Origin of the sequence: Amycolatopsis cynarae (assembly GCF_026802195.1) — a bacterium.
Lineage (GTDB): Bacteria > Actinomycetota > Actinomycetes > Mycobacteriales > Pseudonocardiaceae > Amycolatopsis_E > Amycolatopsis_E rhizosphaerae.
Map to the genome: position 1 here is coordinate 6,388,643 of NZ_CP113836.1, position 110,148 is coordinate 6,498,790.

Here is a 110,148-nt window from a genome sequence, read left to right on the forward strand (position 1 = left end):
GCGACCACCTCGGGGTGGGCGTGACCGAGGATCATGGGCCCCCACGAGGAGACGAGGTCCACGTAGCGGTTCCCGTCGACGTCCCACAGGTAGGGACCCTCACCGCGGACCATGAACCGTGGCGTGCCGCCGACCGAGTTGAAGGCGCGAACCGGCGAGTTCACCCCGCCTGGCGTCGCGGCGGCTGCCCGTTCGAACCATGCCTTGGACTGATCGACTCCGTGCGTCACGACTTCCAGTCTCGCAAAAGGGCTGTCAAGCCCCGTTCAGGTGGGCCACGTAATCGTCGTTCGGGGCGTCCTGCTCCTGCTTCGCATTCCGCCGCCGGCGCTTCACGCGAGCGCCGAGCATGACCTCGCGCACCGCGTCGACCAGCAGGATCGCGGCCAGCATGCCCAGTCCGATGGCCGCCGACATCCAGTTGCCGAAGTACCGGGTGGAGATCAGGACCGTCCCGTCGCTCAAGGTGACCGTGACGTTTCTCACGCCCAGCTGCCAGCAGGGGAAGGCCAGCCAGACCGCGGCCCCGGCCACCAGCACCTCGGCGACCGCGACCAGTTTCCGCCACGGCCGGTGCAGCTGAGCCGCCTGAGCCTGAACCTCGTTCACGGAGACCAGCGTCTCACGATCTCCACCGCCGTCACGGCCGAGGGGTGCCCGGCGCCTGGGCAGCGGTCAGCGCGGCGCGGAGCGCGGGCACGTCCTTCGCCCAGGCGATCACGACCGTGCCGTCGGTGAGCCGGAGAGGCAGCTCGTCGTACTGGCGTGGCGCGCTCCACCCGCCGCCGAGCACCCGGGCCCCTGCCGGGGCTCCGACCTCGGTGACCTCGGCGATCTGCTCGAGTGGCACCTGCTCCCGGCCCTGCCACAGGTCGGTGCCGGTGACCCGGACGGTGAGGAACCGACGGCGGGCCTGCACCCACGGCGCGGTGATCACGGCGAGACCGAGGGCGACCAGTACCCAGGCGACCGTGTGCGGCCTGCCTGTCGCCAGTTCGACCAGGAAACCGGCCAGCGCGAACAGCGGGCCGTACCAGAGGGCCCGCCACTTCGCCCCGTACTCGAGATACCGCGCCTCGCTCACGGGAGGGTACGGCCGACCTTCGGGAAGTAACCGCTCACCCGCGGCAGGTACATCAGCAGCAGCGCGATGAACCCGAGCAGCGCCGACAGTTCCGTGAACAACGACGACAGCAGCCCCGTCAGCAGCTGCACCACGACGACGGCGACATACAGCGCGGTCACCACCGTGCGGGCCGACCGCGTGCCCTGGCGCGCCTTCCAGGCGAACAGGATCAGCAGCGCGGCGAAGCATACCGCGGCGATCAGGGCCAGCGTCATCGCGATCGTGACGCCGTGGGTGAGGTTGTCGCGGTTGACGCGGGGATCCTTGTTCGTCTTCAGGTACTCGTCGACGATCCGCTGCCGGTACAGCAGGACGAGCACGTAGTTGACGATCAGCAGGACCCCGGAGGCGACCCACAGCACGAAGGAGATCCGCACCGGCGTCGGCGGGGCGACCGGCTCGGGCGTCTGACCGGGCGGGATCTCAGGTTCGCTCACGCCCCAGACAATACTTGCCACCGCTTGCGGCGGGGAACAGCTCAGTCGAGCCAGGCGGCGGCCTCGGTCGCCCAGTACGTGAGGATCATGTCCGCGCCCGCCCGGCGGATCGAGGTGAGCACCTCCAGGATGGTGCGCTCCCGGTCCAGCCAGCCGTTCGCCGCGGCGGCTTCGACCATCGCGTACTCGCCCGAGATGTTGTACGCGGCGACCGGCACCGGCGACAGCTCGGCGGCGGCCCGCAGCACGTCCAGGTAGGCCAGCGCGGGCTTGACCATGATCGCGTCGGCGCCCTCGGCGAGGTCGAGCTCGATCTCCCGCAGCGCCTCGCGCGCATTGCCCGGGTCCTGCTGGTAGCTCTTGCGGTCGCCCTTGAGCTGCGAGTCCACCGCTTCGCGGAACGGGCCGTAGAAGGCGCTCGCGTACTTCGCCGAGTAAGCGAGAATGCCGGTGCCGGTGTACCCGGCCTCGTCGAGGGCGCGGCGGATCACGCCGACCTGACCGTCCATCATCCCGCTCGGCCCGAGCAGGTGCGCCCCGGCTTCCGCCTGCGCCACCGCCATCTCGGCGTACACCTCGAGGGTCGCGTCGTTGTCCACCGCGCCGGACGAGTCGAGCACGCCGCAGTGGCCATGGTCGGTGAACTCGTCGAGGCAGGTGTCGGCCATGAGCACGGTGTCGTCACCGAGTTCGGCACGAAGATCGCGCAGGGCGACGTTGAGGACGCCGTCCTCGGCGACCGCGCCGGAGCCGGTGGCGTCCCGCTCCTCCGGCACGCCGAAGAGCATCAGGCCGCCCACGCCCGCGCGGACCGCGTCGACCGCGGCCTTGCGCAGCGAATCACGGGTGTGCTGGACGACACCCGGCATGCTCGCGATGGGCCGCGGCTGGTCGGCGCCCTCCGCGACGAACAGGGGAAGGATCAGCTGGCGGGGACGAAGCGTGGTCTCACTCACCAGGCGCCGCAGCGCCGCCGTGCCACGCAACCTGCGGGGACGATGCTCGGGAAACACCCTGCCGACGGTACTCCGGTGAAGCGCCGGACCGGCCCCGGGGACGCGAAAGTGCCCTCCACCACAGGGGCGGAGGGCACTTTCGCGGACCGTGCTCAGGAACGACGGGTGCGCTTGGCCTTGCGCGGCGGCGGCAGCGCGCCCTCGGCACGCAGCTTCGCCGCGTACGCGGCGAGCGCGTCGACCAGGTGCGGCACGTCGGCCTTCTCCGGCTGCACGTCCACCCGCAGGCCGAACTCGACCGCGGTCTCCGCGGTCTTCGGGCCGATGCAGGCCACCAGGGTCCGGGTGTGCGGCTTGCCCGCGATGCCGACCAGGTTCCGGACGGTCGACGACGAGGTGAAGCACACCGCGTCGAACCCACCGGTCTTGATCATCTCGCGGGTCTCGGCCGGCGGCGGGGCGGCCCGGACGGTGCGGTAGGCGGTGACGTCGTCGACCTCCCAGCCGCGGTCGATCAGGCCCGCCGACAGCGTCTCGGTGGCGATGTCCGCGCGCGGCAGCAGCACCCGGTTCACCGGGTCCAGGATGTCGTCGTACGGCGGGAACTCGGCGAGCAGGCCCTCGCTCGACTGCTCACCCTTGGGCACCAGTTCGGGGTTGATGCCGAAGGCGCGCACCCGCTCCGCGGTCGACTCGCCGACACAGGCGATCTTCACGCCGGAGAACGCGCGGGCGTCCAGGCCGAACTCCTCGAACTTCTCCCACACCGCACGCACGGCGTTGGCCGAGGTGAACACGATCCACTGGTAGCGCCCGTCGACCAGGCCCTTGACGGACCGCTCCATCTGCGCCGGGCTGCGCGGCGGCTCGACGGAGATGGTGGGCACCTCGTGCGAGGTGGCGCCGTGGCCGCGAAGCCGTTCAGCCATCTCGCCCGCCTGCTCCTTGGTGCGCGGCACCAGGACCTTCCAGCCGTAGAGGGCGCGCGACTCCCACCAGGACAGCTTCGAGCGCTGCCCGGCGGCCTCGCCGATGGTCACCACGAGCGGGCCGACCAGCTCACCGGCGTCCTGCGTGAGGGTGGCCAGCGTGCTGTCCACGGTGCGCTGCGTGTTGATGGTGCCGTTCGAGGTCACCGCGACCGGCGTGGTCGACGGCAGGCCGTGCTCGACCAGTGCGCCCGCCGCCTCGGCCAGGTGGCTCGACGTGGCGTGCAGCACGATCGGCCCGGGAGTGGCGGCCAGACCGGCCCAGTTCACCTCGCCGCCGCGCACGTCGACCTCGACGTGCGTGCCGCCAAGCGCGATACCGGCGTAGGCGGGCACGGCCGCGCCGGGGGAAACCCCGGGAACGACCTCGAAGACGGCGCTGGTCTTGGCCACGGCGTGCACCTCGGCCACGACCGCGGGCAGGGTCAGCGGGTCACCGCTGACCAGGCGCAGCACGAGGCGGCCTGCCTTGGCCTCACCCGCCAGGTCCTTGGCCACCTCACCCGGTTCCCCGACGGCGGGCCGCACCTCGGCGGAGGCACTGGCTTCGGCCAGCACGGCGGCGGGCACATCCGGGTCGGTCACCACGACCTCGGCCTTGGCCAGCAGTTCCTGGGCACGAACGGTCAGCAATCCGGCGTCGCCGGGGCCGGAGCCCACGAACGCGACGCGCCCAGCGGTATTCCGCGCGGGGGTCATTGTGTTTCTTTCTCCATCGGAATGTTCTGTCAACTCACGGTGCGGCCCGGGCCGGACAACGCGCCGGCGCCCAGGTCGAGCAGCTCCGCGGCCAGGTCCCGGCCGAGTCGCTCCGCTTCGCTCTTGTCGGCGACGGCCGATGCCCTGATCATCTCCACGGACTCCCCGTCGAGCCCGGCGGCGGCGACCCCGCGCAGCGAGATCCGCTCGACCACCGAACCGTCCGCGCCGAGGTCCTCCACCACTTCCGCCAGCGCGCCCACCGGGGCACTGCAACCGGCTTCGAGCGCGGCCAGCATGGCCCGCTCCGCAGTCACCGCGGCCCTGGTGGACGAGTCGTCCAAAGTGGACCGGAGCATGTGTTCGATGTCCACGTCGTCGACGCGGCATTCGATCGCGAGCGCCCCCTGCGCGGGCGCCGGCAGCATCTGGATCGGGTCCAGCGCCTCGGTGATCTCGTCGGCCCGGCCCAAGCGGACCAGACCCGCTCTGGCGAGGATCACCGCGTCCAGCTCACCGTCGTGCACCTTGCTCAACCGGGTGTCGATGTTGCCGCGGATCGGCACCACCTCGAGCCCGAGGCCGAGCGCACGCAGCTGGGCCGAGCGCCGCGCCGCGCCGGTGCCCACCCTCGCGCCCGGCGGAAGCTCGCCGAGGGTCAGCCCGTCCCGCGCGACGAGCGCGTCACGCGGGTCCTCCCGCGGCGGCACGGCGGCGAGCACGATCCCGCGCTCCCCCGCCGTGGGCAGGTCCTTGTACGAGTGCACCGCGACGTCGACCTGCTTGTTCAGCAGGGCCTCGCGCAGGGCCGAGGTGAACACCCCTACCCCGATCTCGGAGACCGGAGCCTGCGAGCGGTCGCCGGGCGTGGTGATCGTGACGATCTCCACGTCCTGTCCGGCGCGGCGCAGGTCGTCGGCGATCATGCCGGTCTGTGCCAGGGCGAGGGCGCTTCCCCTCGTCCCGATCCTGATGGTCCGTGTCACTGGATTTCACCGTCCAGGTTGGGGATGCGCTCGGCGTTCGAGCTCGCCACCACGGCGGGCGAGGCCGGGTCGAGTTCGAACAGTTCCCGCAGCGCGTTGGCGTAGTCGGTGCCCTGGGGATCGGCCGCGAGCTGCTTGACCCGCACCGTCGGCGCGTGCAGCAGCTTGTCGACCACCCGGCGGACGGTGCGGGCGAACTCCTCGCGCACCGCCGGTTCGAGCTCGGGAAGGCGGTTGTCCAGCCGCAGCAGCTCCGCGTCGACCACCTCGGCGGCCCGCCTGCGCAGGGCGGTCACGGTCGGCGTGACGGCGGCGCTGCGCTGGCCCGCCAGGTACTCGCGCACCTCGTCGAGCACGATGCCGTTGGCCCGGGCGACCTGACGTTCGCTGGCGCCGGTGCCCCCGTTCCTCATCCGGGTGCGGATCGTCTCCAGGTCCACCACCCGGATCCCGGGCACCTCGGCGACCTCCGGGTGCACGTCCCTCGGCAGCCCGAGGTCGCAGATCACCAGCGGCCGGTCCACGCGGGGCAGCACGTGCTCGGCCGCCACCACCACGTCCTGGGCCCCGGTGCAGGTGACCACGACGTCCGCCGCGTCCAGGTGGACGGCGAGCTCGTCGAGCCCTGCCGCGGACGCGGGCACCCCGAGGCCGGTGACCTTGCCCGCGAGCCGGTGCGCCTTGTCCAGGGTGCGGTTCACCACGGTGACCCGGCCGATCCCGGCCTTGCTCAGCTGGCCCGCCGACAGCGCGCCCATCGAACCGGCACCGACGATCACCGCGTGCTTGCCCTCGATGCGTTCGACCTCGGCCAGCGCCGCCGACACCACGGAGGCGCCGAGGGCGTCCAGCCCGGTCTCGCTGTGCACGCGCTTGCCGACGCGCAGGGTCGTCTGGATGAGCTCGTGCAGGGTGCGGCCGACGGTGCCGGCCTCACGGGCGGTGGCGTAGGCGTTGCGGATCTGGCCGAGGATCTGGGTCTCGCCGACGACCATGGAGTCCAGGCCGGAGGCGACGGAGAAGATGTGCTCGACCGCGGCACCCGCGTAGTGCACGTACAGGTTGTCGTAGAGCTCGCCGACCTCGCATCCGGCGTGCTGCGCGAGCACCTCGGACACCTCGGCCAGGCCGCCGTGGAAGGTCTCCACGACCGCGTAGACCTCGACGCGGTTGCAGGAGGAGACGAGCATCGCCTCGTTCACGTGGGGGGCCTGTTGCAGCTGGTGCAGCACCTTGCCGAACTCTTCGGCGCCGACCGCGACCCGTTCCAGGGTCCGCAGGTCGGCGGTGCGATACGAAAGCCCGACAGCCAGGACGCTCACTCTTACCGCACCACCATTCCGTTGCCCACCGCGTGGGACCCATTCGTATCGTCGGCGCGCCGTGCCACGTGGAAGGACAGGATCTGCAGCTCGACCGCGAGATCCACCTTCCGCACCTCGACGTGTTCGGGCACCTGCAGCACCACGGGCGCGAAGTTCAGGATGCAGCCGACCCCGCCCGCGACCAGCCGGTCGCACACCGACTGCGCGGCGGTCGGGGGCGTCGCGATCACACCGATCGAGATGCCCCGTTCCGTGCACACCTTCGGGATGTCGTCGAGGTGGGAAACCGGGATTCCGCCGACCGGCACGCCGACCAGGTCCGGGTCCACATCGAACAGCGCTTCGACGGGGAACCCGCGACCGGGGAACCCGCCATAATTGGCCAACGCATGACCGAGGTTCCCGATTCCGACCACGGCCACCTTGTGCTGGCGGGTCAGGCCGAGGGTGCGCTCGATCTGGCCGATGAGCACCTGCACGTCGTAGCCGACGCCGCGGGTGCCGTAGGAGCCGAGATAGGACAGGTCCTTGCGCAACTTGGCCGAGTTCACTCCGGCGACCCCGGCGAGTTCCTCGCTGGCCACGGTGGTGGCGCCCTGCTCGGCCATGGCGGAAAGCACCCGAAGGTAGACCGCCAGGCGGGCGACGGCCGCCTCCGGGATGGACTTGGCCCGCACCTGCTCGCCTGCCGGTTCCCCCGGCTGGACCGCGGGCATTTCGGCGGTGGGTGCGTTGTCGGCGTCGAGCTTCCGCGCCACTCGCGAAACCTCCGCGCCATTGCGCCGGCCACGCCGTGCGACCACGCTGGCCTCCTCGTCCGACACCGTCAACACCGTTTCGACACACCGATCCTGAAACTGCCCCTTGACCTTCCGGCAGAAGTCCGGTTCGATGCCGGGCCACGGTGCAGGGGTACGGGAATACGGTAGCCACTTGTGAACGTAGGCACAAAGTCGCTGGTCGGAGGCATGACCAGAGACACAATCCGGGTGCCGGGGCCCCGCCGTCGAGCGATCGCGGACTTGCCGTGGCCCCGCGATCAGGACGCGGTGAAGGTGATCGTGTGCCACCCGGTGGCGCCGTCGGGGACGACATCGGCGACGCGGTCGGTCTGGGTGGCCCCGGTCCGGTCGGTCGCCCGCACCGTCACCGTGTGCGCACCAGGCGTCGCGTCGAGTTCGGCCCACCACATCCGCCAGGCGTCGACGGTGACTTCGGCCGACAGCACCGCCTGCCGCCACGGCCCGTCGTCCAGCCGCACCTCGACCCGGTCGATTCCGGTGTGCTGGGCCCAGGCGGTCCCGGCGACCCGCACCTTGCCCGCGGCCGCCGTCCCGCGCGGCGCGTCGATCCGCGATTCCGTCTTGACCGGCGCCTGCTCCGCCCAGCCCCGCTTCAGCCAGTACGCCTGCCGCGCCGACCAGGTGGTCACTTCCAGGTCGGTGACCCACTTGGTCGCCGAGACATAGCCGTAGAGCCCGGGCACCACCAGCCGGGCCGGGAAACCGTGCTTGATCGGCAGGGGCTCGCCGTTCATGCCGATCGCGAGCATCGCCCCGCGACCCGGTTCCAGCACCGTCGCGAGCGGCGTGCCCGCGGTGAAACCGTCGACACTGGTCGAGAACAGCTGCTCGGCACCGGGCCGGACCCCGGCCTCGGACAGCAGGTCCGCCAGGTCCACCCCGAGGAACCGGGCGGTGGAGATGTAGGGCCCGCCCACCGGATTGGACACGCAGCACAGGGTGACGATCCGTTCCACCAGCGGCCGGTTCCGGATGTCGTCGTAGCGGTAGGTGATCTCCCGGTCGACCATGCCGTGCAACCGCAGCCGCCAGTCCTCCGCACGCACCTGCGGCACGACGAGCGCGGTGTCGATCCGGTAGAAGCCGGAGTTCGGGGTGAGGAAGGCCGGGGTGCCCAGCTTGGCGAAATCGGCGTCCGCGGGGATCGGCGGGGCGGGTCGCGCAGCCGTCAACGGCCCGACTCCGGCCCGCGAGCCGTCGGCGTCCTTCGCCGAACCGGCCAGCGCGCCGGCGACTCCGGCCGCCCCGGCCGCGGCCACCGTGCCCAGGAAGGCCCGCCTGCTCGCCGAAACACCACGGCTGAGCGCCGCGCGGTGCAGCAGGCCGAACACGCCCACCCCGGCGAGCAGGCTCACCAACGGGGCCACCACCGCGAGCTGTCCGAGATCCGACCGGGCAAGCACTGCGGCAATGCCCAGCACCCCGAAAAAGCCGATGATCAGCTGCCCCGGCAGCGGGCGGCGGCGGGACACCAGACCGGCGGCCACCGCCACGGCCACCAGCACCACGGCCATCCCGGCGAGCAGGACGGTCTTGTCCGCGGTACCGAACGAGCGGACCGCGAAGTCCTTGAGCCAGCCGGGGGTGAGGTCGATCGCGGCGTTGCCGACCGCGAAGAACGGCGAAGCACCGGGACCGACGAACGCGGCCACGAGCTGCCCGGCGGCCAGCGCCGAGACAAGGGCGAGCAGGCCGGTCAGCCCCGCGACGGGCGCGGACAGGCGGGGCTGCGAGGCAGAGTCGGCAGCAGGGTCGGCGGGGTCGGTGCGCACGCTTCCATTCTCGTCGCGCGCACCACCGGTCAGCGCTTTCCGGCGCTTACCAATGCCTTACGAAAACGGTCTTCCTCGACCTTCCAGTAGCCGTGCTCGACCCCGTCGATGAGGATCACCGGCACCCGGTCGCCGTATTCGGCCCGCCATTCGGAATCGGAGTCGACATCCGCCGTCGACCACTCGACGCCGAGCTCACCGCAGATCCGCGCCACGTCCTGCTCCGCCTTGACGCAGGCGGAGCAGCCCTGCCTGGTCATCACGGTCACCTGTGTCATGACCGCAACCGTAATCTCATCACCTTCCCGACCGGCGAATGCGGCAGCGAATCGGCGAACTCGACGGTGCGGGGCACCTTGTAGCCCGCCAGCCGCTCCGCGCAGTAGTCGACCACCTGCTGCTGGGACAGGGCCGCCCCGCTGGTCGGCACCACCACCGCACGGACCGCCTCGCCGCTGCGCTCGTCGATCATGCCGATCACCGCGGCCTCGGCCACCTCGGGCATCTCGGTGATCACCGTCTCGACCTCGTGCGGGAAGACGTTGAAGCCGTTGACGATGATCAGGTCGTTCGCCCGGTCGACCAGGTGCAGATCCCCGTCGGTGTCCAGGTAGCCGACGTCCCCGGTGCGGAACCAGCCATCCTCGTCGGGACCGCCGGCACCGTCCGGCCAGTAGCCGGAGAAGAGGTTGCGGCCGCGGATGGCGACGAGACCGGTCGCGGCCGTGTCCTCGTCGAAGGTGTCGTCGAGGTCGTCGGGGTCGAGCGGTATCGGCGCGACGCCGCCGTCCTGGCCGACCAGACGGAGTTCGACGCCGGGCAACGGGCGTCCCACGGAGCCGGGCTTGGCGTACCCCGTGACCAGGGTGGTGGTGACCACCGGGGCGGCCTCGGTCAGCCCGTAACCCTCGAACACGGCGAGCCCGGTCTTCTCCCGGATCGTGGCCAGCACCTTGGGGTGCAGCGGGGCCGCCCCGGAGTTGAGCAGCCGGATCGTGGCCAGCGCGGCGGACAGCTCCTCGGCGGGCTGGTCGGCGAGATCGGTGTACATCGCGGGCACCCCGCCGAAGACGGTGATCCGGTGCTTCGCGCAGCTTTCGAGCGCTTCGGCCACCTCGAACCGCTCGGCGAGCACCACGGTCGCCCCGGCGTAGGTGGACTGGAGCAGACCCGGCCCGAGCCCGTAGACGTGGCAGAGCGGGATCGAAAGGAACACGCGGTCCTGCTCTCGCAACGCGTCCGGGACGGCGGCCATCTGCTCGACGTTCGCCAGCAGCGCCCGGTGCGACAGCATTACGCCGCGGACGGGACCGGTGGTGCCGGAGGTGAACGAAACCACCGCGATGTCCTCGTCACCACCCACCGAGGACAGCGGCTCGCCCGGCTCGGTCGCCACCAGTTGCCCCTCCTCGGCGTCCCGGCTGAGCACAAGACGGGCTTCGCTGCGCTCGGCCACGGAGGTGAGCTCGGGCCGTGGCGACAGCGGGGAGACCGGCACCGCGGTCGCGCCGGCGCGGGTCACCGCGAACAGTGCGATCACGAACTCGGCGGAGTTGGGCAGCCTGAGCACGACGCGGTCTCCGGGTTCGATTCCCTGCCCGATGAGCGCCTTGGCCTGTCCGTTGACCGCGGCATCGAGCTCTGACCAGGTCAAAGACACCCCCGCGGTGGTGTCGATCAGCGCGGTGGCGCCCGGCAGGCGTTCGGCCGCGGCGGCGAGCAGGTCGGCGATGTTGCGCATGCCCCCAGTGTCTCCCCTCATCCCCCGTCATGGGGAAGCCCGCGGATCGTCGCACTTCCGCAACAGACATCACTACCTACTTTCGGGTAACTACCCGTATGCTGCTGATCGCGTCGGAGTGGTGGTGGTCACTCGGGTCGGGACAGAGGAGTCGCCGTGACGAACTGGCTTGCTGCACGCCCCGTTGGGCTGCGCGTCGGCACGGCCACGCGTCCGGTCGAGCTGCCCGGGGAGCAGCCCGAAGCCTGGGACCTCGTGCATGCCGCGCAGGAAGGCGACACGACGGCGTTCGGCGCGCTGTACGACCGGTACGTCGACGCGGTGTACCGGTACGTGTTCTTCCGGCTCGGCGATCGGGACCTGGCCGAGGACATCACCAGCGAGACCTTCCTGCGGGCCCTGCGCCGGATCACCTCGGTCAGCTACCAGGGCCGGGACGTGGGCGCCTGGTTCATCACGATCGCCCGCAACATCGTGTTCGACCACGTGAAGTCGAGCCGGTACAAGCTGGAGATCGTCACCGACGAGGTGTCCGAATCCGGGGCCGCGCCCTTCGCCGGACCGGACAGCGGCGCGGTGACCGGCCCCGAACAGTTGGCGATGTCGGCCGCCACCCGCGAAGCGCTGCTCAGGTGCATCGCCGATCTCGGCGACGACCAGCGGGAGTGCATCGTCCTCCGGTTCATCCAGGGGCTCTCGCTGACCGAGACCGCGCAGATCATGAAGCGCAACGAGGGTGCGATCAAGGCGCTGCAACACCGCGCGGTGCGCAAGCTCGCACAACTGCTCCCGCCGGCCTGGCGCTGAACCGCCTTCTCCGTTACGTAACAACGGTTATGCTTCTCGTCCATCGCGGGCGAAAGCCGTAACGGAACCCCGGGGGAAATCGTTTCAACCCTCGTGAACGTGCCCGGGTGGTCCGCACGCGAGCTGGAAGTGATTTCCGGCCTGCGTCAGCTCGGTGCCGCGGCTGCTCCCGACGCGGAGGCACGACGGCGAATCCGGAGCGAGATCCTGGCCGGGCTCGCCGAACCGGAACGGCGCGCGCCCGGCAGGCGGCGCCGCCTGCTGGCCGAAGTGCTGGCCGCGGCCGTCGCACTGGTGATCGTGCTCGGCAGTGTCGGCTTCCTGCTGGCACGCGACGCGCTGCCCGGCGACCCGCTGTACACCATCAAACGCGCCGGGGAGACCGCCGAACTCGGACTGTCCTTCGGGGACGCGGCAAGGGCGCGGAAACACCTCGATTTCGCGGCGAACCGGCTCGACGAACTCGCCGCGCTCGGCCGGGCCGACCCGGCGCCCTACCGGGCCGCACTGGCCGACTTCCAGCGCGAAGCCACCACCGGCACCGCGCAGTTCACCGTGGTCGCGGTGCAGGGCGACAGGCAGGACCTCGACCGGCTGCACGCATGGGCCCAGCAGCAGAACGGCAAGCTCGCCGCGGCCGAGGGAACCATCCCCGCCGGAGCCTACGGCCAGTTCACCTCTTCGGCTGAACTCATCGCCCGGATCGATTCCCGGGCCCAGCTGCTGCTGGCCCGGCTCGACTGCTTCGGGATCACTTCCGGCGAGACCGACGACCTCGGCGCCATCCCCGACCGCGGTCCCTGCCTGCCGCCCGTCCAGGCCATCAAGGCGGCTCCGCCGCCACTCGCACCACCCGCGACGCCGGGCACGGAAACGGCGCCCGCCGAACCCCCGAACTCCCTGTCCACCCAGGAATCCACGCCGGGACCGATCGCGAAGACGAGCGATCTGCCGCCGTCCGACGGCCTGGCGGCCCCGACCGCGTTCCCGCCGCCCATCCCCGCACCGAGCAGCCCGCGGAGCACCACCACGACCAGTCCCCCACCCATGCCGGTGATCTCCGTTCCGCCGCTGTTCCCCGGCCTTCCCGGGCTGGGGATCGGCTGAGTCGAATCGCTACTCTGGGCGCAGGAACCCCCGAGTCAGGAGGCGGTCTGCGTGTGGCGCGGCAGGGGCAAGGGCCCGGAACTCGAACGACTCGCCACGCTCGCCGGCGAAGCGTCGGCGGAGGCCGCGGTCGCGATGGAGTCCGCGCAGGCCGACGGGGCGAAACCGGCGGAACTGGTGCCGGAGAAGACGGCGCAGCCGCCCGCTCCCCCGGACCTCACCGCGGCGGCGTTCTTCGACGTGGACAACACCATGATGATGGGCGCGTCGATCTTCCACTTCGCCCGCGGACTGGCCGCCCGCAAGTACTTCACCACCTCGGACCTGGCCGGTTTCGCCTGGCAACAGGTGAAGTTCAGGATCGGCGGCAAGGAGGACCACGGCAGCGTGCAGTCCAGCCGTGCGCAGGCGCTGTCCTTCGTGGCCGGTAAAACCGTCGAGGAGATGAACCGGGTCGGCGAGGAGATCTACGACGAGCTCATGGCCGACAAGATCTGGTCCGGCACGCGCGCACTGGCCCAGATGCACCTCGACGCCGGGCAGCGGGTGTGGCTGGTCACCGCGACCCCCGTGGAACTCGCCGCGATCATCTCGCGCCGGCTCGGGCTGACCGGTGCGCTCGGCACGGTCGCCGAACACGTCGACGGCGTCTACACCGGCCGGCTCGTCGGCGACCTGCTGCACGGCCGCGCCAAGGCGCACGCGGTGCGGGCACTGGCCTCGCGCGAGGGCCTGAACCTGCGCCGCTGCACGGCCTACTCCGACTCGTCCAACGACGTGCCGATGCTGTCCGTGGTGGGCACCGCGGTCGCGGTGAACCCCGACGCCACCCTCCGCGAGATCGCCCGCGCCCGCGGCTGGGAGATCCGGGACTTCCGCACCGGCCGCAAGGCCGCGAAGATCGGCGTCCCGTCGGTGCTCGGCGCGGGCGCCCTCGCCGGGGCCGTCGCGGCGGGGATGGCCTACCGCCGCCGCTAGGCGAAGCCGGCCTCCGCCTCAGACGACCAGGACCCGGCGTCCGCGTGTGTGACCTGCCTGGCTGTCGCTGTGGGCCGCGGCGGCTTCGGCGAGCGTGTACGCCTTGTCGACCGGGATGTGGAGCTTTCCCCGCGAGATGAGGTCCACGGCTTCGGCAAGCGCTTGCGGCACGCTCCCGGCCACGCCGGAGAACCGGACACCGAACTCCGGTGCACCGAGATCGGCAATGGAGATCACCTTCCGCGGATCCCCGGTCAGCTCGACGAGTTCACGGATCACCCCCGAGCCGGCCAGATCGAGGGCCGCGTCGACCCGGCCGAGCTGTCGCACCCGCTCGACCCAGCCCTGACCGTACGTCGTGGCGTGGGCACTCAGGCTGCGCAGATAGTCCTGGTTCGCGGCCCCGGCCGTGCCGATCACCGTGATGCCGCGGTCGCGGGCGATCTGCAGCACCGCCGATCCGACGCCCCCGGACGCGCCGCTGACCAGCAGTGTCTGCCCGGGCCGCACACCGACCTCCCGGATGATGCGCAGCGCGGTCTCCACCACGGAGGGGTACCCGGCCGCCTCTTCGAAGGTCAGGCCCTCGGGCATGCGGGCCCAGGCCGACAGCACGGCGAACTCGGCATAGGTGCTCACCCCTTCGCCGAACACGGGGTCGCCGACCTCGATGCCTTCGACGCCCTCGCCGACCTCGTCCACCACCCCGGAGGCGTCCTGCCCGACTCCGGCGGGCAACTCGATCGGATGGGCCCCCAGGATCTGGCCTTCACGGACCCGCCAGTCGACGGGATTCACACCGGCCGCCCGCACGGCGATGCGGACCTGACCGGGGCCCGCGTTGGGCTCCTCCGCGTCCACGAGTTGCAGCACGTCCGGACCGCCGAACTCGGCGAAGATCACTTTCTTCATGCGGTCGACCGTAGCACTAACCGTTAGCTTTTCATAACAGGTTCAGTCTTGTATCTGATAGCATCTGGGGATGACCGTGCCGCCTGGACGCCGCGAGCGCAAGAAGGCCGCGACCCGCCAGAAGATCGCCGACACCGCTCTGCGGCTCTTCCTGGAGCGCGGGTACGACACGGTGGGCATCCGCGAGGTGGCCGCCGAGGCCGACGTGGCCGTCACCACGCTCTTCTCCCACTTCGCCTCGAAAGAAGCCCTGGTGTTCGAGCAGGACGAAAACTTCGAGCAGCGCCTCACGGAGGCGGTCACCGGCCGAGCCCCGCACGAGCCGCTCATCCCCGCGCTGTGCCGCGAAATCCGGGCCCTGGTGCGACATTGCGCCCGGGACGGCGCCGCCCCGATCTGGCGCATGATCGACGAATCACCCACCTTGCGGCAGTACGAGCAGTCGATGAAGCTGCGCCATGCACGGTCACTGGCAACGGCCATCGCCGCCGACCTCGGCCTGCCCCGGCCCACCACGGCCTGCCGGACGATCGCGAAGTTCGTGGTCGACGCCCATTCCCTGGCCCGCGAGGCGGCCGACCCGGAAGCCGCGGTGGACGAGATCTTCCCGATGATCGAGGCGGCCTGGGAGGCAGCCCACCCTTCTCGAACTGTTACTCCAAAAAGGACAGAGGTCGGTCCGGCCGCCACGAGTCGCCGAAGCGGGCGGATGACCGACGCCGGCACGTGAGCGGCCCCGATCGGTCCACCCTCCACTGTGGACATCGAGCTGGCAGCACTTGCCTCGCAGCTTCACCAAAAGCAAGAGAACCGACCAGACAGGTGCCGATGCCGACGACAGCAGTCACCAGGGCTGGCCGCTAAAACCAGGTGCCCCCTCCGCACCGGCCCCGCTAGCGTGGGCCGACATGGCATCGGAACTGACACGCCCCCCGCTCCAAGCGGATGAACGCACCGCGCTCATAGCAGAACCCGGCATTCGACGAGTCGGGCGAGGACCCCGACTGGCAGACCGAAGGCCGCCCCGTCGCCGAGCTCATCGCGGAGTACGAAGCCCAGTGCGCCCGCAGTAATGCGATCGTTGCCGCGGCCTCCCTGGACGACGTCGGCCGCCACCCCGGCTTCCGCTCGGGTGGCGCGAACCTCCGCTGGATGCTGATCCACCTCATCGAGGAGACGGGGCGGCACGCGGGGCACGCGGACATCGTCCGGGAACTGCTCGACCGCACGAAGGGCTATTACTAGCGCCTGTTGGTCATAACCGCCCTCAAGGCCACCTTGAGTGCACGCCCCTGGAGCAACCGGCTGTTATGGTCGAAAAACGGAAGACCGTTCGAAGGAGGCTCGACGTGGCAGGTGACGACGACATCTCCGGGTGAGCCCCGGAGGTAGCGGGCCCCCGGCAGTTGTTCGCCGCGGTGGCCATTTCGTCGTCCACCCATTCGCACGCGGGCCACCAGCCTGCGCCCCACACTTCCGAGGTCTCGCCTTCATGTCCGATTCCCGCATCGTCGTGTCCGGTCTGTCCTTCTCCTGGCCCGACGGCACCCCGGTCTTCGACCGGTTGTCCGCCACCGTCCCCGACGGCCGCACCGGCATCGTGGCCGCCAACGGCGCCGGCAAGACGACCCTGCTCAAGCTCATCGCGGGCGAACTGCGGCCTGTCGCGGGCAGCGTGTCCGTCGACGGCCTGCTCGGCTACCTGCCCCAGGACCTGCCGCTGACCGGCGAACCGTCCGTGGCCGAGGTCCTCGGCATCGACCCGGTCCTGCGTGCGCTCGAAGCCGTCGAGTCCGGCGACGTCGACGAGGAGCACTTCACCACCATCGGCACCGACTGGGACATCGAGGAACGCACCCGCGCCCAGTTGGACCGGCTCGGTCTCGGCGACATCGCGCTCGACCGCACGCTGAGCACCCTGTCCGGCGGCCAGATCGTCTCGCTCGGACTGGCGGCCCAGCTACTCAAACGGCCGGACGTGCTGCTGCTCGACGAACCCACCAACAACCTCGACCTCGACGCCCGCCGCAAGCTCCACGGCGTGCTCGACGACTGGTCCGGCTGCCTCCTGGTGGTCAGCCACGACCGCGCCCTGCTGGACCGGATGGATCGCATCGCCGAGCTCGACGCGGGCGAGGTCACCTATTACGGCGGCAACTTCACCGCGTACGAGCAGGCCATCCGGGCGGCACGCGAGGTGGCCGAGAAGAACATCCGCAACGCCGAGCAGGAGGTCAAGCGCGAGAAACGCGAGCTGCAGCAGGCCCGCGAGCGGGCCGCCAAACGGGCGGGCAACGCCCAGCGCACCATCGCCAACGCGGGGCTGCCCAAGATCCTCGCCGGAGCACGCAAACGCAACGCTCAGGAGTCCGCCGGCAAGGCCGACGGCACCCACGCGGCCCGGGTCGGCGCCGCCAAGGCCAAACTCGACGAGGCCGAACGGTCGCTGCGCGAAGACCAGAAGATCACCCTGGAACTGCCCCGGACCGCCGTCCCCGCGGGCCGGACCCTGTTCCTCGGCGAAGGACTGCGCAAGCGCGACCTCTTCGCCGACGGCATCGACCTGGCGATCCGCGGGCCGGAACGCATCGCACTGAGCGGCGCCAACGGGTCCGGCAAGTCCACGCTGCTGCGGATGATCAGCGGCGAACTGGAACCGGACAGCGGCGAGAGGAAACGGGCCGACGGCCGGATCGCCTACCTGTCCCAGCGCCTGGATCTGCTCGACGACGGCCGCACCGTGGCCGAAAACCTGGCCGCGTTCGCGCCCGCGATGCCCCCGGCGCAGCGGATGAACCTGCTGGCCCGCTTCCTGTTCCGCGGCGACCGGGCGCACCTGCCCGTCGCCGTCCTCTCCGGCGGGGAACGACTGCGCGCCACGCTGGCCTGCATCCTGTTCGCCGAACCCGCGCCCCAGTTGCTCTTGCTGGACGAACCGACGAACAACCTCGACCTGGTCAGCGCCGGACAGCTGGAAAGTGCCCTCAACGCCTACCAGGGCGCGTTCGTCATCGTCAGCCACGACGAACGCTTCCTCGCCGAAATCCGAATCGACCGCTGGCTGAGGCTCGGCGAAGGCCGGCTGCGGGAGAGCGCCGCACCCGCGAGCCGCTGAACCGTGGGAACGGCTCTGGTTCTCAAGGGTCGCCCGTCGCGGAGAGACCAATCGGCGCTAGCCGCTGAACACACCCTTGCGGTGGGCAAGACGGCGATAGAGCGCCTGCTGGATGGACTCCCGCACCTGATCGGTCAGGTTGAACACGAGCATCGGGTCGTCGAGTTCCTCCTGCGTGAACCCGTCGGTCGCGATGGGCTCACCGAACTCGATCGACCACTTGGTGGGCAACGGGATGGTGCCCAGCGCACCCAGCAACGGGAAGAACGGTGTCACCGGGAAGTACGGCAGGCCGAGCAGCCGCGCCAGCGGCTTCAGGTCGCCTATCTTCGGATAGATCTCCTCGGCCCCGACGATCGAGCACGGGATGATCGGTACCCGCGTGCGCAGAGCGGCCGACACGAAGCCGCCCCGCCCGAACCGCTGCAGCTTGTAACGAGCGGAAAACGGCTTGCCAAGGCCCTTGTAGCCCTCCGGCCACACCCCGACCAGCTCACCCGAGGACAACAGCCGCTCCGCGTCCGGGCCGCAGGCCAGCGTCTGGCCGGACTTCCTGGCCAGTGCGCCGAGCACCGGCGTGCGGAACACCAGATCCGCGCCCAGCATGCGCAGGTGCCGGTGCGCGGGATGCTCGTCGTGCACCGCGACCGCGGTCATCACCGCGTCCAGCGGCAACGTGCCGGAGTGGTTGCACACCACCAGCGCCCCACCCGCCGTGGGCAGGTTCTCCACACCGGAGACGGCGACCCGGAACCACTTTTCGTACAGCAGGCGCAGCGGCGGCAGGATGACGGCGTCGGTCAACTCCGGGTCGAACCCGAACTCGTCGACCGGATAGCGGCCGGTGAGCCGGTCGCGCAGGAAGGTCAGCGTCCTGGTGAGCGGATCGGGCTCTGGTGTCTCCGCCACCGGGGCGGCGGTCTTCGGTAGCTCACTCACCGGCCGCGGCCGGTCACGGTCCGGCGTACCGGCCCGGCCCGCCTTCGGCTTCCCCTGCGCGCGCCGGAGCGGAATGATCCGGGCATCCACACCGGTGGTCACGGGAACGTCCTCGTCTCCTGTCGCTTCCGGCTTCATCGCGCCTGACCGGTCGCTGCCGCGGTCAGCACCCTGCCCGCCAGGGTGGCGAGTGCGTCACCGTCGATGACCGGGCGCAGTCCCCGGCCCCGCACGTAGTCGTCGAAGGCGGCGGCGGTGGTCCACCGCGGGTAGTAGCCGAACACCTTCTTCAGCCTTGTGGTGTCCACCACCCGGCCGTAGTTCAGCAGGCGCACCTGGTCCTCCGAGAAGTCCACCAGGTGGGCGCCGCGCAGCATCTTGGCCACCGACGGCACGAGGGCACGCGGTACCGGCAACTCGACGCGCCCGGCCCGCCGGATCGCCTGCGACAGGGTGAGGACCCCGTCGGAGCCGACGTTGAACACCCCCGGTTTGTCCTCCAGGGTGGCCGTCTCGAGCACGGCCAGCGCGTCGGAGGAGTGCAGGAGCTGGAGGCGGGCGTCGTAGCCGAGCACCGTGGGCACCACCGGCAGCGCGAAGTAGCGGGCCAGCACGGTGTCCACGTCCGGCCCGATCAGGTTGGTGAACCGCGCCGTGGTGACCGTGATGTCGGGCCTGCGGCGGGCCAGTCCCCGCACGTAGCCCTCCATCTCGACCGCGTCCTTGGCGTAGCCGTTGGACGAGGCGGGGATCAGCTCGGCGTCCTCGCCGAACACCGCGGGCGAGCGGGCACCGGCGCCGTACACGGCGGCCGTCGACTTGACCACGAGCTTGCGCATCCAGGGGGAACGCTGGCACGCGGCGAGCAGCCGCATGGTGCCGATGACGTTGACTTCCTTGAGCACGCCACGCCGCGCGGGCCCCGCCGGATGGCAGGTGGTCGCGGCGTGCACGACGGTGTCGACCCTGGCGTCGTTGATGACCCGGGCGATCAGGGGGTTGCGGATGTCCGTGCGGACGAACTCCGCCTGTCCCAGGCGGCGCATCACCTGCTTGCGAGGCGGCGTGGTGTCGACGCCGATGACCCGCTCGAACTCCGGATTGTTGCCGAGGCGGGCCAGCAGCCTTCCCCCGAGGTCTCCCCCGACTCCGGTGACGAGCACGACTGTCGACGGCATGAAACCCCCTGACGAAGGGTTGGTTCTGGCGGCGTTCGAGATGTTACCCCCGCCCGGCAGGGTGGGGCAGCGCCGCTAACAGGCTATTAACGCAGCTCACCGGCACGGCGCCGACGTCACCCGAACGGGTGCGACCCGCCCGGGTAACCGGACGGGTCGCGGTAATAAGCCGTTCGCCTTCGCGTCACTTGCCCTGCTTGCGGCGCTGCATCCGAGTGCGGCGCAGCAGCTTACGGTGCTTCTTCTTGGACATGCGCTTGCGGCGCTTCTTGATCACCGAGCCCACTGGTGCTCCTTCACGGTTGGTCCTGTCCTCACGCTGCCCGGCGCAGCGTCCAACAGGTGGAGCGCATCAGGCGCGAGCGGCCTCTCAGGTTACCCGCTGTGCCCGTCGAGCCCGTCGCAGGGCCTCGTGTTCCGGGACCGCACCCTGGCGGGGTGGGCCGCTCGCCCCGCGATCGCGCCGCATTCGAGCCTGTCCCGACAACAGTCAGCCCACGTCGAAATAGGCGCCTTGGAGGTACTCGTGCACCGCCTTCTCCGGGACGCGGAACGATTTGCCGACCCGCACGGCCGGCAGCTCGCCCGAATGCACCAGGCGGTACACCGTCATCTTCGACACCCGCATGAGCGCGGCCACCTCGGCGACCGTAAGGAACTGAACCTGCCCGACTGCGGGCACGTCATTGTTGTTCGACGACATACGTCACCGTGCCCTTCGGCACGTGTCGCGCCGCTCGGCTTCCCCACCGGCGGTACCGACACGCACGTGCTTTGCTTCTGAGGGTAGCGGTGTCGCTGGGACCTATGCGACGGCCCGCGGAAAGATTGGTCCAACCGGGCGCGAGACCATACGAAAAAGTCGACTTCTCACCCCGAACTCGCGGGATGGCAAGGAAAACGGTGACGGTCGCGAGCGGGAGCCACTGTCGCACCGTTTGCCGGACTTCGGTGACGGTCCCGGATTACCCTGCGCGCCACGGAAAATCGCGACCGAGGTCCGGAGAAGGACTTACCCGACATGCGATGCGGCGAGCGGCACTCCTTGGACAGCGCGCACCACAAGCCCTTCCGACTTCGTAATGCAGCGCTGCCAATACTTTCCGTGACTGACCTGGTATCCCGTCAGGACGCGCTGTCGTGCGGTTTTCCGAGCTCGACCGAACGGTCCCGTGCCGCTTCGATCGCAGCGAGCAACGCCGCGCGCACACCGTGCTTTTCCAGCTCGCGGATGGCGTTGATGGTCGTGCCCGCCGGGGAAGTCACGGCCTCGCGCAGGATCACCGGATGCTCGGCGGTCTCCGCGAGCATCTTCGCCGCGCCCACCGCCGACTGGATGATCAGCTTCTCCGCGACGGCACGCGGCAGGCCGAGCAGGATCCCCGCGTCGATCATGGCTTCGACGAGGAAGAAGAAGTACGCCGGGCCCGAACCGGACAGCGCGGTCACCGCGTCCTGCTGGGACTCCGGGACCTCGATGACCTCGCCGACCGAGGACAGCATTTCCCGCACCAGCGCCAAATGCGCCGGGGTCGCGTGGCTGCCGGGGGAAATCGCGCTCATCGCTTCACCGACGACCATCGGCGTGTTCGGCATCACCCGCACGACCGGCACTCCTTCGGCCAGCCTCCGCTCGTACAGGGAAGTCGGCAGTCCCGCGCACAGCGACACGACGAGGGTCTCCGGGCCGACCGCGGGGGCCAGTTCGGTCAGCACCGGCTCGATGTCCTGCGGCTTGACGGCGACGACGAGCACGTCCGCCCGCTTCGCGGCCTCGGCGGGCTCGACGCCCGCGACGCCGTAGCGCGCGGTCAGCTCCGCGGCCCGATCCGGGTGCCGTTCGGTGAACAGCAGATCTCCTGCGCTCCGGCCGCTGTTCAGCAGTCCCGACAGTAGCGCCTCACCGATCTTCCCCGCACCCAGTACCGCGATCGTCGTCATGCCCCGAGCGTAGAGAGTGGCGGGAAGTGATTTGCGTCCGGCTCAGGGGGAAAGGGCGAGCTGGCGGGCCTGGCAGACCAGCCGCCCCGCGGAGTCGACCACCGTGGCGTCGGAGTCGAACCACGACTCGTGGATGGACCGGCAGTCCACCAGCACCCGCAACCAGCCCGGCGCGGGCCGGGCCCGCAGGAGGGCGGTCAGCTGCACGGTCGGCGCCCAACCGGACCGGCCGAGGTTGAACACCACCGGCGGGTTCACGTCACCGGCGAGCAACGCGAAATACGGGTCCGGCGAGCCGTGCCGCGGCCGGACCCACAGCCGCATCCGCGGCGGGTCGCCCACGCGGCCGGACAGGTACCCGGCGGTCGCCGGGTCGAGCCGGACATCGCATCCCTTGGCGAGGTTGAAGACGCCCTCCCCGGTTTCGCCGCCGAGCGGAATCGCCCGCGGCGGCGGTTCCACCGGCATCGACGGCAGATCCGCCCAGTCCGGGCGTCGCACCGGCAGCCGGCCCGTGGTCACGGTGGCCTCGACGCAGCTTCGGCCACGCTGTTCCAGCCTTACCGACACCACGGTGGCGCGGCGACCGATCTTGCGGAGGTCGGTGCGCAACAGCACCGGCCCGATGGCCGGTGGGTGCAGGAATTCCGCGCTGACCACGAGCGGTTCGGCCGAAGGGTCGCCGCGTTCGGCGAGGACGGCGACCGCGGCCTTGGCGATCAGGGCCATCAGGAACCCGCCGTGCGGGTGGTTTCCGATCGACCATTCCTGCCGGAGGTCGGCGGTGAGCGTCCCGTCTCCCAGTGATCTCACCGCGCACGCCGCCTCGAAGGCCGCGGGGTCGTGGGCTTCCGCGGTGCTCACGAACGGCTGGCCAGTGCGCGCAGGAAAAAGCCCAGGTTGGCCGGGCGTTCGGCGAGCCGGCGCATCAGATAGCCGAACCACTGCTCACCGAAGGGCACGTACACGCGCACCGTCTCCCCTTCCGAGGCCAGCCGCCGCTGCTCCGCCGGGCGCACCCCGTAGAGCATCTGGTATTCGTAGCTGCCCTGCTTGCGCCCGTACCACCGCACGCGTTCGCCGAGGATCCTGATCAGGCGCGGATCGTGCGTGGCGAACATCGGATAGCCCTCCCCGGCCAGCAATCGGTTGGCACACCTCAAATAGCTCAGATCCACGTCGTGGCCCCGGCGGTAGGCGACCGCCGCGGGTGCGGCGTAGGCGCCCTTGCACAGCCGGACCCGGGAGTCGGGGCCCGCCAGTGCCGCGACATCGTCCTCCGTGCGCCTCAGGTAGGACTGGAGTACCGCGCCCACCCATGGCCAGGTGTGCCGCAACTCCCCCAGCAGCCGCAGGGTCGCGTCCGCGGTCTCGTGCTCCTCCATGTCGAGCGTGACCGTGGTGCCGGACTGCCCGGCGGCGGCACAGATCCGAAAAGCGTTGTCCAGAGCCAGTTTCTCGTCCAGCTTCAGCCCGATCGCGGACAGCTTCACGCTGACTTCCACGCGCGCCGACAGACCTTCCTCGTACAACCGGTCCAGCAGACCGAGGTAGGTCTGCACCGTGTGCTCCGCCTGCGCCTCGTCGACGGTGTGCTCGCCGAGGTGGTCGAGAGTGGCGTAGAGCCCGTCATCGACGAGACGGCCGACGGCGGTCACCGCGTCGGCGACGGTTTCCCCGGCGACGAACCGGTCCACCACGGCACGCGTTCCGGGTGCGGTGGCCACGAGACGGCGCACCGTGTCGTTGCCTGCGGCGGCGAGGATCATCGAGCGCAGCGGGTTCACGTCGGGAACTTTACGTGTTCGAATATCGGAAGCCCATGCTCCCGGTACACCCCGCGCGGGTGAAGTTGATCTTTACATCATCCGGCGCAATGCCCCGTTCGGCCGTTCAGCGATCAGTGACCGAGGTGGAATCGCGCGAACAGGAGCGCTTCGGCGAGATCCTTCATCCGGTGCGCCGAACTCGGCGCGCGCCGGGTGTTGACCTCGAGCACGACCTGGCCGTCGAACCCGGTGGACAGCTTCTCCAGGATTTCCGCGCAGGGCTGGCTGCCCCGGCCCGGCACCAGGTGCTCGTCCTTCGGCACGCCCGTGCCGTCGGCCAGGTGCACATGGGCCAGGCCCGGCCCCATCCGGTCGGCCAGTGCGAACGCGTCCATCCCCGCGGCCGCGACGTGGGACAGATCCAGCGTGTAGTGCCGGTAGCCCACCTCCGTCGGGTCGATGGAGGGCCGGAACGCCGACACGCGCGCGTCCCGCCGTCCGCCCGGCGGCCGCACCTTGAACATGTTCTCCACCGCGATCGCGATGCCGCTGTCCTCCTCCAGTTCCGCGATCAGATCGGCGAAGGCGTCACCGTAGCGGCGTTGCCAGCGAAACGGCGGGTGCACCACGACCGTGCGGGCCTCGAGATCCATCGCCGCCTCCACGCTCTTGCGCAGCCGAACGACGGGATCGGGAGACCAGACCCGCTGGGTGATCAGCAGCGAGGGCGAATGCACCGACAGCACCGGCATCCCGGTGTGCCGCGACCAGCGGCGCAACTCGGGCACGTTCTGGCTGGCCGGATCGACCCACACCATCACCTCGACACCGTCGTAGCCCAGGTCCGCGGCCAGTTCGAAGCCCGTCCCGGCGCGCAGCGGCCACACCGAAGCGGTGGACAGGCCGACCGGTGGCCGGTGCGGTGCTTCCTGCCGCGGTTCCCGGCGGGGCATGGGCTTCCCGGCGCCGCGCCCTTCGTGCGCGCCGCCGGTCCGGGCCGGATCCGTACTCAACGCGACAGCAACAACAGTGCGGCGGGGGACACGGTGACCACCAGGCCGACCAGGATGGCCAGCACCATGGTCTGGATGTCGTCCGCGCGGCGGATCTTCCGCACGATCCACACCAGCCCGACGATCACCACGAGCGCGGCGACCAGCGCCGCGGCGGGCAGCTTGCCCCACAGCCAGTTGAAGCCCAGCCACACGCCGGCACCACCGGCCACGCCCAGTGCGAGTTGCACGGCCATGCCGAGCCACTGCTTCGCGGGAGAAGCTTCGGAGGCCCGATCCGGCGCCTCGTCCTCGTCGGCGTACTCGTCACGCCGGGCGGACGCGGCTTCCGGCTCGTAGTCGTAGCCGTCCAGCCGCTCCGGCTCCGCCTCGCCGAAGTCGCCGAATTCGTCGACCTCCTCGTCGTCGTCGGCGAAGGGATCGTGGAAACCGGTGGCCTCCATCGCGGCTTCGTCGAACTGCGGCGCGGGCGCGAAACCCGAGGGATGCGGCTCGGGAGCCCCACCCGGCTCCTGCCGCAGCGGCGGCATCACGCCGATCTCGGTGTCCTCGGAACTCACGCTCTGACGCTGGCGCCGCCAGCGGGAAAGCCCGGCGGGCGGAGCGTCCGGCGGCACCGGCGCCTCGGCAGGCGGTGGCGGGATGGCAGGCGGGCCGGCCGGCGCCGCGGCCGGGTTCAGCGGCTCGAACTGCTCGGTGTACGGGCCGGGTTCGGGCTCCTGCCGGGCGGGTGCCCGGCGGGACCGCCGCGGCGGCGCTCCCGGGGCCGGTGGTGCCGGGAAGGTGCCACTGGCCATGGGCCCCGGCCCGGGGGCCGCCTCTTCGGGGGCTTCCAGGCCGTCCAGGCGTGCGGCCAGCGTCCCGGGCGGGGTGCGCCGCAGGGGCGCCACCTGCCGGGTCTCCTCCTGGCCACGGGCGGGCGGCCTCGGTGGCTCGTCGGCGGGCCCGGGTTCGGGCAGCGGAAGCGCGCCCGACTCCTGGACGGGACGGCGCAGAACCGTGGGGTCCTGGGCCGGGCGGGCACGGCGCGGCGGCACGTCCCCAGGCCCTCCGGGGCGCGCGAAGGTTCCGGACTCCTGCGGCGGCCCGGCGGGCGGGCGCGGGAACGTGCCGGACTCCGGCGGCGGACCTACCGGGGGACGCTGGAAACCGGTGGCACCACCCTCCGGCGGCGGCCCGGCGGGCGGGCGCGCAAACGTGCCGGACTCCGGCGGCGGACCTACCGGGGGACGCTGGAAACCGGTGGCACCACCCTCCGGCGGCGGCCCGGCAGGCGGGCGCGCAAACGTGCCCGACTCCGGCGGCGGACCTACCGGGGAACGCTGGAAACCGGTGGCACCACCCTCCGGCGGCGGCCCGGCAGGCGGACGCACAAAAGCACCCGACTCCTGCGGCGGACCCAACGGCGGACCGGCAGGGGGACGCTGGAAACCGGTGGCACCACCCTCCGGCGGCGGCCCGGCAGGCGGACGCGCAAACGTGCCCGATTCCGGTGGCCGCCCAGCGGGCGGACGGGGGAAGGCGCCGGACGGCTGCGGCGGACCGGCAGGCGGACGCGGAAGGGCACCCGACGGCTGCGGCGGACCCGCGGGAGGTCGCGGCCCGGAGTCCCCGGCGCCCGGGCGGAGGACGGGTGCGTCACCGTCGGGGGCGGCCCTGCGACCGCCGCTGCGGCTCCCGGGCGGCGGGGGCGTACCTTCCCCGGATGCGGCACCACCGCGTACGCGGTCGATGATCGCCTGAGGTCCGGTGTCGGAGACCCCGCGGGCGCGTCGCGGCGGCGCCTCCGCGGCGGGAGCCTGCTGCTCGTCGTCGTCCTCCGCGGCGCGTCGGCGCCGCCGAGGGCTCTCCACGTTGCCGCCGTGCAGAGCAAGCAGTTCGGCCACGGTCTTCTGCGAGCGGTCCTGACCGCTTTCTCGACTCATCAGCGTTTCATCCCCACCGCGCGTCTGTGATCGCGTAGCCTGCCCACGGCGCGGTCTCGGACGCGGCACGCGCGCAGCACCGCCTCACGCATCCCATCCACTCCTCCACCGTGCCCTCACGTTTCGCTCTCGTCCACCACGTCGCTGTCACCGGTCTGATTCCGCGACGAAGGGCGTTGCGCCTTCGCCTCGAACACTCGCCGCCCCGTGGGGGCAGTGTCGTCCGTCCCGTTCGAGCGGTCCAGTCGCCGCAGGATGACACCCTCCCGCAGCGCCCAGGGGCAGATTTCCAGTTCTTCCAGCGACAGCGCGCGCATGGCGGCCTGAGCCACCAGCGCGCCACCGACCAACTGGTGTGCCCTGCTCGCGCTGACCCCTTCCAGCTGGGCGAGGTCGGCCGCCGTCATCCGCGAGATGAAGGCGATGAGCTGCCGCAGTGCGGTGTCGGACAGGGTACGGCGTACCCGGGGTCCGGCGGCGGAGGGCGCCGCCCCGGTCAGCCTGGCCAGGGAACGGAAGGTCTTGGAGGTGGCCACCACGTGGTCGGGCGGGCCCAGCTTGGCCACCTTCTTGGCCAGCCCGGCGAGCTGGTCCTCCAGCCAGGCGGAGGTCGCGACCAGTTCCGAGCGGCTCGGCGGGTCGTGCAAGAACCGCGTACGGGTGAGACGGCCGGCACCGAGCGGCAGCGACTCGGCCAGTTCCGGCTCCTCGTCGATGCCCATCGCCACCTCCAGCGAGCCGCCGCCGATGTCGAGCACCAGCAGACGGCCCGCCGACCAGCCGTACCAGCGGCGCACCGCCAGGAACGTGAGCCGGGCCTCGTCGACGCCGGACAGGGCGCGCAACTCGATGCCGGTCTCGTCGTTGACCTTGCGCAGGACCTTGGCGGAGTTGGTCGCCTCGCGCACGGCGGAAGTGGCGAAGGCCATGAGCTCCTCGCAGCCCAGCCTGGCCGCGGACTCCCTGGCCGCCCGCACCGCCTCGACCAGCCCCTCGGCCCCGGCCTTGCTCAGCTCGCCGTTCTTGGTGATCTGCTCGGCGAGCCGCAGCACGGTCTTCTCCGAGTGCATGGGCGTCGGGTGGGCACCACGGTGGGCGTCCACCACCAGCAGGTGGACGGTGTTGGACCCCACATCGAGTACCCCTAGGCGCACAAAGCCCTACGGTACCCGGCCGGGGGCCTACGTCTCGAACTTGTAACCAAGACCGCGCACGGTGACCAGGTGGCGGGGCGAGCCGGGGTCGGGTTCGATCTTCGACCGCAGCCGTTTGACGTGCACGTCCAGGGTCTTGGTGTCCCCGACGTAGTCGGCACCCCACACCCGGTCGATCAGCTGGCCGCGGGTCAGCACCCGGCCGACGTTGCGGAGCAGGTACTCGAGCAGGTCGAACTCCTTCAGCGGCAGGGAGACCTCTCCGCCGTCGACGGTGACCACGTGCCGCTCGACGTCCATCCGCACCGGGCCCGCCGCCAGCACGGGCGGGGCCAGCTCGCCCTCGGAGCCGCCCTCGCCGCCGCGCCGCAGCACGGCCCGGATCCGCGCGATCAGCTCGCGCGCCGAGTAGGGCTTGGTGACGTAGTCGTCGGCGCCGAGCTCCAGGCCGACCACCTTGTCGATCTCGCTGTCCCGCGCGGTCACCATGATCACCGGGACCGCCGACCGCTGCCGCAGCTGCTTGCACACGTCGGTGCCGCTCATGCCCGGCAGCATCAGGTCCAGCAGGACGATGTCGGCACCGTTGCGGTCGAACTCCTCGAGCGCCTGCTGGCCGGTGGTGGCTACCGCCGCGGTGAAGCCCTCCTTCCGCAGCAGGAAGGCCAACGGATCGGCGAACGACTCCTCGTCCTCGACGATGAGCACCCTCGTCACTGCTTTCCTCCCTGTTCTTGGCTGGACACGACCAGCCTGGACACCCGGTCCGGAACCTTCTCCTGCCGGGGCGCCGATGGTGGACCGGCACTGACCGCGCTCTGCCGCACCGGGATCCGGAGAGTGAAGGTGGATCCCGTGCCCGGCATGCTCCACAGCTTCACCTCGCCACCGTGGTTGGCGGCGACGTGCTTGACGATCGCCAGACCGAGCCCGGTACCGCCGGTGGCCCGCGAACGCGCCTTGTCGGCGCGGTAGAAACGCTCGAAGACCCGCTGCTGGTCCTCCTCGGCGATGCCGATCCCGCGGTCGGTCACCGCGATCTCGACCACGCCGTCGGCCAGCCGCCTGCTGACCGACACCGGGCTGCCCGCGGGCGAATACGCGATGGCGTTCTCCAGCAGGTTGGACAGCGCGGTGACGAGCAGCGTGCGGTCGCCCTCGATGACGAGGCCACTGGGCGCGTCGGTGGTGACGGTGATCTGGGCGGACTCGGCGGAGAGCCGGACGCGGCCGAGCGCCTCCCGGACGACCGCGTCCACCTCGACGGCGTTGAGGTCCGGCAGGCGCTCGGCGCCCTGCAGTCGCGACAGCGCGATGAGTTCGGTGACGAGGGTGCCGAGCCTGGTCGACTCGTGGAGGATCTTGTTGCCGAACCGGCGGACCTCGTCCACGTCCTCGGCGGCGTCCAGGACGGCCTCGGTGAGCAGCGCGATCGCCCCCACCGGGGTCTTGAGTTCGTGGCTGACGTTCGCCACGAAGTCCCGTCGCACCGCCTCCAGCCGGGCCGCCTCGGAGTGGTCGACCGCCTCGACGACGGTGAACCCGTCGCCGAGCGGGCGGACCTCACCGACCACGGCCTCGGGCTGCCTGCCCCGGGCCTCCAGCGGGGAAAGGTCGATTTCGATCGCCTCGTCGGTCTCCACCACGCCCTCGGCCGCCACGCGCGCCCGCGGATCCGCCCGGTTGTCCCGCACCAGACCCAGCACCTCGGCGCGATGGTTGTGCAGCACCATGTCGCCGAAACGGTTGAGGACGAGCAGCCCGTTGTTGGAGGAACGCACCAGACGGAGCAGCAGTTCGGCCACCGTCGGCCCGCTCGGCCGCCGCTGCGCCCTCCGCTGCCGGATCCGGCTGATCAGGGAACCGGTCAGCACGCCGACCAGCAGGGCACCAGCAGCCAGGGCGAGTGCAGCACTCACGCTCACGGATGAATCGTAAGCATGGAACCCGGCGTTTTACCTAGTCCTGGGCGGCCAGTCGTGACACCTGCGACATCTCCCGGTGAACAGTTTGCCCTCGATTCAGGCCCCGTTCACCGAACCGCCGCCAGCCCGTGACGGCCAGCTCGATCGGATGTCACCTAATGGAGTCCAGTGTGGCCAACTCGGCTTCGGACAGTCGCAATCCCGCGGCCGCCACGTTCTCTTCGAGATGCCGCGGATCACCCGTTCCCGGAATCGCCAGCACATGCGGTCCGCGCTGAAGGGTCCAGGCCAGCCGCACCTGGGCCGGGGAGGCGTCATGCGCCTTAGCAATGGTTTCGATCTCTTCGGTCCCGCGGGGGCTCAGGGTGCTGCTGAACACGGAAAAGAACGGCACGAACGCGATGCCCAGCTCCCCGCACAGGCGAAGCAGTTCGTCGTCCTCACGGCGCACGGACACCCCGTACTGGTTCTGCACGCACACCACCGGCGCGATCTCCCTGGCCTCGGCGAGATGTTCCGGCCCGACGTTGGAAATGCCGAGATGGCGGATCAGACCGGCTTCCCGGAGTTCGGCCAGCACGCCGAACCTCTCGGCCAGCGAACCCTCGCCGCGGTCCAGTGCCTCCCCGATGCGGAGGTTGACCACGTCGAGGTGGTCGCGGCCGAGCTGCCGCAGGTTCTCCTCGACCTGACCGCGCAGCTGTTCGGGCCGGGCCGGGGGCAGCCAGGCCCCGGACGGGTCACGCCCGGGACCGACCTTGGTGGCGATCACCAGGTCCTCGGGATAGGGGCGCAGCGCCGTGTTGATCAGTTCGTTCGCCGAGCGGAGGTCGGAGAAGTAGAACGCGGCGGTGTCGATGTGGTTGACGCCCAGCTCGACCGCGCGGCGGAGCACCGCGACCACCTGGTCGCGATCGCTCGCACTGCCGTCCGCCTTGTGCATCAGCCGCATGGCGCCGTAGCCCAGCCGGTTCACCGTCAGGTCGCCGAGCCGCCAGGTCCCGGCCGCGGCGGCGTTGATCGTTTCGTTGGTCATACAACCAGCGTTCCGCGCGCCGTTCGCGCCGTCCCGGTTTGGCAACTTGCTGCCACACTGGTGGTATGGACACGATCGGGACCGGGGTACTGGTACGCGGCGAGGCGGAGTTGTTCGCCGCCACGGCGCACCTGTTCGCGAACGCGGCGGAGATCGCCTGCGCGGCCGCCGACCTCAACACCTGGGTGACCACCCGGAGGGCGTCGCCGCCGTCCGCGGGCCCCGGCCCGCACAAGATCCGCAAGCTGTACCGCCCCGGGGTGCTCCTCGAACCGGAGCGGGCCGAACACCTGTACGCGATGGAACGGCTCGGCGCCGGGATCAGGATCACCCGGGACGAGATACTCGAGACGATCATCCTCGACAACCGGTTCGCGATCCTCGCCGGCGACCGCTCACACGGTGAGCGCGCCTATCGCGTGGTCGACGAGGCGGGCCTGGTGCGCAACATCGTCTCGCTGTTCGACGCGGCCTGGCGCGCGGGCACCGAACTTTCGCTCTACGACGCGGAATTCGCCGAAGTCCGGGCGCTGGCCCCACGGATACTCGACGTGCTGGCCTCGGGCTGCAAGGACGAGACCGCGGCCAGGACGGTGGGCCTGAGCGTGCGGACCTACCGGCGCCGGGTGGCGGACCTGATGTCCGCGCTCGGCGCGACCTCGCGCTTCCAGGCCGGCGTCCGCGCCAGGGAACTCGGCCTGGTCTGAGCACACGGACGACGAAGGGCCGCGGGAAATCCCGCGGCCCTCGGTCTGGTCCGGTCAGCGGCCCTGTGCGGCGACCGCGGCGGCGGCCTCGGCCGCCGCTGCGGGGTCGAGGTAGGTGCCGCCGGGGGTGACCGGCTTGAGGTCCTCGGTGAGGTCGTAGCGCAGCGGGATCCCGGTGGGGATGTTGAGCCCGGCGATCGCGTCGTCGGAGATCCCGTCGAGGTGCTTGACCAGGGCGCGCAGCGAGTTGCCGTGCGCGGCGACCAGCACGTTCCTGCCCGCGCGCAGGTCCGGCACGATCGCGGACTCCCAGTAGGGCAGCAGCCGGGCGACGACGTCCTTGAGGCATTCGGTCAGCGGCGCGTCCGCGCCGAGGTCGGCGTAGCGGACGTCGCTGTCCTGGCTGAACTCGCTGCCCCGCTCGATCTCCGGCGGCGGCACGTCGTACGAGCGGCGCCAGAGCATGAACTGGTCTTCGCCGAACTCTTCGCGGACCTGCTTCTTGTTCTTGCCCTGCAGCGCGCCGTAGTGCCGCTCGTTGAGCCGCCAGTTGCGGCGCACGTCGATCCAGTGCCGGTCGGCGACGTCGAGCGCGATGTTCGCGGTCGAAATCGCGCGGCGCAGCAGCGAGGTGTGCACCACGTCGGGCAGCAGACCGGCTTCGGCGAGCAGTTCACCGCCGTGGCGAGCCTCCGCTTCACCCAGCTCGGACAGTGGCACGTCGACCCAGCCGGTGAACAGGTTCTCCGCGTTCCAGGTGCTCTGCCCATGCCGGAGCAGCACCAACGTCCCTAGTTCGGCCATACCGCAAGCCTGCCATGAGGCGTTTCGGGCGACGCGACGGGCCACGCGGGCCGGGGTTCTGCCGGGGTTCTACCGACAGTGCGTTACCGCTTGGTAACACGTCACTCGACAGCAGAACAAGCCGTCAACAAGCGGCCCCCAAAGTGACACTTGCTGCAATCTGTTAACAAGTGGGATGAAATTCACTCGAACGGAGTAGTCAGTAGTCTTGTGATTACTGGTCGATATCTGACAAGTTGACTACGTCCCGCACCGCTGGATTCCACGCACTCCCCAGCGGCAGCGGGGTACGACCGCAGCTCGTCTCCCCCCTGCCGAGCTGCGGCCCCGCCGGCCCCGTTGGCACTCCCCCTCGCCACCGGGTCCACAGCGGCGGGAACGTCAGCGGGGCGGCTCGAGTTCGCGACTCCCCCTCCCTCGAGCCGTCCCGCCTTCCCCCTGTTCAGGAAATGGTGAGCGAACCCGGCTCGTGCGGGCGCTCCGGCTCCACCAGATGCTTGAAGGCCTGCAGGTTCGCCAGCGACTCGCCGCGCGACACCCGCCAATCCCACTCACGCCTGATCGAAGTCGCGAACCCGATCTCCAGCAGCGTGTTGAAATCACCGTCGGCCGCTTCGAGGACCTGGCCGAGGATCTTGTCGAGCTCGCCAGCGGTGACGCACTCCAGGCCGAGCCTGCCGACCAGGTAGATGTCCCCCATCGCGTCCAGGGTGTAGTGCACGCCGTACAGCTTCGCGTTGCGGCGCAGGAGGAACCGGTAGACCTCCTCGTGCGCTTCGTCCGGGCGGCGGCAGACGAACGCCTCCACCGCGAACGCGTGCTCACCCACGATCAGCCAGCAGTTGGTCTGGAGCTTCTTCGTTCCCGGCAGGGTGACGAAATAGCGGCCCCCGCCCTTGTTGTCGTACTCCAGCCCCGCTTCCTCCAAAGTGGACTGGACAACCTGGTCGATGCTGCTCAAACCGCCACCTCCGGGCGTAGCGCGTCTTGGAAGGAACTCGCCGCCGCGGCATAGGTGCCGAGCAGCGCTTCGGTCGTCCTCGACCAGGAGAACCGCCGCGCGTGGTGCACGGCGTTCGCCCCCAGTTCGGTGCGGCGCGCCGGATCCAGCGCCAGTCCGGCCAGTGCGGCCGCCCAGTCGCCCGCCGTGTGCGTGGGCACCAGCACCCCGGAAACCCCGTCCGCCACCGCCACCGGCAACCCGCCGACCGCGGCCGCGACCACCGGGGTGCCGCAGGCCTGCGCCTCCAGCGCCACCAGTCCGAACGACTCGTTGTAGCTGGGCACGGCCACCACGTCCGCGGCGCGGTAGACCCGGGCCAGCGCCTCGCCCGACTGCGGAGGCAGGAACCGGGTCTGCCGCTCGATGCCAAGGCTCACCGCCAGCTCCCGCAACGCCTGCGGCTGTTCCAGCCCGGTTCCCGATGGGCCGCCGACCACCAGCACGACCAGCCGCTCACGCAGCTCGGGACGATGCCGCAGCAGGTGCGCGGCCGCGTGCAACAGCACGTCCGGCGCCTTCAGCGGCTGGATCCGGCCGACGAAGGCGAACACCACGGCGTCCTGAGACAGGCCGAGGGCGCGCCGGGCGGCCGACGACGGCCCCGGGGTGAACCGCTCGAGGTCAACCCCGGGCTCGACGGTGTGCACCGCGTGCGGATCGGCGCCGTAGAGGCCGACGAGCTGGCGTGCCTCCACCTGCGTGTTCGCCACCAGGCAGTCCGCCTCCTCGACCACCTGCTCCTCGCCGATCACCCTGGTGCGCGGCTCCGGTTTGTCCCCCTCGGCCAGCGCGGCGTTCTTGACCTTGGCGAGCGTGTGCGCGGTGTGCACCAGCGGCACCCCCCAGCGGCCGCGCGCCAGCCAGCCGACCTGGCCGGAGAGCCAGTAGTGCGAGTGGATCAGGTCGTAGTAGCCGGGCTCGTGGAAGGCCTCGGCTCGCAGCACCCCGGCGGTGAACGCGCACAGCTGCGCGGGCAGTTCCTCGCGGCCGAGCGGTTCGAAGGGACCGGCCGGAATGTGCCGCACCAGTACCCCGGGTGCCAGCTCGGCGATCGGCGGCTGCTCCGAGGCGGTCGCGCGGGTGAACACCTCGACGCTGATCCCGCGCCGCGCCATTTCCACGGCCGTGTGCTGGATGTAGACGTTCATGCCGCCGGCGTCCCCGGTCCCCGGCTGCTCCAGCGGCGAGGTGTGCACGGACAGCACCGCGACCCTGCGCGGCCAGATCGATGGAGTCCGCCGAGATCCGCGCAGCGAGATCGTCACCCTGTTCACTCCCGTGTGTGTTACGCCGTCCGCACCGGCCCCGCTTCAACGCCCAACGCGCACGGGCGCCGCCATCTTCCCCAACGGGTGAAGCGGATCATCGGGCGGACTTGGCCTTCCAGACCGGCCAGTCGACGAGCCAGTCCATCACATCGGAGTGGACCGGTCCGGGCAGGCGCGATCCGGTGACCTCCACCGGGTCCCCGACCAGCGCGGAATCGAAGTAGTTCTTGGCGTCGGCTTCCAGCAGGTTCACGCAGCCGTGGGAGTTGTTGATCCGGCCGATCGCGGCCGCGTTGTCCTGGTTTTCGTGAATGAACTCACCATGGTTGGAGAACCGGCAGGCCCACTTCTTGTTCACGTTGGTGTAGCCGTAGCGCGCGTTGTCGAAGATCGCGTGCGGTTCCTTGCTCATGATGATGAACACCCCGTTGGGGGTGTTGCGGTCCACGTCGGAGTCCAGCCCGTTGCTGCACGGATAGCTCCGGTACAGGGAACCTTCGCGGTAGACGTTCATCACATGGTCCGGGGTGTGGATCCTGACCACCTGGTTGCGGCCGATCCTGAACCTGGTGCCCACGTCGGCGCGCGGGTAGGCACCGCCGCCGAGATCCATGCCGTACAGGTTCGCGGTGACCTTGACCTGCGTGCCCGCCGGCCAGTACTCCTTCGGCCGCCAGTCCACCTGTCGCGCCGACAGCCAGCCCCAGGCCCCTTCGACCGCCGTGCTCGTCTCCACGCGCAGCGCCGCCTCGACCGCCGTCTTGTTCTTCACGTCGGCGGTGAACTTCACGCTGATCGGCATGGCGACCCCGACCTCGGCGTTGTCGGCCGGGTTGACCGTGACCCGGACCTGCTGGGCCGGGTTCACCGTGCTGAACGTGCCGGACAGCGGCACCGTCCTGCCGTCGGTGCCGGTGGCGGTGGCCGCGTAGGTGTAGGTCCTGCCGTAGCCCAGCTTGTCCTTGCTGGTCCACACCGTGCGGTCGCCGTTGAACTCGCCGTCCACCGTCCGGCCCTCGGGATTGGTGACCTTGACGTCGGTCCACGACCCGTCGGTGACCTTCAACGTGATCGGCTGCAGCACGGGGACGTCCTTCGCGTCGACCGCCGGTTCCGCGGTGATCTTCGCCAGGGGCTGGGCCGAAGCGCTCGGGCCGCCGCCATCGGCCCTGCCGGCGCCGCCCCCACTCCCCTCACCGTCCCCGCTGCAGGCGGCCGCGAGTACCGCGGCGCTGCCGGCCAGTGCGGCCTTGACCACCGTCCGTCTGTCGATCACCGATCACCTCCACGCCTGCCGCGCCGCCGGGCGCCCAGGCCGATTGCCCTCCGGGTAATGCCTCTCACCGGACTCCTGCCGTCCCCCGCTGGAAGGATGGCGGCATGAGCAAGCGAACCGCTGTGATCACGGGGGCCAGCGCGGGTATCGGCGAAGCGACCGCCCGCGCGCTGGCCGGAGCCGGCTTCCACGTCGTGCTCGGCGCGCGCCGACAGGACCGCCTGGAGAAGCTGGCGGCCGAATTGTCCGGCACTGCACAGGCACTGGACGTGACCGATCCCGCTTCGGTTGCCGCGTTTGTCCAGCAAGTCCCAGAATGCCATGTCCTGGTCAACAACGCCGGAGGCGCGCGGGGGCTCGAACGGGCCATCGAGGCCGACGAGGAGCACTGGCGCTGGATGTGGGAGGTCAACGTGCTCGGCACGCTCCGCATCACCAAGGCGCTGCTGCCCAAGCTCATCGCTTCCGGCGACGGTCACGTGATCACCGTCACGTCCATCGCGGGACACGAGGTGTACGACGGGGGTTCCGGCTACACCTCGGCCAAGCACGCACAGTCCGCACTGCACCGGACGCTGCGCTCGGAACACCTCGGCGATCCCATCCGCCTCACCGAGATCATCCCCGGAATGGTCGAGACCGACTTCTCGGTGAACCGCTTCGACGGGGACGCCGGCCGCGCGGCGAAGGTCTACGAAGGGCTGACCCCGCTGACCGCCGAGGACGTGGCGGACGTGATCACGTTCGCGGCCACCCGCCCGTCGCACGTGAACCTGGACTCGATCGTGCTCAAGCCGCGGGCCCAGTACAACGGCTCCCGCGTCCACCGCGAGTAGTCCATTGAAGTGATTTCGGGCAGCCGGTGCGGGTGGCGGAACGCGCGACGGCTCAGAGGGAGCAGTTGATCAGCAGGGGCTCCGGCCGGAGGCGGACCCCGAACCGGGCGTGCACCCCGTCACGCACCTCGCGGGCGAGCACCAGCAGATCCGCGGTGCTCGCCGAACCCCGGTTCGTCAGCGCCAGGGTGTGCTTGCCGGACAGCGCGACCCGCCCGCCCGGTCCGGGGTGCCCCTTCGCGAACCCGGCCCGCTCGATCAGCCAGGCCGCGGACAGCTTCACGCCGCCGTCGGCCGGGTAGCGGGGCACCGCCACGTCCTCGCCCACCACGTCGGCGATCCTCGCCAGCACCTCCGGCAGCTCCGCCTCCGGGACGATGGGATTGGTGAAGAACGATCCCGCGCTCCAGGTGTCGTGATCGGCCGGGTCGAGCACCATGCCCTTGCCCCGCCGCAGCGCGAGCACCGCTTCCCGCGCCTTCGCCACCGGCACCCGCTCACCCTGCTCCACCCCCAGTGCCCTGGCCAGTTCGGCGTACCGGACCGGGACGGACAACCCGTCGGTGCTCAGCGCGAACCGGACGTTCAGCACGATGCCCGCGTCGGTGCCCTTCAACACACTGGTGCGGTAGGCGAACCCGAGCTCGTCCGCGCCCATCGTGCGGACCTCGCCGGTCCGGCGGTCGTAGCACTCGACGGAGGTCAGCACGTCGGCGATCTCACAGCCGTACGCGCCGACGTTCTGGATCGGGGTGGCTCCCACCGATCCGGGGATGCCGGACAGGCACTCCACCCCGCCGAGCCCCGCCTCCACCATGGCGGCGACGAACTCGTCCCAGTTCTGGCCCGCCGCCACCACCACCGACCCGCCGTCGATGCGCCAACCCCGGGTGGCCACCTTCACCACGGTCCCGTCGAAGCCCGCGTCGCCGATCACGAGGTTCGATCCGCCGCCGAGCAGCAGCAGGCGGTCTCCGGCCGCGCGCACCGCGCTGAGCAGGTCCTCCGTGGACTCGGCGACGACGAACGCCCTGGCGGGCCCGCCGAGGCGCAGGGTGGTGTGCTCGGCCAGGACGGTTCGGGTTTCGACAGGTGTCACGAATCCGAACGGTACTGTGTACCGACATGGCCTCCCGTATCGAGCACCGCGCCGAGTTCGTCTACGGCGTGACCGAGGTGTTCGCCGCCCAGTCCAGTGAACCGGCGGTGCGCGCCCGGCTCAGCGAAATCGGTGGCGACCACGCGGCGTTGCTCGACTACTCCGCGGGTCCCGACAGCGTCCGCTTCCACCTCCGGCAGGGCGTCGGCGCCGAGAAGCTGCCGTCCGTGGTGCGCACCCTGCACCACGGGGACCTCTTCGTCGACCGGCACGAGTCCTGGACGATCTCCGAAGGGCGCTACTCCGGGATCGCGAAGGCCACGGTGGCCGGGCTGCCGGGTGAGATCACCGCCCGCACCGAACTCCTGTCCCTGGGCGAGGGGACCCTGCTGGAGATCACCGGTGAGGTGAAGATCCGCATCCCGCTCATCGGCGGCAAGCTCGAGGGCTTCGTGGCGGAACAGGTCACCCATCTGCTCGCCCGCGAAGCCGAGTACTCGGCCCAGTGGCTCGCCGAGAATTCCTAGGCTCGCCGACCCGGGGGACCACCAACCCGAACCGCCTGCGCCGCGTCGACCGCTGGCTGAGCGCCTCACCGGAGGTGGCGAGCCTGCTGCGGCGCGCGGCGGACCCCCTGGTGGTGGATCTCGGGTACGGCGCGACCGGGGTGACCACCGTGGAACTGGCCCACCGCCTGCGGGCGGTGCACCCCCGGGTCCGCGTGCTGGGCCTGGAGCTGGATGCGGACCGGGTGGCCGCCGCACTGCCGGACGCGGACCCGCCCTGGCTCGACTTCCGGCAGGGCGGCTTCGAACTCGCCGGGACGCGACCGGTGGTGGCGCGGGCCTTCAACGTACTGCGGCAGTACGCCGAGGACGAGGTGCCCTGGGCGTGGAAGCTGATCCTGGACTCGCTCGCGCCCGGCGGGCTGCTGGTGGAGGGCACCTGCGACGAGATCGGGCGGCTCTGTTCCTGGGTCGCGCTCTCCGCCGACGGGCCGCGCAGCCTCACCGTTTCCTACCGGCTGAGCACCCTGGATCGACCGTCCACTGTGGCCGAACGGTTGCCGAAGGCGCTGATCCACCGCAATGTTCCCGGCGAGCCGGTGCACCAGTTCCTGTCTACTTTGGATTCCTGTTGGGCGGCCGCCGCACCGCACCAGGCGTTCGGGGTACGGTTTCGCTGGCTGGAGACGGTCCGCATGCTCGTCGCCAGGGGCTGGCCGGTGCTCGACGGGCCACGCCGCTGGCGCCTCGGCGAACTGACCGTGCCGTGGCACACGGTCGCCCCCCTGTGACGCACTGGGGATAACCCCACCCCGACGGGAGGGTTTACCGGTACGGGTGATCCCTTACTTCTCCCTGGAATACCGGGAAACGTCTGGAACCGGGCATCCGGCGCCGACACGATCGACTCCATGACCGTAGTCACAGACATCCGATACGAGGCTCGGATCACCACGGACCCCGGCCTGGTGCGAGCCTGCCAGGAACTGCGCGCACGGGTCTTCTCCGCCGAATTCGGCCCCACCTTCGTCACCGGCCGGGACACCGACGAGTTCGACGAATACTGCGACCACCTCGCGATAATCGACGGCGGGGAGGTCGTCGGCACCTACCGCCTGCTGCTACCGGGCCGGAGCCCGCGCCTGTACTCCGAAGCCGAGTTCGACCTCGGCGGACTGGCCCCGCTCCGGCCGCACCTCGTCGAGATCGGCCGCTCCTGCGTGGACCCGGCGCACCGGTCGGGCGCGGTGATCAACCTGATGTGGTCGGCGATGGGCCGCTACGCCCTCGACGCCGGCTACCGGCATCTCGCCGGGTGCACCTCGGTGTCGCTGGCCGATGGCGGAAACGCCGCGGCGGCCACCTGGGAACTGGTGCGCGCCAGGCATGCCGCACCGGACGGGCTCAGCGTCGTGCCCCGGCACCCGTGGATTCCGCGACCGCGCTCGCCGCACCGTGACGGCCGCGGCCAGGTCCCGCCGCTGCTGCGGGCCTACCTGCGGATCGGGGCCGCGGTGTGCGGGCCGCCCGCCCACGACCCGGACTTCGAGGTGGCCGACTTCTTCACCCTGCTGTCCTTCGACCGGATGCACGAGCGATACCGGCGTTACTTCCTCGGGGACGCCGGATGAACGCCTGGGCCGTCTGTTCACCCTGTACACCGCGCTGCGTCACCCACTCGCGACCTTCGGTGACGACAATGGAAACGGCACGACGGTGGACGGCGGCAGCCAGGATCCTGGCCGGCGCCCTGCCCGCCGCCGCGCACGGTGAGCTGGGCCCCCCGGCTCGCCGTCTGCTCTCGGGACTGGGGGTCGAGGTGGCGGCGAACACCGAACGGCTCAGTGTGCCGGACGAGGCGCGGGGCACGCTGATCGTCGCGAACCATCTTTCGTGGCTCGACATCATCGCCGCGCTGGCCGTCGAGCCCACCGGCTTCCTGGCCAAGGCCGAGCTGCGGCGATGGCCGGTGGTGGGCCGGGTCGCGACGCGTGCGGGCACCCGGTTCGTGGACCGCGCCACCCTTCGCGGCCTGCCCGCGGTGGTCGCCGGGCTGTCCGCCACGCTCGCCGCGGGCCGGTCCGTCCTGGTGTTCCCGGAAGGCACCACCTGGTGCGGGCGTTGCGGCTCCGGCGGCCCGTTCCGGCGCGCGGCCTTCCAGGCCGCCATCGACGCGGGCGCCCCCATCCGGCCGGTGACCTTCGCCTACCACCAGGCCGGGCGCCCCAGCACCGTCGCGTCCTTCGTCGGCGACGACACCCTGTTCGATTCGCTGCGGCGGGTCACCCGCGCCCGCGACCTTCGCATCGACCTCACCGCCCATCCCCCGTTCGCCCCGGATGGCGACCGCCGGGAACTCGCGGCCCGGGCGCAGGCCGTGATCACGGGCGAGCCCGTCCATGTTTGAGCTGCTGAGCAGAATCACCGAGGTTCTGCAGGGCTTGCTCGGCTCACCGTGGCTCTGGCTGGTCGTCCTCGCCGTCGCGGCACTCGACGCGCTGCTGCCGTTCATGCCCAGCGAGACCACGGTGATCACGGTCGCCGTGCTCATCGGCCCCGACCTGCCGATGTTGTGTGCCCTCGCGGCGACCGCGGCGATCGGCGCACTCGCCGGTGACTGCCTCTCGCACGGGATCGGCCGCCGTGCCGGTCCCGCCGTGCTGGCCCGGCTGCAGCGGGACGCGCGCGGTCAGGCCCGCTACGCCTGGGCGCGCCGCCAGGTGGATCGCAACGGCGCCCTGCTCATCGTGGCGGGCCGCTACCTGCCCGGCGGGCGGGTGGCGAGCGGGCTGGCCACCGGGAGCATGGGCGTGTGCTGGGCGCGGTTCGTCACGCTGGACCTGCTCGGCACCGTCCTCTGGTCGGTCTACAGCGTGATCATCGGCTGTATCGGCGGCGCGAGCTTCGCCGATGAACCGGCGAAGGGCCTGCTGCTGTCCTTCGGGATCGGCCTGCTGCTGGTGGGCTCCATCGAGGTCGCCCGGCGGTTACGCTCTCGGTATGGAACACAGCCGGTTCCTGTCCTCGATCCGGGAGCAGTGCGAGGCCCTGCGGACGGCGGCGCGTGCGGCCGGTCCGGACGCGCCCGTGCCCACTTGTCCGAAGTGGACCGTTAGCCGACTGGTCGGCCACCTCGGCCGCGTCCACTCCCGGGTCCGCAAGGCGGTGGCCGACCCGAGCGGGCGCGAGGTCGAGCCGGACCGCCCGCCGGAGGACTGGGCGGCCCTGCTCACCTGGTTCGACCAGCAGCGGGCGTCGCTGGTCGAAACGCTCGCGGATCCCGCCACCCCGGCCTGGCTGCCCTTCGCCCGCTATCCCGCCACGGCTGGCTCCTGGGCACGACGGCAGGCCCACGAGGCGGCGATCCACCGGCTGGACGCCGAGCACGCGCTCGCCGGCAGTGCCGACGCCTCGGCCGTACCTTCGCTCGTCTTCGACTCCGGTTTCGCCGCCGACGGGATCGACGAGCTGATCACCCGGGTCCTGCCCACCACCGGCCGCTGGCGCGAGGGCACGGTCACCGGCACGGTCGTGCTGCACGCCGCCGACGCCGGACAGACCTGGACGGTACGGGTGGCGCCCGGCGAACCCCCGCGGCTCGAACACGGCGGCGGGCTCGACGCCGACACCACGATCGCCGGCACCGCGGACGCGGTCTACCGCCGGGTCTGGCGCCGGCCGAGCCACGCGGTCGTCACCGGAAACGCCCAGCTACTGGAGCCGCTCGCGGGCCCGTGACACCGGGCGAGGAAGATGAGGGCGTGTCCGAACGACGTTATGTGATCACCTTCGGCTGCCCCGACCGCACCGGCATCGTCGCCCGCATCTCCTCGTTCCTCGCGGACGCGGGCGGGTGGATCGTGGAGGCCGCCTATCACACCGATCCGGACACCGGCTGGTTCTTCACCCGGCAGGAGGTGCGTGCCGACTCGCTGTCCTTCGACGTGGAGGAGTTGCGAGCCCGGTTCGCCGAGGTCGCCCGGTCCCTGTCCGCCGAATCGAACTGGCGGGTGGAGGACACCGGGGCCCGGCGGCGCATGGTCATCCTGGTGTCGAAGGAAGGGCATTGCCTCTACGACCTGCTCGGGCGGGTCGCCTCCGGTGAGCTGGAGGTGGACGTGAGCGCCGTCATCGGCAACCACGACACCCTCGCCGGGATCACTCGCGCCCACGGCATTCCCTTCCACCACGTGCCCTTCCCCCCGGGAGACAAGGCCGCGGCCTTCGCCGAGGTCCGCAAGCTCGTGGACGAGCACGATCCGCACGCCATCGTGCTGGCCCGGTTCATGCAGATCCTGCCGCCGGAGCTGTGCGAGGCCTGGCAGGGACGGGCGCTCAACATCCACCACAGCTTCCTCCCGTCGTTCGTCGGTGCCCGCCCGTACCACCAGGCCCACCGGCGGGGCGTCAAGCTGATCGGCGCCACCTGCCACTACGTCACCGCCGACCTCGACGCCGGGCCCATCGTCGAGCAGGACGTGATCCGCGTGGACCACAGCGACACGGTGCCCGACCTGGTACGCAAGGGCCGGGACATCGAGAAGATCACCCTCGCGCGCGGCCTTCGCTGGCACCTCGAGCGGCGCGTTCTCGTGCACGGCAACCGCACCGTGGTCTTCTGACCCGGACTCAGCCGAAGACCAGCCACACCGCGGCGATCACGAGGACGTAGGCCGCGGACACGAGCCGGACGACGAGGGTGCGGCGCCGTTCCGGCCAAGCGGTGAACCGCAGCAGCCAGGCCAGGGCGGGCACGACCAGGATCGCGTGCATGGTCACCGCGTGCACGGGTTTCAGCGTGCCCGCCGTGGTGTAGGCGAGTTGCGGATCGCCGCCGCGCGCCAGGCTCACCCCGTCGGCGATCATGAGGGCGCCCACCACCAGCGCGCCCAGCAGCACGACCAGGCCGAACCGCAGGGCGAAGATCATGCTGGCGGGCAACCCGGCGGCGGGGCGCAGCGCGGCGCCGGTGAACGCCAGCACGGTCGCGGTGATCACCGCGCCCCCCATCGCGAGCGTCATCGACACCGCGGTGTCGAAGCCGGTCTCGAAGTTGAAGTGTGACGGCACCCCTCGCCAGACCTGCAGGGTCACCAGCGCCACTTCGACCACGCTGACCGCGGTGAACGCGCCGAGCAGCACGCTCCGGAGGCGTGCGGACATCCGGAGGAACGAGGTCGCCCAGGTCAGGGTCGCCACGGTCAGCCCGAACGACAGGCCGAAGGTCATCGCCTTGCGGTAGGACAAGGGTCCTTCCCACGAGGTGCCCGAGACGACCAGCACGACCAGGTGGACCAGGCCACTGCCGAACAGCAGGGCCCCGACCTTGTAGGCGACCCGGTCCACGGGGCGGCTGCGGCGCCACGCCCCGCGCAGGGCGCCGACGGCGGCGCCTCCCGTTCTCCTTGTCTTCGGAAGCGCTGTCATGCCAGGAAGTTTGGGCCGTTCGGCGGAAGATTTCGTCCGCCGCGGATCGACTCCCGTTCCTGCGCCTCCCGCCGTACACTTTTCCGCCAGATGTGAATCATTTTCTGGTTAAGTGGGTCGGTCAGGGTGATCCGGACGGAAGGAGAACCGATGAGGTTCGCCCGCTTACTCCCGCTCCTGCTGGCCACGATCCTGCTCGCCGCCCCACCGGCGACCGCCGCCGAAACCGGCACGCTCAGACTGTCCGAGGCCACGACCGTCGGCGTGCACAACACCTACACCAAGGACGCCTACACCTATCTCGCCCAGTCTCTCGACTCCGGCGCGTCGATGGTCGAACTCGACGTGTGGGACAACATCTTCACCAAGCACTGGCAGGTCAGCCACAGCAATCCGCTCGGCAACGACAACAACTGCGTCGCGGCGGCGAGCGGTTCGAATCTCTACACCGGCGACCGCAACCAGGACTTCGGCGCCTGCCTCGCCGACATCCGCTGGTGGCTCGCCGCCCATCCGGGTGCGGGACCGATCGTGGTCAAGATCGAACTCAAGGCCGGATTCGACGACCGCGACGGGATGGGACCGGACGAATTCGACGCCTACGTCAGGGCTCACGCGGGTGACGCCCTGTACCGGCCCGGCGACCTGATCGGCTCCTACTCCACTTTGGACGATGCCGCGCGGGCGAACGCCTGGCCGTCACGCAACGCGCTCGCCGGGAAGATGATCCTCGAAGTCATCCCCGGCACCTTCGAGCTCAACAACCCGACCGACACCCTGCACACCGACATCGAATACGCGACCTACCTGAAGAACCTGAAGGCGGCGGGCACCCTCGGCAACGCGACCGCCTTCGCCAGCGTCCTCGGCGCCCGCTCCGGCGACCCCAGAACGCAGTACGACTCCTCGATCCGGCCGTGGTTCGTGTTCTTCGACGGCGATGCCTCCGCCTACGTCGACGGAGGCATCGACACGTCGTGGTACGACACCAACCACTACTTCCTGATCATGACCGACGCCCAGAACGTTTCACCGACCATCGACGGCACCAACCCGACGGTCGAGCAGGCCACGGATCGCGTGACCTTGCTCGCCGCCCATCACGCCAGTGTCGTCAGCGCGGACTGGCGCACGCTGACCACCGTGCTGCCGCTGGTGCTCCCCCGCGGCACGGCGACCGCCGCCTGATCCGGACGCCTCCGAAGTCGCACTTCCAGGACCTGCGGCTCCGCCGCTTTGATACCCAGGGACGAGTGCGACTTCAGAGGCGGACGAGCATCTTGCCCGTGTTCACACCGTCGAGCAGGTCGATGAACGCCTGCGGGGCGTTCTCGAGGCCCTCCACCACGGTCTCCTCGTACCGCAGCTTGCCCTCCTTGACCAGCGGTGCCACCTCGGCGAGGAACTGGGGCTGCAGGTCGTAGTGGTCGCCGACCAGGTGGCCCTTGATGGTCAGGCGCTTGCCGATCACCTGCGAAAGGTTCCGCGGCGCGGCGGGCGGCTCGGTGGCGTTGTAGACCGAGATCATCCCGCAGATGGTGAAACGCGCGTGCACATTGGCCGAGGCGATGGCCGCCTCGAGGTGCTCACCGCCGACGTTGTCGAAGTACACGTCGATGCCCTCGGGCGCGGCCGCCTTGAGCTGCTCGACGACGGGACCGTCCTTGTAGTTGAAAGCGGCGTCGAAGCCGAGATCGTCCAGCAGGTGCCGCACCTTCTCCGCGGAACCGGCGCTGCCGATGACCCGCTTGGCGCCGCGGAGCTTCGCGAGCTGGCCGACCACGGAGCCGACGGCCCCGGCCGCACCGGACACGAAGACGGTGTCCCCCTCCTTGAACTCGGCCACACGGAACAGCCCCGAGTAGGCGGTCAGGCCGGGCATGCCCAGCACGCCGAGGTAGGCACCGAGCGGCGCGGCCTCCGGGTCCACCTTGTGCGCCTTCTTCGCCGGAAGCACGGCATGGGACCGCCATCCGAAACCGTGCAGTACGTGGTCACCGGGCTCGAAACCGTCCACGGTGGACTCGAGCACCACACCGATCGCACCACCGTCCATCACCTTGCCCACCTCGAAGGGGGCGATGTAGGACTTCGCGGCGCTCATCCGGCCGCGCATGTACGGGTCGACACTCATCTCCACGTTGCGGACCAGGATCTCGCCGGGACCGGGGCCGGGCACCTCGACCTCCACGATGGAGAAGTCGTCCAGTGTCGGCCTGCCCACCGGCCGGGACGCCAGCCGAACCTCGGTCACCTTGGTCGATGTGCTCACCGTCGAACTCCCAACGTCATCGTCGCGGGCGGCCCCTGGAACAGGGCCGCCTTCCACCGCACATCAACCCACAAAAACGGGGCGATGATTCCGGTTTGTGTCCGGACACACATCCGGTTTCAGACGAGTTCGTCGAGCTTGGCGAGCACCCCGTCGTAGATCCGCTTGAGTCCGCCGGGCGCGAAGGTCTTCTCGAAGAAACCTCCGATCCCGCTCGCACCCTGCCAGGTGGTCTCGATGCGCACCAGGCTGCGGTCACCCACCGCACGCACCGTCCAGGTGGTGACCATGCTCGAGTTCGCGTCGGTCTCCACCAGGGTGCCCGGCTCCGGCTCGGTCACCGTGGCCGCCACGTCCCGCACCCGCTTCGAGGTGGCCTGCAGCTTCCAGCGAGCCTTCGTGCCTGCGCCCGTGCCCCCCTCGACCACCTGGTAGTCGCGGTACTGCTCGGTCAGGATCCTGGGGCGGGTGTCGGCGTAGTCCGCGACGAGGGCCCGCACCTTCTCCACCGGAGCCTCGATCGTCCGTTCCGCGACGGCCGTCACCTTTGCCATGTCTGTCTCCCCGAAGTCGTGGTCTCTCACCCCGACTCTAGTAATCAGGCGAGGCCCTGCTTGGTGAGCCAGTCCTTCGCCACGTCGGCGACCGTGTCCCCGTCGGCGTCGACCCGCTTGTTCAGGTCACGCAGTTCCGCGGTGGTGAGCTTGGCGCTCACCGCGTTCACGGTGGCCTTGAAGTCCTCGCCCCGCTCGTCGAGCACCTTCTTGACCACCGCGGGCACGATGTTCTCCGTCGCCACGATTCCCAGGTCGTCCTGCAGGACGGTGAAGGCGGGATCCGCGGTGGGCGGGCTCACCGAGTCGACCGGGATGACGGTGACGGCGCCGGACTTCAGCTGCGCGAGACGCGGGCCTGCCTCCTGGATGCTCTGGAACGTCACGTTCAGGTGGTAGGTGTCGCGGAAACCGACGAAGCAGTTGGCACGGGTCTCGCATTCGGGAGGCCCGCCGAGCACCACCTTGTCCAGCTTCTTCAGGTCGCTGATCTTGGTCAGGCCCTGCGCCTTGGCCACGTCCGCCTTGACGATGTAGGTGTTCTTGTTCTCCGCGGGGGCGTAGTTCAGCAACTGCACGCCGTAGGGCGCGAGCAGTTCGGCTAGCTTCGCGTGCTCGGAGTCGGCGTCCTTCGGTGCGGACTGGTTGAACCCGCTGCTGATCGCGGCCCCCTGGTACTCGGGGATGAACTGCAGCTCACCCGATTTCAGCGAGGGGTAGACCAGCTCCCGGGAGCCGATGTTCGGCTTGCGCTGGACCGGATAGCCCTTGGCCTCCAGCGCCTGTGCGTACAACTCGCCCAGGATCTGGCTGTCGGTGAAGTTGAACGAGGCCACCACGATGGGCGCCCCGCCCTTGCTCGCGGCCGCCTGCTTTTCACCGCCCCCGCACGCGGTCAGGCCGAGCACGGCCGCCGCCAGCAGCACGCCCGCCTTCATGGTTCGTGTCCAGCGCATCACTTCACCCCTCCAGATCGACAACGACCCGACCCTAGCGACGACCACCGACACAAACCACATGGTGAGAAAAGAACGGCCGGTTCCCGGCCGTGGGCACCTATGCTCAGCGGGTGGGCGACTACCTGCTGGCCGATGCCGAGCGGCCGCTGTTCGAATGGCGCTGGGTGGAACGCAACGCCGACCACATCCTCCAACGGCTCGGCGAGCACCTCTGGCTCACTGCCGCCGCGCTCGGCATCGGCCTGGTCGTGTCCGTCGGCCTGGCCGTGCTCTCCCTGCGATGGCGCTGGTTCTACCCGGTGGCACTGGCCGGCGCCGGGGCACTCTACGTGATCCCCAGCCTGGGCGCGTTCGCCCTGCTGGTGCCGTTCTTCGGCCTCACCTTCACCACGGCCGTCATCCCACTCGCCACCTACACGCTGCTGATCCTGCTGCGCAACGTGGTCACCGGGATCCAGCAGGTGCCCGCCGACGTCCGCGAGGCCGCGCTGGGCATGGGGTTCACGCGCGGCAGGCTGCTGCTGCGCGTCGAACTGCCCCTGGCACTGCCGGTGATCATCGCCGGACTGCGCGTCGCCGCGGTGACCACCATCGGACTGGTCACCGTCACCTCGATGCTCGGCATGGGCGGTCTCGGCTTCTTCATCCGCCAGGGCATCCAGACCACCACACCCAACTCGACGCCCATCATCGTCGGGATCGGGCTGTCCATCGCCCTCGCCGTGCTGGTCGACCTGCTGCTCTGGCTGTCGGAACGAGCGCTGGCGCCGTGGGCCCGCAAGACACGCAAGGCGGTGGCATGAGCGACATCTTCGCGCAGGCGTGGGCCTGGCTGGGCCAGCCGAACCGGTGGAGCTGGACGGATCCCGCCGGAATCCCCTACCGGACCCTGGAACACCTGGGTTTCTCCGCGCTCGGGCTGCTCGTCGCGGGTGCGCTGACCATCCCGCCCGCACTGTGGCTCGCACACCACCGGCGCGGCGCGTTCCTCGCCTCCAGTGTGGTGAACATCGGCCGCGCCATCCCGAGCTTCGGCCTGATCATCCTGTGCTGGTACCTGGCCAGCCGGTGGGGACTGAACACCTCGTTCTGGCCGCTGCTGGTGGCGCTGGTCGCGCTGGCCCTACCGCCGCTGTTCACCAACACCTACGCCGGGGTGCTCACCGTCGACGCCGCCGCGGTGGACGCGGCACGCGGCACCGGCCACACCGAAACGCAGATCATGCTCCGGATGGAACTGCCCCTGGCTTCACCGGTGATCCTCGCCGGCGCGCGGGTCGCCTTCCTGCAACTGGTCGCCACCGTCGCGATCGGGGCGATCGTGAACGACGGCGGCGGCCTCGGCCGCTACATCGTGGACGGGTTCGCCCAGGGGGTCGCCGGATACGGGGAGATCCTCGCCGGCGGAATCGCCGTGATCGTGCTCGCGCTGCTCTGCGAGGGCCTGTTCAGCCTGATCACCCGGCTCGCGGTGCCGAAGGGGCTGGCGCTGGGCACGACGGCCCGGCCTCAGGTGGCCTGAAACGCCGTCAGGCGACGGGCTTGGCCAGCCCCTCGATGACCTCGGCCCCGGGCAGCCCGGCCAGCAGTGCGCCGGTCACCAGCAGCTTGCTGCCCCGGATCCCGCTGCCGATCACCAGTTCGGGCGAGTCCGCGACGGCCTGGTCGACCAGGATCGGCCAGGCGGCGGGCAGCCCGACCGGAGTGATCCCGCCGTAGGCCATGCCGGTGAGTTCCACGGCCTCGTCCATGGCGGCGAAGGAAGCCTTGCGGACGTCCAGCCTGCGCTTGATCGCGCCGTTGACGTCGGCGCGGGTGGTCGCCAGCACCAGCGCGGCCGCGTAGCGGACCTCACCGGCCCGCTTGCCCGCCACCACGACACAGTTGGCGGACGCGGACATGGGGGACGAGTAGGCCGCGCAAAAGGCGGCCGTGTCCGCCAGTTCGGGATCGATCTCGACGACACCGGCCTCCGGATCGCCCAGCGCGGCCAGCGCCTTCGCGACCGGCTCGGCAAGAAGTTCCGTCCGCTTCGCCGCGGGCTCGACCGACAGGGTGCCCGCGATGGTCCAGTTCCTCATGAGCCGAGGCTAAGGGCAGGCTCGAAGTGTTTCGCGCGGCGGTGCGGCGTCACCAGTTGTTGCCGCCGCGTTGCACCTCGATCAGCTTCGGCCGGACATCGACCAGGTACACCAGTGCGGCCACGAGCCCGGCGAGCCAGAGCAGGCCGCCGGCACCACCGTTGTAGGGGAACAACCCCATCGCCACCGTGCTCGCGCCGGTGATCAGCAGCCAGATCGGTTTCGTCTTCCGGTCGGCGGCCGTGAACGCGTCGGAGCGCTGCAGCAGGGCGTGGACGAAGGCGCCGAGGCCGGCGAGCGCCCCGACCCAGCTGATGATCTGCATGACCCACAGCGCGATTAGCGACACGGCTCCAGCCTACGTCCCTTCAGCCCCACCAAGGTGTCCACCGCGATCCAGAATGCCACGAACGGTCCGTTCGGCACACTTTCGCACCAAACGGACCGTCCGGATCACGGTCACTTCGTGGTCTTGGTGCCGCCCGACCCGGTCGAGGGCTTCTTGGTCGTCGCCGAGGTCCGGCGCGTGGTGCTCGCCGCACGACGTGCCGGGGTGGTCTTGGCGGCGGGCTTCGGCGCGGCGGGCTTCTCCGCCTCCTCGACCTTGTCGGCCACCTTGTGCGCGGTCTTTTCGGTGGCCTCGGCGACCTTCTCGCCGCCCGCCCTGGTGCGCTTGGCCACCATGCCGAGCATGCCCTCGACCCGCTCGCGGGCCTCGGCACTCACCTCGCCGACCCGGTCCTGGGCCGTCTGCAGCACCTCTTCGACCTGTTCGAGGACGCTCTTGACCCGCGGCTCGGCCAGGAACTTGTCCAGCGCCTGCTCACCGGTGTCCGCGAGCTTGTTGTACAGCTTCAGCGCGGCCTCGGTGTAGTCGTCGATGAGCTTGCGCAGCTCGGCGGGATCCAGCTTCTCCCGCAGCGTCGTCACCTCGGACGGCAACTCTTCGACGTTCTTGCGCGCGGCTTCGCCGCCCTCGCTCACCCGCTCCTTGGCCTTCGCGACCGCCTCCACGACGGCCTGGCTGGCCAGGTTCCCGGCACCGAGCGCGGCGAGCAGCGGGGTGCGCAGCTGCTCCACGGCCGTGTTCACCGCCTTGCGGACGTCCTCAGTCCTGTTGTTCCCCTTGTTCGCCATGAGGCTCACTCTCCTTCGGAAGTTCTGTTGTCTGGTTCTCGCGCCGGAAGGACTCGTAAACATCGAGCAGGATCTGTTTTTGCCGCTCGGTCAGCTCCGTCGCCGCCCGGATCGCGTCGGTCACCGGTCCACCGGTGGGGAGATCGAGAATTCCGGCCTGCACGTACAACGCTTCCGCGGAAATCCGCAAGCCCTTCGCGATCTGCTGCAGAATCTCCGCGCTGGGCTTGCGGACTCCTCGCTCGATCTGACTCAAGTACGGATTGGACACTCCGGCGAGCTTCGACAGCTGCCGCAACGAGATCTTCGCGTTGTTGCGTTGCTGCCGGATGTACTCGCCGATGTCGGAAGCGATGTGACCAACCTTGTTCCTCGGCCCCGCCGGCGAGCCGTTGAGGTTTCCCTCTGTCGTCATGTGGCTCATCTCCTCGCGACAACTCCCAATCTACTCCGCGCTGCTAGCTGCTGCAAGCGCATTGCTTGCACCCATCGGGGGAACTTGCGCGTCCGTCACCCGGTGAAAGGATGAACGGCGCCGCAGCTTCGCGGATCACGGTCGGCCGGGACCGTCAGGAGCGCAGCCGGCCGCAGTGACGGACCCAGGCGACCACCCGTTCGACGGAGGCGTCCAACGAGGCACCGGTGGTGTCGAACAGGCCGACCGGCGGGTCCAGTGCGACCGCGTCACGGCGTAGCCAGTCGTTGAAGGCGAGCGTCTCCGCGATGCGGGCCTCGTCCCACCCACGCCAGGCGGGACGCCCACGCAACCGCTCGGCCAGCGCTTCCGGCTCCGCGATCAGGGCCAGGTAGCGGATCTCGGAGAACAGCGCCCGCTCGGGCAGCCGCTCGAACTCCGGCGGTACCACCGTGCCGCAGAGCAGCACGGGAACGCCGTTCTGGTGAATCATCGCGGCCATCCGCAGCCAGGTGGCGCGGAACGCGGGATGTCCGTCCACGTCGTCGCGCAGGCCCGCGGTCCACAGCACGTCCTGTTCGAGCACGACCACCTCGCCGGCGAGCCGGGACACCAGACGGGAACCGACCGTCGACTTGCCGGCCCCGCTCGGGCCGGTCAGGGCGTAGAGCGGGAGCCGGTGGAACGGCCAGCGGTGGCCGCATCGCCCGCACCGCCTGATCTCGCCTTCGACGAGAGGAACACGGGCAAGGTCCCCGCAGGCGGGGCAGATCCGCGGATCGAGCATGGGGAAGGCGTTCCTAGTCGAACAGGTCTTCCAGGAAGCTGCGCTTGCGGTGCCCCTTGTACGGGCGCGGCGAGTCCGCGTAGTACCCGCCGCCGCGGTAGGGCCGGGGCGAGTCCTGGTACCCACCGCGGTACGGGCGGGGCGAGTCGCGGTGGGGCTCCGGCCGGTACTGCGGCGCCGGGCCGCCGCCGTAGTAAGCGCTCTCCGCCCCCACGATCTGCTCGAGCTCCCCACGGTCCAGGAAGATGCCCCGGCAGCCTTCGCACTGCTCGATGTGGATGCCGTTCTTGTTGACGGTCCGCATGACATTCTGACACTTCGGACAAATCACGCGGCCCAGACTACGCGTCATTCGGCGCGCAGCGCCTCCAGCTTGGTCGCCGACCTGAGCACGGGCAGGCTCGCGGCGGTCACCCCGAGCACGAGCAGCACGGCCACCACCCCGATGACCAGCGCGAAGGTGCCGTCCACCAGGAATGGCGCCCCCCGAGTCGTCAGCCGAAGCATGAGTGCGGCGAGGCCGACACCGGCCCCGACCGCCAGCAGCACCCCGAACACCACCGGCAGCGCGTTCTGCCACAGCAGGGAACGCCCGAGCACCCCGAGGGGCACTCCAGCGGCGTTCATCGCGGCCAGCGGCCGCCTCCGCTCGGTCAACTGCCCGGTGACCGTCACCAGCAGGTTGCCCCCTGCCAGCAGCAGGGTGAAGATCGCGCCGACGTAGAGCAGGTCCCGCAGGGCCGCTAGGAAACTGTCCTCTGACAGCCCGCCGAGGTTGAGCAGCGTGCTCACCGACGCTCGCCAGCCCAGCACGGAGACCGCCTGCCGGACCCCGGCGAGTGCGCCCGGAACCGCGGGATCAAGCCGGAGCTCCAGCGTGAGGTGGTCGGTGGGCAAATCGGCACCCCGCACGGCGCCGGGCGTCGCCAGGAGACCAATCCACGTCTTCTCACCGGGCCGCGGTTGCAGTGGCCGGGTACCGGCCGGCACGACGAGCCGGCTGCCGCTGCCGTCCACCCGCAGCGTCGTGCCGGGCGTGAGCCCGGCGGAGAGGGCATACGCATCACCGTCCGCGCACTCGCCCACCTGGAAACGCGCTCTCAGGTAGGAGCAGGACGCCACCAGCAAGGTCTGCGCGGTTTCCCCGCGCAGGTAGACCCACTGCTGGGGGTCGACGCTCCGGACTCCGCGCACGCCTTGGAGAAGACCCGCGGCCTGTTCCAGAGCAGAGGCCTCCACCTCCACCGTGACCGTGGCCGGATCCCGGTCGCGAGCGCCGGCCGCGCGTGCATGCTCGTACACCGAACCGAGCAGGGTGTGCAGCGAGATGATGGAGGCCAGCACCACGGCGATCCCGCCGACGACCCGGCTCGGGGTACCGCTGTCCAGCTGCAGCCTGCGCACCGCCAGTTGCCAGGCCGGGAAGCCGCCACGGATCCGGCCGACGACGTACTCGGTCACCCAGGGAAGCAATGCCGGGATGCCGATCAGGAGCAGGACCGTGCCGCCGAGGATGAACGGCAGCACGTCGGCGGGCCGGTCCGCGACACCGAACAGCTTGTCGGGCACCAGCATCGCCACACCGAGCACCACGACCAACAGCCGCCACCACAGACGGCGGCGCGGCGGCCGCGCCCGGCGCATCACGGACAGCGGCTCGACGATCAGGCCTCGCAGGCCGAACCAGGCAGAGGCGACCGTGATCGCCGGTATGACCGCGACAACGCACAGCGCCAGCGCCCAGCCGGGAACGAAGTCCTGCGGGAACACCAAAATCCCGGCGAGCCGTGCCCCGGCGGCGAACGGCCGGACGACCAGGAACAGCAGCGTGCCGAGCACGACTCCGGCGACCGCACCGACGAGCGATTCCCCGGTGGCGATCCGTCGAACCTGCGCCGCGGCCGCGCCGGCCAGCCGGAGCGCGGACAACCTACGGTCCTGCTCCGCCCCTGCGATCCTGCTCGCGCTCGCGACGAAGACGAGCATTGGCACGAGCAGCACCAGCACGGCGATCGCACCCAGCATCGCCAGTTGGGGCGGCACCGCCTGGGTGGCGTTCCCGCCGAAACGGATGACCCGTTCCGCATGCGGTGAATCCCGCAGTCCGGTGCTGCCCACGTAGGCCCAGAGTTCGTCCGGACCGGCAAGTCCGGCAGGACCGACCGTGCCCGCCAAGCGATACGGGAACCGGGCGGCAAGACCGGGGTCCGCGGCCAGCCTGCCCGCCAGTGCGGGGGAAACGACCATCTCGCCGGTCGCCGGGAGGGCGGACAGCCCGGGCGGGACCGGCGCGCCGGGACCGGCGGGCTCCACGTAGCGGACGGTGACGGCGTCGCCTGCGGGCTGTTCGATCAGGTAGAGCGCCGCGCCTGAACCCTCGGCCGCTCCCACTTCGGCCGGTTCACGAGCGTCGATCCGTGCGCCCCGGTCGGCGATCGCCGAAGCGGCGGTGACCAGCAAGAAGAGCATGGTCGTGGCCAGCCCGATCCCGGCGGTGGACAGTGCGAGACGCAGCAGTGAAGGCTTGAGCGTGCGGCCGCTCCCGATGGCCAGCCGGGCCCCCAGCAGGAGATCCTTGATGAGGTTCACGCGACGACCGCCTTCCGGGTCCTGCCGTCGCGGACCACCACTTCCCGGCTGGAGTAGGCCGCGACCCTGGCCTCGTGCGTGACCAGCACGACGGCCGTTCCCCGCTCCTTCGCCACTTCGACCAGCATCCGCATCACCCGCTCCCCGTTCAGCGAGTCGAGCGCGCCGGTCGGCTCGTCCGCGAAGAGCACCTTCGGTCCGGTCACGAGGGCTCTGGCGATCGCCACCCGTTGCCCCTGACCGCCCGATACCTCCCCCGGCCGCTGAGCGGCCAGGTCCGCGACCTCAAGCCGGGCCATGGATTCCCGTGCCCGTTCCTCGGCCCGCTTGCGCCGCAGGCCCCCCAGCCGGAGGGGCAGCGCGACGTTCTCCAGGCAGCTGAGCTCCGGCACCAACTGTCCGAACTGGAAGACGAAGCCGAACTCCGTACGCCGCAGTGTGGTGCGCTCGGCGTCGGAGATGCCGTGGAGATCGGTACCGTCATAGGTGACCGAACCCTGGTCCGGCCGGACGATCCCCGCCAGACAGTGCAGCAGCGTCGACTTTCCGGATCCGGACGGGCCCATCACGGCGACGACCTCGCCAGGGGAGATCTCGACACTCGCACCGAGCAGCGCCTGCGTGGCTCCGAAGGACTTGTGCAGCCCGGAGGCCGTGAGCAGGGCGGTCACGCGCCGACCTCCCTGGCGAGCTCGGCAAGCCGGGCCGCGGTGAGTTCGAGCCACCGCAGATCGGCCTCCAGGTGGAACAAGGCGTGATCGCAGATCAGCGCGTCGGCCAGGTCACCCGCGCTCTTGCGCTGGGTGAGCTCGCGCATCATCTTCAGATGAGCCGCTCGCTGGGTGTCGAGCACCTCCTCGGCACTCCGCCGGGACAGGAGCGCGAGCACCACCTTGGTGTAGAGCGTGTTCTGCAGGTAGAGCTCGGGCTTTTCGGGCGTGGTCAGCCATTTCTCGACGTCGGTCACCCCGGCGTCGGTGATGGCGTAGCTCTTGCGCTCGGGCCCACTGCCCGGTTCGGCGCCGACCTCGGTGACCAGCCCGTTGCGGAGCAGTCGCGCGAGCGTGGCGTAAACCTGCCCATAGTGCAGGGGCCGCTCCAGCGCGAAGCGCTCGTCGTAGGCACGCTTCAGTTCGTACCCGTGACGTGGCCCGTTTTCCAGCAGGCCGAGAAGTGTGTGCGCGATCGACATGCCAGCGGACTATACACAGGGTGTAGAGAAGTCGTCTATACACCCTGTGTATAGCTCATGAACAGGGGTGATTCAGTCGGAGACGCACAGGCAGAACGGATGCCCGGCCGGATCCGCGTACACGCGGAAGGTCTCGTGCGAGTCGTCCAGCAGCTTGCTTCCCAGCGCGAGTGCCCGCTCCTGCCCGGCATCCAGGTCCGCCACGTCGAGGTCGAGGTGGAACTGCTGCGGCACCGCCTGCCCCGGCCATTCCGGCGGCCGGTAACCCTCGACCCGCTGGAACGCGATCTTCACGCCCTGCGGGCCGGTCACGGTGAACCAGTGCCCGTCCCACTCCCCGACCGGCTCCGGCCACTCGAGCAGGGCCGCGTAGAACCTCGCCAGTTCCCCAGGATCGGGACAGTCCAGCACGACACAGCCGAAGGTCGGTACTGCACTCATTCGACACTCCTTTCATAACCGACGAACTGACTATGACGGTTACACACCTGGGTCGCAACCGGTATTCGCCCTACACTGGTTAGGTGAACGACCTCGCCGCGGACGCCGCGCTCGTCGTGGACTTCCTCAACACCGTGGACGTCGAGAAGGGCAGTGACGTGCTGTCCGCGCGGGCGACGTGGCAACAGTGGGTGGCCGAGCGGGACCTCGCGCGGGACGCGCTGGCCGTGGCGCGCGGGACGCGGGAAGCGCTGCGCGCGGCGGCCGGAGATCCTGCCGCGGAGCAGGTTCCGCTCTCACACCCGCTCACCGTGGAACTCGACGGGCAGGGACCGCGGCTCACCGCGTCTAGTGCGGTGGGAGCCGTCCTCGCCGCCGCCACCCGGCTTGCGATCCTGGGCGAATGGCCCCGGGTCAAGATCTGTCCGGCGGACGATTGCCGCTGGGCGTTCTACGACCGCTCTCGCAACCGCTCCCGCACCTGGTGCTCCATGAGGGTGTGCGGGAACCGCGAGAAGGCCCGCGCTTGGCGCGAGAGGGTGACACCCGAGCGAGTTACCCACATCGAACCTGTGGATAACCCCCTATCTTGTGGATAACTTGGGGACGACTCCCACAGAGTGGGCTGTGTGGGGCTGTGGTGCTGTGGGGACCCTGTGCGCCGGTGCGGGGTCAGAAGAGCAGCTGCGCCACCGTGTAGATGAGCAGTCCGGCGAGCGCGCCGACCACGGTGCCGTTGATGCGGATGAACTGCAGGTCCCGTCCGACCTGGAGTTCGATCTTGCGGGAGGTCTCCTCCGCGTCCCACCGGGCCACGGTGTCCGTGATGATGGTGAGGATCTCGCGGGAGTAGTTCGTCACCAGGTGGGACGCCGCGCCCTCCACCCAGCCGTCCACCTTGGCCCGGAGGCCACGGTCCGAGCGGAGCCGCTCACCCAGCGAGCAAAGGCCGTCGTGGACGCGGCGCCGCAGCTCGCTCGACGGGTCCTCGGCGGCGGCCAGGAGCATGCCCTTCGCCGTGGACCACGCCGAACCGATCAGCTTCTGCACGTCCGGGTGGTCGAGGATCTGCTGCTTGACCTGCTCGGCCCGGGCCATCGTGTCCGGATCCTTCTGCAGGTCCTGCGCGAACTCGGCGAGGAACTTGTCCAGCGCCAGGCGCATCGGGTGGTTGACGTCGGTCTTGACCGCCCAGGCGAACGACAGCACCTCGCCGTAGACCTTGTCGGCGAGCATCGCGTCGACGAACCGCGGAGACCAGCTCGGGGCGCGCTCGGAAACCACGCGCAGCACCGTCGCATGGTTGTCCCGGACCCATTCGTACGAACGGTCGCACATCAGGTCCACCAGCTTGTAGTGTGCTCCGTCCGCGAAGACCTGCTCCAGCAGCTTCCCGAGCGGCGGCCCCCATGGCTGGGCGACCAGGCGCCGGACGATCGCCTGTTCCAGCACCGCCTGCACGTCCTCGTCCTTCAGCACGGTGATCGCGCCGCGGATCAGGCTCGACAGCTCCGAGGTCACGCGCTCGGCGTTGTCCGGCTGGACCAGCCAGTCCCCGAGCCTGCGGCCGATCTCGGCCCGGCGCAGCTTGTCCCGCACGATCTGCTCGGACAGGAAGTTGGTGCCCACGAACTCGCCCAGGCTGTCCCCGAGCATGTCCTTCTTGGTGGGGATGATCGCGGTGTGTGGGATCGGCAGCCGCAGGGGACGGCGGAACAGCGCGGTGACCGCGAACCAGTCGGCCAGCGCGCCGACCATGCCCGCCTCGGCGGCCGCCCGTACGTATCCGACCCAGCCCGGCCAGCCCGCCGCCTGCGCCCAGCTGGTCAGCGCGAAGACCAGGGTCGCGCCCAGTAGGAAGGACAGTGCGACCAGTTTCATCTTGCGCAGCCCGCGCCGCTTGGCCTCCTGGGCGGCAGGAGCGGCGGTGGTGAGCTGGGCCAGGGTCGGTTGCTCCACAGGGCCATTGTCCGTGAGGATCGGGGATTATGCGCGTACCAGCTCTCGTCCCCCGCCTGCGGCCGTTCACCTCGACCATCTTCGCCGAGATGACGGCACTGGCCGTCCGCACCGGATCCATCAATCTCGGCCAGGGATTTCCCGACACGGACGGCCCCGAGGGCATGCTGGCGGCGGCGAAGGACGCCCTGTACGGCGGGGCGAACCAGTACCCCCCGGGACCGGGCATCCCGGAGTTGCGCGAGGCCGTCGCGCGGCATCGCGCGCGCTACGGGATCGACTACGACCCGGACACGGAGATCCTGGTGACGGCCGGCGCCACCGAAGCGATCACCGCCGCTCTCCTCGCGCTGACCGAGCCCGGCGACGAAGTGATCGTCATCGAGCCCTACTACGACTCCTACGCGGCGGCCGTCGCGATGGCGGGTGCGACCCGGCGCGTGGTGCCGCTGGCCCCCGGCGGCACGGACGGACACGGCCGTTTCCTCCTGGACGTCGACGCTCTGCGGGCCGCGGTCGGGCCCGCCACGCGGGCGATCCTGATCAACTCGCCGCACAATCCGACCGGCACCGTGTTCGGCACGGCCGAGCTGTCGGCGATCGCCGAGCTGTGCGTGCGCCACGACCTGATCGCCATCACCGACGAGGTGTACGAGCACCTGGTGTTCGACGGCGCCGAACACCGGCCGCTGGCGACCTTTCCCGGGATGCGTTCGCGCACGGTCACGGTGTCGAGCGCGGGAAAGACGTTCAACTGCACCGGCTGGAAGATCGGCTGGGTGTGCTCGACCCCGGAACTGGTGGCCGCGGTCAAGGCCGCCAAACAGTTCATGACCTTCGTCTCCGGCGGCCCGCTGCAGCCCGCGGTCGCCTACGCACTGGACCACGAACTGGCCTGGGTCGACGGCCTTCGGGATTCGCTGGCCGCCAAGAGGGACCGCCTCGGCGCCGGGCTCACCGAGGCCGGGTTCACCGTGCATCCCAGCCTGGGCACCTACTTCGTCTGCGCCGACGTCCGTCCGCTCGGCTTCACGGACGCGGCCCAACTCGCCTGGCAGCTGCCCGAGCGGATCGGGGTGGTGGCGGTGCCGGTCAGCGTGTTCACCGACCATCCAGAGCAGTGGCGCCACCTGCTGCGCTTCGCCTTCTGCAAGCGCGACGAGGTGCTCGACGAGGCCATCGAACGGCTGCGGAAACTGGCCTGATCAGGCGTGGTCGTACCCCTGGACGGTCAGTGCGCGGCGGAGCCGGTCGAGCGCCCGGCGGCGCAGGGGCCCGACGCTGCCGGGCGGGATGCCCAGTTCCGCCGCGAGTTCGGCGTGCGTCAGGGACGGGCGGGTGGCGAGCAGCCGGATCAGCCGCCGGTGCTGTGGCGGGAGGTGGTCCACGGCCTGCCACAGCACGCGATCACGTTCCGAGCTGAGGACCGAGAGTTCGGGGGACGGCTGGGGCGAAGGCACGGCGTCGGCAGTCTCTCCGCCGCCGGTGGGGACTTCCCGATCGCGGTTCTTCAGCACGCGCAGGGCCTGGCGGCGGGCGGTGGTGGCCAGCCAGGCGGGCAGCCGTGCCGGATCGCGCAGACCGGACGGCAGTTGCGCCAGCGCGAGCCAGGTCCGCTGGCAGACGTCGGAAGCGTCGGCGTCACCCAGCCGGTAGGACCGGGCGATGGCCAGGATGAGCGCGGACAGGCCGTGGACGAGGGCACGCCAGGCGGCCTGGTCCCCAGCGAAGGCGCGGGTGAGCAGCGCACCGAAGTCGGCGTCGGCCATGAGCGAACCTCCCCACCTTCCCCCCATCGGAAACTTGACACCCGTTCGGACGCGACCGTCCGCGCACGGGATCCCGGAAAACGGGGACAAAGACGCAGTTGAGTAGTCATACTCAACGGTGATGCAGATTTCGCTCTGCAAAATGTGATACGCAGAGTGATGAATGCCAGGGCGGGTGCACGCAAGCAGGTAGGGCTTTTCCGCCGTCCGGGGTGGATCGGCGGCTCCCGAGATGAAACACTCCCCAGCAATGCTAAAAAGGGGGCCAGCTTTTACCAGCGCCGACCTGGTCAGTGGAAACGTCGGCGAGAGCGATCCGAGACGCGCCTAGTTAGGCCGGGAGTGGGGATGATGGTGGCGGCGGTGAGGCACGCGGATACCGCGTACCCCGCGGACCGCGGCCTGTCCCTGCCCGCCAGGCTGCTGCTCGTGGCGGGATTCGTGGTGGGCTGCTGGCTCGCGCTGGTTCTGCTGGGCGCGGGCCGGGCCTCGGCGGACGAGCCGGTCACCGTGGCCGGCACCGACTCGCCGAACGGGCAGGCCGTTTCCTCTGGTACCCGGGCGGGCACGGAGTTGCTCGGCTTCCTCGACACCACGATCACCACGACGCTGGGCACGGTGGTCGACACCGTCGGCCAGGTCGGCGGCACCGTGACGACACTGACCGGCACCGTGGCCACGACGGTGACCACGACCGTGACCACGACGGTGACCGGCACCGCCGAAGTCGTGGGCGCGGTGACCACACCGGTCACCACGATCCTCGCTCCCCCGCCGGGAAAGGCCCCGGTCACGACGACACCGGTCACGGGAACCCGCAGGGCGGTACCGGTCGCCGAACCGGCGACTCCGCCCGCACAGACGGCACCGGCCCCGGCGCGGGACGCCACCGCGCCCGCCGCGGCCAAGAAGGCGCTCTCCCTCCAGCAACCCGCCAGGTCCGGACATCAGCACCGGGCAGGCACGCCGCAGGCGGCCGGGCCCGCCCAGTCGGCCGGCGCCCGGAGCAGCACTCCCGCCCCGGGCCCGTCCCTGCCGGGAAACCAGTTCTGCGGCGTCGCTTCGGCGGCCGACAACGGCAACACCGGTAAGCACCCGCTGGCGACCCTGTGCGCCCAGACGGGCATGCCTCAGCCGCAGGGCCTCGGGCTCGCCTCCCTGGCGGCCCGGGCGGGCGGCGGGCGCGACGCGGCGCTTCCCACCACGTCGCCCGACTGACCGCGGGCTCGTTCTTCAGGACACCCGCGCCCAAATCAAGATCAACTTCGTGGGACGCCTCGCGTTTCCCGCATTCGTGAACCCTGACCAGACTTCCCGTCCGGCCGACCGCGCCTGGCCGTTCGGGTTTCCGGTTCCGGCACCAAGGCAGCCCCGGTGGTGCCGGAACCGCACCGGGCACGCGCCGTTGGAGCCCTGCTCACCGCGCCGAGCAGGGCACCGGCCCCCGGCGCGCGCCTAGCCGCGGGGCAGCCGGCACGTCGAGGGGCGGTGCCGGCCCCCGAGCGGCGCGGCCGGTGCGCTGGATGACCAGAACCGTTGCACTTACTCCCTGGAGTGGCGGACCTCATCCAGCGCACCGGCCGCTCTCACGTGATCGGCAGCCCGGCGGCCACCCCGTGCACGGACGCCGCGGCGGCCGCCAGCCGCCGCATCCCTTCCTCGATGCGATCGGGCGGCTGCGAGAACGGCACCCTGAGCCAGCGCTCCAGACCACCGTGGGCCGCGAAGCGGGAACCGGGTGCGATGTGCACACCGTGACCGGCCGCGGCGATCGCCAACCGCGTACTGATCGGCTCGGGAAGCCTGCACCACAAGGAAAGTCCGCCGTCCGGCGGCCGGAATGACCATTGTGGACAGTGTCGGGGCATGGCGCGGGCCAGCACGTCGAGCTGCCGCCGGACCTCTTCCCGCCGCAGGCGCAAGGCTTCCGGATCGGCGAGCAGTTCGGCCAACACGAGTTGTTCGAACACGGGCGAGCCGAGATCGAGACCGTATCGGGCCGAAGAAAGCCGCGCCAGCACGTCTTCCGCCGCCCTGAGCCAGCCGATGCGCAGACCACCCCAGTACGATTTCGAGGAGGTGCCCACGAGAATCGAGAAGTCGCCCGCAGAAAACGGCCGTGGTGCCACGGTTTCCGCCAGATCCAGTTCCGCGAGCGTCTCGTCGATCACCACCGGCGTCCGCGACCGCGACAGCACGGTGGCGAGGCGTTCGCGTCCTTCGTCGTCCAGGCGGAGACCGGTGGGGTTGTGGAAGTCGACGATGAAGTACGCCAGTCGCGGCCCGGCCTGGCGCAAGGCCGCCTCGATACCCTCGAAATCCCAGCCGTCGTCGCCGAGCGCGACCGGGACCGGGAGGGCGTGAGCCGCGCGGACGGCTTCGAGGGCGTTCGGGTAGGTCGGCTGCTCGACCAGGACGCGGTCCCCCGGCGCGGTGAGCATGCGCAGCACGAGCACGAAGGCGTGGTGCGCACCGTTGGTGATCATGATCTGGTCGGGCGTGGTGGGCAGGCCCCGCTCGGCGTAGCGCTGGGCGATCCGCTCGCGCAGAACGAGGAGCCCTCGCTCGAGGTAGCCGATCCCGCCCAGTTCGGCGGGCAGTCGTTCGCGCGCGGCATCGACCGCGCGGACCAGGCCCGGCGGCGCGTAGGGCGCGGCCCGCGAGAAATCGATCAGGCCCGGCGAGGACGGCCCGGGGTCGGGGCCGGGGCGGCCCGGCGAAGTGATCCACGAACCGGCACCCCGGCGGCTCGACACGACGCCGTGCTCACGCAGGCGGTCCAGCGCGGTACCGATCAGGGTGCGGCTGACGCCCAGCGCCTCGGCGAGTTCGCGTTCCGCCGGCAGCCGGGTGCCGACCGGGAGGTGGCCGTCGGCCACCTGAAGTTCGATCGCGGTGGCGAGATCGACGGCTCCCTGGCGACCACCGTGCCGCCAGGAGCCCAGCAAGGTGGCCAATCTGCTGCCGGAGATGCGTCCACCGAGGACAACCTGAGGGTTCACCAGACCAATACTTGCATATTGGCCCTGGAAAACCAGGCCAATCCTGGAGCAGGCTGCACTCGTGGCTTCCGTCGATCTCGCTCCCGTCAGCCTGTCCGTCGACCCGGTGCGGCGTTTCCCGCAACTCCTGGGCGGCCTCGCCCTGTACGGCACCAGCATGGCCATGCTCACCAGGGCGCGCCTCGGCTTGGACCCCTGGGACGTCCTGCACGAGGGGCTGACCAAACGCACGGACCTGTCCTTCGGCACGGCCGTCGCGATCGCCTCCGTGGCCGTGTTGCTGCTGTGGCTACCGCTCCGCCAGCGCCCGGGGATCGGCACGGTGCTCAACGTGGTGGTGATCTCGTTCACGGTGGACCTGGTGCGCGCGGTCCTGCCGCCGCAGCACGACCTCGCCTGGCAGATCACCCTCCTGACCGGCGGGATCGTGCTCAACGGCCTCGCCACCGCCGTCTATGTCGGTGCACGGCTGGGCCCCGGCCCGCGAGACGGGCTGATGACGGGGCTGGCCACGCGGACCGGATGGCCCGTCGGCCTGGTCCGCACCGGTATCGAACTGGCCGTGCTCGCGACCGGCTGGCTGCTGGGCGGCACGGTGGGTGTGGGAACGGTGCTCTACGCGGTCACGATCGGACCGCTGGCGCAGGCCTTCCTGCCGATGGTGGTGTGGCGGCGGGCCGACCCTGGCGCGGCGTGATCAGGACACGGCCCGCCGCAGCCGGGGTGCATCCAGCCCGAAGCGCGCCAGTACATCCGCGGCCGGGCCACGAAGGACCGCCAGCGCGAGCAGGATGTGTTCGGAGCCGAGGCGCTTCCCACCGGCCCGGACGAGTTCCTTCAAGGACAGTTCCAGTGTCTTCTTCGCGCCGCCTGCCAGCGGGACACGACCCCGCCGCCCCGGGCGGGCGCGGGCGGTATCGAGTGCGTTCGGCCCGTGGGCGCGCTCGATCCGGTCGACGATCTCGTCGACGTCGATCCCGAATTCCCCGAGGGCTTCGGCCTCCGCGGGGCTGATGCCCCCGCGCCGCCGTACCCGCTCGGCCTCGGCGACGATTTCCTCGGCGGGCACGCCGAGCCGGTGCAGCACACGCCTCGCGCCGCTGTCCGGGACACGCAGCAGCGCGGTGAGCACCTGCAGCGGGGTGATCTCGGGACTGTTGTGCGCCAAGGCATCCCGCTGCGCTTCGACGACCGCCGCACGGGCGTCACCGGTGAACCTCTCGAACATCAATTCCTCCCGTGCTTCTTGTGTACGGCCTGCCTGCTGACGCCGAGTTCGGCGGCGATCTCCTGCCAGGACCAGCCCTGGACGCGGGCGCTGCGCACCTGCACGGCCTCGAGTTGTTCGAGGAGCCGGCGCAGCGCCGCGACGGCCCGGAGGCCCACGCGGGGGTCGCGGTCGCCTGCCCGGGCGGCCAGTTCGGTTGCCTCAGTCATGGCGTCAACTTACATTGACACTCGGCCGAGCGTCAACCAAAGTTGACGGACCGTAGGCTCGGGACATGCCTAAGATCGCCCTCGCCGAACACGCGGGCGTCGGCGCCGACGGCAGGCCGCGCCCCACCGAAGACCACGTCGTCGTGCTGGACAACGCCGCTCTCCTGCTCGACGGTGCCACCTCCCCGAGTCCCGATCTTCCCCCGGGCGGCTGGTACGCGGGCCTGCTCGCCGACCGGCTCTCGGCCGAACTCCGCGCCGATCCGGAAGCGGAGCTGACCGGCCTCCTCGCCCGCTCGATCGCCGACGTGGCCGAGGCGGAGGGACTGCGGCCCGGACGGGCACCGTCGAGCACGGTCGCCGTGCTGCGCTGGACCGCCGAACGGATCGACGCGCTCGTGCTCGCCGACAGCCCGATCGTCGCTTTTGGACAAACGGGGTACGAGGTGGTCGCCGATGATCGCCTGATTCGCTTGCGACGAGCGGGGAAACTCATGAGCGGGGCCGCGGTACGAGCGCTGCGCAACACCCCGGCGGGGTTCTGGGTGGCGGAGGCCGATCCGGCCGCCGCCAGCTACGCGGTCTGCCGGAGCTGGCCCGCGGGCGCCCTTCGCACCGTGCTGCTCGCCAGTGACGGAGTGGCCGTCGGCGTGGACGAGTACGGCCTGTTCGACTGGCCCGAAGCGCTCGCGCTCGCCCGTCGTCACGGGCCCGCCGCGGTCCTGGACGCGGTGCGCGCGGCCGAGGACGAGGATCCGCACGGCGAGAAATGGCCGCGCCCCAAACGACACGACGACCAGGCGCTGATCGTGGCCGACTTCGCATAGCGAAACCAGGGAAGTCCTTAGGGGGAAGATCAGGGACTTCTCCGGATCACGGGAGCGGCGGCCTTGAGCAGGCTGAACCGCATGGGGATCACCAGCGAACAAGGGGACAGGACCCGGCTGTGGCTGATCGCCGCTGCCGTAGCGATCGCCTGGTCCGGGTTCACCATGACCGTGCTGCACCTGATCAGCGGCCACAATCCCGTCACCGACACGCTGTCCAGCTACGCCTTCACCGATCGCGGCACCGGGATGCTCGCGGCGAGCATGCTCGCACTGGCCGCGGGTTCCCTGGCCCTGCTGGCCGCGTTGAGCACCACCAGCGTGCCCGTACGCGGCACACCGCGGATCCTGTTCGGCACCTGGTCCGCCGGGCTCACCCTGGCAGCGTTCTTCCCGGCCAGCTACGACAGTCATCCCGACCCGGTCAGTGGCGAGATCCACCTGTACTCGTGCCTGGTGGCCTTCCTCAGCCTGCCCGCCCTGGCGCTTTGCCTGCTCGAACGCTTCGCTCGCTTCCACGAGGTTCCGGGCCGCCGCCTGCTGGCACGGCTGTCCTACGCCGCCGTGGCCTGCCTGCTGGTGTTCGGGCTCTGCATCCTGTGCCCGTGGCTGCTCCCGGTGGGCGTCGTCCAGCGGGCCACGCTCGCGGTCGACGTCGCGCTGCTGTGCTCGATCATCGCCGTGCTGTGGAAGGCGATCTCCGCCCCCGTGGTCAGTGAAGGCTGATGCGGAACACCGGGTGCTTCGGGGCGATCTCGCGCAGCTTCTCGTCGGAAGCCTTCGCGTCCACGCCGTCGAAGAACATGCCGACCTCCCACTTCCAGCGCTTCAGGTAGGCGCGCAGCAGGTCGGGCTTCTCGTCGTCGGTCAGTTCCACGGCCGTGAACGTGTCTTCGCGGCGCCCGACCCGCAGCCTGCCCTCTCCGGCGACACGCAGGTTGCGCACCCACTGGGTCTGCCCGCGCGGTGCGACGAGGTACTGCTCGCCTTCGAAGGGCAGGAGGTTCACCGGCACGGAACGCATTTCGCCGCTCTTGCGCCCCCGGACCGACAGGACCCGGCTGCCGAGCAGGCTGACGCCGTGCCGCGTGAGCCAGATGACGGCGGTGTGGAGAGATGCTTCGAACCTGCCGCGCTGGATGGTGGCGGTCTCGCTCATCGGTTTCTCCCTCTGCTTGAGAGCGGTGATCTCTGTTGAGATCAGTGAACACCTTCCGTGCCACTCAGTCAAGAGCACTGCTCTCGAAATTGTCTAGCGCTCTCACGCCTGGCAGACTGGGGCCATGTCAGCCCCCCGTACCGCCCGCGACCGTGCCCGGGCCGAACTCACCCAGGAGATCAAGAACGAGGCGCGCCGCCAGCTCGGCGAAGTCGGCGCCAACGGACTGTCCCTGCGCGCCGTGGCCCGGGAACTGGGCATGGTCTCCTCCGCGCTCTACCGGTACTTCCCGAGCCGCGACCAGCTGCTCACCGCACTGATCATCGACGCGTACAACGCGCTCGGGGAGGCCGCGGAGGCGGGTGACGATCCCTCGCAGACCCCCCTCCGCCGCTGGGAGCTGATCTGGGGGGCGACGCGCGCGTGGGCGCTGGCCCACCCCCACGAATACGCCCTGATCTACGGTTCGCCGATCCCCGGCTACCAGGCCCCTCAGGACACGGTGACCCCGGCCGCCCGCGTGGCGCTGGCCCTCATCCGGGTGATCGAATCCGCCCCGCTGCACCCCTCCGACGAAGGGCCGTCCATCGGGGCGGAGTTGCGGGAGCAGGCGGAAGCCCTCCGGAGCGCGCTCGGCAGCAAGCTCACCCCGGACGACCTCTGCCGCCTGCTCTTCTCCTTCACCCAGTTGTTCGGCACGATCAGCTTCGAACTGTTCGGCCAGTACGTCGGCACCGCCGAACCGGCGGACCCGTTCTTCGCCTACACGGCCCAACAGACCGGGAGACTGGTCGGACTCGGCTGATCAGGTGCGGGCCGAGCCCGGTCATTCCCCACCGGCAACGCGCTCAGTCGAAATGCAGGACGAAGCGGCCGCGCCTGCCACGCTGCTCGAGCAGGCGATGCGCCTCGGCCGCAGCGGCCGCGGGCAGCACCTCGGCGACGCGGATCGTGAGGCTTCCGGCGCCGGCGAGTTCGGCAAGCCGGTCGAGCCGCTCGGCAGCCTCGACGTAGTCGCGGACGAAGATCGGGGCGACGCGCACGCGTTCGCTCCCGTCGCCCTGGTAACCGCGCACGGTCACGGCGGTGCCGTCGTCCCTGACCGCCGGCAGCGCCGCGGCCTGGAGGGCAGCCGCGTCGAGGAGCCCGTCGACACCGTCGGGATGGAGTTCGCGCAGCGCCGAAGCGAAGTCATGGCCGCGCGGTACGACTTCGTCGGCGCCGCAACCGCGAACGAACTGCTCATCGGATGCGGCGGCGTCGGCGATGACGACGAGCCCGGCCAGTTTGGCCAGTTGGATGAAGTAGCCGCCGACGGTACCGGCTGCTCCCGTGACGGCCACGGTGGCACCGGCGGGCAGGGCCAGGGTGTCGAGCGCGAGCTGCGCGGTGAGGCCGTTCGTGGGCACGGTGGCCGCTTCGACGTCGGACAACCCGGGCGGGATCCTGGTGACCGATCGGGCCGGTACGACGAGATCGGCGCGGTAGCCGCCGTGCGCACCACTCGGTACCACGATGGCCATCACCGGATCGCCGGCCGAGATCGGGCGGTCGACCTCCGAGCCGAGTTCGGTGACCACTCCGGCAACCTCCATACCCGGAACCCGGACGGTGTCGGCGTCGCCCTGTCGTGGGCGGGAGCGGATCAGGGCGTCGGCCGGGTTGACCGTCGCGCTGCTCACGCGAATGCGGACCTGCCGCGGTCCGAGGGGCTCCGCGGCGACGTCCAGGACGTGCAGCGCATCCGGGCCGCCGGGCCGCGTGACTCCGATTGCCTGAACCATGATCTGTTCACTCCCTGCGGGACTTGTGATCGGTCGGGTCCGACGCCGCCCCGGGCATGGCACGCAGACCCGCGAGGAGCAGGGTGCAGACGGCGTCGAGGTCGTCGTCGACACCGGGCCTCAGCCAGTCGCCTGCGTGGGCGACGTGATGGAAGCGGGCGGTGGCGAGGTAGACGGTCCGGGCGGTGGCCGCCGGATCCGTCGTGGTGAAACCGCCGTCGACGGCACCGGCGGCGATGATCCGTTCGAGCTGAGCGAGCAGGTCGGCGACGTGGTCCTCGGCGACGATGCTGTGAGCGGCCGCGAGGACGCCATACGCGTCGAACAACTCGGGGTCCTCGCGGATCTTGGCCTGTTTGCCCGCGAGCACGGCGTGCAGCCAGACGCGCAGGCGTCGCGGGGGCGGTATCCGCTCGTCGCCGGCGATCACGGCCAGCTCGTCACGGCTCTTGTCCAGCCAGCGGCGGGTGACGGCTTCGCGAAGGGCCTGCTTGGAACCGAAGTGTTTGTACACGGCGGCGTGGCTGACGCCGAGCGACCGCGCGACGTCGACGACCGTCGCCTTGGCCGGCCCGTGGCGGCGCAGGATCTGCTCGGTAGCGGCGAGGATGCGCTCCGGGTCCAGGGGTGTACCGGCAGGCATCAGCGCTCGCTGTCCAGCAGGGCAAGCAGCGGCGCTGCGTAACGGGCGCCCGCGACCTCCGCGCTCGGGACGGCCTGCTCGATGGCCGAGAGGTCGTCATCGGACAGTGCCGTTTCGACGGCGCCGACGGCCTCCGCGGTGCGTTCCGGGCGGCTGGCCCCGACGGTCGCGACGATGTCGTGGTGCTCGGCGCCCTGTGCGAGCACCCAGGCGATCGCCAGTTGCGCCACCGTGACCCCGCGGGCGGCGGCGACGGTGCGCAGCCGCTCGACCAGGCCGAGGTTGATCTCCACGTTGCCGGGCGCGAAGCGGGGCAGGTGGCCTCGGGTCCGCGCGTCGGCCGGGGACGGCCGGTAGGTGCCGGACAGCAGGCCCTGACCAAGCACGCCGTAGGCGGTGACGCCGATTCCGAGCTCGCGGCAGGTCGGGAGGATGCTGTCTTCGATACCGCGGCTGAACAGCGAGTATTCGATCTGGACGTCGGTGATCGGATGCACGGCGTGCGCCCGGCGCAGCGTCGCGGCGCTGACCTCGGAAAGTCCGATGCCGCGCACGTAGCCCTTGCCGACCATCTCGGCGATCGCGCCGACCGTGTCCTCGATCGGGACGTTCGGATCCAGTCGCGCCGGTCGGTAGATGTCCACGTAGTCGGTGCCGAGTCGCTGGAGCGAGTACGCCAGGAAGTTCGCCACCGAGTCCGGTCGGCCGTTGAAGCCGCGCATGCTGCCGTCCACCCCGAACAGCGCACCGAACTTCACGCTGACGACGGCCCGGCCTCGATCGACCGTCCGCAGTGCCCGGCCGATGAGAGACTCGTTGTGGCCCATGCCGTAGTGGTCGGCCGTGTCGATCAGCGTGATTCCCGCGTCGAGCGCGCTCCGGATCGTCGCGATGCTTCGCTCGTCCTGGGCTCTCCCGTAAGCACCGGACATTCCGGCGCAGCCCAGGCCGATCGTCCCGACGCGCAGCCCTGCTCCGAGTTGTGCTTGCTTCACGGCACTGACGCTACCGAGCCTGGTTACAGATTTCAAGAATTGAAACCTGTCACTGGAGCAGGTCGATGACTTCCTCGTCCGTCGTCTGGCCGAAGTCCGCGTACCACTCCCCGACCGCCCGGAACCGCTCCGGCCGCAGCACGCACACCACGTCGTCGACCTCCGCCTTCAGGCCGATGGCGGCCTCGGGCGCGCAGACGGGGGCGGCGAAGGTCAGGCTGCGAGGCCGGTCCCGCCGCAGCATCCGCGCGGCGGCCCGCGCGGTCACACCGGTCGCCAGCCCGTCGTCGACCAGAATCACGTCCCGCCCCGCCCGGGGCAGCGGCTCCCGCCCCCTCAGGTAGACGCGCTCACGGCGGCGCGCCTCCTCTTTCTCCGCGGCACATGCCTCCCGCAGGTCCCCGGGGGTGAGGCCGAGCGAACGCAGACTCCGCCCGTCATAGGTGGGCTCGCCGGAGGACGTGACCGCACCGACGCCGAACTCCGGGTGCCCGGGGGCGCCGATCTTCCTCGCCACCGCCACGTCCAGGGGCGCGCCGAGGACATCGGCCACGACGTAGGCCACCACCACCCCGCCGCGGGGCAGCCCGAGCACCAGCGGATCGTGCCAACTGCGGTGGGACAACTCCGCCGCCAGCCGCGCCCCGCCGGCGCGCCGATCCCGGAACGACCTTCTCCGCTTCACCTTCGTCGGCTACCCACCCCCGGCAACGCCACACGAACCACTTCCGAAACAGGTCCTACCCGGGCTCGCCGCGCTGCTTGCGGTGGAGCACCCAGAGAAAATCGATGACCGCGCCCACCGCGAGGATCGCCAGGATCCCCGAAATCCACCACAGCTGGAAGTATCCGAACAGCACGGCGGCCCCGACGCACACCACGAATCCGAGGGCGGACAGGACCAGCCGCAGGGTCAGCGCGCTGTAGGCGGGGGCGGCGCCGCCGTAGCCGGAGGTCGGGTCGTGGTAGCCGGGCAGGCCCCGCTCGTACTCCTCGCGAGTGCGCGGCTTCTCTCGCGGAAACTTCATTGGTCCCGGATACCCGGTCACCGGCCTGGCCACACTCCCACGGCCCGCCCTCGCGCGACTATCCTAAGTAGACATCAGTGCGCCGAAGGTGAAGAACAGGGAAGTCCACAGTGGACAAGACCGGCGGATCCGGTGCACCGGCCGACATCCTCGCCGTTGAGGCTGCCGGCCGGTGCACCGGGATGGCCGCGTGCGGCAGCACGCTGCCAAGACCGCGCCGACGCCGGGCCGCGGACGGCCACGACGGGGTTCGGAGGAACACCGGAGAGCCGGACCTCCTCGTCCGGCAACCCGGCGAAGTCTAGGAGAAAACCCACGCGGGAACGAGTCCTCGTGTTCAAAATGAAATGCTCCCGCCCTCCCGCGGCTCAGCGCGGGGCGGGCGGTGGGCTCACTGCCGCCAGCGAAGCTCCTTCGCCACCCGGGCACAGGCCCGCAGCCGGTCCGGCGCGACCCCGAGCACCACGCTGAGCCAGCCCCGCCAGTAGGGGCCAGGCACGCGCTTGCCGCGCTCCCAGCGTGACACCTCGTCACGCCCCAGACTCGTGTTGCCGGACGCGGCGACGAGCGCGTCCGCCAAGTCGTACTGAGTCATGCCCCGCTCTCGGCGGGCGAGTCGGATCAACCGTCCGATGGGGGGAAATTCACCAGATCCGACACGAGACCCCACAGTACTCTCGTGGCTGAGCATAGGATTGACGTTAGAAGTTCACGGCGCCACGGGCGATCCGATTCACGAACACTCTTATCCCTTTCGCGCATGTTGCCTGCTCAGCGTCTGCTTCGGCGACTCACCGAACCGCTCGCGGTACACCGCGGCGAACCGCCCGTGGTGCGGCAGCCCCCATTTGCTGGCGATCTCGCCCACGGTCGTCGAGTCGTACTGGGCCGCGCTCAGCTCGTCGTGGACCCGTTGGAGCCGGACCCCGCGGAGGTACTCGCTGGGCGAGGTGTCCAGCTGTTCCCGGAAGGCCTTCTGCAGGGCACGCACGCTGACCCCGGCGTGCCGCGCGAGGCTGGCCGGTGTGTGCGCCCACTCGGGATGCCCCTCGATGAGGTCGACGGCGATACCGAGCAGCCGTGACGGGACGGGACGATCGTCGCCATTGAGGACCGGGGTGTAGTTGTGCGGCTGGGCGAGCAGCAGTCCGGTGATGAGGTTCTGCTCGAACTGTTCGGCCGCGAGCGGGTGGCCGAGGAGCGACTCCGGCCGGTCCAGATCCCGCACCGCGTAGTCGAGTTGCTCGAACCAGCTGCGCGCGTACCCGCGACCCACGTCCATGCCCGGGGTGAACCGGATCGGCTCCCGCAGTGCGCCGTCGATCAGTTCGGACAGGCGGGCCTCCATGGCGGAGCGCTCGATCCGCACGATCAACTGCCCGCAGTCGGCCGAGAGGCGGACGGTCGCCGGGTCCGTCGCAGAGAGGAGGCAAAGCCGGTCCGGGCCGGTCGCGACCCGCTCACCACCGCACTGCACGGTGCCGCTGCCCGTCACCGGCGCGAGGACCGCGAAGAACGAATCGAGCTCCCCGACCTCCAGGCGGACGGCGCAGCCGTAAGACAGATAGGTGATCGCGATGTTGCGCATCCGCCGGCAGTGCATGCGGACATCGAGCCGCGGGTCCGGGCCGAGCAGATCCATCCGGTGCGGACGCAGGATCCGGCCGACCCGCTCCCGCGTCGCCTCGGCGTCCCGCGATTCGAACACTGCGTATCTTTCGAGAGGAAACCGTCCCATTCGCCCTGGGCAGCCGCGGGTTCACGTTCTGTTGAGGCCGACTCCCCTACACCTCCAGGCTCATACTGTCCGAACTTTCGGGCGAAGGAGTACCGGCAAACGGGTGAGCTTTGCCGACTGCAACTTGCATGCTGCCAACAGTGAATGCGCTCTCCTCGTTTCCCCACTTGTCCAGGTCGTGGCGGAGTACGCCGAAGCTCCATTCTGCCCCAAGTAGCGGCGTCGTGCAGGGGAGCGCTTTCTCAACACGACTAAACTCTTGCGTCCGCCAAGACTCGTGTCGAGTTCGACTCCGCGGTCATCCGCCCAGCTCATGGGGCCACACGCGCTGCCCCGGTGACATGGCCCACAGTATTTCTCCCGGGCCTCATGAATGTCGCGCGAACGGGCGAAGATTTCTTCGTGGAAGTCGCGGTCGGGCAGGTCAGCTTCGCTTTCCAGCCCCTGTACAGCCTGCGCACAGGCGGACTCATCGGCGTCGAGGCACTGGCGAGACCGGCCTCGGGAAAAATCCGCGAACTGCTTCGCTACGCCCGCCAAAAAGGCAGGCTGGTCGCTGTGGACCTCGCACTGGCCGCCGGAGCGATCAAGGCGGACGCGCCTTATGAAACACTTCTTCCGCTTCACTTGAATTTGACCGCGCTGTCGGCGGCCGCGCCCCAACTGGTCCTCGATTCGCTGTCCCGGGCGCTGGGCGACAGCGGTCGCCGCCCCGGCGAAATCGTGCTCGAAATCGGCTCGCCCTTCCAGGGGGTGTCGCCCAAGGCGCTGCTGGCCGGACTCCGGCGCTTCGGCGAACTCGGCTTCCGGCTCGCCCTCGACAACCTCGGCTACGGCGACATCCCACTGAACCTGCTCGCCGACGCCCGCCCCGAACTGATCAAACTGGACCGGAGGACGCTGTCCCGCCTGCCCGGTGATCTGCCCGCGGTCGCGCTGGTGGAGGCCCTGGTCCACTTCGCCGCCCGCACCGGCCTCCGACTGGCGGCCACCGGCGTCGAAACCGGCGACCAGCTCGCGATCGTGCGGGAGCTCGGCATCTCGATCGTGCAGGGAAACCTGTTCGCGCCACCCGGAAGCGCGCTGCCCGCCACGGAAACCGGCGCACGGATCGGCTCCGGTCTCGCTCCGCCGCACGGACACGCCACCCCATTGGTCACGGACTTCCTGAAACCGGCGGCGACGCTGTCCGCCCACGCCACCTGCGACGAGGTGCGCCGGACGCTGCTCGAGCAGGACGCTCCCACCGGCATCGTCGGCATCGACGAGGACGGCCGCCCCGTCTGGTCCATCAACCGGGCGCGGTTTCTGCTCGACCTGACCGGCCCGTTCGGCCACGCGCTACACGCCAACCGGCCGGCGGCACGGCTGGCCGACCCGCCCAGGACGATCCGGGCCGGCGCGGGGGCGCTCGAACTGCTGGACCTGGTCACCGGCACCGAAACCGAACGCAGCGGCGACGACGTCATCGTGGTCGACCCCGACGGCCGCTGCCTCGGCGTCGTACTGGTGAACGAGATCGTGCGCGGCGTGGCCGAGTTGAAGATCGAAGAGGCGGCGGCGCTCAACCCGCTCACCCGGCTGCCCGGCAGCGACACGGTGGCGAAGGAGGTCACCCGCCGGTTCGAGGCCGGGCGGCCCACCGTCGTCGCCTGGCTGGACATCGACTCGTTCAAGAAGATCAACGACACCGCCGGCTTCGCCGCGGGCGACGAGCTGATCCGGTCGGTCGGCCGGGCGCTGGGCGAGCTGAGCTCGAAGCTTCCCGGGACGACGGTCGGTCACGTCGGCGGCGACGACTTCCTGTTCTCCTGCGACGTCGAGGAGATCACCACGATTGCCGACGCACTGCTGGACGTGGCGTGGTCCGCGGGCGAGCTCCCGGTGACCGTCTCACTGGCCACGGTCGTGTGCGGTGGCCGGGACGGGTGGTCCTACCCCGAGGTGTCGCGCCGGTTGGCGCCGGTGAAGAAGCAGGCCAAGGAGGTGGCCGGATCGAGCTGGGTGAATGCCTGGCCGGGCTCGGACCGGGTGGAGATCCTGCGCGGGCAGGCCGCGAACTGACGCCCGGATGGGCCCCGGCGCCAGGGGGCGGGGCGCCGGGGCCCGCTACCGTGACGCCCCGAGGGGGAGGGCTGGGCGACCGGCAGGCCTAACATGAAGGCTCTTTCATCTTCCTTCACGTTTGAGCATACGGGACACGCGCGTCGCTGCATAGCTTTTCATGAGAGCGCATCCTGTTGGCCTCTCCTGCACGAGACGACACGGCCCCACCCCCCGATGCGGGGAAAGTGGCCACCCGGTCGGGCGCCCGGCGTGAACTCGCAATTCCGGACCGCTAGAGTGTGGGAGCAAATACAGTGGCAGCGAGCGCATTGTCGCACCGCACCGCGCGTCCCCCGAGTGAACCGCTGATCGGCACACCCGCGAGTTATAGACAGTTCATCGCGGTTCTACGGTCGCCCCGTGAGCGTCCCTGAATTCAACCCGGGCGATACCCCGGGCTATGTCTACGAGATGATGGCCGACCACCTCGCCGCTCGAATTCGTGCGGGCGAACTGGCCCCCAACACGCCGCTGCCCTCCGAACGCAGGCTGGCCGACGAGTACGGCGTATCCCTTGGCACAGCACGGCATGCGACGCGCCTGCTGCGCCGCCTCGGACTCGTCGTCACCATCAAGTCGAAAGGAACTTACATCGCGGATAACCGTGATAAAGTCCCCTGAGTCGAAGCCTCGCCGGGAAAGGCTTCACGCATTCGAGTGAAGGATCCCGGAGGAATTCGGTGGCAACCGGATTCGCCAGGATGGCGAGCGAGGAGCGCAGATGGTTTCCGAACTGCCGGCGAATCCGCTGTCGATCGAGCTCACCCTTTCCCATCGAAGATTCTGGTGGCGCATCGACGACGAGGACGAGCAGCCCGAAGTGTGGGCCGTTTCGGCGGACGTGCCGGACCGGGAGCGCTGCCCCGCACCGGCACGTCACGTCGGGGACATCCGGCTTCTCCTCGCCGACCTCACCAGGGAGCGCAACGTGCTGGACGCGGGCGCGCTCGGCGAGTGGGCGGTCGAGTTCATCACGGAGACCGTGATCGACCCCGACCGCGGCAGGCTGCATCCGGAACTCGACGCCGAGATCACCCCGGGTCCGCCGAGAATGGTCATCGTGCGGCGCGTCGAACTGGCCGTGCCATGGCGAGGACACGGGCTCGGCGGCGCGCTGATCGCCGGCACGTTGCGGATCCTCGCCCCGCAGGCCCGGCTCGGCGCCTGCCGTGTCTCCCCGCTCGACTTCCCCGGCGAGGGCGACCGGATGGCGGCCGAGCTCGCCAGCGTGCGGGCCGGGGTGATGCTGGAGCGGATCGGCTTCCGGCGCTGGCGTGGGGTGCACGTGATCGACCTCCACGAACCGGCACTGCTGGACGCCAGGATGGACTTGTTGGCACAGTGGTGGCCCGGCCGCGACGGCCGCTGATCCTTATCCATTTCGGACACCGCACGGTCCGGTCGCGGCATTCACTCCGGCAGCGGTTCCACACAACGATTCGTTCCGTACCGCGCGCGCAATTCCTGCGAGGAATTCCGCGCTGCTGGCCCCCTGACATGCCGGTTCCAACATCGGTAACATCTGAAACGCCAACGTTGACTCTCGAAATGAGGTAGCACCGTGGGACGCCGCCGTAAGCAGGAATCCGAAAGCCTTGCTCCGCGGAAAGTCGAGACAGCCGAGGACGAGCGCGATTATTCCGTGCGCGCGGTGGAGCGGGTCTGCCTGATCCTGAACCTGCTCCAGGAGTCGATCGACGGCATCACGCTGAACGAGGTGGCCCAGACCACCGGGCTGCCGAAGTCCTCGGCGTTCCGCTACCTGTGGACACTGGAAAACCACCGATACGTCGAACGCGACGAGGACGGCACCCTGTTCCGGCTCGGTCTCGGTTTCGTGGGCATGCAGTCACGGCACCTCGAGATCCTCCGTGAGCGGGCCCGCCCCTCGTTGGAACACCTGCGCGACACGTTCGGCGAGACGGCGAACCTGGCGCTGCTCGACGGCAGCCACATCATCTATCTGGACATCGTGGAAAGCCGCCGCGGCGTTCGGCTGGCCGCCTCCCGCGGTCACCGGGAACCCCTGCACTGCACCGCCCTCGGCAAGGCGATCGCGGCCCAGCTCCCGCCCGACCGGGTGCGGGAGCTGCTGGCCGAAACAGGGCTGCCGAAACGCACCGCCAACACGATCGGGACGGTGGACGCGTTCCTCGCCGAACTCACCAAGGTCCGCCGGGTCGGATACGCGGTGGACGATCGGGAAAACGAGGCCGACGGCCGCTGCGTGGCCGTCCCGCTGCTCGGCACCCAGCTACCCGCCGCGATCAGCCTGAGCGGGCCGTCCTCCCGCTTCACCTTGCAGGACATCAAGAAGGCGGCGAAGACACTGCTGGGCGCCGCCGCGGAGCTGAGCACGAATCCGGTACCGCAGCAGCGCATCGGTTCGCGCGGCTAACGAATTCCCGGTATCTCCCGAACCGCCCGAAGGCCGCTCTTCGCGCTCACCGTGCAAGGGCGGCCTTCACGGCGTTGTACGACAATTCGCGCAGTTCAACGGTTTGCCGTCGCCGTGACCGCGCTTTCCCGCGTCCTCCGCGAACATCGTTCCCGGTAATTCATCCGGATGGCCGCATCCGTGCGTGAAATCGCCAAAGACGTGCGCGAACCGGACAGCCGACCCGTCGGAAACGGGGTTAGCTTCGGATCGTAGGGGCGAAAGAGGCGATCATGGATGTCGACTTCGATCAACCGATCTCACAGGTGATCCGCGATGCCCGGCGGCAGCGCCGGCTCAGCCAGTACGCGCTGGCACGGGAACTCGCGACCGTTTCGGGGCGGCCGACCATCACCCGGGATCTGGTGGCCCGTTGGGAACGCGGCCACCAGATCCCGCGTTCCGGCACGCGGCAGTGGCTGTCGGTGGTATTGAAGGTCCCGCAGGAGCGGCTCGATCTCGCCGCCGCGGCGGCACGGCGGCGCAGCAGGCTCGGGCACGCGGTGGTGACGAAGAACGCGCCTGCGAAGCCTGGGCCCGCGCGGCGGGCACAGGGCACGCCCGCGCTGCTGCCCGTGTTCCGGTCCCGGGTGCAGGCAGGCATTCTGGCCGCGACCCTGCTCAATCCCGAGCGCTCGTACAGCCTGACCGAACTCGCCGAGCAGGCGGGCGGCTCGCTGGCCTCGGTCGACAAGGAGAACAAGCTGCTCGAACAGTCCGGGCTGCTGACCAGCAGGCGCGAGGGCACGATCCGGCTGATCCGGGCGTCGGCCACGGCCGGGCCCCTCCTCCGGCCGCTGACCGAGCTGATGCGGCTGACCTACGGCGTTCCCCAGGTGATCGGTGAGGAGTTCGGCGCCGTCCCCGGCGTGGCGAGGATCGTCCTCGGCGGGGTCTGGGCGGACCGGTTCGCCGGAATCCCCGGGCCCCCGCCGCGGACCATCGAGCTGCTGATCGCGACCGTGCCGGGCCGGGCGCTGGATTCGCGGGCACTGAGCATCGCGGTCCGGCGTTCGGAGCAGCGGCTCGCCCGTCCCGTGCACTTCTCCGTGACGCCACTGCGCCCCGAACTCGACACCAGCCGGGTACCCCAGCAGCGGGCCGGGCATCCCGTCGTGGAGGTGGCGCCGGTGAAGCCGCGGCTGGCCCCGCAGACGGCCGGGGTGGAACTCGGCGGCGACGAGATGATCCGGCGCTTGCTGGTGACCGGGCAGCTGGAGCTGGCCAGCGGGCCTGCCGCGAACGGCGAGCCGTTCCTGCAGTTGGCGGGAAAGCATCGGATGGCGGCGGAACACCTGGCGGAGGCGTCGCCGGACTCGGCACTCGTGCTGCTCGCGCACGCCGGTCAGCTGATCGGCTCGGCGCTGCTGGCCTGCCAGGGTCTGCGAAGGGCGGCCGCGGCTCCGGGGCAGGTGATCGGCGTGGCCGTGAGCGCGCAGTTCGGGCACCAGTTCTCGCAGATCGAGCTGCTGCGGGAGCGCGCGAGCGAACTCGAGGCGCCGACGAGCCGCGACAGCCACGTGCTGCCCGTCGAGGCCGCCACCTACGCCAGGACGGTGCGCTCGCTGCTCGAATCGGCGGCCGAGACCATGCCGAAACTGGGCCTGTTCCACTGACGTCCACTGTGGACAGTCGTAGCCCGTGCGGTTTCGGTCCTGGCCCACCCGGGTAGCCGATCCCATGTCCCGGGCACGCAGTGGCCACGATGATCCGGTGGCGGAGGCGGAGTCCGTCGCCGAGGAGATCCGCAGTCCGGACCGGCCGCTCGGCCCGCCGGGACGGCCGTTCAACCGGCGTTCGCCGTTCTTCAGCGGAATGGCGGTCGCGGGCGGGATGGCGGTCACGGCCGGGGTCGTCTGGCTGCTGCTCACCGTCGGCGGCACCCTCGTCCTGATCGGTCTGGCGTTCTTCGTCGCGGTGGGCCTGGAACCGGTGGTCGGCTGGCTGGCGCAGCACCACGTACCCCGGGTACTCGCGGTGACCGCGGTGGTGCTTTTCGTACTGCTGGCGCTCGCCGGGTTCTTTGCCGCGCTGATCCCACCACTGGTCGACCAGACCATCCACTTCGTCGAGGAGGTACCGGAGTTCCTCCGGAAGCTCGGCGACCACAGCTCCTACCTCGGCAGGCTCAACGACCAGTACCACATCGAGGACCGCGCCCGGTCGCTGATGACCAACCCGAGTCTGGTCAACGGGCTGCTGGGCAGCGGCAAGGCGGTGCTCGGGGCGCTCGGGAACACCATCATCGTGCTGGTGCTCAGCGTGTACTTCCTGGCGAACTTCCCACGCATCCGCGCGGCGACCTTCCGGTTCGTCCCACACTCGCGGCGGCCTCGCGCGATCCTGATCGGCGACGAGATCTTCGCGAAGGTCGGCTGGTACGTGCTGGGCAACCTGGTCATCTCGGTGATCGCCGCGGTGGCCTCGTTCATCTGGTTCATCAGCCTCGGCGTGCCCTACCCGGTGCTGCTGGCGATCCTGCTCGCCCTACTGGACCTCATCCCGATCATCGGGTCCACCCTCGCCGGGATCATCATCAGCCTGGTGGCACTGACCGTGTCGGTCCCGGTGTTCATCGCCACGGCCTGCTTCTTCGTCGCCTACCGCGTCATCGAGGACTACCTGCTGGTCCCGAGGATCATCGGCCGGGTGGTCAGGGTGCCGCCGATCGTGACCGTGGTCGCCGTGCTGCTCGGCGGGGTACTGCTCGGCATCATCGGGGCGCTGGTCGCGATCCCGGTCGCGGCGGCGGTCCTGCTGATCCTGCGCGAGGTCACCTTCCCCCGCCTCGACCGGGCGTGACCCGGTACCGCTGGCCCCGAGGACCCTCCTGTACCCTCTTCCACGGAGGATTGGCCGAGCGGCCTAAGGCGCACGATTGGAAATCGTGTTGGGTGTAACAGCCCTCACGGGTTCGAATCCCGTATCCTCCGCCAGCTGAACAGGCGAAACGCCGGTCACCCCTTCATCGAGTGCCCGGCGTTTCGTCGTTCGGGGTGCAGTTTGGGTTGCAGTCGACGCCGCCAGGCCGGGATCAGGGCCCTTGGCCAGCAGAGGTCGCGCCAGGTGGTCCGGGAGTGAACCAGCGAGGCGCCGGATGCCCTCCCGCTGGTCCTCGGTCGGCTCGGGGCCGTCATCGTCCGCAGCCGACGTGCATGTACCGCTTCGCGATGCCCGTGTCCACCGGGCACGCTGTTCTGACTGGCGTCGTTGAGGGGTTGCGCGGCGATTCGGCGGTGCACCCACCCCGGGTTCGGTCGGCGAGGTGACCTGGCCGGGTGCGGACGGCACCACGTGGTGGGCAGACCCCACCGAAGACCTCGGGGTCGTCGTGATGGCGCACGCCACGGCCGTGATCGAGCCGCAGATCGGGGCACTCGTGCTGAGCTCCCGGTCCTGACTTCTCGTCCCGGGTGCCGTCTTCCGGCTTCAGCGGTCGAACCGCCAGCGGGTGGCGCCGAACGGCTCGGTGGTCGCGACGCCCACCGCGGTGTGGAAGGTGAACCGGTACACCCCCCACGGCGGCGCTCCGGCGCTCGGGGCGCTGAACGGCGCGGTCAGGGCATCCCCCAGGACCTCGGCGGGCCATCCGCCCGCCCGGTACCCCGCCGCGACTTTCGCGAGCGTGCCGGGATCGGTCACCCGCTCCGCCGTGCCGTCCAGCACCAGGTCGATGCCCGGCAGTCGCACCGAGATCGTGCAGGCCGGGTTGACCGCGAGGTCGCGCGCCTTGCGGGCGGCCGGGCTGCTGGTGAAGTACAGGTCTCCGTCCAGCCACTGCGCGCCGACCCCGGCGGCGTGCGGCGTGCCGTCCGGACGGCAGGTGCCGAGGAAGTACGTGACCTCCGGTGTCGGCCCGTGCGCCATCGCCTCGCGGGCACGGTTCCAGTCCAGCTCCGCGGAGCCGTAGCGGTCCAGGTTCTTGGTCTCGGAAGGTGTCGGATCGGTCATGCATGAACAGACCGGGGACGAGCACCGAACTCATCGGAGCCCCGCGCGCTCGATCGTGAAAACGCCTTCAGGAAAAGGGTCCTGGAGGTCACCCCCGGTACAGGGGGCCCGAACGTACCCCGTCGAACCCCTGAACAGCCCAGATGCGTTCACCCGTTCGGCGGCGCCACCGGCCTCTACCGTGTCACAGCTCTACCGATAGTTTTATGGTGCCGCATCGTTGCGGCGGCCCCAAGATCGACTCAACCAAGGAGAGCCCGCGCCGATGGCCGGAGTGGACGATATCCGTGCTGGTATCCAGGCGGCGAAGGAAAAGTGCAACGCCAGCCTCGCCGCGCTGCAACAGGCCGCGCAGGACCTGGAGCAGGCGCAACAGATACTCGCCCAGGTGACCAGCGGCAGCAACCACGCCGCGGTGAACGAGGCGACCGGCCTGCTCAACCAGGCCAGGGACGGGGTCAACAGCCAGCAGGGCACGATCACCGCGGCGATCGACTCGGCCGAGTCCTACGCCCAGCAGTTGTAGCCCGGAATGTTCTCGCTCTCCGAACTGCAGGAGCAACTGGGCGCGTTCCGTGCGAAACTAGCTGAAGCCATGGAACACACCAACCGCGCGGTGGAGTTGCTGGATGAGGCACGTGAAACGATCGTCTCGGCCTTTGATCAGGCGAAGCCATGGCTTCCGCCCGAGCTCGCCGCCGCCCACGACCGGCTCCGGCAGGACGCCGACCGGCTCGCCGCGGTGGACCGCCTGATGAGCGCGTATCAGGCACAACTGTAATGAAGTTCGCCAGGTCCGGTGCCCAGCGCGGCCGCGTGCTGACCGCGCTCGGCGCCATACGCCAGCAGCTCGGCCTCGCGCTCGGGGCCGCCGAGGCGGCGCGCCGGTCGGCGGAGACACAACTGGCGCGCCTGGAACTCGAACAGCAGATCCTCCGCGCGGGCATCGGCAAGGCGGCCGGCGACGAAGGCCTCGCCGAGGCCTTGCGCCATCCCGAGATGGCGGGCGTGCGCGACCAGCTCAACGCCGTGCACGACGCTTTCTACGCCGATGCGGGCACCGTGCCGGGCCGACTCCGGGAACTTGTCGACCAGCTCGCCACGGGCCCGGCCACGCGGCCGCCGAGCGAATGGCTCGGCCGCACCGGTACGGCCACGCTCACCCCGCCGCCCCTGTGGCGGATCGGCTCATCCACAGTGGACTCCAGCGGCCCGTTCCCGGTGGCGGTGCCGCTGCTGGACGAATCGCACCTCGCCATCACCTCGGCCCCCAGGACCCGCGCCGCGATCGACGCACTGGTCGAGGGCCTGATCCTGCGCGTGCTGAGCAGCATGGAACCGGGCGCGGTGCGCATCCACCTGTGGGACGTCGGGCAGCTCACCGCGGTGCTGCCGAACCTCTACCCGCTGAGCCGGACCAGCGCGATCACCACCTACGACCCCACCCGGCTCGAAGACCTGCTCGACGAACTCGCCGGGCACATCCGGCGCGTGCACGCCCAGACCATGCAGTCCGGGCACCATTCGCTGCGCGACCTGCGGGAGGCACTGGGCCAGCGCACCGAACCCTGGCGCATCGTGGTGCTCTTCGGCAACGGCGAGAACTGGGCGCCCGAGCCGTTGCGCGCGCTCAAACGGATCGCCGGAGGCGCGCTCGCGGCGGGCATCTCGCTGATCGCGATCGACCTGCCCACCATCCTCGGCGGAGGGGTGGAGAACATCCGCCTTCTCGACGAACACCACGCGGTCACCAGCATGACCGGCGCCGACATCGTGGTCGACCTGGACACCCCGATCCCGGTCACCGAAGTGATGGGGGCGGCGGGCAGGCTCGCCGACGCGCTGATCGCCCGGCAGGGCGGCCCACGCTCGTTCGCCGACCTGCTGCCCACCGAACTGGGACAGGAAAACTCGGCCCGTGAACTGCGGGCGCCGGTCGGGTTCCACGAGGGCGATCCGGTCGAGGTCGTGATCGGCGACGGCAGTCCACACGCGCTGATCGGCGGCCCGAGCGGATCGGGGAAGACGAACTTCCTGTACGCACTGCTCGGCAGCCTCGCCGCGCGCTACCCACCGAGCGAGCTCGCGCTGTACCTCCTCGACTTCAAGGAAGGCGTGTCGTTCGCCGGACTGGCCCCGGGCCGCCGAGACGCCAGTTGGCTGCCGCACGCCCGCCTGATCGGGGTCAACGTCAACACCGACCGCGAGTTCGGTCTGGCGCTGCTCCGGTTCCTCGCCGACGAGCTGCGCCGCCGCTCCGCCGCGGCCAAGGAACACGAGGTGACCGATCTGGCGGCGTTGCGCCAGCAGGATCCGGATGGGCACTGGCCGCGCATCGTGGCGGTGATCGACGAATTCCAGTACCTGTTCGCCGGTCGCGACGCGGTGACCGGCCAGGCCACGGCGCTGCTCGAGGACATCGCCCGCCGTGGCCGTGCCCAGGGCATTCACCTGATCCTCGCCAGCCAGGACATCGCCGGAATCGACGCCTTCTGGGGCAAGCCCGCCGTGTTCGAGCAGTGCACGCTCCGCATCGCGATGCCCAAGGCGCGGCGGGTGCTCGCGGAGACGAACAACGCGGCCATCGGCGCGCCCAAATGGCACGCGGTGATCAACCACGACTCCGGTGTCTCCCACGGCAACCAGCTCGCCCACGTGCCCGATGCCAGCGGCAAGGACATCTTCGCGTCCCTGCAACGGAAGCTGTGGGAACTCTACGCCGACGAACACCACCGCCCCCGGCTGTTCGACGGGGCCCATTCGCCGCTGCTCGAGCACCTCCCGGCGTTCGGCACGCTCTCCCCCGGCGCCAGGCCGCAGGCACTGCTGGGCCAGTCGATCGACGTGGACGACGTGGCGTGCGCGGTCGAGCTGTCCGCCGCGCCGGGCCGCAACCTGGCGGTGCTCGGCACCGCCATCGCCGAGGCACTGTCCATCATGGACGCTGGGGCACGGTCGCTGGCCCGCCAGTTCGTGCCCGGCGAGGTCGAGTTCCTGCTCTGCTGCCTGGTCGACCGCTGCGCCCCGGCGGTGGACCAACTGGCCGAGCTCCTCAAGGCCGACGGCCATCCGGTGGACCAGATCCCCGAGGACGAACTCGGCGGCCGGATGCGTGCCCTGGCCGAGGATACGAGCGCCCGGACGCGGATGCTGCTGCTCTACGGCGTGGACGCGGCCCTGCCGACGCTGGAGACCAAACAGCCGGGCGAGCTCAAGAGCGGACTGGACCACTTCCGCACCGTGCTCAAGCAGGGACCGGTCAAGGGGGTGCACACGCTCGGCTGGTGGCGCAGCACCGCCCGCCTCAAGGACACACTCGGTTTCGGCGGCACCGACGACATCGGTGCGTGGGCGGCGCTGGACGTGCAGGGTGCGGAACTGAGCCAGTTCGCGGCCGGCCAGGTGGTGCACTGGTCGCCCCGACCGGGTCGCGCGCTGTTCTTCGACCGCAGCACGCATGTCTCGCCCGAGGTGATGATTCCCTTCGACCGGCCGGAAGAGGGCATTGGCAAGTTCCGGCGCGTCGGAGACTAGAGGAGGACGGGTGGAGTCCGCGGCCATGCGCTACAAGGCGATCGTGGGGATCGCCTCGAAAGCCGGTGAAGACCTGCGTGCCTGGGAACTGCACCGCGCCAAGGAACTCGAAACCGAGATCGCCGCGGCGCAGGCGGCCCTCGCGGAGGCCAAGGAGAAGGAGCAGCGCACGGCACAGGCCGTGCGCCACTGGTGGCGGATGGCCGAGGACAACGTTTCGCGCCTGTCCTGGCTCGAACTGGCCGACGGCCCCGCGCCCGACCTCCAGGCCCGCGGTTCGCTGCTGGACCGCTACCTCAACGAGGTGAAACCGCTGTACCAGGAACTTGTCGACGCCGTGCTTTCCCTCGGCTGGCGCTCCCGACACTGAGGCGCCGCCCGCTCGCGGTGCCGTTCGAGACTGGGGCGAGCCGTGAAGGGGCCCTTCACGGTCGAATCGACGGTGAAGGGCCCCTTCACGGCCGCTAGTGGTGGCCGGGGCGGAACCGCACGATCTGCGGGTCGTGGTCGCTGGCCTGGTCGGCGAACTCGGCGTTGATGTGCACCACGTCGTAATCGACCCGGCGAGGCGCCGCCGAGACGAGGATGTGGTCGAGCACCTGCGAGTTGCCCTCGTAGACGTAGCTGTAGCGCTCCGACGGCGGCAGGGTGGCGATCAGGTCGGTGAGGGCACCGCCCTCGGTCAGCGCCAGGACCGCCGGTGAGAACTGGTAGTCGTTGAGGTCACCGGCCACCACCACGTTCGCGTCCCGGTCCGCGGCGAGGAGCTGGTCGACGAAGCCGCGCAGGACGTGCGCCTGCTTCTCCCGCTGCACCTCCGAGCTCCGCGTGGGCGGCTGGTACCGGCCGTGGACCGGCTGGTCACCGCCCTTGGAGTTGAAGTGGTTGGCGATGACGAACACCGTCCGGCCGTGGAAGACGAACTCGCCCGCCAGCGGCTTCCGGCTGTCCGTCCAGGCCTCGTTGCCCGGGTCGACCCGGCCCGGCGAGACCGAGAGGTGAACGCGTCCGTGGTCGCGGACCACGGACACCGCGGTGGTCACGTCGCCGCCCGGGCGATCTACAAAGGACACACGAGCCGGGTTGAACAGGAAGCCGACGCGGATGTTGCCGCCCGGCTGGCCGCCATCGGTGAGGTCCTGCGGGTCGATCTCGCGCCAGGAATAGCGCGGTCCGCCCGCGGCGGCGATCGCGTCCACGAACCGTTGCAGGGTCTGGTCCGCGGCCACCACACCGTCGCCCTTGCCGGTGGCGCCGTTGTTGTCCTGGATCTCTTCCAGGGTCACGACGTCCGGCGAGGCCAGGTTGTCCACGATGCCGTGCGCCAGCTTGTCGAACTTGTCCTGACCGTCCACAGGGGACAGGTTTTCCACGTTGTAGGTCGCCACCGCGAGCTCGTCCGGGCGCTGCCGCCGGGTGACCTCGCGCTGGATGCCACCGCTCTTGACCTCGCCCAGCACCGCGGCCATCAGCGTGTAACCGCCGTACCGGTCGTACTCGACGGGCCCGGTGGTGATCCCGGCCAGCGTGTCGCCGGTGTCGGCGGCCGGGAACGGCCGCTGGGCGAACGGGATCAGCGATTCCACCTTGAGCACGCCGGTGTTCGCCTGGTCGTATCCCAGGTAGACCGTGCCGCCGCGCCCGGTGGCACGCTGGTCCGGCTTGGTGGTGACGTAGAGCTCGCCGTAAGCCGTGGTCGGGCCCACCACGCGGGCATCGCCGATGGTGACCTCTTCCCCCTCGTGCGCCTCCCAGAAGTCCAGCGCGTACCGCGCGGGCTCCAGCGGAAGCCCCTCGATGTTCCCGCCCGGCTGCGGTGCGAGGGCGTCCGGAACGGTGTCCGGCGCGATCACCGCCGGAGCCGGAAGCGGGTTACCGCTCGAATCCACGGTCCATTGTGGATTGGAAAGCTCGGTGGTGGACTGATAGATCGAGTTGTTCGGATCATCCTGGTAGTACTCGCTCACCAGCCCGCTGGCGGTGATCGCGTCCCCCACCGCGACCTTGGGCGTGGTGGCGCCGGTGAAGACGAAGAGGCCTTCACTGGTGCGCGGGTCGTTGTCGGGGCGCGGATCGGTCATCCAGAACCCACGGGAGGAACCGAAGGTACGCAGCGCGGTGACGATCCCGGTGACCCCCGCGACCTTCTTGCCCTTCAGCGGCGAGATCCGGGTCGTGCCCTGGATGTCGTGGATGTGCGCCTGGGTCGGCGGCGTGGCCCCGCCCGCGGTCTCCCCCTTGCCGTTGGTCGGGGTGGGCGCGCCCGCGGTGAAGTCCGCCGAGTTGTCGTCGGTATCGGCGCCGGTGCGGGAAACGGAGGTGGTGTTGCTCGCGGCCGGCGCGGGTGCGGTCTCGCGTACCGCGGCCGAGCCGTAGCCGACCAGGTCCGCGATCGACGGATCGGCGGCGCAGTCGGCGGCCGTGAGGCAGGTCAGCGCCGTAGTGGTGCGGACAAGAGCCACCGTTCCGGAGCCCGCCGCCATCGCGATCCCGCCGGTGACGTCCGCGGTCGGCAGCGGCACGGTGCCACCGGCTCCGGCGGCTTCGGCCACCAGGTAGCGGCCGCCGGGCGCGATGGCGCCGGACAGCGGCGTCACCTGCCACTTGCTGCCGGAACCCGGTGACGCGGTCAGGTACTGCACACTCCAGCCGTCCAGCCCGGCAGCGGTGGCGCCCGCATTGGTCAACTCGATGAAGTCACTGGTCAGCGTGGCGCCGGTGTTGCCACCGCCGCCGTAGACCTCGCCGATCAGCGCCTGGGTGCCCGGCGTGGCCGACGCGGGTGCGGCGAAGCTCAGTCCGGCGATCGTGCCGAGGATGAGCGCACCGATTCTGCGACTCGAAGTCACGGTTCGTCCCCTAAGTCGTGTTCTCTGCCGGGGCATCCTCCCCTGAAAGCGTGAGGCAGGGGAAGATTTCGCCGTAACAACAGGTAACGGTTGCGCCTTTCAGCGGAGCCTGCGCCGCAGGTCGGCGGCCAGCTCTGCCGACATGTCGCGGAGCAGTTCGCCGAACTCCCGGCGCGGCTCGTCCTGCGAACGATCGCCGGGACGGGCGATCGCCGTGGTCCGGACCGCCGCCGGGTGGTCGATGCGGACGACGGCGACGTCCGGTGGAAGCACCGGCACGATCAGCCCGGGAACCACCGTGACGCCCAGCCCAGCGGCTACGAACCCCAGCTTGGCGACCCAGTCCTTCGCCACGAAGGCGATTTCGGGCTCCCAGGAAACGTCGCTCCAGGCACCGAGCAGCGTCGTCCCCGGCTCGGCACTCCCCACGATCCAGCGTTCCTCGCGGAACATGCCGATGGGGGCGGAAGCGAGATCGGCCAGCGGATGCCTTGGCGACATCGCGACGAACAGCGGATCCTCCAGGACGGGGATGATCTCGACCCCCTCCGGCGCCTGCCGGGGCGGAGTCACCACCGCCAGGTCCAGCCTTCCCCGTGCCACCGACGTCAGCAGCCGTCCGCTCGGCCCCTCGCGCAGCGACACCGCGACCTGCGGCCGGGCCGCGACGAGCGCCGCGATCGCCCGGGGGACCAGAGCCGCCATCGCGGTGGAGAAGGCGCCCACGCGCAGGCGGACCGGTGGCCGGACGGTCAGATCTTCGAGCTCCTGGCGGACCGAGTCGAGCTCACCCAGTACCGCCTCGGCATGCCGCAGCACGACTCGGCCCGCCTCCGTGAGCCGCACACCGCGGGCCTGGCGTTCGAACAGCGGACGTCCCGCGGCCTGCTCCATCAGCGCGATCTGGCGGGACACGGCGGACTGCGTGTAGCCGAGCCGCTCGCCCGCGGTCGAGAACGAGCCGTGGCGAGCGGCTTCGCGAACCACCCGCAGTCCGGCGACGGTGAACTCACTCATGCGAAATACTGATACCAGACATCGAAGACTTTCGTTTGTGTGATACCTGCGCCGCACCTACCGTTTTTCCCATGAGCACAGAGGAAAACCGGAAACTCGTCATGGGCATTTTCGAGCAGATGGCGGCGGGCAACACCCGGGCACTGAGCGACGCGATGGCGGAGGACTTCCGCTGGGTGTTTCCCGGGAACTGGTCCTGGTCGGGCACCTGGGGGCCGAGGGAAACGGCGCTGAAGGGTCTGCTGCGTCCCCTGATGGCACAGTTCACCGGCTACCGCAGCGAAGCGGACTTCGTCCTCGCCGACGGCGACCGCGTCGTGGTCCAGGCCCGCGGGTACGCCACCACACACCGGGGCGACCCCTACCACCAGACCTACTGCTACATCTTCCGGATCGCCGACGGCCGCATCACCGAAGTCATCGAACACTGCGACACCGCGCTGGTCGAGCGGGTCCTGGACCAACCCGTTCGCTGAGCCGGGAAGTGCCGGTGGTCTGTTACCCGGATTACCGGCACTTTCGCCTTCTCCACGGGTGGAGATTTCGTCACGCCCCGCCGGGCGGTTAACAACCGGCAAGGCCGGGACGATTCCAGGGCGAGGAAAGGATCTTGATATGAGACTTCCGCTCGTCATCCGGCGCATCGCGGGCGTGGTGCTCGCCGCCGGTCTGTTCACCTCGGCTCTCGTAGCCGGGGGACCACCCGCCTCCGCAGGCACCTCGCCACTGGAGATCCTGCCTTCTTCCTGGGCCTATACCGATTCCGGTGCGGTGCACACCAGCACGGCCGACGGCACCGGCGATGCGCCGGTCGGCGCCTGGCGGGACGATTCGGGCAAACTGCACCTGAGCAAGTCCTATTTCACGCTTGACCTTTCCGCACTGGTCGGTGCCCGCATCTTCGACGCCACCGCATCCGTGGCAGAACACCGGGTGAACAATTGCGATCAGCCCCGCGCGACGCAGTTGTGGCTGACCGACACCACCGAAAAGCCCACCTGGGACGACCAACCCGAAGAGCGGGCGATGCTGCCCGCCCTGACGGCCACCCCCGGCTGCCCTTCTCCCTACGTCACCTGGGACGCGGCGGGCACGGTGCGGCAGGCACTGGCCGCGGGCCGGACGAAGATCACGCTTGCCCTGCTGATCCCGGAAGACCAGCAGGGCGACCTCTCGTACGGCCGGGCCTACGCCAACGATCTCCGCATAGCTTTGCGCTACAACAATCCGCCGAACACGCCCACACAGCTCGCCGTCGGCTTCCAGGCCTGCAGCCAGCCCCCAGTCTTCGCCAGGGACACCTGGCCGGAGCTGCGGGCGCAACTGTCCGATCCCAACCCGACCGACCAACTGCGCGCGCACTTCGCTGTGTGGCCGGATGGCCAGCCCGACCAGCGCACCACACTGGATAGTGGATCGGTCACCAACGGAACCGTCGCGGTGGCCTCCCTTCCCGACGCACTGGCGGTGGAGAACCAGGTCTACGACTTCGCCGTGCAAGCCGACGACGGCGACGACGTGTCGGCGTGGAGCGCGCCCTGCCGGTACACAGTGGACAGGCACGGCCCCGCCGTCGAGCCGACGGTGAGCTCGTCCGACTACCCCGACGACGGCGCGTTCCACTTCGGCGTAGGCGCCCCCGGCTCGTTCACCTTCGGCGCCAACGGCGCCTCCGACGCGGTCGGCTTCTACTACGGAACAACAGAAACGCCGACCACGTATGTCGCGGCCGACCAACCGGGCGGGAGCGCGACAGTCTCCTACACCCCTCTCTCCATCCTCAATCGCTTGTATGTGCAGAGCGCGGACGCGGCGGGCAACCGATCGCCGGTGCGCCAGTACTCCTTCTACACACAGGACACCCAGCCCCGGGTGATCGTGCCGAACGAAACCGGCCTCGGCTCACCGGTCACGGTCTCCTTCTCCCCCACCGTGACCGGGGTCGTCACCTACACCTACCAGTTCGACGCAGGTCCGCAGATCACCGTGCCGGCGGCAGCGGACGGCACCGCTTCGGTGAGCGTCACCCCGGCCAAATACGGCAGCCACAGCGTGAGCGTGTGGAGTACCAGCCCAGCCCTGGCCAAATCCGGCGTGGCGACGCAGTCGTTCTTCGCCAATGACGCGCCACTGGTGTCGGGCGATGTCTACCCGGACCACGGAAGCGGCGGCGGTCCGGGGGTGCCCGGCACGTTCACGCTCACTCCGCGAATGCCGAATGTGACCGGCTACGTCTACTACGTCAACTGGCCTTTCAGCTCCGACCCGCCGATCAGTGTGCCCGCCAACCCCGACGGAACGGCGACCTTCGTCTTCACCCCGCCCACCGCCGACTCCTACGACCTCACCGTGTTCGCCCAAACCGCCGACGGCACGCTCTCCCAGGGCAGCCGCGACTACACCTTCACGGTGAACCCTGCTCCCTGACGGCGACCGCCCCCGCGCCCAGCCGGAAAATCGGCTGATCGGCTGGGTGCGGGGGCGTCCCGGGCGGGGCGAGGGCGGGCGTCGTCAGCCGTGGGACTTGAGGTTCTCCAAACCATTCGAGACGAGCAACGGTACGAACTCCATGACGCTGTGCGTGGCAACGCCGTTGAGCACGTAGGGATCCGTGGCCAGGATCCGGTCAAGATCCTCGGCGGGCATCCCGGCAGCGAGGTAGACGCCACCGACCAGGGGTACCTGACGACCGGCCACCAGCAGCACACCGACACATTCGATCTTCACAGAAGCCGGGCGCGCGGAGACGGAAACGACGAACGCCGGGCGGCCCTTGCGGGGCCACCCGGCGTTTCGACAGCGGTAGCGGTGGGATTTGAACCCACGGACGGGGTTAACCGTCACACGATTTCGAGTCGTGCTCCTTCGGCCGCTCGGACACGCTACCGCCGACTAGGGTACTGCACGCCCGCAGCGACCCGGCCACCACCCTCGGCATCCGCCGGTCAGGCTTCGCGATGGGTGGCGAAGAAGGCGTCCAGCAGCTCGGCGCACTCGGTTTGGAGGACGCCGCCGTGCACCTCGGGCCGGTGGTTGAGCCGCCGGTCCCGCACCACGTCCCACAACGAGCCGACCGCGCCGGTGCGGGGTTCCCACGCCCCGAAGACCAGGCGCTCGACCCGGGCCAGCACCAGCGCTCCCGCGCACATCGTGCACGGCTCGACGGTGACCGCGAGGGTGCAGCCGGACAGCCGCCAGCCGTCGCCGTGGACCCTTGCGGCCTCGCGCAGCGCGAGGATCTCCGCGTGCGCGGTGGGGTCCCCGATCTCCTCCCGCGCGTTGTGGGCCGAGGCGAGCACGGATCCGTCCGGGCCGAACACGACCGCCCCGATCGGCACGTCGGGACCGGCCTCGCGGGCCGCCTCGATCGCGGCCCGCACCATGCCGGCGTCGTCCATCACAGTTCGTCGAGCAGCTCGACGAACTGGTCCCCGAACCCGCACCGGGAAGCGATCATCTGCAGTTGCTCATCGGGGTAGAGGTTCTCCTCACCCGCGATGACCTCCAGCTCCGGAGCGGGCAGGCCCAGGTCGGCGAGGATGTCCAGATCCCCTTCCGGCCAGATCGCCTCGTCGTCCTCGGGCGGGTCGACCCGAAGCACGTCGAGGACGTCCGCCGCGATGTCGTAGTCGAGCGCGGCAGCCGCGTCCGACAACAGCAACGAGGGGCCTCGCGGACTCGGCCGCACGATCACGAAGAACTCGTCGTCCACCGCCAGCAGCCCGAACAGCGCCCCGGTGGACCGCAGTTTGGCCAGCTCCGTGATGGTCGCGTCCAGGCTCGCCAGCACACCGGCATCCAGTGCCTGGCACCGCCACCGGCCGTCCTCCCGCACCACGGCCACCGCGAACCCCGCGACCGGCTCCTTCACCGCCATGCGCACACCGTATACCTCAGGGGAACCCCCTGGGCGCCGATCTTCGCCCGAACGCGGGCGGCCGGCACCCGGTCCGCTCTGTCAGGATCGCCCCATGACCGGACCCACTGAGTTGCCCCCGCTGCCGGACACCCGTTTCGCCGGCCTGGCGGCCGAGGCGGCGTCCTTGCGGCCGTCGACGGTCGCGCTGCGACGCGAGATCCACCGCCATCCCGAACTGGGTCTGCACCTGCCCCGCACCCAGGAAGCGATCCAGCGCGCACTCGCGGACCTCCCGCTGGAGATCACGGTCGGCAAGGCCACCAGTTCGGTGACCGCCGTGCTGCGCGGCGCCCGGCCCGGTCCGGCCGTGCTGCTGCGCGGGGACATGGACGCGCTGCCGCTGCGGGAGGACACCGGGCTCGAGTTCGGCTCCGAAGTGGAGGGCACGATGCACGCGTGCGGGCACGACCTGCACGTGGCCATGCTCGCCTCCGCCGCCCGCCTGCTCGCCGCGCGCGCCGGGGAACTCGCCGGTTCGGTCGTGTTCATGTTCCAGCCAGGCGAAGAGGGGTTCCACGGCGCCCGGCACATGATCCACGAGGGGGTGCTGGAAGCGGCGGGTGACCGGGTCGAACGCGCCTTCGCGCTGCACGTCCACGGCAACATGCCCGCGGGACACCTCCGGACGCGCCCCGGTCCGATCATGGCCGCCGCGGACACCTTCTCGGTGCGGGTGGTGGGCAAGGGCGGGCACGGATCGGCCCCCCAGCACGCGATCGACCCGGTCCCCGCGGCCGCCGCGATGGTCGGCGCGCTGCAGACCCTGATCACGCGCCGGGTCGGCGTGTTCGACCCGGCCGTGCTGTCGGTGACCCGGATCGCGGCCGGTACCACCACCAACATCATCCCGGAGACCGCCGAACTGGAAGGCACGTTCCGGACCCTGTCCGAAAGCACCAGGGCGCTGGTGCGGTCCGAACTGCCGATGGTCTGTGAGGCGGTCGGCGCCGCGCACGGCTGCCGCGTCCACGTCGACATCGAACCGGGCTACCCGGTGACCGTGAACGACCCGATGGAGACCGGACGGGTGCTCGGCCTCGCGGAGCAGGTCCTCGGCTTCGACCGGACCGGCGTGATGCCCGATCCGATCATGGGTGCGGAGGACTTTTCCTACGTGCTGCAACGGGTTCCCGGCACCTTCGCGTTCCTGGGCGCCTGCCCGCCGGGCATGGATCCCGAGCAGGCCCCGTCGAACCACTCCAACCGCATCGTGCACGACGAGAGCGCGCTGCCCGCCGGGGTCGCCCTGTATGCCGCCTTCGCCCTGGACGCGTTGCGGCCCGCGGGGCCCGCACTGGCAGGATGACGCCCTGTGCGAGACGTATGCGTGATCGGGCTCGGTTTGATCGGCGGCTCGTTGCTGCGCGCGGCGTCCGCCGTGGGCCGGGAGGCCTGGGGTGCCACGGCTTCGGAGGCGGACGCGGCCACGGCCGCCGCGGACGGCTTCGACGCGGGCACCGACCCGGTCGCCGCCCTGTGCCGGGCCGCGGACCAGGACGCGCTGATCGTGCTCGCGGTGCCGCTGACCGCGCTGGACGAGGTGCTGCGCCTGGTCGCCGAGCATGCCCCCGACTGCCTGCTCACCGACGTGACCAGCGTGAAGGCCCCCGTGCTCGCGTCCGTGCGGCTGCTGGCCCCGGCCAACCGTTTCGCCGGAGGCCACCCCATGGCCGGGACCGCGGAATCCGGCTGGCGCGCGGGGAACGCCGCGCTGTTCGGCGGCGCCGCCTGGGTCACGTGCCTGGAGGACGACACCGAGCTGGCGGCCTGGGCCGAGGTCTCCCGGCTCGCCATCGAGGTGGGGGCCCATGTCGTCCCGCTGACGGCGAGCGCGCACGACGAGGCGGTCGCCCGGATCTCCCACCTTCCTCATCTGCTGGCCGCGGTGCTCGCCGCGGTGGGGGCGGACGGGGGCCCGGTGGCCATGGCGCTGGCGGCGGGGTCCTACACCGACGGCACGCGTGTCGCGGCGACGAGACCGGAACTGGTGCGCGCCATGACCGAGGGCAACCGCGAGGCGCTGCTGCCCGTGCTGGACGACGCGCTGGGCAGGCTGGGTGCGATGCGCGGTTCCCTTGCCTCGACGGGCGGCCTCGCCGCGACGATCAAGGCCGGGTACGAAGGCGCGCAGGCGCTGTCCCGCGCGCGCCAGGCGACGTCCGCCGGGGTGCGGATCGATCTCTCCGCGCCGCAAGCACGCGAGGGACTGCGGGCGCTCGGCGAGCGCGGCGGCCGCATTACAGCCATCGCAGGCGACATCGCCATCGGCGAGGTCGCCTGAGCTCATCCCGGTCAGCGCCGTGAGGGGCTCCCCTCACGGCCGCGCACAGCCGGGTTCAGTGGCTGCCCTGAGCCTTGTGCAGGGCGTCCTTCGCCTTCGTCGTCATGGTGTCGATCTTGTCGGCGTGCTTGCCGAACTTGGACTTCGCGAAGCCGCCCGCCTTGTCGATGCCCTCCTCGATCTTGCCCGCGTTGTGGCCCAGTGTCTCCTGGGCCTTCTCCTGGGCCTTCTTCCTGGTCTCCTGCGCCTTCTTCTTGATTTCGTCGAAATTGATGCCCATGGCACCATCACACCCCAAATCCGGAAACCTCGCACTGCGGACAGGGCGCGGCCACCGGGCGGAAGGAGCACTGATGACGCCGAAGAGGTACTCGTTCGAGGTGTCCCGCACGAGCAGCGCACCGCCCGGACGGCTGTTCCGGCTGGAGACCGACGGGGCGCGGTGGGCGGACTGGGCCGGACCGCTGGTCCCCCGGTCCGCCTGGCAGCGGTGGGGACGGCCCGTCGGCGGGGTCGGTGCCGTCCGGCGTCTCGGCCTGTGGCCGGTGCTGGTGTACGAAGAGACCCTCGAATACGAGCAGGACCGGCGCCATGTCTACACCTTCGCCCGCTCCGCCCCGGTACACGACTACCGCGCCGAGGTGCTGTTCACACCGGCGCCGGGCGGCGGCACCGACCTGTGCTGGCGAGGCTCGTTCACCGAACGCCTGCCGGGAACCGGTGCGCTTGCCCGGTTCCTCCTGGAGGCGGCCATCCGCTTTCTGTCCCATCGGCTGGTGAAGGCCGCGGAACGCGACTGAGATCACCTCCGGCGGACGCAACGAAATCGCCTCTCACACGACTCTTCTTTCGTGAGTGTCGAGGGGGATGAAGCATGAAGCTGCGCCTGCCGGGCCTTCTGCTCGCGGTCATCGTCCTGGTCGGCGGCTGTTCGGCCGGGCAGCCGAAGGCCGCCGCACCGCCCCAGACTTCACCGCCGCCGGTCTCACCGGTGGCCGCGTCCACGCCCTACCCGTTCGGCGAGGTGCAGCAGAAGGCAGGCCCGATCGTGGACGGGAAGGTGCCGCTGGTCCGGCACATCACCGTCGACCGGCCTTACGTCTTCCTCACCATCGACGACGGCGCGATCGCCAACCCCGACGCCCCGCAGCTCATCCGCGAATCCGGCGCGCATCCGGTGCTGTTCCTCAACGAACGCTATGTCAAGGGCCGCGAAGCGTACTTCCGGCAGTTGCTCGACGCGGGTGCCACGCTCGGCGACCACACGATCGACCACCCCAACCTGCGCGGGAAACCGCTGGCATTCCAGCAGAACGAGATCTGCGGCGACGCGGACGAGTTGCAGCGTTCGCTCGGCGTGCGGCCGGTGCTGTTCCGGCCCCCGTTCGGCTCGTACGACACCAACACACTGCTCGCGGCCGCGAACTGCGGAATGCGGGTCAGCGTGCTGTGGACGGCCTCGGTGAACGACGGCCGGGTCGACTTCCAGAAGGGGAATCGCCTGCAGGCGGGCGACATCGTGCTGATGCACTTCCGCAAGACCTTCGTCGAGGACTACACCGCGTTCGTCAACCAGGCCAAAAAGGACGGACTGACCCCGGTTCCCCTGCCGGACTTTCTCGGCTGACCAACGGTGAAAGCGGTGGTGGCGAGCGGCTCCGGCGCTTGAAGGGCAGAACTTAACCGGCGCCGAGGCAGAGGAAGGGGCGGCGGAGTGGATCCACCGCCGTCGCCTCCGCCAGCGCCACCGCGGGCGACGTCCCCGCCGCCATCCGCCGGTGCAGTTGCGTCATCGCCTCGGCGGCGGCGCGGTCGCCGACCCGGGAAACGGCACCCACCACGGTGCGGGAACCCCCGGCCAGCAGGGCTCCGGCGAACCCGAGCGCCTCCTCGCCCGGCCGGATATGGCTCATCGCCAGCTCGCACGCGGCGAGCACCACGAGATCCGGCGGGGTCTTCAGTCGCGCCGTTTCGTGCGCGAACAGCGGGCCGTCGACCAGATCCAGCCGGGAAAACAGCGCGTTGGCCGGTTCGTGCGCCCCGTGTGCGACCAGGTGTGCCACCCCCGAACCGTCCAGCGCTTCGAGCACCGCCCCACTCGTCGCGCGCTGCCCGTCCACCAGTCGGGCCCTGGGATAGACCGAGCGCAGTTCCCGCACCTCGCCGATCGCGCCCGGCACGCCCGGCCCGCCCACCAGCACCACCGGTTCCGGGCGCCCCTGTTCGGCCGCCGTCAGCCAGGCCGTGGCGGACGGGGCGACGGAGATCGCGCGTCCTCGCAGCGAAGGCAATGCGCCCCACGGCAGCGCGTAGAGCGGGCCGATCGGCACGATCACCAGTTCCCGGTCCCCGATCGCCTCCGCCAGTGGCCGCACCAGCAATCCGTCGAGCAGGTTCGCACGTTTTTCCGCCGACGCGGTCACCGCGGCGGCCAGCGGCGCGGGCAGGTGGTCCGGCGCGAGCACGTTGAGGTCCGCGTGCAGTTGCCGGGTGATCTCCACGGTCTCCGCGAGCGGCCCCAGCGGCACCACCCGGAACCGGCCGTCCCGGACGACCACCGCCGAGATCCGGTCCCCGTGCGCGATGAGGCTCACCAGCACCCGGTCGCCCAGCCGGGCCGCGACCTCCTCCGGTGACGACACGGGCCGAGGGCGGCCCCACGGACTCGTGTACCAGCCGAGCCGGGTGGCTTCGCGCTGCAACTGGCTGTAGCGCTGCTCCAACTCTCCCACCGGCTCCCCGGTGAGCCGGTTCTTCTGGGCGGTCCGTTGCACGTGCCGCATCTCGTTGATCAGGCGGGCCAGCACCGGATCCGCGATCGCGGGCAGCGGCTCGTACCGGTAGACCTGGGCCCGCGTACGCTCCTGCCACACGAACAGCCGCCGGGCACCGGCATGGCCGCGCGCCCGGTCCAGCACGAGCCCCACCGCGAGACGGCCGAGTTCCTCACCGTGCACGGCGGTGCCGCACACCAGGTCCAGCCCGCCCATGCGATCGCGCACCTGGCTCAGCTCCGCCAGTCCCGCCCGGGCCTGCGCCAGCGCGGACCGCGGTTTACCGGTGGCCAGCGCGAGTTCCGCCCGGCACAGGCGCAGCAGCATCAAGTGGTCGACCGGGGTGGTCTGCCGTGGTTTCGGCACGCACGCCAGCAGCGCTTCCGCCTCCCCGACCGCACCGCGCCGCAACTGGAGCCGGACCGCCAGCAGCCGGGCCAGTGCCGCCTCGTCCCGCAGTCCCAGCGCGGCGAGGCGCTCCGCGTGCCCGGACAGCTCCAGCGGCAACCGCTTGGGCGGCGTCCGCCGGTCGCCGAGGGCCGCCATCGCGTCCGCCCGCGAATTGGCCAGTGCCGCGACCTCGGCCCACCTTTCGTTGCCACGCCGCTGGAATCGGCGCCGGGCGGCGCCGGCGAACTCGCGAGCGAGGGCGAAGTCGCCTTCCAGGATCGCGGCCGCGGCCCTGGCCACCTCCGCCTCGGCCACGTCCTGGATCAGGCGGTTCTCGTGCAGCTGCGGCAGGGCCTCGTCCAGATGCCGCGCGGCCTCCTCGGCCAGCCCGGCGGCGAGCAGGGCACGAGCCTGGTCGAGCCGGACCAGCGGGAGCGAACCCGGGCCCACGGAGACGAACAGCCGGGCCGCTTCCTCGTAGTGGCGCAGGGCTTCGGGGATGTCGCCGACGAGCAGGGCACGGTCACCGAGGTTGTGGCGCGCCTTGGCTTCCAGCCGCCGGTAACCGTGGGACTCGGCCAGTTCCAGGCAGCGGTTCAGATCGGCCAGCGCGGCCTCCGGATCGCTGAGCCGCAGGTGCACGTATGACCGGTTCATCAGCGCGACGGCGTACCGCTGCCGTCGTTCGTCGGTGTCCATCGGCAGCCTTGGCAGGGCCTCGTCGAGCAGGACCAGCGACTCGCGCAGCCGTCCGCCACGGAACAGCAGCACGGCACGCTGGATCTCGACGACGTCGCCCGTGTAATCGCGATCCTGCCCCTCCGGCAACCGGCCGACCACGGCCTTCGCCTCCGCCAGTTGGGCGAGACCGGCCTCCAGCGAGGTGATCTCGGCCTCCGCGGAAGCCAGGCTGAGCAGCACCTTGGCCCGCAGCGTCAGCCAGTCCGCCCGCTCGGCGTGCGCCTGGTCGAGGCGCTTCAGGGCCTGTCTGAACAGGCGCAGAGCACGAGCCGGACCGTGATCGACCGCCTCGGTGCGGGCACGCTGATAGAGCGCATCGGCCGCGGCCACCGCCCGGTCGACGCGAAAAGGATGCCCTGCCACACGCCCTATCTGAGCACACGACGACAGAGCGGGTGTAGCGGGTTGTGAAGAAAGCGGTTACAGCACGACCGCGGGCGTCACCACCGTTCGCTTGCTGTCCGCACCGCCGACCGAGATCACGATCTGCGTGGTGCCCCTCGGTACGTCCTCCAGGACGAAACGCCCGCCGTCGTCGGCCAGGGTGCGGCGGCTTTCGTGACCGGCCACCCTGACCTCGACCCCGTGTTCCCCGGCGGGCACCAGCCAGCCGTCGATCCGGTGGCAGCGCCCGGTCCTGGTCAGATTGATCATCACGGTGAGATCGCTGACGGTGAAGGTGATCGTGCCCTGGTCCACGCTGCTGCGCACGCCGGCGAGCTGGTCCGCCCGCTCCCAGCGCGCCACCTCGACGTCGAGGTTCTCCAGCTCCAGTGCGAACTGCACCCGCTCGACCAGCCCCGGCGGGGCTGGATCGACCGTCGCGATGATCCGGTCCAGATCGGCGAGCAGCGCCTCGTCGTCCGGATGAACACCACCACCCGGTACCGATCTTTCGTTCATGCGCTGCCCCCTTCGAAGTCCAGCATCTCGCGCATCGTCTTCAGGCAGCGGCCGCGGTTCGGCCCGATACTGCCCCGTGGCATCTGGAGCGCCTCGGCGACGAGCCGGTATTCGGCGCGTCCGGCGAGCACGGTCAGTCGCAACAGCTCCTGGCAGCGGTGCGGCAACCTGCCGAACGCCTGCCAGATGCGACGATCCCGTTCGGAGCGCAGCACTTCCGCCTCGGGTGCGGGCAAGGTGCTGGGCACGGACTCGGCCATCTCGTCGGTCAACGGCACCGGTGGTGCCTTCCGCCCGTTCGCCCGTTGGGCCTCGTGCCGGGCCGTGGTGACCAGCCAGCCCGCCAAAGCCCTTGGCTCGCGGAGCTGGTCGAGGTGGCTGAACAGGGCGAGCCACACGGTCTGCACCACGTCCTCCGCGGTGTGGGCGTCCAACCCGTGCCCGCGCGCGACGTTCCACACCAGCGGGGTCAGCTCGCTCACCAGGCGGTTGAGCGCCTGCCGGTTGCCGTCGCGTGCCGCCTGCAGGCAGACGGCGAACAGCTCCGGACCGCGCAGCCCCTCCCAGGGAGGGTCGACCTCCGTGGTGTGCACTCCCGTCACCGCATTCGCCCCGCTCTCCGTAGGTCACCCTTACTCGCTACCGGCATTATCCGGGGCTCCCTCCTTCAACCAGAGGGGGCGGGACGACACCAGATACAGTCAGGACCGATCTTCTTCTGTGCCCTCCGTCACAGCAAGCACGAACGTGACGGAGCGGCGCGGTTCTCCCTCCCATGGCCGCGCCAGCTCCGCCCGTACCAGGTGCCGGCCGGCGCCGACGATGTCGAACGCCAGCCGGCGCATTCCCCCTGCCCCCGGCGGCAGGTCCCCCCGACCCGCCGCCCCCGGATGGCCGTCCCCCCGGACGTAGTCGTCCGCGACCACCCGAACCGCTTCCGGAAGCTGCCACCGCCACTGGTAACCCGAGGTCCTGACCTCTGGGAGCTCGAGCTCCACGGTGTCCCCGACCCGCAGTTCCGCCGTCTCCCCCGCGTCGGCCTGCGCGAGCCGGACCAGTGCCACTGCTTCCTCCTTCCACGATTCGCCCGGAGGTGGTGTCCGGCGGCCCCCTCGGCTGCCGGACACCACCAGTTCAGTGCACTCCCGTCGTCAGAGCAGGAGCTGGTCGATCTGACCGGCGCCGTCCTCGTGGTACGAGACGGGCAGTCCGTTGGCCTTCGCCAGCAGGGCCAGCGTGGTCAACGGGCTGCGACCGGTCTCCGAGGACTCCAGGCGCTTCCAGCCGAGCCCGGCGACGAACGCCCAGACGCCCGGACTGCCACTGGAGGACCAGAGATGGGTGATCACCCGGTCCTTCACCCAGACGCCACCCGGCTGGGCGGCCGGCTCGGGCGGCCCCCCGCCGCCGTCCCCGGCGAGTTCCACCACCGGCGGCATGGGCGGTACCTCGCCGTCGTTTCCGGCGTTCACCACCGGCGGGGTCGGCCGGCCGTTCTCCACCGGTGGGGGCTCGAACGGTTCCCAGTTGCCCCTCGGCGGTCCCAAGGGGTCTGGCGGAGTGGCGTTCGGCTGGGACTCCTCGTCCGGCACCGGCCGCTCGGTCTCGCTCATGGTCATCGTCGTTTCCTCGCTCGCGGGTCAGTAGGAGATCTGAACCAGGCGTAGTGCGTCGTTTTCGAGGTAAGGGCGGACCGGATGACCGGCCGCCCTCGCCTCCGCGAGCAAGGCGAGTTGCCCCGCCCCGCCCGGCCCCCCGGAAAGCCGGGTCCAGCCCAGGTTCTCCAGGTGCACCCATCCACCGTCGGAGTGCGCCGAGGCGAACAGGCCCAGCGCGCGCTGTTCGGGCAGCCACGCGCGCAGATTCGCCCCCGTGCACCCCAGCGTGGTCGGCCGCGGCTCCGGATAGTCCTCGATGAAGGCCTCGCCATAGGCGATCCGGAAGAAGCCGCCCTCCCCCCAGCCGGTACCCCAGGAGTTCTTGCCGATCCAGCAGCCCTGCTCGTCGTCCCACCCGATGAGGGCGACGCAGTGCCCCCCGCTGGTCTCCTCGGTGGTGTGCCGGTAGATCCCGCCGGTGTAGTGGAAGAAGTCCTCGTACACCACCATGCACGCGGTCACCGGGCCGTAACCGTAGATGTGGTGCTTGATGGCGGCCGGATCACGGGTCAGGTCGACGACCTTCTCCGCCAGCGCGAGCCGGTGGGGCCAGTCCGGATTGAGCGAACCGGCACCGTTGTCGTGGTAGGGCCAGTAATCCTCGAAAGTGACGCCCGTGGAAACGCAGTCGTCGAACAACTCGTCCGGCCACGCGCCGCTCGCGCTGGTGTAGTCGCGCTGCGCCGCGTGCCCGAAAAAAAGGTGTGCCTCGGACAGGTCGAGGTTCAGCCCGGCGGCCCGGCGCGTGTACGCTGCGGTGCCCTCCAGCACCGCGATCACCCCGAACGCCGCGCACGAACCGCACTCCCCCTGGTCCTTCACCGGAGTGGTGTAGTCGCCGCCGCAGGTGTCCCGCAGGTCGAAGGCACGCGGAAGGCTTTCCGACGGCGCCTTGGCCGCGATGCACCGCTGCCCGGCGGTCCCGAGCGCGGCCTCGGCCATCAACGCGGGCAGATCCGCCCGCGCCTGCACCTCGGCCGCGCTCGGGGCCGGCACCCCCAGCCGCAACGCACGCGACTCGTTCTCCAGCCGGCTCAGCAAGGTTTCCCCCGCCTGCCACGGATCCCCCAGCGCGGCAAGAGATTCGCGGATCGCCGCGATCTCCTCCTCGCACGAGCGGCCGGAGCTCATCCATCCTCCAGTGGGCTTTGTTCAACCGATGCCCCTATGACGCGGCGAGGGCCGCGCCAGATACACACCGGCAGGAGATTTTTCGAACTCGCTGGTAGGAGGCCCCCAGAATCACCCGTTCGGCCTAACGGCGGCCACTCGCCGTGCCCCCTCCGGAAAGCGTTCCACCAGGTGAGAGCCCTTTCGGTGACCGTTGCCCGTCCGATGCCCCACTCAGCCCTGGGCCACGGAGACCGCGGTGCGGACGAGACCTTCATCGGCCGCCGCGGCGAGCAGGTAGCCCGCGAGATCGGCGCGACCGATGTTGTAGCTGCCGCGCACGTTCCGGCCGACCGCGGTGGCGACCTTGCCCCGCCGAGGCCAGTCCCGTAGCCGCGGGGGACGCACGATCGTCCAGTCCGTCTCGCTCGCCATCACGCGCTCCTCCATCACACCCATGTCGGCATAGGCCTCTCGCAGGATCCCGATCAGAACCGGCTTGAAGATCCGGCCGGTGAAGAAGGAATCGCCTTCGGTGTGCATCCCGCTGTTGCTCACCACGACCAGGCGCCGGACCCCGGCGGTCTTCATCGCGCTCATGATGGCGCTCGTCCCGTCGCGGCAGATGGTGCTCGGCCCGCGGTCACGCGCGCCCAGCGCGGAGATCACCGCGTCCCGCCCGGCGATCGCGGGCACGAGGGAGTCCGCGTCGAACACGTCCGCGGTCACCACTTCGAGCCGCGGCTGGTCGCCGACGGCCAGCCGCGCGCGGTCGCGCACCACGGCCGTCACCTCGTGGCCCGCCTCGAGCGCCTGCCGCACCACCTCCACGCCGGTCCCGCCGCTCGCGCCGAACACTGTGATCTTCATGCTCTCCTCCTGAGGTGAGTGTTCACTTACCACTATGGTGAGTAAGTACTTACTCACACGTCAAGGCGACACTGAGAGAGGACTGAGAATGGGGACACGCGAAGAGATCCTCGCCGCGGCCACGCGCGTCATGCGCGAACAGGGATACGCACGGGCGACGACGAAGGAGATCGCCCGTGTCGCGGGGTACTCGGAAGCGACGCTGTACAAGCACTTCGCCGACAAGGCGCACCTGTTCCGGAGTGTGCTGAGCGAGCAACTCCCCGGCCTCGGCAAGGTGCTCACGGAGCTCACCGAGCGTGCCGGCACCGGGACGGTGCAGGCGAACCTCACCCAGGTCGCCCGCCTGGCCCTCGACTTCTACACCGAGAGCTTTCCGATCGCCGCGTCGCTGTTTTCCACCAGGGAACTGCTGACGAGCCATCGCCGGGCGATGGCCGACCACGGTGCCGGTCCGCGCAACCCGCACGAAGGTCTCGTGCGCTACCTCAAGGCCGAGCAACGGCTCGGCCGCCTCCCCCGCTCGGCGGATCCGGAAGCCCTGTCGGCCCTGCTGCTCGGCGCCTGCTTCCAGCAGGCCTTCCTGACCGCCTTCGACGACGCCGAACCCAGTGGCAAGGAACGGGAGAAACTGGCGAAAAGCCTGGTCAAGACCCTGCTTCAGGGGCTTGCCCCGACCGCTCGTCCCGCCACCGCTTGACCACCCGGGGCAACTCCGCCGCCAGGTAGGTGAAGAAATCCCTGGTTTCGACGAGGCGACGGCCGGGAATCGTGTCGGCGCCCACCGCTTCCACACCCTCGTCGAGGGTCTTGGCCAGCCCGCCGTAGATCTTGTCCGCCTGCCCGACCGCCTCGTACCAGAAGTCGTTGCCGATGAAGAAGTGGTCGCGCCGCTCGCCCGGCCTGCGGCCGCGGTGCAGCAGCCCGATCTGGGCGAGGTAGCGCACCGCATTGGACACCGCGGCGGGGCTGATCTGCAGTACCTCGGTCAGGTCGCTCGCGGTCAGGCTGCCCTGCTGACTGGCGAGCGTCGCCGCGAAGACCCGCGCCGGCATGCGCTGCATGCCCGCGTTGACCAGCGTGAGCGCGAACTTCTCCACGAACGGAAGGGCCTGTTCGGGCACCGGAGCGGCCGGATCACGCTGGGATTGGGGTCGGCTCGACATGGCTTCATCCTCTCGCAGGCAGGGTGACGGACCTCAACCGTCACTAACTTTTTCGAGTCTTCACAAATTTCTGAAACAAGCGTAGCTTCGCTCGCATGGATCTTGCGATCTCCGTTTCCGGCCTGACGAAGTCGTTCGGGCCGACCAAGGCCCTCGACGGCCTCGACCTGCAGGTCAGGACGGGTGAAGTGCACGGGTTCCTCGGCCCGAACGGCGCCGGGAAGTCCACCACCGTCCGAGTCCTGCTCGGGCTTCTGCGCGCCGACGGGGGCACCGCCCGCCTGCTCGGCGGCGACCCCTGGCGCGACGCCGCGGAACTGCACCGGCGGCTCGCCTATGTCCCCGGCGACGTCAACCTCTGGCCCAACCTCTCCGGCGGCGAGGTCATCGACCTGCTCGGCAGGCTCCGCGGCGGGCTCGACCAGCGCCGCCGCAAGGAACTGATCGAGCGCTTCGACCTGGACCCCAGGAAGAAGGGCCGCACCTATTCGAAGGGGAACCGGCAGAAGGTGGCCATCGTCGCCGCCCTGGCGTCCAATGTGGAACTGCTGATCCTGGACGAGCCGACCTCGGGCCTGGATCCCCTGATGGAAGCCACGTTCCAGTACGCGATCCAGGAGGAGCGCGAGCAGGGCAGGACGGTGCTGCTGTCCAGCCACATCCTCGCCGAGGTCGAGGCCCTGTGCGACCGGGTCAGCATCGTGCGCAACGGCCGCACCGTGGAAACCGGCACCCTGGCCGAGCTGCGGCACCTGACCCGCACTTCGATCACGGTGGAGCTGGCCGGCGGCACGGCGACGACCAACGGGCTCGGCTCGCTGCCCGAGGTCCACGACCTCAGGGTCGACGGCGACCGCGTCCGGTTCGACGTGGAAACCCACTCGCTGGACAAGGTCCTCCGGCAACTCTCCGACCTCGGCGTCCGCAGCCTGACCAGCCAGCCCCCGACGCTGGAGGAGCTGTTCCTGCGGCACTACACCGCGGAGGCGAGCACCCGATGAACGCACTGGCCGGGACCCGGCAACTGCTCCGGCTGGCGCTGCGCCGGGACCGGATCGTGGTTCCGTTGTGGGTGATCCTCCTCGGCGTCCTGCCCGCCAGTACGTCGAGTGCCTACGCGACGCTGTACCCCGATGCCGCCAGTCGCGCGGCCCTCACCGCGGCCACCGGATCCAACCCGTCGATCCGGCTGCTCTACGGCCCCGCCTTCGACCTGTCCACCGCCGGTGGTTTCACCGCCTGGCGCTTCGGCTCCTTCCTCTCCTTGTTCGTCGCGCTGGCGTGCGTCTTCACCGTCACCCGGCACACGCGGCAGGAAGAGGATTCGGGGCGGCAGGAACTGCTGTCCTCCGCCGTGACCGGGCGCTCCGCGGCATTGACCGCGGGTCTGCTCACCGGCGGGCTCGCGGCGTTGGCGACCGGGCTCGTCGCCGCGCTTTCCCTGGCGGGCGGGAAGCTGCCGCTCGCGGGCTCGGTGGCGTTCGGCGCGAGCATCACGCTCGTCGGCTGGGTGGCGTGCGCGGTCGCCGCCGTAACGGCTCAACTGGCCGAGTACTCGCGCACGGCCAACGGGCTCGCCTGCGCCACGCTCGGCGTGATGTTCCTGCTGCGCGCCATCGGCGACTCCAGCCGGGACATCGGCTGGCTGTCCTGGCTGTCGCCGATCGGCTGGTCCTCGCAGGTCCGCCCATACGCGCACGAGCGCTGGTGGGTGCTGCTGCTGCCGCTGGCCACCACCGCCGTACTCGGCGTGCTGGCGTACCGCCTGCTGGCGCGCCGGGACGTCGGCATGGGCCTCCTGCCCGCCCGGCTGGGACCGGCGGCGGGCGCACCGGGCCTGGATTCCCCGCTCGCCCTCGCCTGGCGCCTGCACAGGGGCACGCTTTTCGGCTGGCTCGCCGGTTTCGCGCTCGCGGGTGCGCTCTTCGGTTCCATGGCGGCGGGCATCGGCGATGTGGTCGGCGACAGCGCGCAGACTCGCGAGATGGTCCAGCGCATGGGTGGCAGCTCGGGCCTGGTGGACGCGTTCCTCGCCGTGATGGCCGGGATGTTCGGCATGATCGCGGCGATGTATTCGGTGCAGGCGGCGCTGCGGATGCGTTCGGAAGAGGTGGCACTGCGGCTGGAGCCGCTGCTCGCGACCGGAACCCGGCGGCTGCGCTGGGCGGCAAGCCACCTGGTGTTCCCGTTCCTCGGCAGCGGCCTGCTGCTCGCCGTGGCGGGCACGGCCCTCGGGCTGCTGCACGGTTTGCGCGTGCACGATGTGAGCGGTCAGCTACCAAGGGTGCTCGGCTCGACGGTCGCCCAACTGCCCGCCGTGTGGGTGGTCGCCGGGATTTCCTTGCTGGTGTTCGGGTTCCTGCCCAGGGCCAGTGCCGCCGCAGGTTGGGGCGTGGCCTCGGCATTCCTGCTGGTTTCCCTCTACGGACCGGCGATCCGGCTGCCGCAGGCGGTGCTCGACCTCTCGCCGTTCACCCACATCCCGAAGTTCCCGGGCGCGGCCTTCACCCTCGGCCCGTTCCTGTGGCTGACCGGCATGGCGCTCGTCACACTATTCGCCGGTTTGACAGGTTTCTGGCGCCGGGACATCGGGTAGTCACTGGGCACGGGGGAGAGAGCCCGGGCTGGTCGGGGGCCCGGGCTCTTTTCGTATCCATACTTCCCCCCGTGCGGGGTAGCCGGAAACCATGACCGAACCGATCGAGGGCGTACCCCAGCAGATCTTCCTCGCCGGGCAGTGGCGGGATTCCGCCGACGGCAGCCGGTTCCCGGTGCAGGACCCCGGCAACGAGCAACGCCTGTGCGAGGTTTCCGACGCGCAGGACGCGGACGTCCGCGAAGCCATCGATGCCGCCGTCGGCGCACAAGAGGCTTGGGCAGCGACGGCGGCGCGCGATCGGGGCGAAATCCTGCGTCGCGCCTGGCAACTGATGACCGACCGCACCGACGACATCGCCCGCCTGATGACGCTGGAGATGGGCAAGAGCCTGGCGGAGTCCCGCGGCGAGGTCGCCTATGCCGCCGAGTTCTTCCGGTGGTTCTCCGAGGAGGCCGTGCGGATCAACGGCCGGTACGGGCGCAATCCCGCAGGCAGCGGCCGCACCCTGGTGACCAGGCAGCCCGTCGGCCCCTGCCTGTTGATCACCCCGTGGAACTTCCCGCTGGCGATGGGCACCCGCAAGATCGGGCCCGCGATCGCCGCGGGCTGCACAATGATCGTGAAACCGGCTCAGCTCACCCCGCTGTCGATGCTGAATCTGGCCGCGATCCTGCGCGAAGCGGGACTGCCCGAGGGCGTACTCAGCGTGCTGCCGACAACCTCGGCAAGCCGCGTGTCCGGCCCGGTCCTCGCCGATCCCCGGATCCGGAAGGTGTCCTTCACCGGCTCCACCGAGGTCGGCCGCAAACTCGTCGAGTTGTGCGCCCCGAACCTCCAGCGCATGTCGATGGAACTCGGTGGGAACGCGCCCTTCCTGGTGTTCCCGGACGCCGATCTCGACCGCGCGGTGGCGGGTGCGGTGACCGCGAAGATGCGCAACAACGGGGAATCCTGCGTCGCCGCCAACCGTTTCCACGTGCATTCCTCCGTGGCCGACGAGTTCGTCCGGCGCCTGGCGGAAGAGATGTCGGGCATGAAGGCGGGGCACGGCACCGAGGACGGGGTCCGCGTCGGTCCCCTGATCAACGCCGCGCAGCGCGACAAGGTGAGCGAACTGGTCGAGGATGCGCTCAATCGCGGCGCCCAGGCGGTCGTCGGGGCGAAAGCCTTGCCGGGCAAGGGTTTCTTCTACGCCCCGACGGTGCTCACCGAGGTGCCACCGGACGCGCGCATCCTGCGGGAGGAGGTCTTCGGCCCGGTCGCCCCGGTGACCACCTTCGACACCGAGGACGAGGCCGTCCGGCTCGCCGACGACACGGAATTCGGGCTGGTCGCCTACCTGTTCACCCGTGACCTCGACCGCGCCTTCCGCGTCGGGGAACGGCTGTCCACCGGGATGGTCGGCGTCAACACCGGCCTCGTGTCCAACGCGGCCGCCCCCTTCGGCGGGATCAAGGCCTCCGGATTCGGCCGCGAAGGCGGCAACGAAGGGATCGACGAGTACCTCGACGTCAAGTACCTGGCCCTGTCGGTGGCGACCTAGACCGTTGGGGCGAAGCGGTTTGCGTGGCCGCGGGGGTGGGCCCGGAGGCCGTCGGTGATCACGCGGCCGAGGTCTCCCGGCGACTGGCGAAGGATGGCGACGTACCCGGACAGCAACGGAACGAGGTCCTCCGCGGTGATGTCGTCCCGCACCGCGCCCGCCCGCTGCGCCCGCGCGAGCAACTCGGCCATCCGGCCCCGGAAGTCCGCGCGCTGCGCGGAACTCGGCTCGATTCCACCGGCCGCGGCGAGCGCGTCGCACAGCGCCTTGTTCAGCACCGCCCGCTCGGCGACCAGCCGGAAGTACTCGAAGAACGCCTCGCCGGGATCGGTCGCGGTGAGCCGCTCCCGCGCCTGTTCGGTGAGCTGCTCGATGCTGTCCAGCACCACCGCCTGGAACAGGGATTCCTTGCTGGGAAAGTGCCGGTAGACCGTGCCCGCACCGACCCCGGCCCGCCGGGCGATCTCGTCGAGCGGCACCGAAGGCCCCTCGTCGGCGAACGCCTCCTGCGCCGCCGCCAGAACCCGCGCGCGGTTGCGCCGGGCGTCGGCGCGCAGGGTCGGTTTCGCGGGGCTGTTCATCCACCCGATTCTAGTGTCCCGGGCCGGAACGCCCGTGGAAAACGTGACGGCGCGCTCAGTTCCCGGCCTGCACGGCGGGATGGCTGACCAGCGAGACGAGCCATTCCCACACGCCGGGCACGAGCAGGACGCCCAGCACGGCGCAAACCGGGAACACCACGAGGTTTTCCGCCCGCTTGCCGGTGCGGAACCGCAGGAACGACGGCGGCCGCAGTTCGTACCAGGTCTCCCCCGCGATCGGGACCGGGAACAGGAACGGACATCCGGCCACGGTCAGGGAATCGCCGAGGCAGTGCGTCACGCAGCCCAGTGCCACGGCCAGTCCCACCCAGCCGGTCAGCTGTTGCAGTTCACCGGCGGCACTGGTGGTGGTGGCCCACCACACCACCGCGCCGCCACCGACGAACAGCAACCAGTCGCCGAGGGCGTCGGCGGCCAGCACCATCCCGAACAGCACGATCCCGGCCACCGCGTACCAGCCGCCCGCCCGCGAGCCCCACGTGGCCAGCGCGCCCATGGCGGCGGCGAACAGCACGGTGTGCGACAGATGCCGGTGCGTGCCCTTGACGCGTTCGTCGCGCGGCCCCTTCGTCACCTGGTACACCGCGGCCGACGTGCGGCGCAGCAACCAGGACAAGCCGCCCGTGACCGGGCCCAGCAGCTTCGACGCGCCGGCGCCGGGGTGGTCGAGATCGGGCAGCAGGGCGAAACCTGCTGTGGTGGCGGCGAATGCCGCGGCTTGGTGCACGGTGCCCGCCCCGATCACGGGAGCGATGGCGAGTCCGGTACACCAGCCGGTCAGTGCGTGCGTGCGGCCCATCATGGAAACGATCTTGGCAATAAGGTGTCCCGAAGGCCAGGACAGGGCACGGAACGACCGTGCGGGCCAGGAGGATGCGATGAGCGAGGAACTTCGGCGGTTCTGGGCCGAACGGTTGCTGAGCACCCTCACCACCCTGCGCCGCGACGGTTCTCCGCACGTGGTGCCGGTGTGCGTCATGGTGGAAGAGGACCTCACCGTGGCGCGCGTGATCTGCTCGCGCGGCAGCGCGAAGGCGCGCAACGTCCGTGCGGCAGGCGAGGGCGGAGCGCGCGTGGCGGTGTGCCAGGTCGACGGGCGCCGCTGGTCCACACTGGAAGGCGTCGCCGTGGTGCGCGAAGACCCCGAGTCGGTGCGCGACGCGGAGGCGCGCTACACCGCCCGGTACGGCAAGCCCCCGCGGCCGAACCCGCAGCGTGTGGTCATCGAGATCACCGTGGACCGCAGGCTCGGCCTGTCCTGAAACCCGCGCGTCAGCCGAGGGCCTGCCACCAGGGATCGACCTGGGGCACGCCGTCGACGTCGATCCGCTCCCCGGGGCGGGGCACGGCCAGCGCGACGTCGTGCGCCTT

At 70.4% G+C, this 110,148-nt stretch carries 123 protein-coding genes and 2 tRNA genes (2 of these 125 only partly in view); 48 read left to right on the plus strand and 77 right to left on the minus strand.

Annotation, left to right across the window (positions count from 1 at the left end):
• The 12 genes from hemL to ORV05_RS30825 form a co-directional block, all read right to left on the minus strand.
• Nucleotides 1-230: the 5' portion of a glutamate-1-semialdehyde 2,1-aminomutase gene (gene hemL / locus ORV05_RS30770; RefSeq protein WP_268755411.1), read on the minus strand. Its footprint begins 1,078 nt before the window's first position; only the first 230 of its 1,308 coding nucleotides appear in the window; it begins with the start codon at nt 228-230; its stop codon lies off the left edge, out of view.
• A gap of 25 nt (nt 231-255) precedes the next feature.
• Complete coding sequence (locus tag ORV05_RS30775) at nt 256-609, minus strand: hypothetical protein (RefSeq protein WP_268755412.1); 354 nt, start codon at nt 607-609, stop codon at nt 256-258.
• 31 nt (nt 610-640) lie between these two features.
• Nucleotides 641-1,084, minus strand: a complete 444-nt coding sequence (locus tag ORV05_RS30780) for a DUF3093 family protein (RefSeq protein ID WP_268755413.1) — start codon at nt 1,082-1,084, stop codon at nt 641-643.
• A complete protein-coding gene (locus ORV05_RS30785; RefSeq protein WP_268755414.1) occupies nt 1,081-1,563 on the minus strand; it encodes a hypothetical protein in 483 nt (160 codons plus the stop codon). The genes ORV05_RS30780 and ORV05_RS30785 overlap by 4 nt, the downstream gene beginning before the upstream one ends.
• A gap of 41 nt (nt 1,564-1,604) precedes the next feature.
• On the minus strand, nt 1,605-2,576 hold the full coding sequence (gene hemB, locus ORV05_RS30790) for a porphobilinogen synthase (RefSeq protein WP_268755415.1): 972 nt from the start codon (nt 2,574-2,576) through the stop codon (nt 1,605-1,607).
• 95 nt (nt 2,577-2,671) lie between these two features.
• Nucleotides 2,672-4,207: a bifunctional uroporphyrinogen-III C-methyltransferase/uroporphyrinogen-III synthase gene (locus ORV05_RS30795; protein WP_268755416.1), complete on the minus strand. Its 1,536-nt coding sequence runs from the start codon at nt 4,205-4,207 to the stop codon at nt 2,672-2,674.
• A gap of 29 nt (nt 4,208-4,236) precedes the next feature.
• Entirely contained in the window at nt 4,237-5,193 is a 957-nt protein-coding gene (hemC, locus tag ORV05_RS30800) for a hydroxymethylbilane synthase (protein WP_268755417.1), read from the minus strand.
• Nucleotides 5,190-6,515, minus strand: a complete 1,326-nt coding sequence (locus tag ORV05_RS30805; RefSeq protein ID WP_268755418.1) for a glutamyl-tRNA reductase — start codon at nt 6,513-6,515, stop codon at nt 5,190-5,192. The genes hemC and ORV05_RS30805 overlap by 4 nt, the downstream gene beginning before the upstream one ends.
• 2 nt (nt 6,516-6,517) lie before the next feature.
• Nucleotides 6,518-7,321 carry a redox-sensing transcriptional repressor Rex gene (locus tag ORV05_RS30810; protein ID WP_268759974.1) on the minus strand — a complete coding sequence of 268 codons (804 nt, stop codon included), beginning with the start codon at nt 7,319-7,321 and terminating at the stop codon, nt 6,518-6,520.
• Nucleotides 7,322-7,557: 236 nt separating this feature from the next.
• A complete protein-coding gene (locus ORV05_RS30815) occupies nt 7,558-9,093 on the minus strand; it encodes a molybdopterin-dependent oxidoreductase (protein ID WP_407652611.1) in 1,536 nt (511 codons plus the stop codon).
• A gap of 29 nt (nt 9,094-9,122) precedes the next feature.
• Nucleotides 9,123-9,371, minus strand: a complete 249-nt coding sequence (locus ORV05_RS30820; protein WP_268755419.1) for a glutaredoxin family protein — start codon at nt 9,369-9,371, stop codon at nt 9,123-9,125.
• On the minus strand, nt 9,368-10,855 hold the full coding sequence (locus ORV05_RS30825; RefSeq protein WP_407652612.1) for an AMP-binding protein: 1,488 nt from the start codon (nt 10,853-10,855) through the stop codon (nt 9,368-9,370). The genes ORV05_RS30820 and ORV05_RS30825 overlap by 4 nt, the downstream gene beginning before the upstream one ends.
• A 168-nt stretch (nt 10,856-11,023) precedes the next feature.
• Here ORV05_RS30825 and ORV05_RS30830 point away from each other — a divergent pair, with 168 nt between their 5' ends.
• From ORV05_RS30830 to ORV05_RS30840, 3 genes are all read left to right on the plus strand, one after another.
• On the plus strand, nt 11,024-11,641 hold the full coding sequence (locus tag ORV05_RS30830) for a sigma-70 family RNA polymerase sigma factor (protein ID WP_268759976.1): 618 nt from the start codon (nt 11,024-11,026) through the stop codon (nt 11,639-11,641).
• Between the two features lie 99 nt (nt 11,642-11,740).
• The gene (locus tag ORV05_RS30835; RefSeq protein ID WP_268755421.1) at nt 11,741-12,748 is read left to right on the plus strand and encodes a DUF5667 domain-containing protein; all 1,008 of its coding nucleotides are present in this window, start codon (nt 11,741-11,743) and stop codon (nt 12,746-12,748) included.
• Nucleotides 12,749-12,799: 51 nt separating this feature from the next.
• Nucleotides 12,800-13,726, plus strand: coding sequence for an HAD family hydrolase (locus tag ORV05_RS30840; RefSeq protein WP_268755422.1), 927 nt, complete (start codon nt 12,800-12,802; stop codon nt 13,724-13,726).
• Between the two features lie 18 nt (nt 13,727-13,744).
• Here the strand turns inward: ORV05_RS30840 and ORV05_RS30845 are convergent, their stop codons facing one another.
• The gene (locus ORV05_RS30845; protein ID WP_268755423.1) at nt 13,745-14,638 is read right to left on the minus strand and encodes an NADP-dependent oxidoreductase; all 894 of its coding nucleotides are present in this window, start codon (nt 14,636-14,638) and stop codon (nt 13,745-13,747) included.
• A gap of 70 nt (nt 14,639-14,708) precedes the next feature.
• Between ORV05_RS30845 and ORV05_RS30850 the strand changes: the two genes are divergently transcribed.
• The 3 genes from ORV05_RS30850 (at nt 14,709) to ORV05_RS30860 (ending at nt 17,753) form a co-directional block, all read left to right on the plus strand.
• Nucleotides 14,709-15,368, plus strand: coding sequence for a TetR/AcrR family transcriptional regulator (locus ORV05_RS30850; RefSeq protein WP_268755424.1), 660 nt, complete (start codon nt 14,709-14,711; stop codon nt 15,366-15,368).
• A gap of 308 nt (nt 15,369-15,676) precedes the next feature.
• Nucleotides 15,677-15,883 carry a mycothiol transferase gene (locus ORV05_RS30855; RefSeq protein ID WP_268759977.1) on the plus strand — a complete coding sequence of 69 codons (207 nt, stop codon included), beginning with the start codon at nt 15,677-15,679 and terminating at the stop codon, nt 15,881-15,883.
• A 247-nt stretch (nt 15,884-16,130) separates the two neighbouring features.
• On the plus strand, nt 16,131-17,753 hold the full coding sequence (locus ORV05_RS30860) for an ABC-F family ATP-binding cassette domain-containing protein (protein WP_268755425.1): 1,623 nt from the start codon (nt 16,131-16,133) through the stop codon (nt 17,751-17,753).
• A 57-nt stretch (nt 17,754-17,810) separates the two neighbouring features.
• Here the strand turns inward: ORV05_RS30860 and ORV05_RS30865 are convergent, their stop codons facing one another.
• The 13 genes from ORV05_RS30865 to ORV05_RS30925 form a co-directional block, all read right to left on the minus strand.
• Complete coding sequence (locus ORV05_RS30865) at nt 17,811-18,830, minus strand: lysophospholipid acyltransferase family protein (RefSeq protein ID WP_407652613.1); 1,020 nt, start codon at nt 18,828-18,830, stop codon at nt 17,811-17,813.
• A complete protein-coding gene (locus tag ORV05_RS30870; protein ID WP_268755427.1) occupies nt 18,827-19,870 on the minus strand; it encodes an NAD-dependent epimerase/dehydratase family protein in 1,044 nt (347 codons plus the stop codon). Before ORV05_RS30870 ends, ORV05_RS30865 begins: the two co-directional genes overlap by 4 nt.
• Before the next feature lie 184 nt (nt 19,871-20,054).
• Complete coding sequence (locus ORV05_RS30875) at nt 20,055-20,156, minus strand: 30S ribosomal protein bS22 (protein WP_017986394.1); 102 nt, start codon at nt 20,154-20,156, stop codon at nt 20,055-20,057.
• A 204-nt stretch (nt 20,157-20,360) separates the two neighbouring features.
• A complete protein-coding gene (locus tag ORV05_RS30880) occupies nt 20,361-20,573 on the minus strand; it encodes a helix-turn-helix domain-containing protein (RefSeq protein WP_144590186.1) in 213 nt (70 codons plus the stop codon).
• Between the two features lie 422 nt (nt 20,574-20,995).
• Nucleotides 20,996-21,811 carry a pyrroline-5-carboxylate reductase gene (gene proC, locus ORV05_RS30885; RefSeq protein ID WP_268755428.1) on the minus strand — a complete coding sequence of 272 codons (816 nt, stop codon included), beginning with the start codon at nt 21,809-21,811 and terminating at the stop codon, nt 20,996-20,998.
• Between the two features lie 42 nt (nt 21,812-21,853).
• Entirely contained in the window at nt 21,854-22,675 is an 822-nt protein-coding gene (locus tag ORV05_RS30890) for a thioesterase family protein (RefSeq protein WP_268755429.1), read from the minus strand.
• Complete coding sequence (locus tag ORV05_RS30895; protein ID WP_268755430.1) at nt 22,672-23,598, minus strand: proline dehydrogenase family protein; 927 nt, start codon at nt 23,596-23,598, stop codon at nt 22,672-22,674. The genes ORV05_RS30890 and ORV05_RS30895 overlap by 4 nt, the downstream gene beginning before the upstream one ends.
• A 113-nt stretch (nt 23,599-23,711) precedes the next feature.
• On the minus strand, nt 23,712-24,533 hold the full coding sequence (locus ORV05_RS30900; protein WP_268759978.1) for a sugar phosphate isomerase/epimerase family protein: 822 nt from the start codon (nt 24,531-24,533) through the stop codon (nt 23,712-23,714).
• A gap of 56 nt (nt 24,534-24,589) precedes the next feature.
• A complete protein-coding gene (locus ORV05_RS30905; RefSeq protein WP_268755431.1) occupies nt 24,590-25,630 on the minus strand; it encodes a hypothetical protein in 1,041 nt (346 codons plus the stop codon).
• Between the two features lie 1,004 nt (nt 25,631-26,634).
• The gene (locus ORV05_RS30910) at nt 26,635-27,672 is read right to left on the minus strand and encodes a Ppx/GppA phosphatase family protein (RefSeq protein WP_268755432.1); all 1,038 of its coding nucleotides are present in this window, start codon (nt 27,670-27,672) and stop codon (nt 26,635-26,637) included.
• 27 nt (nt 27,673-27,699) lie between these two features.
• On the minus strand, nt 27,700-28,389 hold the full coding sequence (locus ORV05_RS30915) for a response regulator transcription factor (RefSeq protein WP_144591956.1): 690 nt from the start codon (nt 28,387-28,389) through the stop codon (nt 27,700-27,702).
• Nucleotides 28,386-29,546 (minus strand): sensor histidine kinase, encoded by a 1,161-nt coding sequence (locus tag ORV05_RS30920; protein ID WP_407652806.1) that lies wholly within the window; start codon nt 29,544-29,546, stop codon nt 28,386-28,388. The genes ORV05_RS30915 and ORV05_RS30920 overlap by 4 nt, the downstream gene beginning before the upstream one ends.
• 202 nt (nt 29,547-29,748) lie before the next feature.
• On the minus strand, nt 29,749-30,633 hold the full coding sequence (locus ORV05_RS30925; protein WP_268755434.1) for an oxidoreductase: 885 nt from the start codon (nt 30,631-30,633) through the stop codon (nt 29,749-29,751).
• 65 nt (nt 30,634-30,698) lie between these two features.
• Here ORV05_RS30925 and ORV05_RS30930 point away from each other — a divergent pair, with 65 nt between their 5' ends.
• Nucleotides 30,699-31,340, plus strand: a complete 642-nt coding sequence (locus tag ORV05_RS30930) for a DNA-binding response regulator (protein ID WP_268755435.1) — start codon at nt 30,699-30,701, stop codon at nt 31,338-31,340.
• Between the two features lie 54 nt (nt 31,341-31,394).
• Here the strand turns inward: ORV05_RS30930 and ORV05_RS30935 are convergent, their stop codons facing one another.
• The 4 genes from ORV05_RS30935 to ORV05_RS30950 all read right to left on the minus strand — a co-directional run bounded on the left by ORV05_RS30935 (nt 31,395) and on the right by ORV05_RS30950 (nt 35,691).
• Nucleotides 31,395-32,144 carry a phosphoglyceromutase gene (locus ORV05_RS30935; RefSeq protein WP_268755436.1) on the minus strand — a complete coding sequence of 250 codons (750 nt, stop codon included), beginning with the start codon at nt 32,142-32,144 and terminating at the stop codon, nt 31,395-31,397.
• 442 nt (nt 32,145-32,586) lie between these two features.
• Nucleotides 32,587-33,105 carry a type III secretion system chaperone family protein gene (locus tag ORV05_RS30940; RefSeq protein ID WP_268755437.1) on the minus strand — a complete coding sequence of 173 codons (519 nt, stop codon included), beginning with the start codon at nt 33,103-33,105 and terminating at the stop codon, nt 32,587-32,589.
• Nucleotides 33,102-34,412, minus strand: a complete 1,311-nt coding sequence (gene mshA / locus ORV05_RS30945) for a D-inositol-3-phosphate glycosyltransferase (protein ID WP_407652614.1) — start codon at nt 34,410-34,412, stop codon at nt 33,102-33,104. The genes ORV05_RS30940 and mshA overlap by 4 nt, the downstream gene beginning before the upstream one ends.
• Before the next feature lie 97 nt (nt 34,413-34,509).
• Nucleotides 34,510-35,691 (minus strand): L,D-transpeptidase, encoded by a 1,182-nt coding sequence (locus ORV05_RS30950; protein WP_268755439.1) that lies wholly within the window; start codon nt 35,689-35,691, stop codon nt 34,510-34,512.
• Between the two features lie 104 nt (nt 35,692-35,795).
• Between ORV05_RS30950 and ORV05_RS30955 the strand changes: the two genes are divergently transcribed.
• Nucleotides 35,796-36,527: an SDR family oxidoreductase gene (locus tag ORV05_RS30955; protein ID WP_268755440.1), complete on the plus strand. Its 732-nt coding sequence runs from the start codon at nt 35,796-35,798 to the stop codon at nt 36,525-36,527.
• Between the two features lie 52 nt (nt 36,528-36,579).
• Here ORV05_RS30955 and ORV05_RS30960 read toward each other — a convergent pair whose 3' ends face one another.
• Nucleotides 36,580-37,626 carry a UDP-N-acetylmuramate dehydrogenase gene (locus ORV05_RS30960; RefSeq protein WP_268755441.1) on the minus strand — a complete coding sequence of 349 codons (1,047 nt, stop codon included), beginning with the start codon at nt 37,624-37,626 and terminating at the stop codon, nt 36,580-36,582.
• Between the two features lie 26 nt (nt 37,627-37,652).
• Between ORV05_RS30960 and ORV05_RS30965 the strand changes: the two genes are divergently transcribed.
• The 7 genes from ORV05_RS30965 to purU all read left to right on the plus strand — a co-directional run bounded on the left by ORV05_RS30965 (nt 37,653) and on the right by purU (nt 42,754).
• A complete protein-coding gene (locus tag ORV05_RS30965; RefSeq protein WP_268755442.1) occupies nt 37,653-38,153 on the plus strand; it encodes a DUF2505 domain-containing protein in 501 nt (166 codons plus the stop codon).
• A complete protein-coding gene (locus tag ORV05_RS30970; protein ID WP_268755443.1) occupies nt 38,132-38,923 on the plus strand; it encodes a class I SAM-dependent methyltransferase in 792 nt (263 codons plus the stop codon). The genes ORV05_RS30965 and ORV05_RS30970 overlap by 22 nt, the downstream gene beginning before the upstream one ends.
• Nucleotides 38,924-39,043: 120 nt before the next feature.
• Nucleotides 39,044-39,763 (plus strand): GNAT family N-acetyltransferase, encoded by a 720-nt coding sequence (locus tag ORV05_RS30975; RefSeq protein WP_268755444.1) that lies wholly within the window; start codon nt 39,044-39,046, stop codon nt 39,761-39,763.
• Nucleotides 39,764-39,831: 68 nt separating this feature from the next.
• Nucleotides 39,832-40,539: a lysophospholipid acyltransferase family protein gene (locus ORV05_RS30980; RefSeq protein ID WP_268755445.1), complete on the plus strand. Its 708-nt coding sequence runs from the start codon at nt 39,832-39,834 to the stop codon at nt 40,537-40,539.
• Nucleotides 40,532-41,248 carry a DedA family protein gene (locus tag ORV05_RS30985; RefSeq protein WP_268755446.1) on the plus strand — a complete coding sequence of 239 codons (717 nt, stop codon included), beginning with the start codon at nt 40,532-40,534 and terminating at the stop codon, nt 41,246-41,248. Before ORV05_RS30980 ends, ORV05_RS30985 begins: the two co-directional genes overlap by 8 nt.
• On the plus strand, nt 41,133-41,870 hold the full coding sequence (locus tag ORV05_RS30990; protein ID WP_268755447.1) for a maleylpyruvate isomerase family mycothiol-dependent enzyme: 738 nt from the start codon (nt 41,133-41,135) through the stop codon (nt 41,868-41,870). Before ORV05_RS30985 ends, ORV05_RS30990 begins: the two co-directional genes overlap by 116 nt.
• Nucleotides 41,871-41,893: 23 nt before the next feature.
• Nucleotides 41,894-42,754, plus strand: a complete 861-nt coding sequence (gene purU, locus ORV05_RS30995; RefSeq protein WP_268755448.1) for a formyltetrahydrofolate deformylase — start codon at nt 41,894-41,896, stop codon at nt 42,752-42,754.
• Between the two features lie 7 nt (nt 42,755-42,761).
• On the opposite strand, the gene ORV05_RS31000 is transcribed toward purU, so the two are convergent.
• Entirely contained in the window at nt 42,762-43,559 is a 798-nt protein-coding gene (locus ORV05_RS31000; RefSeq protein WP_326938099.1) for a hypothetical protein, read from the minus strand.
• 150 nt (nt 43,560-43,709) lie between these two features.
• Between ORV05_RS31000 and ORV05_RS31005 the strand changes: the two genes are divergently transcribed.
• Nucleotides 43,710-44,747, plus strand: coding sequence for a phosphatidylinositol-specific phospholipase C domain-containing protein (locus ORV05_RS31005; protein ID WP_268755449.1), 1,038 nt, complete (start codon nt 43,710-43,712; stop codon nt 44,745-44,747).
• 73 nt (nt 44,748-44,820) lie between these two features.
• On the opposite strand, the gene ORV05_RS31010 is transcribed toward ORV05_RS31005, so the two are convergent.
• The 3 genes from ORV05_RS31010 to ORV05_RS31020 form a co-directional block, all read right to left on the minus strand.
• Nucleotides 44,821-45,831, minus strand: coding sequence for an NADP-dependent oxidoreductase (locus ORV05_RS31010; protein WP_268755450.1), 1,011 nt, complete (start codon nt 45,829-45,831; stop codon nt 44,821-44,823).
• 119 nt (nt 45,832-45,950) lie between these two features.
• Complete coding sequence (locus tag ORV05_RS31015) at nt 45,951-46,385, minus strand: SRPBCC family protein (protein ID WP_268755451.1); 435 nt, start codon at nt 46,383-46,385, stop codon at nt 45,951-45,953.
• Nucleotides 46,386-46,429: 44 nt separating this feature from the next.
• Nucleotides 46,430-47,341 (minus strand): ABC transporter substrate-binding protein, encoded by a 912-nt coding sequence (locus ORV05_RS31020; protein ID WP_268755452.1) that lies wholly within the window; start codon nt 47,339-47,341, stop codon nt 46,430-46,432.
• Nucleotides 47,342-47,454: 113 nt separating this feature from the next.
• Here ORV05_RS31020 and ORV05_RS31025 point away from each other — a divergent pair, with 113 nt between their 5' ends.
• Together ORV05_RS31025 and ORV05_RS31030 are read left to right on the plus strand one after the other, a co-directional pair.
• The gene (locus tag ORV05_RS31025; RefSeq protein ID WP_268755453.1) at nt 47,455-48,147 is read left to right on the plus strand and encodes an ABC transporter permease; all 693 of its coding nucleotides are present in this window, start codon (nt 47,455-47,457) and stop codon (nt 48,145-48,147) included.
• Complete coding sequence (locus ORV05_RS31030) at nt 48,144-48,866, plus strand: ABC transporter permease (protein ID WP_268755454.1); 723 nt, start codon at nt 48,144-48,146, stop codon at nt 48,864-48,866. The genes ORV05_RS31025 and ORV05_RS31030 overlap by 4 nt, the downstream gene beginning before the upstream one ends.
• Before the next feature lie 7 nt (nt 48,867-48,873).
• On the opposite strand, the gene ORV05_RS31035 is transcribed toward ORV05_RS31030, so the two are convergent.
• From ORV05_RS31035 to ORV05_RS31080, 10 genes are all read right to left on the minus strand, one after another.
• Nucleotides 48,874-49,425 (minus strand): YbaK/EbsC family protein, encoded by a 552-nt coding sequence (locus ORV05_RS31035; RefSeq protein ID WP_268755455.1) that lies wholly within the window; start codon nt 49,423-49,425, stop codon nt 48,874-48,876.
• A gap of 49 nt (nt 49,426-49,474) precedes the next feature.
• On the minus strand, nt 49,475-49,750 hold the full coding sequence (locus ORV05_RS31040) for a DUF2516 family protein (protein ID WP_407652807.1): 276 nt from the start codon (nt 49,748-49,750) through the stop codon (nt 49,475-49,477).
• A 134-nt stretch (nt 49,751-49,884) separates the two neighbouring features.
• Complete coding sequence (locus tag ORV05_RS31045) at nt 49,885-50,562, minus strand: hypothetical protein (protein ID WP_268755457.1); 678 nt, start codon at nt 50,560-50,562, stop codon at nt 49,885-49,887.
• Complete coding sequence (locus ORV05_RS31050; protein ID WP_268755458.1) at nt 50,534-50,977, minus strand: helix-turn-helix domain-containing protein; 444 nt, start codon at nt 50,975-50,977, stop codon at nt 50,534-50,536. The genes ORV05_RS31045 and ORV05_RS31050 overlap by 29 nt, the downstream gene beginning before the upstream one ends.
• Nucleotides 50,978-51,131: 154 nt before the next feature.
• Complete coding sequence (locus ORV05_RS31055; RefSeq protein ID WP_268755459.1) at nt 51,132-51,764, minus strand: AAA family ATPase; 633 nt, start codon at nt 51,762-51,764, stop codon at nt 51,132-51,134.
• Between the two features lie 13 nt (nt 51,765-51,777).
• On the minus strand, nt 51,778-52,068 hold the full coding sequence (locus ORV05_RS31060) for a TFIIB-type zinc ribbon-containing protein (protein ID WP_268755460.1): 291 nt from the start codon (nt 52,066-52,068) through the stop codon (nt 51,778-51,780).
• 44 nt (nt 52,069-52,112) lie between these two features.
• Nucleotides 52,113-54,353, minus strand: a complete 2,241-nt coding sequence (locus ORV05_RS31065; protein WP_268755461.1) for an FtsX-like permease family protein — start codon at nt 54,351-54,353, stop codon at nt 52,113-52,115.
• Entirely contained in the window at nt 54,350-55,024 is a 675-nt protein-coding gene (locus ORV05_RS31070; RefSeq protein WP_268755462.1) for an ABC transporter ATP-binding protein, read from the minus strand. The genes ORV05_RS31065 and ORV05_RS31070 overlap by 4 nt, the downstream gene beginning before the upstream one ends.
• Complete coding sequence (locus ORV05_RS31075; protein ID WP_268755463.1) at nt 55,021-55,545, minus strand: PadR family transcriptional regulator; 525 nt, start codon at nt 55,543-55,545, stop codon at nt 55,021-55,023. Before ORV05_RS31075 ends, ORV05_RS31070 begins: the two co-directional genes overlap by 4 nt.
• A 72-nt stretch (nt 55,546-55,617) precedes the next feature.
• Nucleotides 55,618-55,986 carry a VOC family protein gene (locus ORV05_RS31080; RefSeq protein ID WP_268755464.1) on the minus strand — a complete coding sequence of 123 codons (369 nt, stop codon included), beginning with the start codon at nt 55,984-55,986 and terminating at the stop codon, nt 55,618-55,620.
• An 83-nt stretch (nt 55,987-56,069) separates the two neighbouring features.
• Between ORV05_RS31080 and ORV05_RS31085 the strand changes: the two genes are divergently transcribed.
• A complete protein-coding gene (locus ORV05_RS31085; protein ID WP_268755465.1) occupies nt 56,070-56,585 on the plus strand; it encodes a CGNR zinc finger domain-containing protein in 516 nt (171 codons plus the stop codon).
• A gap of 73 nt (nt 56,586-56,658) precedes the next feature.
• On the opposite strand, the gene ORV05_RS31090 is transcribed toward ORV05_RS31085, so the two are convergent.
• Nucleotides 56,659-57,945, minus strand: a complete 1,287-nt coding sequence (locus tag ORV05_RS31090) for a DUF445 domain-containing protein (RefSeq protein ID WP_268755466.1) — start codon at nt 57,943-57,945, stop codon at nt 56,659-56,661.
• A gap of 29 nt (nt 57,946-57,974) precedes the next feature.
• Here ORV05_RS31090 and ORV05_RS31095 point away from each other — a divergent pair, with 29 nt between their 5' ends.
• On the plus strand, nt 57,975-59,150 hold the full coding sequence (locus ORV05_RS31095; RefSeq protein ID WP_268755467.1) for a pyridoxal phosphate-dependent aminotransferase: 1,176 nt from the start codon (nt 57,975-57,977) through the stop codon (nt 59,148-59,150).
• On the opposite strand, the gene ORV05_RS31100 is transcribed toward ORV05_RS31095, so the two are convergent.
• The gene (locus ORV05_RS31100) at nt 59,151-59,714 is read right to left on the minus strand and encodes an RNA polymerase sigma factor (protein WP_268755468.1); all 564 of its coding nucleotides are present in this window, start codon (nt 59,712-59,714) and stop codon (nt 59,151-59,153) included.
• A 363-nt stretch (nt 59,715-60,077) separates the two neighbouring features.
• Here ORV05_RS31100 and ORV05_RS31105 point away from each other — a divergent pair, with 363 nt between their 5' ends.
• Nucleotides 60,078-60,932: a hypothetical protein gene (locus tag ORV05_RS31105; protein WP_268755469.1), complete on the plus strand. Its 855-nt coding sequence runs from the start codon at nt 60,078-60,080 to the stop codon at nt 60,930-60,932.
• Between the two features lie 368 nt (nt 60,933-61,300).
• Here the strand turns inward: ORV05_RS31105 and yczR are convergent, their stop codons facing one another.
• On the minus strand, nt 61,301-62,716 hold the full coding sequence (yczR, locus tag ORV05_RS31110) for a MocR-like transcription factor YczR (protein WP_268755470.1): 1,416 nt from the start codon (nt 62,714-62,716) through the stop codon (nt 61,301-61,303).
• Nucleotides 62,717-62,777: 61 nt separating this feature from the next.
• Here yczR and yczE point away from each other — a divergent pair, with 61 nt between their 5' ends.
• On the plus strand, nt 62,778-63,413 hold the full coding sequence (yczE, locus tag ORV05_RS31115; RefSeq protein ID WP_268755471.1) for a membrane protein YczE: 636 nt from the start codon (nt 62,778-62,780) through the stop codon (nt 63,411-63,413).
• Here yczE and ORV05_RS31120 read toward each other — a convergent pair whose 3' ends face one another.
• Both ORV05_RS31120 and ORV05_RS31125 read right to left on the minus strand, forming a co-directional pair.
• Complete coding sequence (locus ORV05_RS31120; protein WP_268755472.1) at nt 63,414-63,944, minus strand: Clp protease N-terminal domain-containing protein; 531 nt, start codon at nt 63,942-63,944, stop codon at nt 63,414-63,416. It abuts the gene before it with no gap.
• Nucleotides 63,944-64,153, minus strand: coding sequence for a helix-turn-helix domain-containing protein (locus ORV05_RS31125; protein WP_144586248.1), 210 nt, complete (start codon nt 64,151-64,153; stop codon nt 63,944-63,946). The genes ORV05_RS31120 and ORV05_RS31125 overlap by 1 nt, the downstream gene beginning before the upstream one ends.
• Before the next feature lie 65 nt (nt 64,154-64,218).
• Here ORV05_RS31125 and ORV05_RS31130 point away from each other — a divergent pair, with 65 nt between their 5' ends.
• Both ORV05_RS31130 and ORV05_RS31135 read left to right on the plus strand, forming a co-directional pair.
• On the plus strand, nt 64,219-64,980 hold the full coding sequence (locus tag ORV05_RS31130; protein WP_268755473.1) for a hypothetical protein: 762 nt from the start codon (nt 64,219-64,221) through the stop codon (nt 64,978-64,980).
• 81 nt (nt 64,981-65,061) lie between these two features.
• The gene (locus ORV05_RS31135; RefSeq protein WP_268755474.1) at nt 65,062-65,706 is read left to right on the plus strand and encodes a DUF998 domain-containing protein; all 645 of its coding nucleotides are present in this window, start codon (nt 65,062-65,064) and stop codon (nt 65,704-65,706) included.
• On the opposite strand, the gene ORV05_RS31140 is transcribed toward ORV05_RS31135, so the two are convergent.
• Nucleotides 65,693-66,139 carry a nitroreductase family deazaflavin-dependent oxidoreductase gene (locus ORV05_RS31140; RefSeq protein ID WP_268755475.1) on the minus strand — a complete coding sequence of 149 codons (447 nt, stop codon included), beginning with the start codon at nt 66,137-66,139 and terminating at the stop codon, nt 65,693-65,695. The two genes, ORV05_RS31135 and ORV05_RS31140, sit on opposite strands and share 14 nt — an antisense overlap.
• Nucleotides 66,140-66,263: 124 nt before the next feature.
• Between ORV05_RS31140 and ORV05_RS31145 the strand changes: the two genes are divergently transcribed.
• On the plus strand, nt 66,264-66,944 hold the full coding sequence (locus ORV05_RS31145) for a TetR/AcrR family transcriptional regulator (RefSeq protein WP_268755476.1): 681 nt from the start codon (nt 66,264-66,266) through the stop codon (nt 66,942-66,944).
• 43 nt (nt 66,945-66,987) lie between these two features.
• Here the strand turns inward: ORV05_RS31145 and ORV05_RS31150 are convergent, their stop codons facing one another.
• The 7 genes from ORV05_RS31150 to ORV05_RS31180 form a co-directional block, all read right to left on the minus strand.
• Nucleotides 66,988-67,923 (minus strand): NADP-dependent oxidoreductase, encoded by a 936-nt coding sequence (locus ORV05_RS31150; protein ID WP_268755477.1) that lies wholly within the window; start codon nt 67,921-67,923, stop codon nt 66,988-66,990.
• 7 nt (nt 67,924-67,930) lie between these two features.
• On the minus strand, nt 67,931-68,566 hold the full coding sequence (locus tag ORV05_RS31155; protein ID WP_268755478.1) for a TetR family transcriptional regulator: 636 nt from the start codon (nt 68,564-68,566) through the stop codon (nt 67,931-67,933).
• Nucleotides 68,566-69,561 carry an aldo/keto reductase gene (locus ORV05_RS31160; RefSeq protein WP_268755479.1) on the minus strand — a complete coding sequence of 332 codons (996 nt, stop codon included), beginning with the start codon at nt 69,559-69,561 and terminating at the stop codon, nt 68,566-68,568. Before ORV05_RS31160 ends, ORV05_RS31155 begins: the two co-directional genes overlap by 1 nt.
• Nucleotides 69,562-69,610: 49 nt before the next feature.
• Nucleotides 69,611-70,246, minus strand: a complete 636-nt coding sequence (locus ORV05_RS31165; protein ID WP_268755481.1) for a phosphoribosyltransferase — start codon at nt 70,244-70,246, stop codon at nt 69,611-69,613.
• A gap of 55 nt (nt 70,247-70,301) precedes the next feature.
• Nucleotides 70,302-70,589, minus strand: coding sequence for a DUF6343 family protein (locus ORV05_RS31170; protein ID WP_268755482.1), 288 nt, complete (start codon nt 70,587-70,589; stop codon nt 70,302-70,304).
• A 391-nt stretch (nt 70,590-70,980) separates the two neighbouring features.
• Nucleotides 70,981-71,184 (minus strand): transcriptional regulator, encoded by a 204-nt coding sequence (locus ORV05_RS31175; protein ID WP_326938100.1) that lies wholly within the window; start codon nt 71,182-71,184, stop codon nt 70,981-70,983.
• A 150-nt stretch (nt 71,185-71,334) separates the two neighbouring features.
• Nucleotides 71,335-72,297, minus strand: a complete 963-nt coding sequence (locus ORV05_RS31180; RefSeq protein WP_268755484.1) for an AraC family transcriptional regulator — start codon at nt 72,295-72,297, stop codon at nt 71,335-71,337.
• Between the two features lie 432 nt (nt 72,298-72,729).
• Between ORV05_RS31180 and ORV05_RS31185 the strand changes: the two genes are divergently transcribed.
• The 8 genes from ORV05_RS31185 (at nt 72,730) to ORV05_RS31220 (ending at nt 80,270) form a co-directional block, all read left to right on the plus strand.
• On the plus strand, nt 72,730-74,391 hold the full coding sequence (locus ORV05_RS31185) for a bifunctional diguanylate cyclase/phosphodiesterase (RefSeq protein WP_268755485.1): 1,662 nt from the start codon (nt 72,730-72,732) through the stop codon (nt 74,389-74,391).
• Between the two features lie 402 nt (nt 74,392-74,793).
• Nucleotides 74,794-75,054 carry a winged helix-turn-helix domain-containing protein gene (locus tag ORV05_RS31190; RefSeq protein WP_268755486.1) on the plus strand — a complete coding sequence of 87 codons (261 nt, stop codon included), beginning with the start codon at nt 74,794-74,796 and terminating at the stop codon, nt 75,052-75,054.
• 100 nt (nt 75,055-75,154) lie between these two features.
• Entirely contained in the window at nt 75,155-75,802 is a 648-nt protein-coding gene (locus ORV05_RS31195) for a hypothetical protein (protein WP_268755487.1), read from the plus strand.
• Between the two features lie 192 nt (nt 75,803-75,994).
• The gene (locus ORV05_RS31200) at nt 75,995-76,831 is read left to right on the plus strand and encodes an IclR family transcriptional regulator (RefSeq protein ID WP_407652616.1); all 837 of its coding nucleotides are present in this window, start codon (nt 75,995-75,997) and stop codon (nt 76,829-76,831) included.
• 272 nt (nt 76,832-77,103) lie between these two features.
• The gene (locus tag ORV05_RS31205; RefSeq protein ID WP_268755488.1) at nt 77,104-78,486 is read left to right on the plus strand and encodes a helix-turn-helix domain-containing protein; all 1,383 of its coding nucleotides are present in this window, start codon (nt 77,104-77,106) and stop codon (nt 78,484-78,486) included.
• A gap of 97 nt (nt 78,487-78,583) precedes the next feature.
• Nucleotides 78,584-79,672, plus strand: a complete 1,089-nt coding sequence (locus tag ORV05_RS31210; RefSeq protein ID WP_268755489.1) for an AI-2E family transporter — start codon at nt 78,584-78,586, stop codon at nt 79,670-79,672.
• A 44-nt stretch (nt 79,673-79,716) separates the two neighbouring features.
• Nucleotides 79,717-79,806: transfer RNA gene (locus tag ORV05_RS31215), tRNA-Ser, on the plus strand.
• A gap of 329 nt (nt 79,807-80,135) precedes the next feature.
• The gene (locus ORV05_RS31220) at nt 80,136-80,270 is read left to right on the plus strand and encodes a hypothetical protein (RefSeq protein ID WP_268755490.1); all 135 of its coding nucleotides are present in this window, start codon (nt 80,136-80,138) and stop codon (nt 80,268-80,270) included.
• Nucleotides 80,271-80,299: 29 nt separating this feature from the next.
• Here ORV05_RS31220 and ORV05_RS31225 read toward each other — a convergent pair whose 3' ends face one another.
• Nucleotides 80,300-80,821, minus strand: a complete 522-nt coding sequence (locus ORV05_RS31225; RefSeq protein WP_268755491.1) for a pyridoxamine 5'-phosphate oxidase family protein — start codon at nt 80,819-80,821, stop codon at nt 80,300-80,302.
• Nucleotides 80,822-81,086: 265 nt separating this feature from the next.
• Here ORV05_RS31225 and ORV05_RS31230 point away from each other — a divergent pair, with 265 nt between their 5' ends.
• From ORV05_RS31230 to ORV05_RS31245, 4 genes are read left to right on the plus strand one after another with little or no spacing between them, the layout of a single operon-like run.
• Nucleotides 81,087-81,347, plus strand: coding sequence for a hypothetical protein (locus ORV05_RS31230; protein WP_144587920.1), 261 nt, complete (start codon nt 81,087-81,089; stop codon nt 81,345-81,347).
• A gap of 6 nt (nt 81,348-81,353) precedes the next feature.
• On the plus strand, nt 81,354-81,602 hold the full coding sequence (locus ORV05_RS31235) for a hypothetical protein (protein WP_144587918.1): 249 nt from the start codon (nt 81,354-81,356) through the stop codon (nt 81,600-81,602).
• Complete coding sequence (locus ORV05_RS31240) at nt 81,602-84,355, plus strand: FtsK/SpoIIIE domain-containing protein (protein ID WP_268755492.1); 2,754 nt, start codon at nt 81,602-81,604, stop codon at nt 84,353-84,355. Before ORV05_RS31235 ends, ORV05_RS31240 begins: the two co-directional genes overlap by 1 nt.
• A gap of 25 nt (nt 84,356-84,380) precedes the next feature.
• Complete coding sequence (locus ORV05_RS31245) at nt 84,381-84,725, plus strand: hypothetical protein (RefSeq protein ID WP_268759981.1); 345 nt, start codon at nt 84,381-84,383, stop codon at nt 84,723-84,725.
• A 94-nt stretch (nt 84,726-84,819) separates the two neighbouring features.
• On the opposite strand, the gene ORV05_RS31250 is transcribed toward ORV05_RS31245, so the two are convergent.
• On the minus strand, nt 84,820-87,240 hold the full coding sequence (locus ORV05_RS31250; protein ID WP_407652617.1) for an endonuclease/exonuclease/phosphatase family protein: 2,421 nt from the start codon (nt 87,238-87,240) through the stop codon (nt 84,820-84,822).
• 63 nt (nt 87,241-87,303) lie between these two features.
• Nucleotides 87,304-88,221 carry a LysR family transcriptional regulator gene (locus ORV05_RS31255; RefSeq protein ID WP_268755493.1) on the minus strand — a complete coding sequence of 306 codons (918 nt, stop codon included), beginning with the start codon at nt 88,219-88,221 and terminating at the stop codon, nt 87,304-87,306.
• Nucleotides 88,222-88,292: 71 nt separating this feature from the next.
• On the opposite strand from ORV05_RS31255, the gene ORV05_RS31260 reads away from it, so the two are divergent.
• On the plus strand, nt 88,293-88,697 hold the full coding sequence (locus ORV05_RS31260; RefSeq protein ID WP_268755494.1) for a nuclear transport factor 2 family protein: 405 nt from the start codon (nt 88,293-88,295) through the stop codon (nt 88,695-88,697).
• A 139-nt stretch (nt 88,698-88,836) separates the two neighbouring features.
• Entirely contained in the window at nt 88,837-90,648 is a 1,812-nt protein-coding gene (locus ORV05_RS31265) for a hypothetical protein (protein WP_268755495.1), read from the plus strand.
• An 84-nt stretch (nt 90,649-90,732) separates the two neighbouring features.
• Here the strand turns inward: ORV05_RS31265 and ORV05_RS31270 are convergent, their stop codons facing one another.
• The 4 genes from ORV05_RS31270 to ORV05_RS31285 all read right to left on the minus strand — a co-directional run bounded on the left by ORV05_RS31270 (nt 90,733) and on the right by ORV05_RS31285 (nt 92,098).
• Nucleotides 90,733-90,927 (minus strand): YciI family protein, encoded by a 195-nt coding sequence (locus tag ORV05_RS31270; RefSeq protein WP_268755496.1) that lies wholly within the window; start codon nt 90,925-90,927, stop codon nt 90,733-90,735.
• Between the two features lie 94 nt (nt 90,928-91,021).
• A tRNA-Ser gene (locus tag ORV05_RS31275) sits at nt 91,022-91,108 on the minus strand.
• A 58-nt stretch (nt 91,109-91,166) separates the two neighbouring features.
• The gene (locus tag ORV05_RS31280; protein WP_268755497.1) at nt 91,167-91,619 is read right to left on the minus strand and encodes a nucleoside deaminase; all 453 of its coding nucleotides are present in this window, start codon (nt 91,617-91,619) and stop codon (nt 91,167-91,169) included.
• On the minus strand, nt 91,619-92,098 hold the full coding sequence (locus ORV05_RS31285) for a tRNA adenosine deaminase-associated protein (protein WP_268755498.1): 480 nt from the start codon (nt 92,096-92,098) through the stop codon (nt 91,619-91,621). Before ORV05_RS31285 ends, ORV05_RS31280 begins: the two co-directional genes overlap by 1 nt.
• A gap of 94 nt (nt 92,099-92,192) precedes the next feature.
• On the opposite strand from ORV05_RS31285, the gene ORV05_RS31290 reads away from it, so the two are divergent.
• Both ORV05_RS31290 and ORV05_RS31295 read left to right on the plus strand, forming a co-directional pair.
• The gene (locus ORV05_RS31290; RefSeq protein WP_268755499.1) at nt 92,193-93,446 is read left to right on the plus strand and encodes a M20 metallopeptidase family protein; all 1,254 of its coding nucleotides are present in this window, start codon (nt 92,193-92,195) and stop codon (nt 93,444-93,446) included.
• Between the two features lie 21 nt (nt 93,447-93,467).
• Entirely contained in the window at nt 93,468-94,421 is a 954-nt protein-coding gene (locus ORV05_RS31295) for a prephenate dehydrogenase (RefSeq protein WP_268759983.1), read from the plus strand.
• Nucleotides 94,422-94,476: 55 nt separating this feature from the next.
• Here the strand turns inward: ORV05_RS31295 and ORV05_RS31300 are convergent, their stop codons facing one another.
• Nucleotides 94,477-94,701 (minus strand): antitoxin, encoded by a 225-nt coding sequence (locus ORV05_RS31300; RefSeq protein ID WP_268755500.1) that lies wholly within the window; start codon nt 94,699-94,701, stop codon nt 94,477-94,479.
• Between the two features lie 73 nt (nt 94,702-94,774).
• Between ORV05_RS31300 and ORV05_RS31305 the strand changes: the two genes are divergently transcribed.
• Nucleotides 94,775-95,221: an SRPBCC family protein gene (locus ORV05_RS31305; RefSeq protein WP_268755501.1), complete on the plus strand. Its 447-nt coding sequence runs from the start codon at nt 94,775-94,777 to the stop codon at nt 95,219-95,221.
• A gap of 74 nt (nt 95,222-95,295) precedes the next feature.
• The gene (locus tag ORV05_RS31310) at nt 95,296-96,048 is read left to right on the plus strand and encodes a polysaccharide deacetylase family protein (RefSeq protein ID WP_268755502.1); all 753 of its coding nucleotides are present in this window, start codon (nt 95,296-95,298) and stop codon (nt 96,046-96,048) included.
• Nucleotides 96,049-96,100: 52 nt separating this feature from the next.
• Here the strand turns inward: ORV05_RS31310 and ORV05_RS31315 are convergent, their stop codons facing one another.
• The 7 genes from ORV05_RS31315 to ORV05_RS31345 form a co-directional block, all read right to left on the minus strand.
• Nucleotides 96,101-98,689 carry a CHAT domain-containing protein gene (locus ORV05_RS31315; RefSeq protein ID WP_407652618.1) on the minus strand — a complete coding sequence of 863 codons (2,589 nt, stop codon included), beginning with the start codon at nt 98,687-98,689 and terminating at the stop codon, nt 96,101-96,103.
• Between the two features lie 57 nt (nt 98,690-98,746).
• A complete protein-coding gene (locus tag ORV05_RS31320) occupies nt 98,747-99,229 on the minus strand; it encodes a carboxypeptidase regulatory-like domain-containing protein (protein ID WP_144593144.1) in 483 nt (160 codons plus the stop codon).
• Nucleotides 99,226-99,831, minus strand: coding sequence for an RNA polymerase sigma factor (locus ORV05_RS31325; protein WP_268755503.1), 606 nt, complete (start codon nt 99,829-99,831; stop codon nt 99,226-99,228). Before ORV05_RS31325 ends, ORV05_RS31320 begins: the two co-directional genes overlap by 4 nt.
• 99 nt (nt 99,832-99,930) lie before the next feature.
• Complete coding sequence (locus tag ORV05_RS31330) at nt 99,931-100,293, minus strand: protease inhibitor I42 family protein (RefSeq protein WP_268755504.1); 363 nt, start codon at nt 100,291-100,293, stop codon at nt 99,931-99,933.
• Between the two features lie 87 nt (nt 100,294-100,380).
• A complete protein-coding gene (locus ORV05_RS31335) occupies nt 100,381-100,848 on the minus strand; it encodes a hypothetical protein (protein WP_268755505.1) in 468 nt (155 codons plus the stop codon).
• Between the two features lie 21 nt (nt 100,849-100,869).
• The gene (locus ORV05_RS31340) at nt 100,870-102,018 is read right to left on the minus strand and encodes a C1 family peptidase (protein WP_268755506.1); all 1,149 of its coding nucleotides are present in this window, start codon (nt 102,016-102,018) and stop codon (nt 100,870-100,872) included.
• A gap of 213 nt (nt 102,019-102,231) precedes the next feature.
• Nucleotides 102,232-102,867 (minus strand): NAD(P)-dependent oxidoreductase, encoded by a 636-nt coding sequence (locus ORV05_RS31345; RefSeq protein WP_268755507.1) that lies wholly within the window; start codon nt 102,865-102,867, stop codon nt 102,232-102,234.
• Nucleotides 102,868-102,955: 88 nt separating this feature from the next.
• Here ORV05_RS31345 and ORV05_RS31350 point away from each other — a divergent pair, with 88 nt between their 5' ends.
• Nucleotides 102,956-103,567 (plus strand): TetR/AcrR family transcriptional regulator, encoded by a 612-nt coding sequence (locus ORV05_RS31350; RefSeq protein ID WP_268755508.1) that lies wholly within the window; start codon nt 102,956-102,958, stop codon nt 103,565-103,567.
• Here ORV05_RS31350 and ORV05_RS31355 read toward each other — a convergent pair.
• Complete coding sequence (locus tag ORV05_RS31355) at nt 103,515-104,033, minus strand: GbsR/MarR family transcriptional regulator (RefSeq protein WP_268755509.1); 519 nt, start codon at nt 104,031-104,033, stop codon at nt 103,515-103,517. The genes ORV05_RS31350 and ORV05_RS31355 overlap by 53 nt on opposite strands.
• 95 nt (nt 104,034-104,128) lie before the next feature.
• On the opposite strand from ORV05_RS31355, the gene ORV05_RS31360 reads away from it, so the two are divergent.
• The 3 genes from ORV05_RS31360 (at nt 104,129) to ORV05_RS31370 (ending at nt 108,175) form a co-directional block, all read left to right on the plus strand.
• Nucleotides 104,129-105,034, plus strand: a complete 906-nt coding sequence (locus ORV05_RS31360) for an ABC transporter ATP-binding protein (RefSeq protein ID WP_268755510.1) — start codon at nt 104,129-104,131, stop codon at nt 105,032-105,034.
• On the plus strand, nt 105,031-106,629 hold the full coding sequence (locus ORV05_RS31365; protein ID WP_268755511.1) for an ABC transporter permease: 1,599 nt from the start codon (nt 105,031-105,033) through the stop codon (nt 106,627-106,629). Before ORV05_RS31360 ends, ORV05_RS31365 begins: the two co-directional genes overlap by 4 nt.
• A gap of 91 nt (nt 106,630-106,720) precedes the next feature.
• Nucleotides 106,721-108,175, plus strand: coding sequence for an NAD-dependent succinate-semialdehyde dehydrogenase (locus tag ORV05_RS31370; RefSeq protein ID WP_268755512.1), 1,455 nt, complete (start codon nt 106,721-106,723; stop codon nt 108,173-108,175).
• On the opposite strand, the gene ORV05_RS31375 is transcribed toward ORV05_RS31370, so the two are convergent.
• The gene (locus ORV05_RS31375) at nt 108,172-108,756 is read right to left on the minus strand and encodes a TetR/AcrR family transcriptional regulator (RefSeq protein WP_268755513.1); all 585 of its coding nucleotides are present in this window, start codon (nt 108,754-108,756) and stop codon (nt 108,172-108,174) included. The genes ORV05_RS31370 and ORV05_RS31375 overlap by 4 nt on opposite strands.
• A 55-nt stretch (nt 108,757-108,811) precedes the next feature.
• Nucleotides 108,812-109,576 (minus strand): metal-dependent hydrolase, encoded by a 765-nt coding sequence (locus tag ORV05_RS31380; protein WP_144588882.1) that lies wholly within the window; start codon nt 109,574-109,576, stop codon nt 108,812-108,814.
• Between the two features lie 79 nt (nt 109,577-109,655).
• Here ORV05_RS31380 and ORV05_RS31385 point away from each other — a divergent pair, with 79 nt between their 5' ends.
• The gene (locus tag ORV05_RS31385) at nt 109,656-110,039 is read left to right on the plus strand and encodes a TIGR03618 family F420-dependent PPOX class oxidoreductase (protein ID WP_268755514.1); all 384 of its coding nucleotides are present in this window, start codon (nt 109,656-109,658) and stop codon (nt 110,037-110,039) included.
• A gap of 10 nt (nt 110,040-110,049) precedes the next feature.
• On the opposite strand, the gene ORV05_RS31390 is transcribed toward ORV05_RS31385, so the two are convergent.
• On the minus strand, nt 110,050-110,148 hold the 3' portion of the coding sequence (locus ORV05_RS31390; RefSeq protein ID WP_268755515.1) for an MBL fold metallo-hydrolase. Its footprint extends 987 nt past the window's final position; the window shows 99 of its 1,086 coding nt (coding positions 988-1,086); its start codon lies off the right edge, out of view — the gene reads right to left on this strand; the stop codon is at nt 110,050-110,052.

Excerpts from the sequence above, each read along its gene's own strand:
- ORV05_RS30795 (WP_268755416.1), bottom strand. The coding sequence starts at position 4,207 with ATGACCCCCGCGCGGAATACCGCTGGGCGCGTCGCGTTCGTGGGCTCC.
- ORV05_RS30820 (WP_268755419.1), bottom strand. The coding sequence starts at position 9,371 with ATGACACAGGTGACCGTGATGACCAGGCAGGGCTGCTCCGCCTGCGTC.
- ORV05_RS30825 (WP_407652612.1), bottom strand. The coding sequence starts at position 10,855 with ATGAGGGGAGACACTGGGGGCATGCGCAACATCGCCGACCTGCTCGCC.
- ORV05_RS30845 (WP_268755423.1), bottom strand. The coding sequence starts at position 14,638 with ATGAAGAAAGTGATCTTCGCCGAGTTCGGCGGTCCGGACGTGCTGCAA.
- ORV05_RS30850 (WP_268755424.1), top strand. The coding sequence starts at position 14,709 with ATGACCGTGCCGCCTGGACGCCGCGAGCGCAAGAAGGCCGCGACCCGC.
- ORV05_RS30860 (WP_268755425.1), top strand. The coding sequence starts at position 16,131 with ATGTCCGATTCCCGCATCGTCGTGTCCGGTCTGTCCTTCTCCTGGCCC.
- ORV05_RS30865 (WP_407652613.1), bottom strand. The coding sequence starts at position 18,830 with ATGAAGCCGGAAGCGACAGGAGACGAGGACGTTCCCGTGACCACCGGT.
- ORV05_RS30870 (WP_268755427.1), bottom strand. The coding sequence starts at position 19,870 with ATGCCGTCGACAGTCGTGCTCGTCACCGGAGTCGGGGGAGACCTCGGG.
- ORV05_RS30880 (WP_144590186.1), bottom strand. The coding sequence starts at position 20,573 with ATGTCGTCGAACAACAATGACGTGCCCGCAGTCGGGCAGGTTCAGTTC.
- proC (WP_268755428.1), bottom strand. The coding sequence starts at position 21,811 with ATGACGACGATCGCGGTACTGGGTGCGGGGAAGATCGGTGAGGCGCTA.
- ORV05_RS30900 (WP_268759978.1), bottom strand. The coding sequence starts at position 24,533 with ATGCCCCGCCGGGAACCGCGGCAGGAAGCACCGCACCGGCCACCGGTC.
- ORV05_RS30925 (WP_268755434.1), bottom strand. The coding sequence starts at position 30,633 with ATGACCAACGAAACGATCAACGCCGCCGCGGCCGGGACCTGGCGGCTC.
- ORV05_RS30930 (WP_268755435.1), top strand. The coding sequence starts at position 30,699 with ATGGACACGATCGGGACCGGGGTACTGGTACGCGGCGAGGCGGAGTTG.
- ORV05_RS30935 (WP_268755436.1), bottom strand. The coding sequence starts at position 32,144 with ATGGCCGAACTAGGGACGTTGGTGCTGCTCCGGCATGGGCAGAGCACC.
- ORV05_RS30955 (WP_268755440.1), top strand. The coding sequence starts at position 35,796 with ATGAGCAAGCGAACCGCTGTGATCACGGGGGCCAGCGCGGGTATCGGC.
- ORV05_RS30965 (WP_268755442.1), top strand. The coding sequence starts at position 37,653 with ATGGCCTCCCGTATCGAGCACCGCGCCGAGTTCGTCTACGGCGTGACC.
- ORV05_RS30975 (WP_268755444.1), top strand. The coding sequence starts at position 39,044 with ATGACCGTAGTCACAGACATCCGATACGAGGCTCGGATCACCACGGAC.
- ORV05_RS30980 (WP_268755445.1), top strand. The coding sequence starts at position 39,832 with ATGGAAACGGCACGACGGTGGACGGCGGCAGCCAGGATCCTGGCCGGC.
- ORV05_RS30985 (WP_268755446.1), top strand. The coding sequence starts at position 40,532 with ATGTTTGAGCTGCTGAGCAGAATCACCGAGGTTCTGCAGGGCTTGCTC.
- ORV05_RS30990 (WP_268755447.1), top strand. The coding sequence starts at position 41,133 with ATGGAACACAGCCGGTTCCTGTCCTCGATCCGGGAGCAGTGCGAGGCC.
- ORV05_RS31000 (WP_326938099.1), bottom strand. The coding sequence starts at position 43,559 with ATGACAGCGCTTCCGAAGACAAGGAGAACGGGAGGCGCCGCCGTCGGC.
- ORV05_RS31005 (WP_268755449.1), top strand. The coding sequence starts at position 43,710 with ATGAGGTTCGCCCGCTTACTCCCGCTCCTGCTGGCCACGATCCTGCTC.
- ORV05_RS31015 (WP_268755451.1), bottom strand. The coding sequence starts at position 46,385 with ATGGCAAAGGTGACGGCCGTCGCGGAACGGACGATCGAGGCTCCGGTG.
- ORV05_RS31020 (WP_268755452.1), bottom strand. The coding sequence starts at position 47,341 with ATGCGCTGGACACGAACCATGAAGGCGGGCGTGCTGCTGGCGGCGGCC.
- ORV05_RS31030 (WP_268755454.1), top strand. The coding sequence starts at position 48,144 with ATGAGCGACATCTTCGCGCAGGCGTGGGCCTGGCTGGGCCAGCCGAAC.
- ORV05_RS31035 (WP_268755455.1), bottom strand. The coding sequence starts at position 49,425 with ATGAGGAACTGGACCATCGCGGGCACCCTGTCGGTCGAGCCCGCGGCG.
- ORV05_RS31040 (WP_407652807.1), bottom strand. The coding sequence starts at position 49,750 with ATGCAGATCATCAGCTGGGTCGGGGCGCTCGCCGGCCTCGGCGCCTTC.
- ORV05_RS31045 (WP_268755457.1), bottom strand. The coding sequence starts at position 50,562 with ATGGCGAACAAGGGGAACAACAGGACTGAGGACGTCCGCAAGGCGGTG.
- ORV05_RS31050 (WP_268755458.1), bottom strand. The coding sequence starts at position 50,977 with ATGACGACAGAGGGAAACCTCAACGGCTCGCCGGCGGGGCCGAGGAAC.
- ORV05_RS31055 (WP_268755459.1), bottom strand. The coding sequence starts at position 51,764 with ATGCTCGATCCGCGGATCTGCCCCGCCTGCGGGGACCTTGCCCGTGTT.
- ORV05_RS31060 (WP_268755460.1), bottom strand. The coding sequence starts at position 52,068 with ATGCGGACCGTCAACAAGAACGGCATCCACATCGAGCAGTGCGAAGGC.
- ORV05_RS31075 (WP_268755463.1), bottom strand. The coding sequence starts at position 55,545 with ATGTCGATCGCGCACACACTTCTCGGCCTGCTGGAAAACGGGCCACGT.
- ORV05_RS31080 (WP_268755464.1), bottom strand. The coding sequence starts at position 55,986 with ATGAGTGCAGTACCGACCTTCGGCTGTGTCGTGCTGGACTGTCCCGAT.
- ORV05_RS31095 (WP_268755467.1), top strand. The coding sequence starts at position 57,975 with ATGCGCGTACCAGCTCTCGTCCCCCGCCTGCGGCCGTTCACCTCGACC.
- ORV05_RS31100 (WP_268755468.1), bottom strand. The coding sequence starts at position 59,714 with ATGGCCGACGCCGACTTCGGTGCGCTGCTCACCCGCGCCTTCGCTGGG.
- ORV05_RS31120 (WP_268755472.1), bottom strand. The coding sequence starts at position 63,944 with ATGTTCGAGAGGTTCACCGGTGACGCCCGTGCGGCGGTCGTCGAAGCG.
- ORV05_RS31125 (WP_144586248.1), bottom strand. The coding sequence starts at position 64,153 with ATGACTGAGGCAACCGAACTGGCCGCCCGGGCAGGCGACCGCGACCCC.
- ORV05_RS31130 (WP_268755473.1), top strand. The coding sequence starts at position 64,219 with ATGCCTAAGATCGCCCTCGCCGAACACGCGGGCGTCGGCGCCGACGGC.
- ORV05_RS31135 (WP_268755474.1), top strand. The coding sequence starts at position 65,062 with ATGGGGATCACCAGCGAACAAGGGGACAGGACCCGGCTGTGGCTGATC.
- ORV05_RS31140 (WP_268755475.1), bottom strand. The coding sequence starts at position 66,139 with ATGAGCGAGACCGCCACCATCCAGCGCGGCAGGTTCGAAGCATCTCTC.
- ORV05_RS31145 (WP_268755476.1), top strand. The coding sequence starts at position 66,264 with ATGTCAGCCCCCCGTACCGCCCGCGACCGTGCCCGGGCCGAACTCACC.
- ORV05_RS31150 (WP_268755477.1), bottom strand. The coding sequence starts at position 67,923 with ATGGTTCAGGCAATCGGAGTCACGCGGCCCGGCGGCCCGGATGCGCTG.
- ORV05_RS31155 (WP_268755478.1), bottom strand. The coding sequence starts at position 68,566 with ATGCCTGCCGGTACACCCCTGGACCCGGAGCGCATCCTCGCCGCTACC.
- ORV05_RS31170 (WP_268755482.1), bottom strand. The coding sequence starts at position 70,589 with ATGAAGTTTCCGCGAGAGAAGCCGCGCACTCGCGAGGAGTACGAGCGG.
- ORV05_RS31175 (WP_326938100.1), bottom strand. The coding sequence starts at position 71,184 with ATGACTCAGTACGACTTGGCGGACGCGCTCGTCGCCGCGTCCGGCAAC.
- ORV05_RS31195 (WP_268755487.1), top strand. The coding sequence starts at position 75,155 with ATGGTTTCCGAACTGCCGGCGAATCCGCTGTCGATCGAGCTCACCCTT.
- ORV05_RS31205 (WP_268755488.1), top strand. The coding sequence starts at position 77,104 with ATGGATGTCGACTTCGATCAACCGATCTCACAGGTGATCCGCGATGCC.
- ORV05_RS31225 (WP_268755491.1), bottom strand. The coding sequence starts at position 80,821 with ATGACCGATCCGACACCTTCCGAGACCAAGAACCTGGACCGCTACGGC.
- ORV05_RS31230 (WP_144587920.1), top strand. The coding sequence starts at position 81,087 with ATGGCCGGAGTGGACGATATCCGTGCTGGTATCCAGGCGGCGAAGGAA.
- ORV05_RS31235 (WP_144587918.1), top strand. The coding sequence starts at position 81,354 with ATGTTCTCGCTCTCCGAACTGCAGGAGCAACTGGGCGCGTTCCGTGCG.
- ORV05_RS31240 (WP_268755492.1), top strand. The coding sequence starts at position 81,602 with ATGAAGTTCGCCAGGTCCGGTGCCCAGCGCGGCCGCGTGCTGACCGCG.
- ORV05_RS31245 (WP_268759981.1), top strand. The coding sequence starts at position 84,381 with ATGCGCTACAAGGCGATCGTGGGGATCGCCTCGAAAGCCGGTGAAGAC.
- ORV05_RS31250 (WP_407652617.1), bottom strand. The coding sequence starts at position 87,240 with ATGCCCCGGCAGAGAACACGACTTAGGGGACGAACCGTGACTTCGAGT.
- ORV05_RS31255 (WP_268755493.1), bottom strand. The coding sequence starts at position 88,221 with ATGAGTGAGTTCACCGTCGCCGGACTGCGGGTGGTTCGCGAAGCCGCT.
- ORV05_RS31260 (WP_268755494.1), top strand. The coding sequence starts at position 88,293 with ATGAGCACAGAGGAAAACCGGAAACTCGTCATGGGCATTTTCGAGCAG.
- ORV05_RS31265 (WP_268755495.1), top strand. The coding sequence starts at position 88,837 with ATGAGACTTCCGCTCGTCATCCGGCGCATCGCGGGCGTGGTGCTCGCC.
- ORV05_RS31280 (WP_268755497.1), bottom strand. The coding sequence starts at position 91,619 with ATGGACGACGCCGGCATGGTGCGGGCCGCGATCGAGGCGGCCCGCGAG.
- ORV05_RS31285 (WP_268755498.1), bottom strand. The coding sequence starts at position 92,098 with ATGGCGGTGAAGGAGCCGGTCGCGGGGTTCGCGGTGGCCGTGGTGCGG.
- ORV05_RS31290 (WP_268755499.1), top strand. The coding sequence starts at position 92,193 with ATGACCGGACCCACTGAGTTGCCCCCGCTGCCGGACACCCGTTTCGCC.
- ORV05_RS31300 (WP_268755500.1), bottom strand. The coding sequence starts at position 94,701 with ATGGGCATCAATTTCGACGAAATCAAGAAGAAGGCGCAGGAGACCAGG.
- ORV05_RS31305 (WP_268755501.1), top strand. The coding sequence starts at position 94,775 with ATGACGCCGAAGAGGTACTCGTTCGAGGTGTCCCGCACGAGCAGCGCA.
- ORV05_RS31310 (WP_268755502.1), top strand. The coding sequence starts at position 95,296 with ATGAAGCTGCGCCTGCCGGGCCTTCTGCTCGCGGTCATCGTCCTGGTC.
- ORV05_RS31320 (WP_144593144.1), bottom strand. The coding sequence starts at position 99,229 with ATGAACGAAAGATCGGTACCGGGTGGTGGTGTTCATCCGGACGACGAG.
- ORV05_RS31335 (WP_268755505.1), bottom strand. The coding sequence starts at position 100,848 with ATGACCATGAGCGAGACCGAGCGGCCGGTGCCGGACGAGGAGTCCCAG.
- ORV05_RS31340 (WP_268755506.1), bottom strand. The coding sequence starts at position 102,018 with ATGAGCTCCGGCCGCTCGTGCGAGGAGGAGATCGCGGCGATCCGCGAA.
- ORV05_RS31345 (WP_268755507.1), bottom strand. The coding sequence starts at position 102,867 with ATGAAGATCACAGTGTTCGGCGCGAGCGGCGGGACCGGCGTGGAGGTG.
- ORV05_RS31350 (WP_268755508.1), top strand. The coding sequence starts at position 102,956 with ATGGGGACACGCGAAGAGATCCTCGCCGCGGCCACGCGCGTCATGCGC.
- ORV05_RS31355 (WP_268755509.1), bottom strand. The coding sequence starts at position 104,033 with ATGTCGAGCCGACCCCAATCCCAGCGTGATCCGGCCGCTCCGGTGCCC.
- ORV05_RS31360 (WP_268755510.1), top strand. The coding sequence starts at position 104,129 with ATGGATCTTGCGATCTCCGTTTCCGGCCTGACGAAGTCGTTCGGGCCG.
- ORV05_RS31365 (WP_268755511.1), top strand. The coding sequence starts at position 105,031 with ATGAACGCACTGGCCGGGACCCGGCAACTGCTCCGGCTGGCGCTGCGC.
- ORV05_RS31370 (WP_268755512.1), top strand. The coding sequence starts at position 106,721 with ATGACCGAACCGATCGAGGGCGTACCCCAGCAGATCTTCCTCGCCGGG.
- ORV05_RS31375 (WP_268755513.1), bottom strand. The coding sequence starts at position 108,756 with ATGAACAGCCCCGCGAAACCGACCCTGCGCGCCGACGCCCGGCGCAAC.
- ORV05_RS31380 (WP_144588882.1), bottom strand. The coding sequence starts at position 109,576 with ATGGGCCGCACGCACGCACTGACCGGCTGGTGTACCGGACTCGCCATC.
- ORV05_RS31385 (WP_268755514.1), top strand. The coding sequence starts at position 109,656 with ATGAGCGAGGAACTTCGGCGGTTCTGGGCCGAACGGTTGCTGAGCACC.